This is a genomic window from Pseudoalteromonas sp. ABV4_021, from assembly GCF_056159365.1.
On the sequence record NZ_JBSWVB010000002.1, the window covers coordinates 57672 to 173014 of the forward strand.

A 115343-nucleotide genomic window follows, 5' to 3' on the forward strand; every position below is an offset into this window, starting at 1 on the left:
AATTCCGCCTTGTTAGCATTTTATTTATCCAGCGCTATTCCTGATTACATACGTAACAGAGTTGGTATAAGTTAAAAATGCCAGTCAGGGGGGCTGACTGGCATTTTTATTAAAGGCTAGTTTGAAATTGCGTATGAGATAAGGCTTCTTCTGTTTCCATTTCACCTCGATGATCTTTTGCTATTTTTTCATAAAGTAGCGGCAGCACCACTAAAGTAAAGAAGGTACCAATCAACATTCCGGCAACCAAAATAATACCAATGCTATTACGCGCTTCAGCGCCCGCACCTGTTACGAGTACCAATGGGAAGTGACCGAGTACGGTTGCACCTGTGGTCATTAAAATTGGGCGTAAACGTGTTGCGGCAGCGCCTTTTACGGCGTCTAGTTTAGATTTACCTTCAAGCTGTAAATGATTCGCAAATTCGACAATTAAAATACCGTTCTTTGCAATCAATCCTATCAAGGTAATAAGGCCAATTTGGCTATAAATATTCACCGTAGTTAATGATAAAAATGGCAACATTAGTGCGCCAGCAAGTGCTAAAGGCGCACAGCCAAGCAATACAACTAACGGGTCACGGAAGCTATTAAATTGAATCGTCAGTAGGAAGTAAACCACAATCATTGATACTAATAGTACGCCAACCATGGTATTACCTTCTTTACGAAGTTGGCGTGATTCACCTGCATAATCAATAGAGTAATGCTTTGGTAAAACGTCAGCTGCAATTTGTTCAATAGTGCTTAAACCTTGCTCTTTGGTGATGTGAGGTAAAACACCCGCTAAAATTCTAAATGAACTTTGTTGGTTAAACGAGCCCAATACGCGCGGGCTGGTAAATGTGCGTAATGTCGCAAATGACGACACAGGAATAAGCTCGCCACTACCGGTGCGTATTTTCATATCGAGAATATTTTCAGGGTTATAGCGCTCATTATCGCCAACAATTGGGATCACGCGATAGGCTTTGCCATCTTTATTAAAATAGTTAACAAAGTTGTTCGACATTAAAATGCTCAGCTGATCATTCACCGATTGTAAATTTAACCCTAAATCGGCAATTAATTCGCGGTCGATTTCTAGCTCTGCTTGCGGTAAATCGATTTTTAGGTCGGTATTGATAAACATAAAGCTGCCGCTGGCATTTGCTTTTGCAATAATCTCGTCTGCGTATTGCTTCATAGTTTCTGGGTTATCATTCGCGCGCAATACCACTTCAACGTCAAACTGTCCTGCGGTAGGTAACGACGCTGGCAGAATTGGGAACAAGCTTAAGCCTGTTACACTGCCTAGTCGACCGTAAAGGTCAAATAGTAAGTCATGCACGGAGTTTTCGCGTTCTTCATACGGTGCAAGTTCAACGCCACCAAAACCGGCCGCGGCAGTAATAATTTGCCAAGTAAACTGACCACCTTCCGTTGCATTCATCACCTCAGCGGTATCATTCATTTTGCTTGAAGTATACGCCTGCGATGATTCAGGCGGCGCTTCAACAACTACTTGAATACTGCTTTGATCTTCAATTGGTGCGAGTTCTTTTTGTGATAAAAGATAGAAAGGTGCCGATAACAATGAAAACACAATAGCGACGAAGAATACTTGTGCGCGCCAATTAAATAGGGTGTCTAATGCGTTAAAGTAGAAATTTTGTAACTTATCAAAGTAGCTATTTACTTTTTTCGTTAGTTTACTTTCTTTACCGCCTTCTGCGTTAACCCACGCACTCATAATGGGCGATAAAGTTACTGCAACAACACCGGAAATAAGTACAGCAATGGCAAGGGTAAACGCAAACTCTCTAAATAAGAAACCCGTTAAACCAGTTAAAAAGCCAATGGGTGCGTACACTGCCGCAAGGGTTAAGGTCATGGCGATTACAGGCACAAGCAATTGACGCGAACTAATGAGTGCAGCTTGCCAGCGAGGTCTGCCTTCGCGCATATGGCGTGCTACGTTTTCAACGACCACAATGGCATCGTCTACTACAAGGCCAACGGATAACACAATTGCAAGAATTGTCAGCAGGTTAAGTGAAAACCCAACCACATAAATAACGGCAATCGCACCTAAAATTGAAATAGGAATGGTGACAAGTGGCACCATAGCCGATCTAAATGAGCCCATCATGGCAAGAACCACAATACCAACGAGTAGAACGGTTTCACCAAGGGTAGTAAAAATTTCTTTAATTGAGTCACGCATGTAGAGCGTGCCGTCGTAACCGATTTCAATGTGCATACCGTTTGGCAATACTTCATTGATTTGGTCTAGCTTTTTATAAAGTGCATCACCAATCACAATTTCATTTGCGCCTGGCAGCGCCCAAACTGCTAAAAATACCGTATCATGATCATCTAAACGCGCTGTTACCATGCCTTCGGCTTCACCAATTTCGACATTGGCGATAGTACCAAGGCGAAGTTGTACACCGTCACTTTCTTTTACAATAAGGTTTTCAAAATCAGCAACGCTTTTTAGCGACGTATTAGCCATTAAATCGATGCGTTGACGGTTGTTTTCACTGTAGCCTAATGTTGCAATGGTGTTGTTAGCTTGCAGTGCTTGAAACACATCAACAGCACTGATGTTGTAAACAGCGAGCTTATCGGTATCAAGCCAAATGCGCATAGCTGGATCGCGACCGCCTTCTAGGGTTACTTTTTGTACGCCATCAATATCGCTCATTTGGGGCACAATATTACGGGTTAGGTAGTCACTTACTTCGCTACGCGGTAAACCTTGCGATTGCACATCCAGGTAAAACACCGCGTACGGGCTATCGGCACGTACGATTTGAATTGCCGGATCTTCGGCGCCCGTTGGTAGTTCAAATTTGATTTGATTTAATTTAGTCGTGAGCTCTGCTAAAGCATCTGTAGTATTGTGGTTTAGCTCAAGCCACGCAGTTACTTTACTAAGGCCAGCTGTGGTAATTGAATCAACGTAATCTACGCCTGGAACCGTAGAGGTGACACGCTCAATAGGCTCGGTAACATAGCCCTTTACTACATCGGCTGATGCACCGGTGTAAACGGTATTAATGACTAACGAGGCACTTTCAATTTTAGGATATTGTTGTACCGAGATTTTTTGCGCGGCGTTAATACCCGCAAGCACAATTAATACTGACAGTACGATTGCCAATACGGGTCGATTGACAAATATGTCCATAAATGAGGGCTTGTTTTCGTGTAATGAACTCATTACAAGCCTCCAGTATGCGTTGTGTTTTCAGCCGTTTCTGTGGTGTAAACCAAGAGGTTTTCTTTTAGTTTAAACGTACCTTCACTCGCAATAAACTCGCCGGCATTTAAACCACTTAAGATTAATTGTTGGTCTTGGATTTTATCGCCTAGCTCTACTTTAATTGGTTTGGCGCGCCAATTCTGTTTATCGTCTTTCTCTAATTTATAAACAAAATCACCGAAGTGGTTGCGTGTTACTGCATTGGTCGGTACTGCTACTGCGTCAATCACTTCAATTGGTACAAACACACTCACCATTTGGTTGTGATGTAACTGTTTATTTTGATTGTTTACAATGGCGCGATAGCTTTGCTGGCGTGAATTTACGTCGATATTTGGTGCAATAGCAATAAGTTCAGCAGTTAACGTAGTGTCTGACTTTTGCTGCTTTACCGGTGCAACGCGCAGGGCATCACCAATTGCTAAGCGTGGTAGCGTTTGTGGCACAGCAAAATCAATCCAAATATTATCATTTAAGCCAACCAAAGTAGTGATTTGGCTATTGGCATCAAGTAACTGGCCAACTTGATATTGCGTTAAGCCAACGCGACCAACAAACGGCGCTTTAACGGTTTTTTTATTAATAACTGACGTTAAATTAGCTACTTCAGCGTTAGCGACATTGACATTTGCCAGCGCCTTATCCACTTCATCTTGGCTAATGCGCTTTTGCGATAATAACTTTTCAACACGCGATAGGGTTGATTGTGCAAGTGTAAGGCGTGCTTTAGCTGCACTTAAGTTGGCTTCTTCGACACTGGTATCTAGTTTTATAAGCAACTGATCTTTTTCAACGATATCACCTGGCTTAAAACCTACTTTAGTAATATTGCCAGCATACTCATTGCTTACGGTTAGTGTATTCGGTGCTTGCACTTGGCCAATAACTTTTACGGTTTTAATGTGCTGAGTTGGCTGTGCATAGGTACTTTTCACCGATGCGGAAGGTTCAGGAAATGATTCGGCAAAGGCAATCATTGCTTGAATTTGACTAAACTTGGCGAAGCCTAGTCCCGAGACAACAACAAGTATAAGGATAGTGGCTGCGAGCCAGCGTTTAATTTTCATACTTTCTCCGTTTGTATTGCATTAACGCAATGTTAATTTCTTTAATTCGTTTTCAATGGTGACAAGTGAGTCATCATCGATGGGTTTCTTCCATGGATAACTATTAAGCAAACGCACTGTGCTTCTAATAATAGGATGATTAAGCGGTAATGGCTCAAGTAATGAGTCTGTACCTTCGACAATTTCCTGCGTTTGTTTAACCCGTTGTACTTGTTCAAAGCCAACAGTTATAGCCCAGCCACTAATGAGTATCTCTTCAATCACTTCGCTTAGGTTAGGCACATTTTGCAATTCGCCCGCACCAATGCCATCGGAAAGGGCTAATTTAAAACCTTGTTCACAACAGTTACAGGCGTCGATCATTTTTTCAGTCCAACGGCTTGAAGCGCGTTGAATAACCGCTTTATTGGTTGAATAAGATTGCAGTTCGTAATCAAATTCAAAGCGTTGCATAGCTTTAGGGGATACTAAACATACCGCGAGCATTTTTTCAGGCGTTGATAAAGGCAAGCTAAGCACACGTTCAAATACTTTTGATACGTGATCAAATGACTGATAGGCAAGGGCAAGCACAATATCTTCTTTGCTCTGCACAAATTTATAGACAGAACCCATAGAAAGCCCGGCTAAACGCGCGACCTTAGCCATAGTAAAGTCGGTAACTGACGACTCGTTAATGCATTGTTCTGCGGCATTTAAGATCATTCTTTCCTGTTCTTGCAGGCTATATTTTGGTGCTGGTGCCATTACTAAACCTCTTGCTTATTTTCTTTGGTAACGCCATTCGAATGATGTTCGAATGGCGTTATTCTAATTCAGCAAAGGTTAATGTCAATGAAAAATACGTAATATTTGATTGGTTGAATGTAGTATTATTCGTGTAGGTTTATAACTACTTTAACTTAGTTCAAAAACGCTGCGTGAAACAATTAGGCTGTGTTATTTTTATGGCTTTTTGGTTTGTTAAACTACAATGGTCGCAAGAGTAGGAGATAAGAATGGTTTAACTGGCTTGCGAGTTATTTGAGTGACTACAACGAATTTAATCGTTGATTATGACTAGAAAATGGACTTGCCAAAGCGCGCTAATGTGTAGCGCGTTGGCAAGTCAGATTTTAATGTAAGGGCAGTGTAATTTGAATACACAACCCGCCACTTTTTCCCTGTTTAGCAACAATATTGCCGTTGTGTAACTCGACCAGGCTTTTGCAAATAGATAGTCCTAAACCTAATCCCCCTGTTGCACGGCTACGTGATTTTTCAACACGATATAACCTATCAAAGAGATGTTCTATGTCCACAAGTGATACGCCTGGAGCTGTATCATCTACTTGAATAAATAATGTGTTTTGGTCATTTCTAGCTTTGAGGCGAATAAAACCGGGCACATTTGTATAGCGAATAGCGTTACTAAATAGATTATGGAACACTTGTTGAATGCGGGTAACATCAATATCAATTTCAACTGCGTCATCAAGCTCAATATCAAGTTTTAGATCGAGTCCGATCTTTTCAACGAGCACTCGGTTGTCGTCCACTATGGAATCAAGCATGTTTCTCGCTCTTATTTTCAATTTGTTGAGCGTTAGCACCATAGAATCAGCCTGTGATAATTGGTCAATATCTGAAACGAGATGGCTTAACTGTTCAATTTTGGCTTTTAAGCGATTATGAGCAACTTCGGTGTCGGGTTCTAAGTTATATTGCAACGCCTCAATTTGTAATTTCAATACACTAAAAGGTGTGCGTAATTCGTGACAAATATCCGAAAGCATTTGGTTTTTGTGATCAATGGCAGCTTCTTTTAGCCGAGTTTGCGCCTGCGCCATCTGCTTTTTCTTAATTTGTGAATAAATTAGTAGACTAAGCAATAAGAATACAATTAATGAAACCGTAATACCGAAATATTGACGATATTGCATTACCTCAAGATCACTTTGCTGTTTTTGATTTTCCAGTTCTAAATCTTTTACGTTTAATTGTTCAGAAAATTTAGCAAGCTCAGTATCCATTTGATCGCGATATGCCTGCATTTTTTGTTCGTACTCTGCTTTGTTTGCATCGGCATGCGCAACTTTGTGCTGATAGGCACGATCATAATTACCCAGTTCAAAATGTGCTTTTGACAAAATATCATGACGAATACGATTATATACCACTGAAATATTTTTCTCTGGAATAGCGTCGAGCGTGTCGATTGCCATTTGGTACTGCTCTGCTTTTAAATATATGCGTGAGAGTGATAAGAGTATTGGGTTCACATTCATTGCATTGCCGTTTTCAAGCACGATCTTCGCCGATTGATTGGCAACCGCGATTGCACGCTCTGTTTGATTTGCAGCTTCATATATCTTAGCTTTTTTTAGAAAAGCAGTAGCTAACATTTGTTTATTTTGACTGCGCTCTGCAATAGCAATGGATTTATCAATATAAACAAGTGACAAAGGAGTTTTTCCTACCTGAGAATAAAGGCTTGCAACTTTATCAGCTGAGTAAAATTGATTTTTTAGATCGCCCAGCTTTTCGTCTAATTTCAATACTCTCAGAGCAAATTCTAGTGCTTGGTCTAAATCACCTAAGCGTTCATAGGTTGCGGCAATATTAAAGAGGCAACTGGCAAGTAAATCATCATCTGGTTTTTTTTCAATGATCGCTAAGGCATCTTTATAATTTTTGAGGGCTGAATTGAATTGATTTGTTGATTCTAAAATAACACCTAAATTTACTAATAGGCGAGCTACTTGAAGATCATTACCTGTTTGTTCTGCAAAATTAAGCGCTTTAAGATATGCCCCTTTCGCTTTGTCAAACGAACCTAAATTACGAAAATAAATCCCTTGCTTGGTATACACTTCACTAAGACGAGCAAGTACTTGATTACCTTCGGCAAGGGCAATTACTTTGGCTTGTAAATCACTGGCTTGTTGGGTATTACCTTGGCGAAAGGCTTTATCAGCAAGGGCACTTTGTACAACAATTTTTAACTCAGGACTCGATTGCCAAAAATCATTTTGTTGAATAAGGCCTACTTGTTGGTCAAACTCGCTATATTGAGCCGACTTTAGTTGCTTTGACAATATTGCTTCTGAAGCTGAAATATATGCAGCAATATCGTGTTGTTGCTGAGATTGTGTTTGCAAAGTGACAAGTTGTTCTATGGCATTTTGGTCGGTTTGTTGTACCTGTTCAATTTTTGCCTGCAAGGTGGAGGCTGTGGCTGTTGAGAGCCAAGCCAAGCATAAACAATAAAGGGTAATCACTCTAATTAACTTCATGGTTATTTTGCCGGTTCGATGTAGCGATAACCTACACCATATACTGATTCAATTGCTTCGTAATCCAGTCCTAGTAAGGATAATTTTTTTCTCACATTACGAATATGGCTATCGACCGTGCGGTCGCTGATTTCACGATAAGAATCGTAAACTAACTCAATGATTTGTTCGCGATTATAAATTCGGTTTGGGTGCGATATTAGTAAGTTTAATAGACTGTATTCCACAAATGTGAGCTTTTGCTGCTGTTCACCGTAACTAATTTTTAGCTGTGCCTCATCAAGCTGCAAGCTTTGAATACTGACTGGAGAAACAGTAGTTTCAACTGCCTTGAGTGAGGAGTGTGTATTTACCCTACGTAATATTGCTTTAATTCTAAGGACTAGTTCTGGGCCAGAATAAGGCTTGCAGACATAGTCATCTACGCCTGTTTGTAAGCCAATTAAACGGCTGATTTCGTCCGTTTTAGCGGTCACCATAATTATTGGCACATCACTAAATTGGCGAATTTGATTTGTTAGGGTAACGCCATCGACACCGGGTAACATCACGTCCATTAAAATGAGATCGGGCATGTTACTATTAACATAATCCATTACAGTATCGCCGGTTTTAAGCCACTTAGTTTGATAGCCAGAAGCCTCGATAAAGCGAATTAAAATTTCGCCGAGATCTTCGTCATCCTCAATTAATAGAATTGTTTGTTTGAGCATAGGTGTTATATATATCCGTTAGATTGGCGAATTATACGTGATCTTCGCTTAAAAGCAGAGATTCAATTGCGGCAATTTGGTTCTCAATGGTCGCATCAATTACGCCTACTTGGGTTTCTAGTAAACAGCCCCCAGCGTCAACACGTTGATCCGCAACCACATCGACATAGCTGGTTTCTGGGAATTGTTTTAATAGGATTGAGAGCTTTTCTTTTACTGAGTCGACTAAATTTGGGTTGACTCGGAGCGTGACTTTTCGCTGATTTGTTACTGTGCTTAATGCTTTTTTTGCCATTTCAAGGGTGAGTTCAGTATCATCAAACTCACTGACAAGCTGCGTCACACCAGCCATAATAAGCTCTGCAATTCGTGGCGTTTGGGAAACAAAGTACTGTTGGCATTGCTCTACTGTTTGTAAAAGTAACTGAGCTTGTTGCTGTTTTGCTTGTTCCATACCGTGTGCAAAGCCAAGCGCTTGCTGATTCTCATACTCTCGCTTTGCGCTTGTAATGATATCGTTGGCTTTTTTTTGAGCTGCTTCGACAACATCTTGTGAGCCTAAGTAATGATTATAATCAACGGCTTTTAGCACTTTAGCGCCACTGACTAATTGCAGTTTATCCGCTTTTATTTCAGTAAATTTGAACATGATGGGTCTATCTCAATGGCTAATTTACGAATGAGTAAGGTGGCTTTACGACACGTTTGTTCTGAGAGGCTACTTTTCTGTGTGCTAGCCGTATACTCAGGGGATAAAATAAAACACAGTAATTGAAAATGTGTTTCGTCATCGCATATTTGCTTAAACACTGACAACCCCTTTTCAATGAAATTAGGTAAGTTGGTTGCTGAATTTAACGTGATATCTTCAACCATCAATGCTTTTGGAAAGTCGCTTAACATAAAAGGGATCTTCTGCGTCACGATTTGGCATGCGTTACAGCCAATTTGTTGATCAATGACGTTTTTAATCTGTTTGCTTATCAGCTTTTTTAATGGTTTTTGAAAACATGACAGTCCCAACACACCGATTACTTGTGAAATCAATTCGCGTTCAAGCAATAAAAACTTCGACAACGGCGAACTGAGCTCTGTATCAAATGTTGCGGGAATGTTTAATTGTTCCGCGATGAATTGATTGGTTTTAATACACTGATGATCAATGGGAAAGTCAGCAGGGATCACATTTTCAATCCATTGTGGGTGTAACCAGCGTAATGGTTGATACAGTTTAGCGATAATCGCGTCGGCGTGCTGACTTTCAAGCAGTGCGGCAAAGTGATGTTTTTGATTAACCATTTCGCTGCTGTCGTTCATAGATTTCTTTCGCTGTGCCACTTAGTTTTTCAAAGCGTAAGCCAATAATTAACAGTACGGCAGCGGCAATTAGCCAAGGCCCTAAATCTTTGAACTGTTGAATGATACCAAGACTAACATCGGTACTTGTTTTTGCTATGGGGTTAAACGTCGCAACACTAGGGAACAGAATAACTGCGATATTTTCATATTTTAATCCACCCACTGAATTGGCGACCATTTGCTTAATTTGTGGAATGTAAGCATCAAGGCTGATATTACTTGAATGCTTGATAAACACTGATGCTTTGGCAAGGTTAGGGTCGGATTTGTTTTTCTTACTATCTTGTTCTGGCAATACTAAATGAACGCGCGCTGTTAAAACACCATCGATATTTGAAACCGTTGCCGCTAAATCCTGCGACACTGCGTAATTGTAACGCGCTGATTCCTCAGTAGGCGTTGAAATAAGACCACCTTCAGGAAAAACATCGCTTAATGTAGCAAATTTGTCTCGTGGATAAGAGTTACGAGAGAGGATTTCAATGGCGTTCGATAATTGGTTTTTATCAACACGCAGTTTTACTGTACCCTTTTTATCGGCAATTTTTTCGGCATCAACACCTTCAACTAAGAGTAGCGCAAGCATCTCGTTTCCCTGTTTTTCATCAAGGCCCGAGTAAAGATCGACTTTACACCCTGTAAGAACAAGGCAAACAAACAACAATGTTATTAACCTGCTCATCGTTTATTGCGCCTTGATTAATGATTCAACATTTTGTGTTGTTTTCGTTACGCCTTTGCTTATGAGTTCTTGTTGTAACGTCACTTGCATCAGTTCCATTTGCACTTGAAGTAACTTTTGAGGCGATAAATCAGTCAAGTTACTTAAGCTAAGCTCAACATTGTCGGCACGCGATGACACTTCTGCTTTCATTTCACCTAGGGCTTCCAAAAATTGTGCGCTCAAGCCTTCCATCTCCGCCATAGAAGGTGCAGTTGGTAACGTATAATCTTGCTGTCCCTGCAGTGAATCCATTGAAACAGCTGTGATTTGATTAATAGCGTCCATTAGTAAGTTACTCCCATACCATCAAGTACTTCTTTAGCAAGTGCATGTGCCTCTGGCTCCGATGCTTGCGATAACACATCACGCGCATACGCTTCTGCATTTACGTTAAACCCCCATGTCCAATACACCATTGCTAGTAATGCGTGGGGTATCGATGGTGTTTTATTTTCACACCATTTAGATAGTGTTTGGGCCGCTTCTGGGAATCGTGCTCGATTGAATAAGTTCAACGCGGTGGTAGTTACCGCTATTTGTTCGCCCGATTTCGATAATCGCAATGCAGCAAATATATGTTCAGCTTCACGCGTTAGGCCCGAATTCGAGCCTAACACACCGATATCTGCCAATAGCTTGATATCTTGAATATCCATTAGCCCATCTTCTGTACTATGGTTGACATGGCATCTTTAATTGATTTTTGCACGGTAGCAACAAGACTCATTACTACAGAGTATTCATTTACTGATGCTTGAAAGTTCGCAAGTTTAGCTGGGTTGTTTGGATCAGCCTTTAAGTCAGTGAGTGCTGAATCAAGTGTACCTGCGGTTGAATCCGCGACTGTTTTTAACTCTGTTGATACTGTACTTAAATTACCTTTAGTTACGTCGTAACCTGCATGGGTTAAAGCCATGATAAATCCTCTTTAAAAAATATAGTGCCATAACACTATAAATTACCTATTAACTAGGAGGTTTAGCTTACGGGTTTAAAACTTGTAATTTTGGACTTTTTACTATTTTAAGTGAGGCGTCTAATGCTTTAATCCATGCCTCCGTCTGCTTAAATTCTTGAGGTGGTAATCCTTTAGCAAGCGTTGCAATGTTAGCTGATTTGAGTGCTTCCAAATGGTTAGTTAATGCTTGGCGTTGCTCTGGGTTGTTTATTTTATCTATGAGTGTCATAACAGTTTCCTTAAATAGTACGACTGAAATTAATCATGTAGCTCTTATTACCTGATTCCAAAAATACACCTTCGCTGCTGATGGATTTTAGGCGTGCGCCATTGGGTAGGCGCGCACCTTCAAAATAGCGCTCTCCATTATCGAGTACAATGTAGGGAACTTTGCCAAGATTTACGGTACGAAATCGTAAGCTTAGGTTTGGGCTATCGTCTTGTTTTATCATTGGCGCGGAGAGTATTAATCTTGGGTTATTGCCAAATTTAGTGGCAAATTGTTTTTTTAACTGATCAAATTCACGTAATTGTGAACCTGTTAATTGCCCAACAAGCTCGATAATATCGCCGCGGTCTTCGACAAGAATCTTGTCGTTAAAGCTGGAATTAATCAGCAGTTCGTTCAGCTGCTCTAGCGCGGGTTTATCTTCGAGGATTTCAAGGTCAAACGCGGTTAACCCCGGAATGTCGCGTTGTAATACTTGCTCGGCTCGGCTCCATGCATTTAAATTATTTGAGTCAGTAACAAATACTAGGCTGCCAGCAAGTTCACCAGACCGCATTTCAATTGCATCCAGCTCAAGGTTTTTTAATATAAATCGCGCTGCGAACTTAATCTCTTCCATGGTACGAATATCACTGGTAAAGCGAATATTAAGTTTCTCAGCCTGCTTCAATAGCTTTTTACGCTCAAGCTTACTGTCTACATAACCCGATAGACTGATTTTTTGATCGACTTCATCCCAATCAATAATCAGATGTGGCCGGTTATCAGTTTGAAGCAACTCTTTGGCAATAGATAAATTGAGTTTTTCTGTATCGACTTCTTGTCCACTTTCCGCTTTTATATCAAAAAATAAGAGTACCGCCGCTGTGATGGTACCAAGCACAGCAAGCCAAATCACATTTGACAAGTGTTTGTAGGTTTTATTCATTTTTACGGGTTGCTCAGATTTACTCTGATTTACCGAAGGTTTATCAAATACAGGTAATTTTTTTGGCCAAGGCTCGTTAACTTCGCCAATCATAAACCATAATTCCCCCACATTGATGGGGGTCAGTGTGGGTAATGCGAGCGCATTATCATGGAGCACACCTTGCACCTTAACACCCAAAGTTTGTGCAAAAGGTTCACAATAAACAGCATCATCTTGGCAGTTTAGGCTCAATAAATGCGGGGGAATATCACTGTCGTTGAGCACTAAATCCATGCTGTCTTCATCACTGCCTAAACACTGAGATTGAGTAAAATAGATCTCTGCGCCTTTGTAAGCTGTATTGAGAATTAACAATTTCCATTCTTTCAAAGTGCACACTCCGGTTCTGTTGCATTTGATGGACAGCTGTTAAGCGTAACTTGATAGCCTTCGTGTCCATCAAGGTCGCGACAGCTGCGAATAGCCGTACCGTATTGTTTATTTTGATAGTGATTACGGCGTACACGTGCTTCAATTGCAGATTCACATGGCAATCGATTAACCAGACTAAAAATATGGCCATTACTATTACTCAAACGCATCAGTTGTTTTATGCGTTTGTTTTCGGGCAGTAAATCATAATCGATTTCGTGTGTGCCATCAGGAACGGTATGCGTTTCCATCACTTTCGGGCTTATCATAAATAAACGCACCATTTGTTGTGAATTGCTGGTGTTATTTTGAAAAAGTTTGCCGAGCATTGGGATATCCCCAACACCAGGTACTTTACCGACACCTGAGCTATTTGACTCTCGTGAATAGCCACCAATTAGTAGACTTGCCCCTTCAGGCACTTGGGCGCGTGTTGTGATCTGTGTATTTTTGATTGATGGCAACGAGTCAGGCCCACCATCATCAATACGTGCACCGTCTTGAATATTGACATCAAGGTAAATTTGGCGTGGTACTGCTGTTTGAATGATGCGAGGCGTGACTTGTAATAAAGTGCCATAAGTGATTTCTTCGAGCTCTGCAACCCGCTCACCCTCAACACGTACAAAAAACGATTCGTTGTTATCAAGCAATGCTTGCAGGCCATTTTCAGTCACAATGGCGGGGCGCGAGGTTACGCGTGCTCGGCCTTGTGTCTCGAGTAAACTTACCGTTGCTAAAAAATCGGCGTTGGTTGTAGTTAGTGTCTCTGCGTCGTTAAGCCCCGCACCTGGTAAGATTAAGTCAACCAGACCTTCGCCTATCTTTATTTGTTTAGTTGCCCAATCAATGCCAATCTCTGACAATGAGTTCATGGTTAAATCGATAATCACTAGGCTGATTTCAAGCTGTTCACGTGGGGTATCTAATTGCTCAATTAGTTGTGAATACATATCGATTCGTGAACGGTAGTCTTGGACAATTACAGCATTTAAGCTAGCATCAGCTTGAATGCTAACTTGGGTGTGGGCAATGCTGGTTGCTGATTGTTTGCTCGCGGCACCGTCAACATCTTGCATTTGCACATTACCGCTTTGGCCGCGATTTTCACTACTAATCATATTACTTAATAGCGTTGCTATACCGGGGATAATCACTTCTTCACCGCGTACCTCAAACTCCCTATCAATCGCGCTGGCATGATTAAGCTTAAAGACACGAATTACGAGCGGATCTACAAAACCTGAATCTGAACTGTCTTGTAATAAAGTCACAGTTTGATTGATCAGCTCGATATAACGCGGTGGCCCAGAGACCATAATCATATTGGTATGTTGAATGGTGCGCCATTCGAAACGTGGATCCCATAGCTTTAGGTCTTGCATAGTTTGCTTGAGTTGAGTAGTAGTAAGTAACTCTAAGCGGATCATCTGACTTTGCCTTTCAGCGCTGCGGTTTATATGCAGGGTTGCGCCGTCAAAATACCAAATTAAATCGTAAGCGCTTGCGAGATAATTTAACGCTTTTAGACTTGATGCGTAACGTAAATGGCCGTTAAATCTCTCATCAATAGTAGAAGAGACATTAACACTAACATCAGCGTTTGAAGCAAGCGCGGTAAGAACTTTTCTCAGTGAGTCACCTTCACCATAATATTCAAATGGCTGCTTTGTAAGTGCGGCTTTACTCAGCACAGCAAATGGCAGCAGAACAAAGCTGATAAACAATATTCTAAGGTAAAATATACGCATGCTGTTGGCTGTGTTGAATTGGTTGAAGTTCGAGTTGTTGAATTTGTGCCACTAATTGACAGTGGCTGTTTAATAATTCAAGTAACTGCTCAAATGAAAGAGAGAGCGATTGAGTTGTTTGTATGGCGAAACGTTCTGACAGTTGTGCAATGCTTGATTGGCTTTTTTGCCAGCCATAGCTCCAACTCATTGCCTGTTTTAGCTGTTGTTCTTGTTCGTAAGCTTGTTCACTGAAGTGATCGATATAGCTATAAAATACCAGCGTATTTTTGTAGCTTTGTATATCAACCAAAATGTCGTCCAGACTCACGCTCGCAAACCCGTGCTCATTTTGGCTAATATCAATGTTCAGTTTAGTAGCAAGTTGCTTTATAAAATCGTTAATTAACATATCTCCTCCACAGTGCTTAGAGTCTCACGGTTTAAAAACACAAGTTTGTAGAAGAAGACGTAAAATTTTATATATTGGCTCAGATGAAAGTCGTAGCAAATAATACACTACACAAATATCGATAGAAGTTACTCAGGCCTTGTGTGCGCTATTTTTATAATTCGGGTTAAAATTTTTTACTTGGCGTCAAATCTTATAGCACACGCACATTACTGCATATTTTTTGCAAAATTATTTGTTAGAGTGATTATCTTGGCTGATAAAGGAACAAAGAAATGAGCGGTATTTCAACTGATGATGCCTATTGGCAGTTTGGTTATCATGCAAACGAAAAAGTAACGACAGACATATTTGAAGATGGCGAACGCGTTAGTAAAGAGTTGTCAGTAACAGATTTACAAGACGCAGATGCCAATATCGATCCATGGGAAGTTCTTTCAGCCCTTGATGATGCCGCTGATGCGATTCAATATCAGATAAATGGCACGCTCTACACCAGCTCTGAAATTCAAACCTTAATTGATGACGGTGATTTGGATATTACGTCATCGGGCTACATCACGTTTAATAATACACAGCTTGATACTGACCAAGTAGGCTATGAAGTGCATACATTACTTATTGAAAAGCTACAAGATGAAATTAATGAACTCAATGAGTTCATTATTGATATGCAAAAGCTTGAGAATGTTTTGTTACTGAACTCCGACATTGAAAAAAATGGTGAAGTGAAGGTTGACCTAAATAACCCCAGTGGTGAATTTTGGGATGATTTGCAAAATGAATTACCTGGCGTGGATAGTTATGATCAAGTTAGATTTATAGTAGCTTGCGATTATTACTATCGAGAGTGGGCTGAAATTGAACAAGTTTGGCGAGACGACAAAAGTGAATACTATGACTTTGGTACCGTTGTGATCGGAGTTACTGCAAAGGTTACATTCCAAACAAACGACATCACCAATGCCATTGAAGTTTTAAATAATAAGGTAAAAGAACGTACCACCCAAGTAGAACAGTTGGGTACAGATTTACAAAGTAATACTTCGCAGTACAACAGCATTATGGAAGCAATGTCTAACTACTACAGCACGTACTTTGACGCAGCGAAAAGTCTGCTAACAGGGGGCTAATGATGAGCGATCCATACTGGCAGTTTGGTGCCTTTGCTAATGCATCTGTCACTACAACTGTGTTTGATGATGGCGAGCGTAAAACAGAAACGTTAACCGCAACTGAATTAAAAGCAGTCGATGAGAATATTGATCCGTGGACGGTACTTGCCTCTCTTGGCGAAACCAGTGATGCAGTTCGTTATCAAATAAAAGGGGTCGAATATACCTCGAGTGAAATTCAAACTATGATAGATGATGGTAATTTGACGCTTACCTCTGCCGGTTCATTAGTATTTAATGGTGATACGCTTGATTATTCTGAGGTGGGTTATGAAGTGCACACGTTAATGATTGAAAAGCTGCAAGACGATATCGATCAAATAAATGTGCTACTTGAACAGCTTAATATAATTTCGGCAGCCTTGGGTGAAAGCAGTACGTTTGAAGAGGACGGTGAAATTACCTACAACTCGTTTTCTGCGGTATTTGGTGGCGATGAGTTTTTCGAGTTATTGAAAGAACAAACACCAGAGCTGAGTGATACTGAGCGCGTAACTTTGTTACAAGAGGCCAATAATGACTATATTTATTGGGAGAGCATTAGTGCCAGTTCAAGCAGTAGTATAGGTACTTACAAGTTTGGTACAACAACATTAAATACTACGCAATATCTTATGACATTTCAGGAAAACGACATATCAAATGCACTTGAAGCACTGCGTAATACAGTGAAAGAAAAAACTACGCAAACTGAAACCCTTAGTACTGATTTTCAATCATCAAATGAACAATACACTTCAGTTATTACCGCGATGTCGAAATACGCAGAAGATTTTTACGGTAGCCTTACTCAGCTGACAGATTAACTTAATTTCTTTTGTACATCTGCACATTGTTGCGCTAAAAATAACACAATGTGCAATATTGCGATGCAGTAATTTGCACAATCTCTGCATATTTTGAAAGGTAGGCTTGATTTGATTTAAAATACTTTAAATTCAATCGCTTAAAATAAATCAAAAAAGTCACAATTAGGTGACAATTCTCCATATTTATTGATATTTCCTTTCTTATACTGAACACATAAAGTCAATAAGGCAGTAATAAAGGTGTTCATCATGTTTGATCCTGACAAATTACTACAACAACACAGATTGCAAGCTGTAACCGCGAATGTGAATGCACGCTTATGTGAAACGCGCCGTTTAGAAGAAGAGCTTGCGCAAAAGCTAGGCATGACTTTTGAGCAGTTCAAAGCACGCTGTAAAAAAGAACGTGAGAAAGGCAAAACACAGCACAGCGATGTTAAAAAAATGGTGAGTAAAGTGCTTAATCAAACAAGTAATCAAGTTACTGCGAGCAAACCTAAAAAATTACCGCGACATACGCATTACATTTAATTTCTGAGGAGTGAATCAACTATGGCACAGATCGATCCAAGCTTAGTAAAAAAGGAACAACTAGAAACGTTTATTGGCAAAGGCGGTGTAATGCATGAGCTGGTGGATTTAAGTAAAGAACAAATGGAAAGCTTATATGCTGTTGCATACAACCTGTATCAAACAAATCGTATGAGCGAAGCAGAGCAAGTATTTAAAATGTTGGTGTTGTGCGACCACTTGAATGTGAAATATCAAATAGGTTTAGGTGCGACACGCCAAGCGCAAGGTAAATATGAAGAAGCGGCCGAAACTTACAGCATGGCAACATTGATTGACGCTGAGGAGCCAAAACTTGCATTCCATTCTGGCGAATGTCACTTAGCACTTGGGGATTTAGAGCGCGCAGAAGCAGGCTTTACCGGTACGCTTGTGCGTTGTGAAGGGCGTGATGAATACAGCGAACTTGCAACAAAAGCACAAGGGTTACTATCCATCGTTGAAAAACGCAAAAAGAAACAGGAGCAAACTGATGTCAGTAAATAGCCTAGGAGTTGGCAATACGGCATTTACCCAGATTTTCCAAGAAGGAATGTCTGCGGTAATGAAAAGCTTTAGCGGGATAAACCCATCTGATGCCTCAGGGGTAACCAGTGCATCGAATGAATCGGGCAACCCAAGTATTGCAGAGCCTGATAGTGAAACTACATTAAGTGGCATTGCAACAATGTTCATTGTGCTTGGTAAAATTAAAGAGATTAAAGATTCAACCATTGCAGCAAACAAAGCAGAATTAGAACGTGTTCAAGCAGAGCAAGAAGATTTGATGAATGAACAAATCGACAAGCTTAATGAACAGGAAGATAACCGTTTAGATCAAATCGAAAAAGCTGAAAAAGCCCGTAAAAAAGCAAAACAAGCGGGTATTTTTGGCAAAGTCTTTGGTTTTGTAACAGCGATTGCGACCACTATTGGTGGCATGTGCTCGTTAGCCGCGGGAGTTCTTTCTGGACAGCCTAATTTAATTGCAGCTGGTGTTGCATTGACTGCTGCAGGTATGTGTGAAGTGGCTGCACAAATATGCTTGGCATTAGGAGAAGATAAAGCAGCAGAAATATTAAGTTATACCGCTATTGCACTTACAGTTATTGGTGTTGGTTTACTTACATATGGCGCGGCATCGGGTGCAATGGCAGGTGCCGCAGCAGGTAAAGAAGCCGCAAAAGAAGCGACAGAAGTAGCTGTAAAAGAAGGGGTAAAGGCGGCTGCGAAAGAGGCGGCAAGTGAAGCGGCTGAAGAAGTTGTTGAACAAGCAGCCAAAGCGGTTGTAAAGGAAATCTCACAAAATGTAGCTGAAGAGGTCGCAGAAGAAGCGATTGAACGCGCTGCGAAAAACCTCTGTGAAACCATGATCAAAAAGCAAAGTGACGACATGATTAGAACTGCAATGGGACGCACAACGTGGGCATCAAGCGCAGCTTCTATGGGAGCACAAACGGGTAGCGGCATTGTTAGTGCAGAACAGGCTGATATTCAAGAAGCGCTTAATAAAGTTAATCTGCAAGTGCAGTTACTTGAAAGCGAGTTAGTTGAGAATGAAGCACTAGTATCAAAACTTGAGTCGATTTTACAACGCTTTATTGCATTCATCCAATCGCAATCAGGCACAGTCGTTGACATTGCTAGCATTTTATCTGACGCAGCAAAAAACGAAATGCAAGCATCACTTACAGTGCTTAACAATGCACGGGCACCAATTTAAGGAGAGTTATTATGAACGGTTTAGTAATTGATGGTCCACGCGTTAATGCGATGCAACCACAGTCTATCTCAGGTGAAAATTGTGCGGCTAAAACACAGCAAAATCCTGGTGTAAATGCTAATGATGCTGCTAAAAGTTATGAACCAATTAATTTAGAAAGCGAAGTGGTAAAAAAAGCTGAAACGTTAGCCTTTGATTTAACTGCTACTGCTAATAGTGCGACAAAAATGGCGCAACTATTTTTACAACTAGTTCAGTCATTGCGTGAAGCTGCAGAGAATCGAGCTGAAGTGATTATTCAACAAATGGAGACTCAAGTTGAAGTAAAACGCGACTCAGCAGAGACCATTCGCTCTGAAGCAAAAGATGCGAAAGACAAAGGTGATGAAGCCGTGCACCAACAACGTATCGCAGCGGCTATAAATATTGGTGGTGCCGTTTTGGGCGGTGTTGCGGGTGGTGGTGTTTCTAAATTTGCCGGAGCACAAGCGGGCGCTGCCGTGTCATCACTAGTGACAACAGGGTCTGGCGGTAGTGCTGGTTTTGCAAGCGCGGAGGCGGCGAATCAGAACAACAAAGTCACTGAAATTCAAGAAAAGTCTAAAGCAGAGCAAACTGAAAACGATGCGACTGCGCAACAGGCTGCTGCGTTGCAACAACGTGCACAAAACTGGGAGGGCACTTTGAATGACATTCAGTCTGCTCTGTTAAACCTGGCCAAAGAGCTCTTTTCACAAGAGCCGAGCACAGCGCGCAATATGGGTAACAACATCTAATTTATTGGCAGGTTAACACCTGCCTAATTCCACGTTTTTTTAATAACGGTGTTTCGGCATCGCGGGTTTTTTCGGCCTAAATTTGAGGGAAGCATTATGCAAACACAATTAGCTACGCTTGACAATACGAATTTATCGCAAGCTTTTACTAGTCATTTGGCGTTTGATTATGGAACTGCATTTCGAGTAACAATGCCTGTAGGTACAGACTATGCTATGGCGTTTACAGCACCACTCACATTGCTCATGGTGGTAACTGGTACGGCTGGGGTAAATAACCAAAAAGCCTATGCTCCAGCTAGTTTATTACTTGTAAAGGATGGCTTCTGTCATTTTGAGAACCTCGATGGCGCCCGCGACACAGTAATTTTATGTTTATCACTTGAACAAACATGGCTTTTAAATTTTAAACAACGTTATCAAGCATTAGTGACTGGCATTCAGGTGCGTGACCAAGATGAAAGCTCAGCACCATTAGCATTTTGTGGCTGTGATTTAACACGAATGGCGATGACGGGTTTAGATCAACTGTTAAGTGATGCACAGGTACCTAGCTTAACATCACTGAAAGTTGAAGAGTTGTTATTACTGCAAATTAATAAGTCAGAAGGTGGTCGCTTAATAAACTTATTGGTTGAAAGTTGTGATCCTGCAACAGAGCGCTTTAGATCATTTGTAGAAAAGAATTATTTAAAAGACTGGTCGTTAGAACAGTTTGCTAAAGAAATTGGCATGTCACTTACTGCATTTAAATCGGCATTTAACCAAATTTATCATACATCCCCACGTGCTTGGTTTAATGAGCGTCGTCTTAAATATGCCGCGCATTTATTGCACACCAGTCAGATGCGTGTGATTGATATTGCTATCGAAGCGGGTTTTTCAAGTCAGTCTTATTTTACCCAAGCATATAAATCGCGTTTTGGCATAACGCCGAAACAAGCTCGTAGGTAATTATTATGATTAAAACCGCTTTAAACCTATTCCTGTTTTTTATGTTGAGCGCCTGCAGCGTAACAAAAGAGCAAGTGCAGCCATTACTAAATACAGTGAATATCGGTGTGTTAGAAGGTACTCGGTTAGCAGATTGGCGTTTGTTAAGTAAGTCAGAACAAACACTTGCTGGCAAGGTTATCGAGTTACCGTATGACGCGCTATTAGATGATATGCGTGTTGGCAATTTAGACCTTATCGTTGGCATCCCTGAAATGGAAGATCTGAAACTGCAAGGCCGTAGCATTGTGTTAGAAGAGCGCATTTTCGATTATTTAGTTTACAAAAAGGATCAACGATTACTGAATGAATATGTGTTCGAAAGCAGCTTTTTGAAACAAGTTCAGCGCCTGGGCTACGTTGCAAAAGGTGAACCTGGTGTAGTTAATGAGCTGGTGATGCCAAAGGCACTAGTGCACCAATCTTATATTCAATGCGACTCATTAGATCACTGCTTTCAATTACTTGTCAGTCAAAATATTGATGCAATTTACAGTGATATCGCAGTACTTGATAAGTTTAACAGCGATAACACGCTCCTAACTGCTGGATTTGAAAAAAATGTAGGCTTTACGCTTATGATGAACGACAAAACCCTCACACAAGCAGAACGAAATGAACTAGGTAAACTCTTTTCAACTAATGATGAAAAACAGACATTTTAAGCCGTGTGATGCGGTAACAGAGATTAAAAAATCTCAGCGGCGAGCAGAGTTTAATGTGCTGTCCGGGTTTTCAAGACAAGGCCTGATCGGACGAAATCTGCGCGGTTTTGACATTGTTAAGTTTTATCAACGCCACCCAGAATTGCTTCATGAATTCGCACGAACAGAGGCGGGTAGTGCTTATCGTGAGTTTATTATCGCGATTGTTGAAAGTGATGTGGTAGCCCTGGCAAAACAACCAAATGATAACAGTGACAAGCTAAGCAAGGTATTTATTCAGCTCCATCAACAGCTAGCAAATGTGATTAGCCATAACACCTTTATCGGTTGTACACATTTGTTTGATGAATATACAAATTGTTTAACCGCGCTTTATGAAGATGCAGGTAACGCACTTATTATTAAAGCAATTCTAGACGTTTTGTCGTCCATGCTGACAAAACTGTACGAAGCAAAAAAATAACCGTTCATTTTGGTGAACACACAACAATGTTATTGAGATGCAAAAGGTATTTATCTCAGCATACTCAGCCATAAAAAAGGAAATAACATGACCATAGAGAATCTGAATGCGGGTAATGTGAGTCAAACCACAACTCAGACTGCCGTAAATGCAGAAAACACGCCTGCTACAGTAAGTAATAATGCGACTAATAATCGCCAAGTTTCTGATGTAACAAACCAAACCGAAACGCAAGCACAGCAAGCGACCTCAAATGATAACCGCAATGCGTTTCAAAAAATGGTTGATGGTTTTTGTGAAAAGTTCGGAGAATTTTGGAGCAAAGTAGAAACACGCTTTGAAAATTCGCGATTGTTTGCGGGTATGCAGGGTTTTGGCAAAGGAATGGCAGATACAGGCCATGCAATTGAAACTGCGGCGAAAGCAACAGGCGAAACTATGCAAGAGAAAGTGGCTGGGGCTGTAGGGCATGAATCAGGCGCGATAAATGCCTGTGTTCGTCGCGATATGCGTCATGTTCAAGACACTCAACAACTCAAGGTTGAAAATTTAAGTGCAGAGACAAGCCATCACTTTTTGCAGCAATGTGCAGAGCATGGAAATAGAATGGATGCAAGTTACATGATGAAAGAGTTGGCAAATGAAACAGACTTTGCAAAGTTATTTAGTCTTCACTTAAAAAACGAGTTTTCACAAGAAAATATTAACTTTTTAGATGCTATTCAAAAGCAATTTATTGTTGATGTTGAGCAGCCACTTACTCGCAACAGTCATAATTTGGCATTTGAGGTAGAGGACCTGTGCAATATCCATCAATCCTTTATAAGTAACGGTGCTGATATTCCCATAAACGTGAGCTCACGTACCCGTAAAAAATTAAGCGAAGACATACATGATTATGTGTCTGCGTTAAAGGATTTAGAATTAGCTACTCGCGCCCAAACAGATGAAAACGCACAGCCGCTTGGTGGTGAAGAAGTACCGAGAAAACAACAAGCTGCTAAATCACCAAACATTTTAAATGGCGATATGGCAACGTTAAAAGCCGTTGATGTCAAGCTTACTGATGAGTTAGACCAAAATGATCCATTATTTAATGAGAAACAAGCTGTACTCGATTGCAAGCATCACTTGAATACTTCAATGCGAGCTGCAGTTAATGAAATTGGCAAACTACTAAATGACCCAAATCTTCGGTTCCAAACCCAATTGAAACAAAATATTACCGGTACGCGTTTTGATTCAAATACGGCAACAACGATGCCTCAAAATAATGAAACGACGACAGTTAAAGGAACTACTGAAAACCAAGTCTCAAGTGACGCCACTGTTAAAAGCGATCAAATAACACATACAAACACATTTAGTCATAGCCATCTCACACTCGCGCATATTTCAAAAGCCGCTGATGTAATAGAGCCTACAAATAGCTTGTCGGTTGATGATTTGAGTGTGCCGCAAAATGACGAACAATTAGCTCTTTCAGACGAGAGTAATGGCAATGTGTCTAATAATCCGATTGGTAGAACACATACCTATGGCAATACCTTAACGGTACCGGGAATGGGCGAAAACTAATTCGCAATTGAGAAATAAAGATAGCTATATTTAACCAGTGAAGCAGCTAGTCTGCTTCATTAAGAGAGATGTTATGAGTAATAAATTCAAAGAATTAGTGACTGAATGTGCAAAACTTATTGGCTTCGAAAAACCCGATGTGAAAGAGGACTTTTACGCCCTTTTGATTGATGGCATTCGTGTATTAATTGAACCTGCTGATGCGACTGATATGGAAAAAGAAAGTATCTTTTTCTATGCCCAAATAGAGACGCTTAATGATGATGAGGTTACGCCAGTAACCACATTTATTCTGCAAAAAAATGCCGAATTTAGCGCAACAGGTGGTACGTCGTTAGGTCTTTTACCGAATGAGAATATCGTGACAATTTATCAATTGTTACCAAGCGAGTTAGACCGTGCAGAGCTGGTCATTGCAGCGTTAAATAAGTTTGTTGACGTTGCTGAACAAATGAAAAAAGACATCGGTGAAGTTAAATATTTACCGACATCATCAAACCAGCCATTAGATAACACGTTTTTATCAGTGTAACGTGAAGGAGTAATCGATATGAAACAATTCAAATTAATGGTTGAAGAAGCGTGTGCCTTGTTAGAAGTCACACCACATGCACTGACAGATGAGGATTATCAGGTAAATTTAGAACAATTGGTGTTTCGCATCTCGTTTCATCCGAGTGATGGCACGTTAGGCTTAAAGGCTGCATTAGCAAAGCCGACAGGTGATTTACCCAAAGCGGTTTATAACTTAATGCTAAATGCCAATGCCACTGGCGTTCAATTACAAGGGTGTAAAGTAGGCATTGAAGCAGCATCCAATCAAATTGTGTTAGCAAAACTATTACCTGCGGAGATTCAAGAAGGTGAGCAATTAGCGCAAAAGATCTTATCTTTCACTCAAGTAGCGTTGTTTTGGCAGATGACCTTAGCAACCGTAAAAGATGATATGACCGATGAGGTTGTGCCATCACACCTGAGTTTGTTATCGGTTTAATAAGATAAGTCCAAACGGGGGTATTCTATGGTGCATAATGTTGAAGCAATTGCGCAAACAATATTAATTATTGGTACGGAACAGATTGCTGTAGAACGCCTCCAAGCTGGCTTTGCAGAAGTTGGTTGGTTCGTTTTGGCTGAACAAAATTGCCAACGTGCACTCAGTCTAATGACACATTTAACGGTTTCTGCTGTGTGTATTTTTGAGCAAGACAATGACCTAGAATCAGACGTTGCGTCACTCAAAAATAGAACACAGGGTATGTTGTTTGTGTTATCAGATAATTTATGTGCAGATCAGCGTTTAGCGTTTTATAATTTGGGCGTGAATCACGTGTTTGCTAAACAGGCGCTTGCACTTGAAATTAGAACCGTGATTACCACCCTACAGCAACAACAATTGATGCAATCACCGCCAAGTACTGCTCAAGTAGTTGATGATAAAAACTGGCATTTTTGTTCACAAAGCCGTGTGCTAAGTGTTGATGAGAAAGTCATAGGATCATTGTCATACAGCGAAGCCAAAATATTAAAAATGCTGATTGATAATCGCAATGAAACGTTATCAAGAGAGCGTTTAATGATGGCGTTAGGACGATTTAGACCAAACCCTGAAGATCGCACATTAGATAGACTGATTTGCAATTTACGTAAAAAATTTAAGAAAGTGTGCCCTAACACGCAGTTTATTTTATCACTTTATGGCCATGGCTATGTGTTTACATCACCAAATACAACACAAATCTAGCGCTTGAGCCAAAACTTAATAAAAACTCGTCTTTTTTCACAAAAATAACCCTGTTAATTGATTTACTCTTATCCTGAGGAGTGAAATATGTCTATAAATGCAGCGCCAATAAACCCAAATCAGTTTAATGCAAAACTGTCGGGAGCAAATGTCGAAACTAAAACAACCAGTCAGTTTCAAAACACATCTGTTGGAGTGATAGGGAACAGTGCACAAAACCATCTAAACGCGCTAGAAGAGCTGACCAAAGCCTTGGGTGATAAAGCATCGGCTCAATTTACGCAAAGCAAAGCCAAAGACATGCGTCAGTCAAATGCTGATCGTGTTGAAAAAATTCAACAATTAATGGAAATGGCGTTTAAAGTTGAAAAACGCAATCAATTAGATGAATTAGCGGCAGATTTACTTTCAGGTGGCAAAACCGACCATCAAGCGCTCAGACAAAAGTTACAGGAATTCAGCGACGATGTAACGGAACAATACATCGGCTTATTAAGTGTGCGTGAGCAACTTAGTGCAGGTGAGGGCAATGAAGCCATTCTTCAGCTTGTTAATCAGCAGTTAGCCGAACTAGAGCGCAAATACGGTCAAACATTGACCTTAGGTGTTAACACCTTTATTCCAACTATTGAAGCTGCAAATGCAGGTTTAGATGAAGGTAGCCAGCTGCGTCAATTCTATGCTGATTCGGTAATGGATTACCAAGGCACTGCTGCTGCATTTTCTGATTTAATTGAAAAGTATGGTGAAAGTCGTTTTGAAACTGCTGTGGCCTTTATGTTGCAAGCGCTTGCGGCCGATTATGAGGCGCAAGGCAGCAGTATCGATAAGTCACAGCTTAGTGTGATTATGAAGGATATGAACCGACTGAAAATGCTGGCGGCAATGTTTGATCAGTGTAACGAGGTTGCGCAAAAGTTCGATCATGCACAAGTCACTGCGCGCGGACTAATGCAAAGTGTGATTACCATAAATGATATGCCGTGGGCTGACCAAGCTGAGGTAGAAAAGGCGCTCAATGTCAGTGATTTACCGCTTGGTATACAAATAAACGTGTTTGCTGAGGTGCGTAATATTGTGAATAACATTCCTCATGATGCGTTTAAAGATCCAGAGCAGCACGGGCAATGTGTAATAGCATTAGAAGCGGCGCGTCATGCGGTAATTGCAATTGAGGAAGCACTATGACTGATTGGTTAGAGAGCAGCTTAAATGGTTTTTTAGCCAAGCTCGGTTTACCTATGCAGCCTTGGCAGGGTTCTCCCCATTTGTCTTTGCAATTCGATGGGGACATAACCTGTGAAATATCTGTTCTCGATTCGCAATTAATGGTGAGCTTTTTAACACCTATCGTGTTATCGAGTCAGACTCAGGTTCTCGCATATTTAACTAAGATGAACCCGGTACACTTTCAAAAAGGGCAGTTTTTCCGTTATCACTGGTATCAAAACCAAGCTATTGTGCAGCTAAATTTAGCTCACGAGGACGTTACTGAAATTGCGCTAGAGCAAGCGTTCACCGCATTACTTAATGAAAGCCAAGCGATTAAGGCATTGTAATGAGCACACCGATTGATTTAAAAGTGGGGTTAACTTCCATCAGTCATATACGACATGATGAAGTACCCACAAAACTGCCTGAAAAATCAGAATTGCCCCAGCTAGGTGAAGCGATTGACTCGCATTTTGATGCCCTTTTTCACGTCTATCAAGGTCAAACGTTAGTCGAAAATACCTGCCGGTTATCCGACGCAACATGTAAAGAAATTGCGCATCTCAATTTATTCAATATGCCTACCGATACTTTGCAATGGTTAGGCGAAATGAAAAAAAGTGGCGATGTAGACGTCGAGACTGAGCAAGAAGCCAGAGCGGTGTTAAACGAAATTGCAGAGTTGTCTTTAATTTTGAATATCAGTAGTAAATTGTTGGTGCAATGATGACCGAAACCCCTGTTCAACATAATAAAATAGAGCGGCCACATCGCGAGTATCGTCAATGGCTATTGATGCAAGCGCAACTGCAACAAGACTATGCTAGCAATGAAAAGGCGGTGTCGTTAATTAAGCTGGTTGAGTCGGTTTATGGTGCCGATTTAGAAACAGGTCTGATGCTCTGCCGCGCTTGGGCAGATCTTGGCGAATTAACCTTATTAGAACAACGAGTAGAGCGATTGCTTGCGGACAACCAATTGAACTGTGAACAGCGCGCAGCAATTTATTATTGTTTAAGCTTTTCACGATTCCAAGCGGACGATCTTATCGGTGCACGAAGAGCCCATCAGTTGTATCTTTCTTTAGCCTCAAATATAAATCAGGAAAGTGATGAAAAACCTTCTGCTTAAAATGAGTCAACGCAGTGACTTAGCACTCGCGGTGTTACTTGTCGCCATCATTTTTATGATGATTCTTCCGCTACCAACTGGCTTAGTTGATGGCTTAATTGCAATGAACCTTTCAATTGCCGTAGTGTTACTGATGATGTCGGTTTATATCAAATCACCACTTGAGTTCACGGCATTTCCAGCGGTGTTGTTAATTACCACACTCTTTCGTTTAGCACTTTCTATTACTACTACACGGCTAATCTTAATGGATGGCGATGCCGGCGATATCATTACGACTTTTGGTAACTTTGTCGTGGGTGGTAATTTAGTGGTTGGTGTGGTTATTTTCTTAATTATCACCATTGTCCAATTTATGGTTATCACCAAAGGGGCTGAGCGCGTCGCTGAGGTAAGTGCACGCTTTTCACTTGATGCCATGCCGGGCAAACAAATGAGTATCGACGGTGATATGCGCGCAGGGGTATTAGACGTTGATGAAGCGCGAGTAAAGCGAAATGCTCTAAGCCGTGAGAGCCAGTTATTTGGCTCAATGGACGGTGCGATGAAGTTTGTAAAAGGCGATGCTGTCGCTGGTTTAATTATTATTTTCGTCAATATTTTAGGCGGCATTACCATTGGTATGAGTCAAGCCGCGATGTCGGCAGGCGAAGCTCTTGAGGTGTATTCAATTCTAACCATAGGTGATGGTCTTATTTCGCAAATACCAGCACTGTTTATTTCAATTACTGCCGGTATTATCGTTACCCGTGTTTCAGCAGGTGATGAAGACGAAGAAGATCAACAAAACTTAGGTGGTGATATTGGCTCACAGGTGACAGCTCAGCCAAAAGCGCTACTTATTGGCGCAGCACTATTAACTGGTTTTGCACTCATCCCTGGTTTTCCAACGTTTATCTTCTTAGGCTTTGCTGCTGTGATTGGTGCAGGCGGCGTTTATTTAGTAAAACGTAATCAAGATGCGGTGCAAACCGTTGAGACCTTGCCCGAAGTTTTGTCCAAAGGCAGTGGCGCGGCAGCAACAAGTTCTGCTGAAAGCAAAAAAGCAGCGGCTAAAAGTAAAGCGCAAGGAGATGATTTTTCGATTACGGTTCCGCTGCTGGTTGATGTATCTGCGAATTTAGAAACTGCACTTGATGCTACCAATTTAAATGCTGAGCTTGCAGAAGTAAGGCGAGCGCTTTACTTAGACATGGGGGTGCCGTTTCCCGGCGTGCATTTGCGTTTTAATGCCGCTATGCCAAAGGATGAATACGCGATTTTGATGCAAGAGCTTCCAGTGGCTCGTGGCAAACTTGTACCCAATAAGATATTAGTTTCCGAGCCTGCACAACAGTTAGATATGCTTGGCATTGCCTATCAGCAAGAGCAGGCTTTTTTGCCAAATATGCCGAGTTTATGGGTTGATAAAGAGGATTTAGAAGAGGTAATTGCAGGCTCATTATCGTATTTTTCAATCGATAAAGTAATGACTTTTCATTTAGCTCATGTGTTACGTAAATATGCAGAAGAATTTATCGGTATTCAAGAAACGCGTTTTTTACTTGAGAAACTCGAGCCCCATTACGGCGAATTAGTAAAAGAAGCGCAGCGCGTGGTGCCAATTCATAAAATGAGTGAGGTGATGCAACGTTTAGTGTCAGAAGATATCTCGATTCGAAATTTGCGTGTCATCTTAGAATCTCTGGTTGAATGGGGTCAAAAAGAAAAAGACGTTGTGCAGCTCACCGAGTACATTCGTGCAAGCCAGCGCCGATTCATTTGCTACAAGTATGCTGCTGGGCAAAATGTATTGCCTGCGTTTATGCTCGATCAGCAAATTGAAGAGCAAATTCGTGGTGCAATCAGACAAACGTCAACAGGCTGTTATTTAGCACTTGACCCGAGTACTTCGCAAAAGTTTATAGCGAATGCAGTGAGCACTGTGGGTGATCTTAAAAAATATCAACGTAAACCCGTGTTACTGGTTGCAATGGATATTCGCCGCTATGTGCGAAAGTTACTTGAAAGTGAACTTTATGAGTTACCGGTTGTTTCGTTTCAAGAATTAACCAAAGAAATCAATGTGCAACCGGTTGGTAAAGTTGTCGTGTAATAGTTAGGTGTGGGCAATCGCCCATGCCTTCAGTTTGTATTCTTGCCTAAACTATAAAAAAAGCCGCCCTTGGCTAAAATCGTTATCCCTTACGTTTTTACATAATAACGCTAAGCAAAACTTACTAACGATATTCCGTGTCAGAATTCAGTAATACCCTAACCGAGTTAATTAACGAGCAAAAAGTTGCTAACGCAAAGCGTATGGCACAGATGAATGCAAATTTATCTGTTGCACGTCCTTTGCGGGTGAGGGGCTGGGTTTCTCAGGTTTCCGGTACGATTATTCGGGCTGTGGTGCCTGGGGTAAAAATTGGCGAACTATGTCGTTTAGTTGACCCTGAAAATAATAGCTTTGTCCTTGCAGAAGTGGTTGGTTTTGATGAACACCAAGCACTCTTGACCCCGATGGGGGACATGATGGGGATCTCAAATAGTACTGAGGTGATCCCAACAGGCAAACCTCATCAAATTAGGGTGGGTGAGCATCTACTCGGTGAAGTGGTTGATGGCCTTGGTCAACCGATGAATAAAGAGGAACACGCTGAGTCTGAAAAAGGCACATTAATCAGTGTGTATGCTGATGCCCCAAATGCAATGACGCGAAATACTATCGAAAAACCTCTCTCGTTGGGCGTTAAAGCCATTGATGGTGTGTTGAGTTGTGGTGAAGGCCAGCGTTTGGGGATTTTTGCGGCAGCAGGCGGTGGTAAAAGTACCTTACTTGCCATGCTTATTCGCAATGCCGATGTTGATATCACAGTACTTGCGCTTATTGGTGAACGTGGACGTGAAGTCCGCGAATTTATTGAGCGCGATTTAGGTGAAGAAGGCCGTAAAAAAGCGGTACTTGTTGTAGCCACCTCAGATAGACCTGCGATGGAAAGAGCAAAAGCGGCCCTTGTAGCCACTTCGATTGCAGAGCATTTTCGTGATCAGGGTAAAAAAGTCCTGCTGTTAATGGATTCTGTAACGCGCTATGCGCGGGCGCTTCGCGAAATCGGTCTAGCAGCAGGCGAGCCGCCAACACGTCGTGGTTACCCACCTTCAGTATTTGCAGCATTACCACAATTAATGGAGCGCGCAGGGCAATCAAATACCAGTTCAATTACGGCTTTATACACGGTTTTGGTTGAAGGTGATGATATGACCGAGCCAGTTGCCGATGAAACGCGTTCAATATTAGATGGCCATATTGTACTGTCACGAGAGCTTGCTGCTGCAGCACATTATCCGGCAATTGATGTATTACAAAGTGCCAGTCGAGTGATGAATCATTTTGTCAGTTCTGGCCATAAACAAGCGGCACTAAGTTTACGAAATGCGCTTGCTAAATACAAAGAAGTCGAACTGCTTATTCGTATTGGCGAATACCAAAAAGGACAAGACCAAGAAACGGATAAGGCAGTGGAGGTCATTGAACGGGTGAAATCATTTTTACAACAAGGCACAGAAGAAAACATTCCGTTTGATAAATCTGCCGAGATATTACAGGCGTTATTTAAATGATGCTTGAACGCTTACAACAAATAAAACAGCGCCAACGAGACAAATCAGAGCAAGCATTGTTGCAAGCTGGAGCAAGATTGCGTGCGTTAGAAACGGAACTTAAAGGGCACATTGAAACGTTAGAAGAGTATATCGTATGGCGTAAAGAACAAGAGAAAACCCTCTATCAGCAGGCGCACGATGCGTTTTTAACACGTTCTGGCGTTGATAAGTTTCGCCTCAAGATTGCAAAGTTGCGTAGTCATGATGCGACTTTGAAAAAAAATATCGCGACCTGCGAGCAGCAGATTGAAGCTGCAAAAAACACCGTTCAGGTATGTCAGGCTGGGTTACAAACAGCGAATAAAGCGATGGAAAAATTTGCTTCTTTAATCGCACTTGAAGAGAAAAAACGAGCATTACTTGCCAATCGCAATGAAGAAAATCAACTCGATGAATTTGTGACATCGCGCTTTTCGGGAATGAAATCACTATGAAAATTACTAATGATACGATGCAAAATCGCCCTGCTAATGGGGTTGATGTGCCAACAAGTCACGGCGCTCAACTAATTGAACAGGGAAGTCGATTTACTCACTTAGTGAATGATAAAAAACTTACTAAATTACATCAGACTAATGGTGGTTTGGTGCAAAAGCCGGTTGCAAATACTCCTGATAAAACGCCAATAAATTCCGAGCAGGGTGTGCTTTTACACAAACACGGAGAGGACGTATTTGATTTTAAACGGTGCATAAATAAAGAAGCTTTTAATAACTCAAAGAATAGCGTTAATGAGCAACCAGTTCGCCATGATATAACTTTTCCGCAATTCATAGCAGACTTTGATGTTATTTATAGCTGTGCGGATGCAGGGGTGAACTCTCAGGTTACTAACATCAAACCTGCGTCATCCGTTTTGATTGGAGAAGAAAGTGTGCAATCACATGTGCAAATTCAGAGTTCATTCATACCGCCACATCACTATAACTCGTATTCATTAATTACAAATGAAAAAAAGCAGGTATTACAAAATGAAATTGAGCTTGATATTGGTACAGCGCCTCAGAAATCAATAAGTGATTTAAACGGTTTTCAATTAGATGACAAACATGCCCAACCGGCAAGTACATTTGATGCGATTGTTGATGAAAATACAAAAAACATAGAGAGTGCTTTAGAACGCCAGGACCCAACCCAAAAAAGTGAAAAAGCATCTGAACCAGTTAACGATATTGTTGATGAAACTCCTTATAAATTCAGAGTTTTAGAAAATAGCTCGGAGAGTTCGGAACTAAGGGAATTAAACTCAAGCTCTTTTGAAAGTTCAGGTGTTTTTGTAGCAAACGTAATTGAAAACAGACCTACGAGTGAAGTAGGCGCATCTGACAAAAAAAAATTGTCAGTTGAACCCAGAATTATACCAGCTATAGATAACGAGCCGAGACAAATAGTAACTATTGCGGCTCCTGCTGCGTCATTTGAGAATGCCGCGCTAACAATTGATGCTAAAGACGTTCTTAAAGAAACACTAATTGCTTCAAAAATAAGCGAAGTTACGAACTCACAAGACATGACAAAAATGCTTGTTGCTAAAAGTGGCATGGATTCAAATCGTGTTGCATTTAGCGAATCTACAAACTGTTTTAGTGGGAAAATGTTAAACGATATTGCGTTTTCTAAAGACGTCAATGATTTACTACAAAACAATCAATTAAACGTGAGCATAAAAAATGATTTACCAACAACTATTTACTGGACTCATGCTAGCCAAAAAATAACACCAAGGCTTGAAAAGGCGCTCGATAACTTAGGCGATACAATAACGGAAGTGGCAAGCTCAGTGTCACTGCAAAGTACACCGCACTCTTTGCCATCGGTTGAGCAAGTTTTTCGTGCCCAGTTAAAGTCTATTGACCAAATCCATATTGTAGAAAATTTTAAATCACACTTTGCCCAGATTGACGAAGCAATACTTAAGCAATCGCCGTCATTGTCGATTTCGTTAGAAAGTCAATATTTACAAGGCGGTAAAGTACAAATTGACATTGAACAAGGGCGTTTAACAATTCATTTCGATGTTTCGTCATCACACGTTTTGGCGCAGCTTACGCAGTCTTTACCGGATTTAAAACTAGTACTGAATGAACGCTATCCGCAATTTAATACCCAGTTTTCAATGAATGACTCTGATCAGCAAAGACAGCAACAAGAAGAGCGAGACGAGCAGAGCGATGGTGAGCAATCATGATGGTAGAAAAATTCGATTTAGCTGCAATTGCACCTGAACAAGTTAGGTTCGCTAATTTATTACTAAAACAACCTCTAAGACTAGTTTCAGAGCAGGTAACTTGCCATCAATTGCGTCAAATTCCTGAACCTCAAGAAGACTTAATCAAAATTGAGTGTGCAGTTGGGCAACAGTTATTTAGTTTATTCGCAACCCATGCTGCATTGCAGACATGGCTTGAAAATAAAGGGTATGCATTAAGTATTACCTCTTTACCTTCGCCTCTACTTGAAGCTTTGATTGAAAAACTGCTGTCACCACTACAAGGCAGTTTCAAACAATTATTCGGTGAATTTGTAGCGATTTCATCGATTTCACTCTCTACACCTTTTAAATCTGATGAAGAGTCTTTTTGCTGCGAATTTACATTCAGCACACCCGACGACTTAGCCTTAATTATCGCGTTAAAACAACACCAGCTAGCGCGCTTAATGTCACAAAACCCAACATCAGTAAGACAAGGCCTTTTGGCAATCGACCTTAAGCTTAGTGTAAGCATGGGTAAAACAACTTTGCCTCAAACCGACTACTTAGCGCTTGCTTGCGGCGATGTTGTGTTTTTTGACCAATGTTATTTCGACAAAGAGCAGCGTGTTTGTCTTTTAATAGAAAACACACCTGCTTGGCAAGCAAAGCTGAATAACTACACCATCACAATTGAACATTCTTGGAGTAATACCATGAGCGAAGAACAACTTGCACAACCTAATGCAGTATTTGATTTAAATACTGTTCAAGTTGAATTGGATTTTTCTTTACCGTCACAGACCTTGTCATTACCGGATGTGCAAAACCTTCAACCAGGTTATGTGTTTGAAAGTGATTGCAACCCCGATTCCCCCATCTTGATAAAAGTGAATAATCAAGTGATTGCCAATGGCGAATTAGTCAAAGTAGGCGAAAAACTGGGTGTACGTATCTTGGATGTAGCTGGAAACTAATATGCTCGGCAATGATTTAGATTACGTCTCGTTAATTATTGCTTTAGGCGCATTAGCCCTTGTGCCCTTTTTAGCAGTGATGGCGACTTCATTTATAAAAATAGTGATTGTATTTTCACTATTAAGAAATGCACTGGGCGTACAGCAAACACCACCGAATATGGCGCTTTACGGTGTTGCAATGGTGTTGACCTTGTACGTGATGGCCCCTGTGGGTTTTGAAGTAAAAGAGTATATGGATAACAACCCTGAAGTAGTTGAATCGCCAGAACGTTTTGGTGAATTAATTGATAATGGGCTTAAGCCGTACTTACAATTTCTTCATAAAAATACCACAGAAACAGAGCGGGATTTTTTTATTAATAAAGCACACGAGCTATGGCCTGAGAAACATGCTAAAACGTTGAATGAAAACAGCCTATTAGTACTGATGCCAGCGTTTACAGTCACACAAATCACAGAAGCATTTAAAATAGGCTTTTTAATCTACTTACCGTTTCTAGTAATCGATTTGATTGTGTCAAACATCTTATTGGCAATGGGTATGATGATGGTGTCGCCGATGACAATTTCCTTGCCATTTAAATTATTAGTATTTGTGTTGCTTGATGGTTGGACACGTCTCACACATGGTTTAATCGCGGGGTATTAACTAGTGAATTTGTCGACAGCGGAACTAATCCAACTAGCTAATGAAGCACTTTATTTAACCTTGATTTTATCATTACCGACCATTGTTGCCGCATCATTAGTAGGTACCCTGACAAGTTTGGTGCAAGCATTAACGCAAATTCAAGAGCAAACCCTATCGTTTGTTCTAAAGCTTATTGCTGTCGTTGTCACTTTGATGATTACGGGTAATTGGATGGGACAAGAGATCAGTACTTTGACCGACAATATCTTTAAAGCGATTGGTGGTTAACCATGTTAGATGCGGCAGGGCTTGAACAAATCATCAAAACCTATCTGCTCGGTGTACCGCGTTTAACGGTAGCGTTTATGATACTACCGGTATTAAGTAAGTCTGTGCTGGGGGGAAGCATGGTGCGAAATGGCGCCATGTTGTCGTTTGCACTTTTTATCTACCCAATGACTGCAGACTCATTGCCAGCTGATTTATCGTTGGTGGACTACTTTACGATTTTAATCAAAGAAATGACGTTAGGGTTAGTGATTGGTTATATGGCGGCTGTACCATTTTGGATTGCTGAGGGCGTTGGCTTTTTTATTGATAACCAACGCGGCGCCGCGATGGCGAGTTCTGTCAACCCGATTATGGGCGAGCAGACTTCACCGCTGGGCATATTTATGACACAAATAATGGTCACCATTTTTGTCATTAGTGGCGCGTTTTTATCGCTTATTCTTGTTATGGTGCAAAGTTACGCTGTGTGGCCTGTTGGTGTTTTGTTGCCACAGTTTATGACAGGGTTAGACACGTTTATTTTGAGCCAATTAGATTTAGTCATGGAATTGGTTGTTGTGTTGTCTGCGCCAGTAATTCTAGCCATGTTTTTATCTGAATTTTCGCTGGCATTAATTAGCCGGTTTGCCCCCCAGCTGAATGTGTTCTTTCTTGCTATGCCAGTGAAAAGTGCGATTGCGCTCTTTGTATTAATTTTATACCTAAAATACTTAGTAGAGCATTTATACGATTTAATCGAAAAAACACCCAGTCAAATCATCGAATTTATGATTAGCTCGTTTTAGGTATCTTTGTGTCTGAAAAAACCGAACAACCCACACCAAAAAAACTCAAAGATGCTAAAAAAGATGGCCAAGTTGCGAAAAGCAAAGAAATTGTCTCGCTCGCTATGCTGCTTGCTGTAATGGGCTATTTTTATATTTTTGGCACAGTGTTACTTGAACAAATAATGACGCTCTTCAGTTTACCAACGCATTTCTATGATCGCGTTGAGAATCACACATTTAATAAAACCATTGGCCAAATTTTATTATTGTTTTTATTGCAGACGATAAAAATGCTTGCGCCATTACTGTCAATCGTTTTTCTCACTGGCATCATAAGCAATTTAGTACAAAGTGGCTGGATTATGAGCGCTAAACCAATCAAGCCTGAGCTTAAAAAAATAAGTCCCAAAGAAGGCGCAAAAAAAATATTTAGCTTTAAAAACTTAATGGAGTTTATAAAGTCGCTTATTAAAATTATTGTGCTTAGCTATACCGCCTACTTTATTCTCACCAACGAAATGAAAACGCTGATGGCGATACCTCACTGCGGTGCTGCGTGTGCCTTTACGTTATCAGGCAGCTTAGTATTTAAATTAATTTTGTATTGCTTAGGCGTGTTTATCTTCTTGGCAGCAGCTGACTATTTGCTCGAAATGAAACAGCATAAAAAACAGCTGATGATGAGTCATGATGAAGTTAAACGTGAATATAAAGAGATGGAAGGCAGCCCAGAAATTAAAGGGCGTCGTAAACAATTGCATCAAGAGTTGATGGAAGAGCAAGTCGAAGCGAGAGTTAAATCTTCCGATGTGATTGTGACTAACCCAACGCGAATTGCTGTTGGCTTAAAGTATGATGCAACCGCTGCGCCATTACCCTATGTCACGATTAAAGGTGAACTACTGTCGGCAAAGAAAATTCGCACAATTGCTGAAAAACACGGTGTGCCAGTTATTCGGCAAAAATATTTAGCACGTGGTTTGTTTGCAAAAGTTGAAATGGATAACTTTATTACAGAGGAATACATTGAAGCAGTTGCAGACATTATCCGTTTTGTGCGCAGTTTAGAAAATGATGATTTCGCAGAGGATGAATCTGACGCTAACAATGATTATTACTAAGTATATAAAAATCAATTGTTTATACTGATTTTAAAACATAAAAAAAATTTCGTTAACTGCATACATTTCTGCATAATTCATTGTGTATTACCCATCATAATAAATCTTAATTTAGGAAAACAATACTAAGTAAGTTACTTATTAGGAACGAATATATGTCAGATCTTGGTCTAGGCGGAGCTCAATCCGCTTCACAAACAAGTGTGATTAACCCATCACAAGTTAATAGTAATAATGATGCAAACTCTAAGATAAACAGTGCTGAATTAGGTCACCGTGATGTGCAACAAGTATCAAATGACCCTGTATCTTTGAGCTGGCAAGACAAGTTTAGTAACGCCTGCACCCAGATTAAAAACTCGATTGTTGCGATGCTAAATAATGTGAAAGAAGATATAGCCCAGTTGTGCGATGACGCATCTAACAAACTAGAGGCTTTTGGCGAAGCAATTAGCGATAAAGCAACTTCAATCTTAAATAGTATTAAAAGTATGATTTCAAGTGACAATAATGGTCTGTCCATTGATACCCATATCAATATTGAGGCGGGAGTTTCTATTATTGTTAATCAGAATGACCAACCGGGTGCCGGTATGGGACCTGGAGCTCCGGTTAATAACATGATGGTAATGGATGATGTGCCAAGTCAAATTCAGGCAAATATAGAAGCCATGATGAACCAAAGCGGTGAAGATGCAGATGTTAATGTTGTAGCAAATGGCCCGCAACTTATCCGAGAAGGTAGCATTGAAGGCATACCAGATAACATTAATCTTGGCGCTACGGCTGGCTATATTGATGATGTTGTCAATCAAAGTGACTCACCAGCTAACAGACAAATGGCTGTTGACCAAAATATTGCCGAACAAGCGCAAGCTGCATACGACTTCGAAGGGCAAATTAATACAGGCTTTGAACAACAAGCTGCTGCAATGGCTGAAGATCAAAATATTGCCGCGAAAGCCACTAATATTGAAGATGCTATTGGCGAAGCTGTTGGTGAGGAAAAAATCGTTGATGTCGATGCATTAAGACAAGAAGCACTTGCACAGCAAAGTAAGGAAAATGATGAGAAATTTGCCGATAACCTTAAAGCTGAAATGGAAGCGATGAATGTTGCATTGGATGATATTATTGAAGATATTCAAGAGTCGGGTTCAAATCCAAAAGAGACGGTTGGAAACGACCAATATGGTGAACAGTAATTAGTTATACTGGCGGTTAATGTTGACCGCCTTAATATTCTTTGAAATGGTTAAATATACTCAAGCGAAGTTGAACATGTAAAGCGGCATGCACTTGGCTGAATAACTATTCAAAAACTATAGGCTAAAACCTAATCTTAAAAGACACTGAAAAAAGGCTACCAGTGTCTTTTTTCTTTTCAACTTGCTTCTTTTTTACTTGTTGCGTATTCGTCTTTTTTGTTTGTGTGTACTGGTTTGAATTTGAAGCTTGTAACACTTCATTGTTATTAAGCTCAGGCATTGCTAATTGTGCTGCAAAAATAAGTGCAATAAGTGACATTGGTTGATTCCGCTTTACATAAATTACGTTTGTTGGGCCATGATGCCGATTAAATTAATTTTTGTCTCTTATCAAACTATTATATTGTGAAATATAAGGTTTAACTTAAAATTATACATAAAATTCAATGTTTTATACGAATCCTTATCTGGTTATTTTTTAAATAAATAATATTACCTATAGAAAATAAAGTGAGTTATGCTAATATCGCGTTTATTTTTTGTTAACTGCGACCAACGTGATTTATCAGTTAGGACCTTGGCTTTTTGATAGCGATTTATGTTTGCTTTCAAATGGTGATATTAAAACTGAATTAGACCCACTTCTTGTTAAGTTATTGCGGTATTTTATTGCACATCCAAAGCAAATTATTTCTCGCCAAATGTTGGTTGATAACGTTTGGCAGCAATCATTTGTTGACGACAATGCGATAAATCGTGCAATGTCTGAATTGAGAAAACAACTCCAGCATTCTGAGCTTGAAGCGCCGCTAATCAAAACCCATTATCGTAAAGGGTACAGCTTACAACTCCAGCCAAAAGTAATTGAAAGCCAAAACACTGAGATTGTGGAAAAAGGTCAATCAAAACAAACGAGCGCCCGTCCAAATACGTTGCTTATTATTGGTGTATTATTGTTGGTTGTTGGGCAACTTTGTTGGTATTTTTGGCCAGAGCACAATAGTGATTATGTAGCGAAGGTAGATTTTACTACTGAGCTTGTAACAAACGATAACGGTGCTGAAATGCTTCCGTTATTTAGTTTTGATAAAGCGTTCATGGCTTACACTCGCTCTTATCCAGATACAAAAGAGCGAAAAGTGCATATTAGACGGATGGCGGATAAGCAAGAAATTATGCTGGTTCACCCAACAATGATGATTTCTGCATTAGCGTGGCAAAATCAGCAGCACAGTTTAATTGTGCAGGCAGTAGATATCAGCTTGGGTAAATGCGAGTTTCTGTTGGCAGATGTATCGGGCTTTACAGTACGTTCGGATTTTACGCATCTATCAGATTGTAATTACCAAACAGATGGCTACGCAGCGCTTGATAAACAAGGGCGGTATTTGTATTACACATCGAGTAATAACGACCTAAAAACAAAAGCCTTGTTAAAGTACGATACAGAAACCAAGACATCACACGCATTGGTCCCGGCGCGTCCTGATTTGTTTGGCCCAGCGATGCCAAAGCTGTCACAAGACGGAAAGTGGTTAGCCTATTTAATTTTTGAGAAAAATAAGCTCGTGCAAGTGTTTTTGCACTCATTAGATACACTAGAGTCAAAAAGGCTATATCAAAATAAGTCAGCAACGTATTCATTTGCATTAGATTGGGTCGACATAAAAACGTTACGATTTATTGATTACGATGAAATTGTAACGATCGATATCAACTCATCAAATATTATTGAACGCCTGTCGCTACCTGATTTTGTGCGGCCTTACTATATAAGTCACAAAGATAAGACAGATCTCTATTACACAACGGGAAACACTCAGCATTATGGCTTTAAACAAGTTGATGACTTTAGTCGAGGGCAGGATGCGTACAATATTTATGAATCAAACCATCACTCATACTTTATTCAGTATGATAATGAACGCCAACAGTCTTATTTTATTTCTAAACGAAGTGGCATACCGCAGGTATGGCATGGAAACAAATTAGGCGTTAAGCAATTAACCCATTTTGAAGATAAAGCAACCGAATTATCAAAGTTGAAGTTAAGTCCCAATAGCAAGCATTTGTTGTTTCAGCGCAATAACCGCATTGAAATTTTAAATGTAGATTCGGGTAAATTACGCAGCGTTGATTTTTTAGCACGTAAAGAACTATTGTCGATTATATGGGGCGAAAACAGTAATACTTTGTTATATGTAGAAAAAGGCGATGAAGCACGGGTAAAGCGTTATGATTTTATAACAGAGGAACAGCAAACCATATTATCAGTAAACTCATTGTCACTGTTTAACAGTAATAACGGTGTGCCTTATGCCGCAACTGATAAAGGCTTAGTTAATCTAGACACTAAAGAATTAGTTTCATTGCCTGACAATGTTATTGTCGATTTAAATATGCGATTTAACTCTGTAGATGATTACTTTTACGCAACCGACCGAATTAAAACGGTTTATCGCTTTAAAGCAGGTGATAAAGAAGCCGATGTCAGTAAGCTCGATTTTAATATTCACAGTATGGACATAACAAATAAACACCAAATATTACTCGGTAGTAGAACCATGAAAGATATCAATATCGAACGGATCTGGTGGTAAAACACTATTTAACGCTCTGAAGCGTTTAAATATTAACCTAAATTATGTTTTTTCTTCCTACTATAATTTTCATTTATAATGGGTATTATTTGGCTAAATCCTGCTTGTAATATCCTCGTGTTATAATGCCAGAAAATGAATATCTAAAGTGAAGCCGACAGATAAAACGGACTATTGCGTAATCCCATTAACGTGCTTTAATTGGTTGCAAAGTGGTTAGGTTTTTGTTTGGTAATAATAACTATTATCAATGAGTTATTGACGACTTCACGATTATGACCAGTAAGGTTATCAATTAGTATTAATTTACTGAGTTTTTCATGTTTTTTAGACTCGACAGTTTAGTGAGTGAACAAAAATCATGTAAAATACTTAGTTCATATCTTTTCAAAAACACGTCGAGAGTTTTTTATGAGTTTGTACACAGAATACATGGAAGAAATTGAGGTTCGTAAAAAAGACCTTGGTTTAAGCCCAAAGCCAATTGATAGTGCAGAGCTACTATCTGAAATCATCGCTCAAATTAAAGATACAACAAATGAGCACCGTGAAGATTCATTAAAATTCTTCATCTACAACACGCTTCCTGGTACTACACCAGCGGCAGGCGTTAAAGCGCAATTCTTAAAAGAAATCATTCTTGGTGAAGAAGGTGTTGCTGAAATTTCAGCTGATTTTGCGTTTGAACTACTTTCACACATGAAAGGTGGTCCTTCAATCGCAGTATTACTTGATCTTGCACTAGGTAATGATGAAGCAGTTGCAAAACAAGCTGCTGATGTACTTAAAACACAAGTATTCCTATACGATGCAGATACAACGCGTTTACAAGATGCGTTCAAAGCAGGCAACGCAGTTGCTAAAGAAATCTTAGAAAGTTATGCAAATGCTGAATTCTTCACAAAACTTCCTAACATTCCAGAGAAGATTGAAGTTGTAACTTACATTGCAGGTGAAGGTGATATCTCAACTGACTTACTTTCTCCAGGTAACCAAGCGCACTCGCGTGCTGACCGTGAACTTCACGGCCAATGTATGATTACACCTGAAGCACAACAAGAAATCGTTGCGCTTAAAGAAAAGCACCCTAACGCGAAAGTAATGCTTATCGCAGAAAAAGGTACTATGGGTGTTGGTTCTTCACGCATGTCTGGTGTGAACAACGTAGCACTTTGGGCAGGTGAGCAAGCGAGCCCATACGTTCCATTTATTAATATTGCACCTGTAGTTGCGGGTACAAACGGTATTGCGCCTATCTTCCTTACTACGGTTGATGTAACTGGTGGTATCGGTCTTGACCTTAAAAACTGGGTTAAGAAAGTAGACGCTGACGGTAAAACAGTGACTGATGAAAATGGCGACCCAGTACTAGAAGAAGCTTACTCAGTTGCAACGGGTACTGTGTTAACGATTGATACACAAGCGAAGAAACTATACAACGGTGACAAAGAGCTTGTAGATGTGTCATCTGCATTCACTCCACAGAAAGTAGAATTTATGCGCGCAGGTGGTTCTTACGCGGTTGTATTCGGTAAGAAACTACAAACGTTAGCCGCTGAAACGTTAGGTGTTGATGCGCCAGCAGTTTACGCACCTTCAAAAGAAATCTCACACGAAGGCCAAGGTCTTACTGCTGTTGAGAAAATCTTTAACCGTAATGCGGTAGGTGTTCAATCTGAAACGCCACTTCACGCTGGTTCAAACGTACGTGTTAAAGTTAACATCGTAGGTTCGCAAGATACTACTGGTCCTATGACATGTCAGGAACTTGAAGCTATGGCTGCTTCAACGATTTCACCACTTGTAGATGGTGCTTATCAGTCTGGTTGTCACACAGCATCAGTTTGGGATGCAAAAGCGCAAGCAAACATTCCTAAACTAATGGCGTTCATGAACAAGTTTGGCCTTATCACTGCACGTGATCCTAAAGGCATTTACCACTCAATGACTGACGTAATCCACAAAGTATTAAACGATATTACAGTGGACGACCGTGCAATCATCATCGGTGGTGACTCACACACGCGTATGTCTAAAGGTGTAGCATTCGGTGCCGACTCAGGCACTGTAGCACTTGCTTTAGCAACAGGTGAATCGGCAATGCCAATTCCTGATTCAGTTAAAGTAACGTTTAAAGGCAAAATGGCTAAGCACATGGACTTCCGTGACGTGGTACACGCAACGCAAGCACAAATGCTTAAGCAATTTGGCGGTGAGAACGTGTTCCAAGGTCGTATTATCGAAGTTCACATTGGTACGCTAATGGCTGACCAAGCGTTCACGTTTACTGACTGGACTGCAGAAATGAAAGCGAAAGCGTCAATCTGTATTTCAAACGACGAAACACTTATCAAGTCAATTGAACTTGCTAAGAGCCGTATCCAGATCATGATCAACAAGGGTATGGAAAACGAAGCGAAGACGCTTCAAGGTCTTATCGACTTAGCTGACGAGCGTATAGCAGGTATTAAGTCTGGTGAGCAACCAGCACTTGCACCTGATGATAACGCTAAGTACTACGCAGAAGTTGTGGTTAACCTTGACGAAATCGTTGAGCCAATGATCGCTGACCCAGACGTAAACAACGATGACGTGTCTAAGCGTTACACGCACGATGTTATTCGTCCAGTTTCTTTCTACGATGGCAAACCAGTTGACCTTGGTTTCGTTGGTTCGTGTATGGTTCACAAAGGTGACATGCAGATCATCGCGCAAATGCTACGTAACCTAGAAAAGCAAAACGGTTCAATCGAATTTAAAGCGCCACTAGTTGTTGCGCCACCAACATACAACATTGTTGATGAGCTTAAAGCAGAAGGTGATTGGGAAGTACTTGCTAAGTACGCAGGTTTTGAGTTTGACGATGCAAATCCGAAAACAGCTGCACGTACTAAGTACGAAAACATCCTATACCTAGAACGCCCAGGCTGTAACCTATGTATGGGTAACCAAGAAAAAGCAGAACCAGGTGACACTGTAATCGCAACATCAACACGTCTTTTCCAAGGCCGTGTTGTAGCTGATACATCAGAGAAGAAAGGTGAATCGCTACTTGGTTCAACACCATTAGTAGTACTTTCAACTATTCTTGGTCGTTTCCCAACTATGGCTGAATACTCAGCAGCAGTTGAAGGCATTGACCTAACAGCGTTTACACCGCTTGAAGAAGAACTAACGACTAAGTTTGGTTCTGAGAAAGCAGTACCAGTTAAAGTGGTTTAATAAACCGATTTAACGAAAAAGCGCGGTAAGTTCTACTTACCGCGCTTTTTTATTATCTAACGAATCATTTAAGTATTCATATTACTGCTCTGATGCGAACCGTTATTCGTGGTATTTGCGAATAACCGCAACTTTGCCATCTTCGATTTCGAGTACTTCCATCATCACATTAGAATATGCAAGAGGCTGCTTATTTTGCGGGTGAATGCCTTTGGCACTTGAGGTGTAGCGAATTGCCACAGCCGAGTTATTAAAAGCAAATACATTCAGTAGTTTTGAATTGTATTCTGTATGTGCACCTAGATAAAACGTCATGCCTTTACGCATCGCTTCTTTGCCATCGGGCAGTCTCGCATCATCGGTTACATAAGGTAAATGTGTATGACCTATATCATCTGTTAAAAAGGCTAAGTAATTTTCTAACTCTTTTGACGTTGCGTTTGGTGCTTGAGTTGCAACCATTGCATTGTAGTAGTCTGTGGCGAATGCTGTAAGGTCAATTTGTTTTGTGTCTGCAAGCACCTTAGGTATTGTTAAAAATGATAATAAGCAAATAATAATTAAGCGCATTTTAGTTCCTGTTGATTTGGTTAATACCTAATCTAGCGACTAACTATTTTATTGCCAAGGAAAATAAAGAGTTAGAATTGTTTTGTTACATTAATTGCAAACCAAAATAACTTACCCAATAGCAAATAATAACTGTAGATGAATGTATAAATGCTCGGATAATGAAAGGAAATTTGCTCACATCCATACTCAATTTATGCGATGCTATAACGGCTAAACTCATTACAAAAAACCAAGGTGTGCAAACAAAAAACATTTCTTGTTTGATTACGCTTACCGCTAGATCGTGAACTAGTCCACTGATACTAAATGTTAAAATTAGCGCGAGAGAGTGCGGCAAAAACTGTGTTAATGGTTTTTGAATTTTCGTGGCTAAGTAATAGCCCCAAATTGGGTTCCAATAAAGCCAAAACTGCGAAAAGTTGTTAGTACCAAGGGCATTCTTAAGTATGTTTGTAAGCGAGCCTGATGCACCAAGCGGTACACCATTTCTTCGTTTTACATATTGTCTCAGGGATAATTTTCTAGGCATTACTACCCAACTTAAAGTAATAACCCATTAGTAATGGGTTGAAAACGACTGGCACTGTAAATGAGTGATTGCGCGGTGAGTTTTTCAACGCCATATACCCAAGTTTCAATACCATGTTTAGATGCGACTTTTTGCAGTAATAAATCAAAATCCCCATCACCAGAGAGTAAACACACCACATCAACATTAGCCGCATGCTCCAACACATCAATTGTAATACCCACATCCCAATCGCCTTTTGCAGAGCCATCAGCGCGTTGGATAAAGGGTTTGAGTTTTACGTCAAAGCCAATGTGCTTAAGTGCTTTTTGAAATTTATGCTGTTGGTCGTCTTGGCGCGCGATTGCGTATGCATTGGCGAGTGCAATCTCCCCTTGATTAGATAATTGTTGCCATAACTCGCGGTAATTAAATTGGCGTTGATAGGCTTGACGTGTGGTGTAGTAGATATTTTGAATATCTACAAAGAGCGCGATTTTTTTCAAAGTGATTAGTTCATTTAATTGTTTGTGACACTATAGCAAGCAAAGTTTGCGACTAACAGTGATGGCATGCTGTGATATACTTCTCTTTTTGCAATATTTGAGTGTTAGCTTTGTCTTTAACTTCTTGTTTTTCAACTACGGCGTTATCGTCCGCGCTTTTAGAGAACTTAACCAGTTTAGGTTATACCACAATGACCGATATTCAGGCGCAAACCTTGCCGCTTATTCTTGCGGGCAAAGATGTGATTGGGCAGGGAAAAACAGGTTCGGGTAAAACGGCTGCGTTTTCACTTGGCTTGTTGCATAACTTAAATGTGCAACGTTTTCGCGTGCAAGCAGTGGTTGTGTGCCCAACACGTGAACTTGCCGATCAAGTGGCGGTAGAAATAAGAAAACTCGCGCGTACTATTCACAATATTAAAGTGCTTGCGTTATGTGGTGGCGCACCGATGGGGCCGCAGATCGGCTCACTCGAACATGGCGCCCACATCGTTGTAGGTACGCCAGGTCGTATTGAAGAACATTTACGAAAAGGGCGTTTAAACCTAGACGAAGTAAATACCTTTGTGCTTGATGAAGCTGACCGTATGCTTGAAATGGGCTTTGAAGAGTCGCTTAATTGCATTATTGAACACCTACCAACAGCAAGACAAAATTTACTATTTAGTGCGACTTATCCGGCTAAAATTGAGCAGTTAGCACAGCATGTAATGGTTAATCCTGAAAAAATCGTGGTAGAGGCAACACATGATCACAGTTCAATTAGCCAATATTTTTATGAAGTTGAAAATAATGACGCACGTTTAGATGCGGTTAATCGCCTATTACTTAAGTTTCAGCCAAAATCTGCGGTGGTGTTTTGTAATACAAAAAATGAATGTCAAAGTGTGTGCGATGACCTAAGCCAATTTGGCTTTGATAGTGCTGCATTACATGGTGATTTAGAACAAAAAGATCGCGACCGCACTTTAGTGCGCTTTGCTAACAAGAGTTTAACCATTTTGGTTGCAACCGATGTTGCGGCCCGCGGTATTGATGTTGATCATGTTGATATGGTGGTGAATTACCACATTGCTCACGACCCTGAGGTGCATGTTCACCGCATTGGCCGTACAGGCCGTGCGGGTAATAAAGGTATTGCCTGTTCGCTTATGAGTTATAAAGAATCTCATAAAGTGAATGCGTTAGAAGACTATTTAAAGATTGAAGCCACGCCAACTGATTTGCCAGGCGATGAGGTATTTGCAAACGCGATTGAGCGCGCGCCAAATATTACGCTGCAAATCGATGGTGGTAAAAAAGCAAAACTTCGTCCGGGCGATATTCTGGGGGCGCTTACATCGAACAGTGCAATTACCGGTGAACACATTGGTAAAATCAAAGTAACGGCGATGACATCGTATGTCGCGGTAACACGAAAAATTGCCAATGCGGCTGTAAAAACCATTAGCGAAGGCAAAATGAAAGGCCGTAACTTTAGAGTACGCAAAGTCACTAAGTAGTCCGACTTAATTTGTTATAAAGATGTGTGATGATGTCACACATCTTTAAATAACGAGCAACTTTTAAGGATTGTTTTCGTTAACCTATCTAATGGCTTAGAGTTTGACTTAAAAAAAACCGCTAATGATAGAGCGAACCGTTTTTATAAATATCCGTTGACCACTGCTCGAGCAGTTCACTCGCTTTATCATGTTCTTCAGCAGTGAGCTTATCGTACTGTCTGTTAACGAACCAAGAGAAGCGATTATAAATTTCGTCATTGTTGGTAAACTGGGTGATCAATTGGTTTAGAGCAAATGACTTAACATGACCAAGTTTCCCTGCTTTTTGTGAATGATGCAGATTCGACAATTGAATTAATGCATCAATACTGCCTTTTTTACCCGCTTGCTCTAACAATGCTAGTTTTTGTGTCGTAAATGCATTGCGCGTTGCAATATAGTCATCGCGCGATAATGACGCATAGCCTTGCGTTTGCATGTAAAGTTTTTCGCTTACGCGACCTAATGTTTCCTGCGCAGGCACAAACCCTTGAGTTGCTGCAGTTTCTAAGTAGGTGTAAAAGGCGTTTAAATTTTCTGGCTCAAGCCCCTGGCAATAGGTAAACTGTTCTCGCACTCGCTCAATTGCCACGGTGCTGTCTGTAAATTGGTAGGCTTGCTCAAGCTTCTCTTCAAACATTTGCTCATTTAACGGTGCGAATAAACAGTAACGAAAATTACGGGCAAGAAGATAACTCGCTTCAGCGTCCCCGGATTTTGCACGTAACTTTAATGCGCTTAACTGGCTCTTTATGCCATCTTCAAAACGCCATTGTGGTTTGGTTATTTCAATTAAATGGCCTTGATTTGTGCGCTGTGATTGTGTTGATAAGGTGCTAACAATAGGCTGAGGTTCGGTGATTGTTTCATGTTCATCGCGCTTGCTGCTATGCTGCGTTTTAAGTGAGGTACTTGTTATTTCAGGCGTTGTGTTATCTGCGTATAAAATCAAAGTAAGCGCAGTCACAACGCACAGACAAATTGCGATATAAGTAAATGCTTTCATAGTCACCAATTAGGACGCGCTAGGATTTTTTGCATTTAATGGTTGTTGGCGCAACAGAACGATTGTTTATGTTATTTTGATGTGATTGATATTTAGTCCAACCAAGTGGGCATTGTGTCGCATCAAGTTCAACAATAGTATTTTTTGGCAGCAAACTTGATTGTTTGCTTAATGTTTCAATCACTTTTTCTAATTTAACAATTTTTCGTTCTAAACAACGCGTTTGTTCTTTAGCGCTGAGTTTTACAGAGCAGTCTTCTGCACTTGCATTCATCGAGTATGTAACAAAAAACAGATTGATTACTAAGAGGGGAGTCAGTTTAAGTCTCATTTTAATGTCCTTTTATTGTGATACTGTTAATTTTTTAATTTCGCGCATGTGCTAAGCCCTGCTCAAATCCGATTACAAATGGTTCGATAGCAAAACCAATTAATAAACATAATGAAGCAGTTAACATCATATTGCGGTTATTTTTCTTGTACCCAATGCTAAAGAGCACAGCAAACATAACGAGTGTGAAAATTTCAACGTATTGCAAGGTCAAACCCTTTTGAAGTTAAAATAATATGCTTTATGGGCATTCTATATAATTGATATACTTATCAAATTTAAAGGCGCTTTACTATAAACTCATCACAATAAGTGTTAACAAATGTGTATTGCCGTGAAGGGGGATTGCTGTTGCGGTAAGTTGCAATTATAAGCCGTGTTTTTGATTGTACGCTTTTAATGCATTTCTAACTTTCTCTACTAATGCTTTATCTGTTTTATTACTAAACGCTAAGCATCCTTCGGCGTCACTGGCCTTGGTTACCTCAATCAGCTTTTCGATTTCGGACTCTGTATGATTAAAATGACGCAGATTCTCTGACATTTCCCACTCCGTTTGTAATACCAAGTCGACACGTCCTGCAAAAAACTTTCGTGCGCCTGCGTAAGGATCGCTCGTTACATCGAGGTTAACGCCATTTTGGAATCCGTTTGCCAGTAAATACTCATGATCAGATTCGCCCTTTTCGATGGATGTAACATAGCGCTTGGCGTGTTCAAGTGTGGTTATATTTATTTCTTTGCGCTTCGCTAACTTGTAAAAATTAACTTTAACTGGACCAATAAGCGGACAAACCCATTGAAACAAGTTCTCGCGCTCTTTTGTTTTGAGAATGGTATAAATAAGGGTGTTTTCGTCGTTAGCGGTTAAAATCATAGAACGCGCCCAAGGGTAAGACGTAATTTGGTACTCAATATCAATACTGTCGAGAATAGCTTTGACGCGCTCAGTCGCGCGACCAACCACTTCACCGTGCTCATTTGTATAATTATATGGTCGCCACTCTTCGGTAACCACATTGAGCTTTGCACTTGCCGCTGTAAACAGCGAAAACGTGCAAAGTATTAAACAAACATTACAAATAGCTATTCGATACAAACTGGTACCCACTCCATGCGTTATGTGTTTATTAACCTACTTTTCGGTTAAAAACGGTTTTACATTCAATTATATAACAATTAAATGTTTTTAGTGTTTGGCATAATTTAACTATTATTCTCATTATTAATATATAACGTAGTTAAATCTAAATAAACCGACAAAATACTTATTTAATGTATGATTACTTTGTATCGATATTCGGCGCGCCTAACGTAATAATCCTTAGGTAAATAAATTTATGTGCCTGCTGTTTATAAAGCCAAGCATAAACCGTTTTTTTACTTTTTAGTCTTCTGACTGATCGTTGTCAGGTGCTGATTGCGCCTGCTTTTCACGCTCTGCTTTCGAGATGTATTTTGGCTTATTATTTTTATTCAGCTTTTCATTTGCTTTCTTGTCTTTCTTTTTCAGCTTTTCATAAATTTTTTTGCGGCGGTTCATAGTGTTCTCACTTAATAAATAGCCGCGGAGTTTAGCATAGTCTGCCATATCTCAACGTATTTTTATTGCTTTGGTAATACAATGTTATATTTCAACATGGCATGGTCGCTACCCGGGATATATTGGGTGGTTAATGTATCGAGTAATAGTGAGTCACTTAATAAGCAGTGGTCAATCGTAAGTCCAAAAATCGAATATAACGGTTGCGGTAATTTAACAGGCGACCAAGATGCATAGTGCCCGGATAATTGATAGCAAGAGTTGAAACGTTCAACACGCGTAAAGTGTTGTGACAACGGTCCGGTATTAAAATCTCCTAATACTAATGTGTGCTTGATGTCATGGGGTTGGTTTAATAGGTTTGTTAAGTACAACAACATCATATTGCGTTTATGCCACAATTTTTGATTACGCGGCGAGGGTGGGTGTAGCGCAAATACACGTAACTTTTCATGTTTTATGGCTAAATGCAGTTCGACAATAACACCACGTACGCTGTTTTCAAAAACTGAGTGAGTGATACGTTGCAAAATTGGGAATTTAGTAATGACACCGATACCATCTGGAAACCCTTCAATTTCGGCAGAGCCATAATCAAAGCTATCTCCACGCAGGGCGATAAAGCGCACGCGGTCGGTATCGTTCACTTCAAATAGTGCTGTTATATCGCTACCTTCATTGCCAAGTATGTTGTAAACGCCTTCAATCTCAGCATTGTAATAATTAATGTTTAGTTGGCTAACCGAAATGCTAGGGTCGCTGTAGTAATTAAATGAAAGAGTGATTGGTAGATTAATTAAAAGAGTGGTGAATGTAATAACAGCGATACTAGTTGCTAATTTTGGCTTGATAAAAATAAGTATCAAAGATAATCCAAAGCTCAGCATCAACAGATGTGGAATAAAACTTGTCACTAAATCAAGCCAATAATAAGTGGCTGAAAGCGACGACATTGCAACTAGCGCCAATGTGAAGGCAACGCTGATAATTATAAGCAGTAAATATTTAACCATAATCGCGTAAGGATAAGCAGCTCAACTCTTTTAGTAACTTAACTAATAGTATAGTAAGCATTTTCAACTTGTTATTTACCGTATAATCGCGTTTTAAGTGATACGTTCATTATTTAAATGTATTAATAAATAAGCACATATTAAAAATTAACGTCTTATTTTACTGCTTTAGCGCGATTTTGTTTTGGATGATACACAATCGATTTTTAAAACCATGGTACTTGCTAACGCTCTGTGCTAATCTGCGCGACCTTTTTTTGCTTAGGAGTGTGCGATGATTGTTGGTTTTGATTATGGTAGTTCAAATTGCGCTATGGGTGTTTTAGAGCAGGGTGTTCCTAAGCTTGTACCGCTAGAGAATGGTAAACCGTATTTACCATCAACTTTATATGCACAGCACAACAGTTTAATTGTTGACTATGTTGCTAAAAAATTAGCTAAGGGCGAACTGGCTGACGCGTACGTTAGTCAACGAAAAGGACTGTTGGCTGGTATTCCTGCAATTCGCAGCGATCTTGATTTAGCAAATAATGAAAGTGGAATTTACATTGGGCGAGAAGCCATCGATGAGTATATAGAATTCCCTGAAGAAGGCTTTTACGTTAAATCGCCTAAATCATTCTTTGGTGCAACCGGATTAAAACCAGAGCAAATTGCATTTTTTGAAGACATTGCTACAGCCATGATTATGGCAATCAAAATCCGTGCTGAAAAGCATTTACGACATAGTTTATCGCATACCGTAATTGGCCGCCCAGTTAACTTTCAAGCCGTTGGCGGAGAAGAAAGCAATCAACAAGCGATTAGTATATTAACCAAAGCAGCACAGCGAGCAGGGTTTAAACACGTAGAATTCTTGTATGAGCCTCTGGCTGCTGGCATCGACTTTGAAACGTCTCTCACTGAAAATACTAAAGTGTTGGTGGTTGATATTGGCGGTGGTACGTCGGATTGCTCATTCGTGCAAATGGGTCCATCGTTTCGCGAAAACCATGACCGCAGCAACGACTTTCTTTCGCATACAGGTAAACGTATCGGCGGAAACGATTTAGATATTGCGCTGAGTTTTCATAAATTGATGCCGCAATTTGGTTTAAGAACACAAATGAAATCGGGTTTACCTATGCCACACCCACTTTATTGGCAGGCGTGTAAAATCAACGATATTCATTTGCAAAGTGAGTTTTATAGCGATACAAATCATCGCGAATTAACGCGTTTATTACGTGATGTAGAGCAGCCAAATTTACTTTCGCGTTTAATTAAAGTGCTTGAGAATAAACAATCTCACCAAGTCGTTAGGCAAGGGGAGTTGGCGAAGATTGGTTTATCGGAACAGAGCACGCATCATGCAGATCTTTCGTTTGTTGAATCTGATCTAATGCAGTTAATTGAACATCATGATTTGAGCGATGCGATTAATGACAGTTTAAAGCAAATGGCAAATCTTGCGAACGACGCAATTTGTGCAGCCGGTACCCGACCAGATGTGATTTACCTAACTGGCGGTAGTGCACAATCGCCATTATTAAAACAGGCATTACAGCAGGCTTTGGGTGATATCCCAATGTTAAATGGTGACAACTTTGGTAGTGTAACTGCTGGTTTAACGAAGTGGGCGAATAAAATCTTTAAATAACCCGGTTTTAAAAAGGTTAATCAGCTTAACATTAGCGTTGCATAAGGATTTGTTGCGCTAATGCAAAAGCGACACAACACGGCGTACTTATAAACACAATAACGCATTACGTTTTAAGTAACGTATTTCCTTGAAATTGGGTACACCCTTTGCTTATATTAAACTATTGCAAATGGAGTCGCGCAATATTAAGCCGGTTGCTACCTAACTTATCAAGGATGACTTATGAATACGTCAGCACAAACCAATACTTCACACTCGTTAGTTAACCCCACCTTTCAACGTAAGCTCGATTGGGTAATGGTGTCGTTATTAACGGTTTTGATTATCGCAAATGCGTATCTTGCCCATTACGCCACAATAAACCATGGCGCATTTGATGTTCCCAGCAAGCAAATTGCATTTATTCTTGGTACCACATTTGGTTTACCGTTTGTGGCAGTAGCAGCGACCTTGCTTTTTCCTTCAATGAGAATGGTTTCAACGCAAATTAAAGTGTTAACACTTACATCGGCAATTGTGTTTGTGTCAAATGTGCCGCTACTGGCATTGGCATTTTAATTAACCAACGTGACTAATTACTACAAACTCACTTGGTGTTTGTGCGCTAAAGGTCGCGTGTTTAGTACGTACTAGCGTGCCATCAGTTGCTATTATTTGTCGCTCTGTGGTTTCAACATCAAGGTTACCCTTATACACATATGCTACTGTTTCTGTGTCAACACGGTAGATTTCGCCAGCGGCGAGTTTAACGATGTAAATATGGGTTTTACTATCAAACGTAGTGTTTTGATTTTTATCACCACCGTAAATATGGGTAATCCCATGTTTATTTGTTTGATAGTATTTATACGCAGCGGGTTCGCCGAATGTTTCTGGCAACGCCCATAATTGCAATAAGCGATTGGTTGACGAATTTGGGTTTATTTCATTGTGTGAAAATCCTTCACCACCAGCGCGCTGTACTTGCGCATCACCCGCTTGCAAACTTTTACCGTGCTCTAAAGAACCTTCGTGGGTAACTTGCCCATCAAGCATGATAGTGATGACGTCTATCTCTTTATGGGGGTGCATTGTGGTTTCACCAAATGGGTTAAATTTGGCATCAGCCAAATAAACAAATTGACCCAACCCTTCGAATGTTAACGGCGATTTACGTGATCCGAATAATCGACTATCCGTGACAAAACGGTGCTCAACTAAACCAGCAAAACCACCAAGTGGTAATTCATTACGTGTTAATACTTGCATGGTATTTCCTATTCACTTTCTGCTTTGATAGATACATAGTAGAGTGAAATTATTGTTTTAAAAATACCTATTTGTGATTAAGATAAATTCATTTATAACAACAATAAAAATCAATGCATAACTTAAATGACATGATGGTGTTTCTTGCTGTGGTAGAAAGCGGTAGCTTTACTGCGGCAGCACAAAGGTTAGCAATGCCAAAAGCTAACGTCAGTCGGAAAATAGCAAAACTAGAGTCAACGCTAGGTATTACCTTACTTGAAAGAACGACGCGTTCGCAAAAATTAACAGAAGCCGGCAAGCACTACATAGCGCACTGCAAACGTATTTATGAAGAAGCTGTGCTTGCCAATGCGGTGGTTGATAATGCACTCAATATGGTTTCAGGCGAAATAAAACTTGGCGCATCTGTGTCGATTGGTCAAGAGATTTTAAAGCCCAAGATCACTGAATTTTTATCTCAATATCCCGAGCTTTCATTGCAACTTAATTTAACTAATCAACGCGTCGATTTAGTTGAAGGTGGATTTGATATGTTAGTTCGAATTGGCAAGCTTGATGATTCAAACCTAATAGCTAAAAAGCTGGGCTGCGCTACTCGAGGATTATACGCAAGTGCAAAATACTTAAACGCGTTAGCAACTAAACCCGATATTAAATCTCTAGACTCATTAAGTTGGCTCGTAATGAGCAGCAGTATTAGCGTGTCGGGCATTACACTATTAAACCAACGTCAGTCACAGGAAATTAGTTTTTCGCCCAAACTGGTTGTTGATGACTTTAGTGTAATTAAGCAAGCGTGTATTGATGGGCTAGGTATAACCGCCTTACCCAATTATATGTGTCAAGATGATGTAACCTCTGGGCGTTTGGTTAAGGTATTACCTAATTGGCAATTGACGCCGTCAGATATGTACGCGATTTATCCTAGAAACCGTATAAACTTACCAAAAATAAAAATATTACTGCAGTTTTTAGAAAGTGTGTTTAGTGAGAAGCTAGCGTGTTAATAAAAAGGGAAGCATTTGCTTCCCTTAATGTGTGTTAGGTGTAAATGGTAAATAACTCAGAGTTAACCCATAAATGCACCAAAATACTTGCGGCATAACCAAGTGCAATCACTGGTACCCATTTTAAATGACCAAAGAAGGTATAGTAACCACGAGCTTGACCCATTAATGCCACACCTGCCGCAGAACCAATTGATAACAAACTACCGCCAACGCCTGCTGTAAGCGTAATTAATAACCACTGACCATGTGATAATTCAGGCGACATGGCAAGTACCGCAAACATCACTGGAATGTTATCGATAACCGCAGAAATCATCCCCAGTAATACGTTTGCCGTGGTTGCTGACATGCCACCGTATAGCGCTTCAGACATTAATGTTAAATAGCCCAAGAAGCCAAGGCCGCCTACACACACTACGATCCCATAAAAGAACAATAAGGTATCCCACTCTGCGCGTGATACTTTAGCAAATACATCAAACGGTACTACGCTACCCAGTGATTTTAAGCGTCTTTCATCGCCTTTACTTTCAGCAAGCGCTTTTTTACGGGCAAGAGAGCCTGGTAATGTCATACGTAGGAAATAACCAAAGAATTGTAAATAACCTAGACCCATCATCATGCCAAGTACTGGTGGTAAGTGAAGTAGGCTATGACACAATACAGCGGTGGTTACGGTAAGTAAAAATAGGCATAAGATGCGGATTGCACCGCGCTTTAGTTCAACATCTACCTGTGCAGCAGCTGGCTGTTTACGCTCAACAAAGAAGCTCATAATCGCAGCTGGTACAAGATAATTTACTACCGACGGTAAGAATAACGCAAAGAATTCAAGGAATTCGACTTTGCCTGCTTGCCACACCATAAGTGTTGTAATATCGCCAAATGGACTAAATGCGCCACCCGCATTAGCTGCAATAACAATGTTAATACAGCACAAATTAATAAACTTCTTGTCGCCTTCAGCCACTTTCATTACCACAGCACACATGAGTAGTGCGGTGGTTAAGTTGTCTGCGATTGGTGAGATAAAGAATGATAACCAACCAGTTAACCAAAACAGCACTGGATAACTAAAGCCTTTACGGATCATCCACGCGCGCAATGCATCAAATACTCGACGTTCTTCAAGCGCATTAATGTAGGTCATGGCAACTAATAGGAACAACATTAACTCGGCAAATTCTAGCAAGTTGTGTCTAAACGCTGCTTCAGTGATCCCTGGCAAGTCATTATTCACATAATAACTACCAATTAAAATCCAAATTAAACCTGCGGCAACCAGTACCGGCTTGGACTTGCGCATATGTAACTTTTCTTCAAGCATAACAAATGCGTATGCTAAAACGAAAATCGCGATACAGATGTAGCCCAGTGTGCTCGCAGTTAAATCAAGAGGAGAGCCGACCGTGGAGGCGGCCATTGAAGTCGGAGTAAACAGCATAAAGCTGAATAACAGTAGACACAAAAACAGCTTGTTATTCATGAGTGAAGCCTTGTATTAAAATTGCAGCGTTTGTTAAAAAGCGCGCGAACATTAACACAAATATTTAACAAGTTGCATAGTACAGAGGTCTAAGTGGCTAAAATATTGACAAATTGCGGAAATAGATCAAAAGAATGTGTGATTTATGACTGTCACGCTAAGTTGACGAACGCTTAATGTTAAGTGATTACGCTATATACAAAAATAAAGGTAATAAAGGCGGTTTAGAATAAAGATAAATAACAGTATCCAGCCATTTTTAAATTAATATGTGTTGTTAACAAAAAAAGCCCGGTTTAAACCGGGCTCTTATACGTTCTTTTTTGATTACCAGATGCGAACACGCTCTTCTGGTTTAAGGTAAAGTGCATCACCTTCTTTTACGTCAAACGCTTTGTACCATGCATCATGGTTACGTGGCGCAAGTGCACGGAAACGACCAGGTGCGTGAGTACCCGCGCGTAATTGGTTTAGCATGCTTTGCTCAGTGCGTTTTTCTTTCCACACTTGTGCCCACGCTAAGAAGAAACGCTGATCGCCTGTTAAGCCATCAATTACTTCGGCTTCTTTACCGTTAAGGCTTAATTTATACGCGTGATAAGCCATTGCAAGGCCGCCCACATCACCGATGTTTTCACCTAAGCTGTTACGACCGTTTACAAAGTTATCTGGAATTGGTTCGTACTTGCTGTACTGCTCAGCTAATTTGTCTGCTTTTGCTTCAAAGGCAGAACGGTCTGAATCAGTCCACCAGTTACGTTGAATACCATTTGCGTCAGATTTCGAACCCTGATCATCAAAACCGTGACCCATTTCGTGACCAATTACCGCACCAATCGCACCATAGTTAACGGCTGCGTCCGCGTTTGGATCAAAGAAAGGCGGCTGTAAGATAGCTGCTGGGAATACAATCTCATTAAACGAGCTGTTGTAGTATGCGTTCACGCGCTGTGGTGTCATGCCCCAACGGTTACGATCTGTTTTCTCAAGCTCTTTTGCGGCACTTTCTGCACGGAAGAATTGACGCGTGTTACGCACATTGCCCATTAAATCATCTTTTGCGATTTTCAGGCCGTCGAACTCCTGCCATACATCTGGGTAACCAATTTTAGGGTTAAACGCAGCAAGTTTTGCTTTTGCGTTTACTTTTGTTTCTGCGCCCATCCAATCTAAACCATCGATACGCTCACCAAGTGCGGTGCGAAGGTTTTCTACAAGCTCAGCCATTTGTGCTTTTGATGACTCAGGGAAGTAACGTTTTACGTATACTTTACCAATTGCAAAGCCCATTGATTCAGTGCCAGACATTGCACCAATTGCACGCTTCCAACGTGGACGCGGCTCTTGTTGACCACTTAATTCTTTACCGAAGAATTCGAAGTTATTTGCATAGATTTCTTCAGAAAGTAGGCTTGCGTTACCACGGATTGCATGAAACGTTAGGTAATCTTTCCAAACGTTAATGTCTTCACCGTTAATCAGTGAAATCATGGCTTTGATTGGTTCTGGTTGAGCCATATTTAGCTGCGGTACTTTATAACCTGTTTGCTCAAAATACAGATCCCAGTTAAAACCAGGGTATTCTTTTGCAAGGTCAGTACGCTTAATTTGGTTTAATGTTAAATCGCGATTACGACGCTTTTCACGTGGCCAATGGCCCTCGGCAATTTTAGTTTCAAGCGCTAAAATTGCTTTTGCGCGCTCTTCGGTGTTATCAACGCCGGCAAATTTAAGTGCACTTGCAATGTGCGTAACGTATGCGTCACGTGTTTTAGCAAAACGCTCGCTGTCTTCAAGGTAATATGAACGATCTGGTAAACCTAAACCGCCAGCGCCCATCGACATTTCATATTGATTCGGGTCTAAACGGTTAAACCACATGCCACCGCCAATCGGTGATGACACACTTGTTAGCCATGCATTACCAAAGATACGCGTTAAGTCATCCGTGTTTTTAACTGAACCAATTTCATCAAGTAAACCTTGGATTGGCGTAATGCCTTTTTTGTTGATTGTTTCAACATCCATATATGCATTGTAGAAATCAGCAATCATTTGCTCTTCTGCGTTTAGGTCTTTACGACTTGTAATATCGTCGATGATTTCTTTAACTTGTTTTTCACTGCGTTCAGCAAGTGCAGTAAACGCACCAAAGCGCGTTTTATCCGCTGGCATTACATAGTTGTCGTACCATGTACCACTTGCGTACATAAAGAAGTCGTCACCTGGTTTCACGTCTAAATTGCGTGCAGTCAGGTCGACACCAAAGCTGCCTAGCTCTGCTTTAGTTTGTGCTGTTGTTTCTGTGGCTACAGGTGCTTTCGCTTGTTGTTCTTTTTCTACTTTAGCGGTATCAGCTTGCTGGTCTCCACAACCACCAAGAAACGCAGTTGCAAGTGCAACCGCAAGAATTGATTTTTTCATTAAGATTTCCCTTAGCGTTAAATATTTCTATTTTGCGTTAAAAACTGCAAAACTTAGCTTGTTTTTAACGAAAATACGTCAAGATAGCAAATAGAACACGTTTAACAACGCGCTGTTTTGTAAATAAATATGTTTATACTGCTTAAGTTATTGTGTTTGCAAAGATAATCTAGGTTCGTTTAGCGTGCTAAAAGGCATCACTAGGTTTCGTCCATTTTCTTTTGCTCGGTAAAGAGCTTTGTCAGCATTAATAATGCTTGGTTTAAGTAACGACTCAATTTCACACACACCAAAGCTCGCCGTTATTGATAAGGCATCATGGGCATGCGAGCTAATGGTGGTGTTTTCGATTTGCTTGCGTACTTTATCAATTAAGGCAAATGCTTGGTTTTCGCTGTGATTTGGCAGGGCAATGATAAATTCTTCGCCGCCAAGCCGCGCGACGATGGCATTATCGGGCGTGAATTTTTGCAATATATCGGCAAAGACAACGAGTACTTCATCACCGACTTGGTGTCCGTATTTGTCGTTAAACTTCTTAAAAAAGTCAATATCAGCGATGGCAATACTAACAGGACAGGTTTGCTTATCGTCAGATAATAACGCTTCGGTTGCTTGGTCAAAGTAACGGCGATTGTAAAGCTGTGTTAGCGGGTCGGTGTTAGCCTGCACTTGAAGCGCAGCTTGTTGTTTCTCAATACGCTCTAACACTCTAATCCGGTACGAAATAATAAACGCTAACACAAAGGACTCGAGCATAATGCCAATGCCGACACCGTGGCTTGTTACATAGGTGTTTGGTAATAGACCTTTGTAATAGCCGATGGCTAATAGGTTAAAGGTAAAAAACAAGCCGTGGCCAAATAAGAAGTATTTTGCCAACGGATTTCCTTTTTTTAAAATTGAGAGGCTGACACTTAACGTCACCACAATCATTATTGCGGCTAGTGTGCTTGCTGGTTTTAATGCTGCAATAATATCAAATACGCCAAACACTAAATCAGATACCAGTAGCAGTAAAACAAACATAAGTGCTTTGTGCTCAGTCGGGTAAAGGCGTTTGGTTTCAAAAATACTGATCATAAATAGGATCAGAAAGCTTGGCATGGTATGTAGCGAAAGGTGCAGATGCATCATGGCTTTGCCATAAATGCCAAATAAGCTTGCTAAAAAACCATAGGAAAGGGCAATCCACGTTGTACCCGAGACTAAATACAGCGCATAGAAAATGTTTTCTTTTTTACGTGACGATACAAACAATATGACGTTGTAAAACATCAGCGCCAACAGCATGCCAACCATGATGGCAATATCATGATTTTCGCTCACAAGAGCATGTTTTGATTGGGTTTCATCGTATAGCGCAAGCGTAAACCATTGGTGTGAGAATACATCACTTTTTAAGTAAACCTGATACCGCTCATTAGGTGAAAGTATTAAAGGAAACACTGCGGTTCCACCATATAACATTTCATGGGCTTGATTGTTTTCTAGGTCAATAGAATGGCGTATTTGTGTGTTGCTATCTCTAATTAGATAAAGGGTTAACTGCTGGGTGTGGTAAGCCTCTGGCACATGCAAAAACAGTTGCTTTTCTGAGGCTGATGAATTGTGCAAAGTAAATCGAACCCAAGTTGTTTTTGCATTTGTACCGAGGGTAAGCCGGTTGGTTGCTCTGGAAAACGGCGCATTTTGTATATCAGCGATACTTTGCGTACGAGATCCATCAATATAAAAGTGTGTATCAAATTGCGTTAATGCAATTTGATCTTGGTTTACTGTAATTTGGGCATTTGCTGAAAAACTTAAAAATAGTAGTAAAAATACCAACATGGCAGCTAAAGGCATCTTTTTTTTGGTATTTATAGCCTTAAAGAAACCATAAAACTAACACACTTTATTACATCAGTTAGTGCTACAAAGAGAGTGTTTCGCCTTCATTCATAATGTAAAATTGACTGTCTGTTTCAATGATTTTTAAAGTGTGTAACAGCCTAAAAAGAGCGGAGTGAGAACTGTGGTCGCCCATTTGCCAGCTGGCATTGCCATAACCCCAAGGTATGGTCACTTTGCAGTTAAGGTCGTTTGCCGCCGCTATAGCGTCCTCAGGTCGTGTATGTACATAGCGATACCAAGCCTCGTGCTCTTGGTGGAAATAAGAGGCAATTGGTAGTAAACATACATCAATATCACCATATTGACGCTGAATATCTTTAAAATGATCTGAATAACCTGTGTCGCCGGCAAAAAATAAAGTGTTGCCGTTTTCTTCTAATACCCAACCGCCCCAAAGCGCCTGATTATCGTCATTGTATAAAAAGGGTACCCAAATTCGACTATTAAAATGATGGGCTGGCACAAAGTGGGTTTTGGTTTGCCCAACGAGATGCGTTGTAAACCAATCCATTTCGTGAATGGTGTAGAGGTCGTCGTCAAAGTGATTGGCAAAGTTTAGCGGCACTAAATATTTAGGTTTATTACCAATTAACGCAATATCGTGCTTATTAAAATGATCATAATGTAAGTGGGAATACAACACCGCATCGATATCGCTTAGGTTTTGCACTTTGCTTTTGGGCGATTGACGCTCAAAGCCATTTGCCATCTGAAACGCCCAATTCACTGGCCAATCAAATTCACCAAATACCGGATCAAACAAAAATCGCTTGCCGGATGGCGTTGTAACTTCAAAGCTTGCATGACCAAGCCAATGAATTTTATAGCCTGAGTTTGTCTTTAGTTTTGGGTTTTTACCAATGTATTGGCATTGCTCCATATCACTTTCGCAGTGGATATCGTCAGTAGGGGGGTAGCAATTTTCTTCACAGCTGTAGGGATATGTTTTATTACCGGGGTAACGATTAATATAGCGACCTTGCTTTAGGCTAGCACCTTCTGCGTTTAGGTTATTTGTTGTTGTGATTTTATTTGATGCGCAACCAACAAGCAGCGAAATCGTAGCGCAGAGCGCTAACTTATACCTTGGTTTCATTAATATTTTTATAGTTATGTAAATGAATTATCTCGGGCGAAGTGTAATGGCAATTTACGGCATCTGTAAAGCAGCCAGCACACTGTGGCAGTCGCTAACGTAAATACTATGGCTTGAAGTGCACCAATTACAAAACTAAGGCTTAAAGCAAAACCAAAAACACATTCTGCACGATATGATTTTACGACACAGGCAATTACCGTGATGCCAACAATTAAAGCCGCGGTGTATAACTCCATTGCCCAATAGTAACTGCCAGCAAGCGTAGCACCGTAGTTAAATGAAAATACAAATCCAATTAGTGCGTAGGTGGTTGCTTTACCACGATTAACAGTCGTGCTTTGCAGGCGTTTTCGCATTAAAAGTAAACAACACAATGAAAAGATAGGCATGACAACCAGTGAAAACCAAGATGGCACATCAAGTAGGTAAGGCGCATCCAATACACCAATAAATACAATCTCAGGATTGAAGTAATGCCAGCATAAAACAGCAGCTTGTAACAATGCTACCAACGCAGTAACGCACCATAGAAATTTATTTTTTATCATAGGAATTCTCGTTTGGTGTTTTTATTAACTATGGCAACAATTAAGCCAAAACGAAAGTTATTGAAAATCAGTAGCTTAAATTTTTGGTGATATGTATATGTTTATTGTTTTGTTAGATTTTAGGCAAATAGGCCAGTGAGTTAGCCTTTTTCACAACGATTAATGGTATAATTTTACGCATGTGTTTTTCACTTGTAACCTCATGTCATTTTCAGCATTTAACCTAAACTCTCATTTATCCGAAACCTTAACGCGATTGGATTATCACACGGCAACACCTATTCAATCATTGGCTATTCCAGAAATTATGGCCGGCCACGATATCATTGCGCACGCGCAAACAGGAACAGGTAAAACGGCAGCGTTTATGTTACCCATTATCGATAAGCTGTTATCAAAACAGGCACTTTCAAATACGGTAAGTGCCTTAATCTTAGTGCCAACACGAGAGCTTGCGCAACAAGTTGCAAAAGCGAGTACTCAGTACAGCGAAAACAGTGGGTTAAGTGTGGCGTGCCTGTATGGTGGTGCAAATATTGGCCCACAAGAAAAACAACTTAAACAAGGCGCGCAAATTGTTGTAGCAACGCCAGGCCGTTTGCTCGATCATTTGATTAAAGGCACGCTTTCGCTGTCAGATTTAGCGTATTTAGTATTCGATGAAGCCGATCGCATGCTGGATATGGGTTTTATGGGTGAAATAAAACGTATTATGCGTCATGTGCCACAAATACGACAAACCATGCTGTTTTCAGCCACGGTTGATGAGCAAGTACTCAATAATGTATCGCAATGGCTAAATGAACCAAAACGCATCGGGGTAGATGCGCCCAACACGGCGGCAACCAAAGTTGAGCAATTATTTTATGCTGTTGACGATGAACGAAAACGCGAGTTAATCGCTTACACCATAGGTAAAAACAACTGGCACCAAGTATTGGTTTTTACGCGTACCAAACATTATGCCGATGAACTTGCGAAAGAACTTAATAAAGACGGCTTACCAACAACGGCGATTCATGGTGACAAATCTCAAGGAGCGCGAAATAAAGCGCTTGAGCAGTTTCGCGCCGGCGAGTTACGTGTTTTAGTGGCGACCGATGTCGCGGCGCGTGGCATCGATATTCCGAGTTTGGATTATGTGATTAATGCTGAGTTGCCGTATATCGCGGAGGATTACGTACACCGTATTGGCAGAACCGGACGTGCAGGGAAAGCAGGAACTGCAATTTCACTGGTTAGCCTAGACGAAAATTGGTTATTGGAAGAAATTGAAGTATTACTGGATGAACGTTTAACCCCACAATGGTTAACGGGATTTGAGCCGGATTTAACCCGAGAGCCAAAAGACAATAGAAAAAATACCGCAAAATCTCGCAAACAGCGAGATAAAAAGCGTATTTTAGGTCAACGTAGTAATCGTCGCCGTAAAAAAAATTAACTGTGCACTTGATAGTTTCTAATGTTATTGGTCGTTAATAACAACAGATAATTTATCCAAAAGCGCGTTTTACGCGCTTTTTTGATTTTTCTTTGTTAATCCCTTGGTATCGATAACTAATCTATTTAACGTAATACATTTTGTTTTGCTGAAATTAAACTATTGTGAAAGAGGAGTCGTATCATTTAATCGCCTTGCTTGCTAAATTTAGGGATGCACACAATGCTAAAAAACCTACCGATTGTTCTTAAGCTCTTTCTTATTTTGCTTATACCAAGTGTGCTTAGCGGGTTTTTAATTTACCAGCTAAACAAAAGCAGTGAAGTACAAGTTGCAGCGCAAACTCACATAAATGAGGTCATTGAGTTAACCCAATTACTTAACAATGTGGCGCATAATTTTGCAGTAGAGCGTGGGTTAAGCGCCGGGTACTTGGGCTCTGGTGGCACTCAAGGTAAACAAGCATTGCAGTCGCAACGTAAAAATGCCGATAGTGCAGCAGATGCACTCTTATTGAATATCGATAAAATACAATCCTTATCACTGAACAAGCACTCCTTGGATGTGTTGCAGCAACTACAACAGCTGTTTTCTACACGTACCGAAATAAGAACTAGTGTGGATGCACTTTCACCTGACTCTGACTTTTTTCACTTTTACTCAACGATTAATGCACATGCCATTACCCTTACTGAAAAGCTATCGGTTTATATTACTGAGCCAGAGTTGTCAGCTAAATTTAAATCCTCAATTCAGTTAATTTGGCTAAAAGAGCATTTAGGACAAGTGCGTGGCGCCTTAAATGGGGTATTTGCAAAAGGTGATTACACGCCGCAGCGCGCACAGGCTGTAAATCGCTTTTTAGCCGAAATACAAAAGCGTGAAAAGCAATTTTCCCATTATGCCAATAACGAATATTTGCAGCGTTTTGAGGCGCTAAAGACAGACCCACAAGTGATAAACGTAAAAGCAATGACCGCCATATTTACCAATAATGTGGCAGTTAGGAGCGACAAAAAATCATTACTGCTGTTACTCAGTCAAGACGCTGTGAGCGTGCAGTCAATTGGTGAGTTGAATGCGATTGTATTGAATATGAAGCCGTATTTACCTGCGGATGTATTTTCGGCGCTTCTAAATGATGTGAGCCGATTAAGCGCTGATAGAGACATTACAGGCAAACAAAAAAGCGCCATTAGTAAGCGACTTGCGACTGCCGTTATATTGCCTCATGTTGACGCAAAAACCTGGTTTGCTAATGCTACGGACGAAATAAAATTGGTTAATGGGCTTATTAAATCGTTGGCAACTGAAATAGCAAATAGCGCAAAACAAAATTTAAATAGCACAGAGCAGACATTACAAAATGCATTTTATACAGCGCTTGTATTTTTACTGGTCAGTTTGATTATTGGTTTTGTCATTGCGCATTCATTTAAAAAGGCGCTGAACATAATTCAACAAACCATTCAGAAAATACAACAAGACAACGATTACAGTTTACGAATTGCGATTGATCAGCGAGACGAAATTGGTAATACCGCTAAAAATGTTAATGCGTTACTAGAAAATTTGAGCAATGCGTTTAGTGAAATAGGCGATATGAGTAACGCGTTAGCTAATGGCCGATACAACCAAATTAATTACCGTGGCAAATACAACGGCGACTTGGCAAACGTAGTATCGCAAATTGAAACTGCAGGCAAACAGGTAGGTATAGGTGTTGGGGAAATACGAAAAGTGATGTCGGCGGTAAAACAGGGCGACTTTTCAAATTCCATTAGCGAGAATCTACAAGGAGAGCTAGGGCAACTAAAAGACGATGTAAATAGCACGGTTAATACCTGCAATCGCTCATTTAGTGCAATATCAAACGTTGTTAACGATTTAGCGTATGGCAATCTAAGCAATCAATATACTCATCAACTACAAGGGGAGTTTGCGGTTTTACTGGATTCGGCTATCAATTGTCGCGATACGCTTCAGCAAATTATTGAAAAAGACATTCAACAGCTGGTGGATTGTGCAACTTCAGGTGAGTTAGACGTCTCTATTAATGAGAAAAATAAACAAGGCTGTTTCTTAACCCTCACGCAAAGCATTAATAAATTACAACAGATTAACCGCAATGTGATAGATGAAGTCGATAATGTTTTTGCAAATTTGGCTCAAGGCAATTTGGCAGTAAAAATAGACGGGGAATATGAAGGTGCGTACGCTCGCTTACAACTTAACGCCAATAAAACCATTTCTACGCTTAATCACATCATTGAGAATGAAATTACTGAAATAGTACAAAGTTGTCTATCGGGCAAATTGACGAAACGGATTAATACCGAAGATAAATCAGGATTTTTCTTGTCGTTGAGTGAATCGTTAAACAATTTAGTAGCACTAAATCAAAATGTTATAAGTGAGCTAAACTCGGTTGCTAATGCGCTGGCGAATGGCAATCTACATATACATGTAAATGGTGATTATACCGGTGAATTCAACACCCTAAAAACGAATATAAATAAGTCACTTGAGCAGCTAAGCCAAGTTATTGAAGTAGAAGTTCAAGATGTTATCGGTGCGTTACAAGTAGGTAATCTAGATAAACGTATCGACAGCGCAAATAAACAAGGTTGCTTTTTACAATTGAGTGATGGCGTAAATGAAATTATAGAGGTTGTTAGCCGAGTACTGAACGATTTAGATAACCTATTTGAAAGCTTGGTTGCAGGGGAGCTAAGGGCGAGTGTTACGAATCACTATGATGGTCAATTTAAACGTTTGAAAGATAATGCGAATACCTCAGTTGGTAAGTTGAACTCGCTGTTATCAAATTTACTTAATCTAGCGCAGTCTGTGTCAAATAGTGTTCATGAAATTGCCCATGCAAATGAAGATTTGAGACGCCGCACAGAATCTCAAGCAAGTGCAGTAGAAGAAACAAGTGTGAGCGTACAACGTGTGCATGAGTCAGCAAAAGTAGCGCAATCTAACTTACTGGATACCGAACAACTGATGCTAACCATGCAAACTAGTGCGCAAAACGGGCAGGTTATTGCGCTTGAAGCAAAAGAAACGATGCAACAAGTGAGCGCATCGAGCGATCGTATTAAAAACATTATTGGCGTTATTGATGAAATTGCATTTCAAACTAACTTACTCGCATTGAATGCCGCTGTAGAAGCTGCACGAGCGGGGGAGCACGGTCGCGGTTTTAGTGTAGTAGCAAGCGAAGTAAGAAGCCTCGCGCAGCGCAGCGCACAATCAGCAAACGAAATAAAGTCTTTAATCACATCGAGTGTTGAGCAGGTCTCGCACGGAAACCTGCATGTTGATCAATCAAGTGAAGCGCTTGTAGGTATCGCAAATTCTATTAACAATGCTAACGAAAAAATGGAAGAAATTGCCGAGGTAAATAAACGGCAGACAGCGAGCTTTAACGAAATAAATATTGCGGTCACAAATATTGAAGAAAGTACGCAACAAAACGCCGCAATGGTGGAGCAAATTGCCAGCTCTGCAGCCGCGCTAAATGAAGAAACCAAACGTATGGTGGATGAAGTGAACTTCTTTAAAGTTGGATAGCAACATAGTTTGCTATCCATTGAATGTGTTAGCTAAGCGTGATTAGAAAATGCAGTTTGTAAGTGACTTATTTAATAAAGTAACCGATTGCTTGCCACTTTCCATCAATCAGTGTCATAGACAAAGTTTCAATACTTTCACGCTTATTTTCATATTGTGTACTAAATTGCATTACTTGATACGTGCCATCCGGCATGCCTGGCAGACTCGTATGGCGGGTACTATCAAGCGGGCTTCGTTTTACGACTTTACCTAATGGCGTGCGTACTTGCTCTAGGGCAAGTTGCCACTGTGCTTCACTTACTTGATTTTTAAAGCGATCGCTGGTGTCTTGCCAAGATGCTTGATAATCGCCGCTATCAATTAAATCAAGCCAATTGTTTGCACTTTGTTCATAGGCTTTGTCGTTAGCTACGGCACTGAATGCGATAAAACAAATAAGGATAAATAATCGTTTCATTGTTAAATACCTTTTTCTTAAAACTGTCATAACGTTAGCAAAATATTGACATAATAAGTAGTGTCGCCCCAGTATTTAAACCAAATACGAGTATTAAGTTTGATACGCAATTTGCAAGAATCGCAACGGTTAATTTTTGTGAGTTACTTGCGGAAAAACACCAAATCAGCGACGATTCACCTTTTTATAGTTAGCGTCGGTTTTTGTATTTTAACTTTGCTTTTGCGCCCTTTTTATAAAGATAGGGACGCAGGGCACGTCGCAATTTGGGAAATAGATAGGCAAGGGTGGTTAGCTTGCCGCTAAACCATGGCATAGCGCTTTCTTCATTGTCGTTTATCGATAATGCGATAATCTCATTTGCCACCTCCAATGCGCTACTCATTGGCTGTGAATATACAATGTCTTCAACGTGATCGATTTCATCCATTATAAAGCCAGTATCAATTGGACCTGGTGACACTACCGCCACTTTAACCTGTTGAGGCTTAAGTTCATCGTGTAGTGCATAACTAAATGCCCTTAGTGCAGCTTTTGTTGCTGAATAAACCGCGGCACCTTGCAGTGGTGCGCGTCCCGCTAACGAACCGACCATAATTACAGCACCACTATTTGATTGTTTAAGCTGATTTAAACAAAGGTGGGTAAGTGTCAGCGGCGCATTCAAATTTACATTCACCATATTTGAAACCTGAGCTGGCGTTAGTTTTTCAAAGTCGCCGCGATGGTGTAGCCCTGCGTTATTTACAAGTACATCAATTGCGCCAAAGGTGTCGACTACCTTAGTTACTAACGTTTCAAGGCGTGGTATCTCGCCAATATCACAGGGAAATACTGCGGCATGACCGTATTGATTAATTTCAGCTGCCAGTGCTTCAAGTGGCGCTTTGTTTCTAGCGACCAGCGCAACGTTAGCGCCAAGTTTGGCAAATTGCTTTGCAGTTTCAGCGCCAACACCTTTCGAAGCACCTGTTATTAAAACGGTTTTATTTTTATAGTTATTCATTTCGTCAGCCATTCAAGGTACATTAGTGCAAGATTGTTTTAATTTATCGTAAAAAGTATGGAAACTCTATTAGGACTTTTTGCGCTGGTGTTTGCTGTGTTTATGTTAGGCGGGTTAATCGTTGCCTGGTACAGCTTTGTTAAAATACGCAGCGCCGACGCAAAAATAAAGGAATTAACGCTCGCGGTATTACATTTAAAGTCGCTCGTTAAAAAGTTAAGCGAAACTAATACACTACGCGCAACATCTGAAGAGTCAGCGCAAGAATCTGTTGTCGAACAAAGCGCAGAAAGCGACACACAAGCTGCCGACAATTCACAACCGCAAATACCACAGGTGGATAGCACGGGCAATGTGAGCGTAGCGCTGGCAACCCATCAACAGCAGGCAAAAACCTCATTAAATGAAAAACCAAAACCTAAATCTAAACCAATTGAGACTGTAAGTTTAGCGCAGCGATTGGAGCAATTTTTAGCAAACAATGGTTTGCTTTGGATTGGTGCCGGTATTTTAGCGCTCGGTGGTATTTTTCTCGCCAAGTACTCAATTGAATCGGGACTTATCTCAATTACGCTGCGCTTAATATTGGGTGGCGTGTTTGCTTTGGCATTAGTAATATTGGCGGAATATTTGTATCGCAAACACGGTGCCAGTAATCATGTTACGAATACCAGTGCTGCGCTTGCCAGCGGGGGCATTATTACTGGGTTTGCATTGGTACTTGCCACCTTTAGTTATTATCATTTTATCTCGCCTGTTGTTGCCTTTGCTGCACTTGCAACAATTTCTTTAATCGCCACAGCGCTCGCATTACGGTTTGGTCCATTGCTTGCGGTGATAGGTATTATCGGCGCATATACAGTACCGGCTTTGGTTAACACCGGTAGCAACAATGTGTTTGCCTTATTAATGTACGTTAACTTTGTATCAATAGCAGCAATTTGGGTTGCCAATAAAGTCAAACGAGAGTGGCTGTGGTGGCAAAGTTTTGTCGGTCATTTTGTATGGCTTACCATTAGTGTTGCGATTGCAGACAAAAGCGATATTTGGGTAATTGCAGCGACGATGGCAATTGCATTTTACCTGTATGTATTATCCAGTGTGCTGGGTTGGCGCTTAACTAATAAAAACTTAACGCCATTAGCAACAAAAGTACTATTAATGCCGCGCAAAGAGCAATTAGCCTTAGTGCTTAACATACTACTGCTAGTACTGTTTTATAGTTTGCACGGCTTTAGTAGCAGTTTATTGATTGTAAGTGTGTTATTAAGTGCACTTTGCATGTATTTGCCACTGAGGCACAGTGCATTTGATTCTTGGCCGTTTGTATCGTTAATCTTCAGTTGTTTTGCGATAGTAAGCTATCCTATCGTACATCAGCTTGATGACCCCATGCTTGTTTTTAGCAGTGTATTTTTATATGCACAATTAGTGGGGGTAGCGTATTTTGTGTATAGCGTGGCAATGCAAAAATTATTTATAAAGCGTGCCAGTTTTAGTTTGTTGTTAGGCATTGCGCCTTTGTTTGTGTTTGCCGTGTCGTACATAGTAACGCCGCAAACAGTTGAAACAACCTTATACCCACTTTGGACGGTATACCTGATGGTGATGGCAGGCTATGCGCTATGGCAAATAACTAAAGCGCATCATGCGCTAGCAACAATCACGTTTTGGCTCACTGCGAACAGTTTTTTAGCGTTAGTATTTACCATGTGGTTGAATGCTAGTACGTTATCGTTGGCTATTTGTGCACAACTAGTGTTAATCGCTTATGGGCAACAGCGTTTTAAAGTCGAGTTGCCGTTGTGGCTGAGTAAAATAGCGCTGTCACTAGTGCTTATGCGTATCTCGCTCGCTCCTTGGACTCAGCAATACAGTAACGAACTCGTGTTTGGTGTGCATTGGAGTTTAGTGGTATTGCCCATGATGTTTGCCATGGTTTTTCATGCTTATCGGTTACATTTCAACTCTGAACTTAAAAAGTGGTATGAAGGAGCATTACTGCATTTAATCGCGTTATTTGTAACGACCGAAACCAGTTATTTCTTAGTCGGCCATTACCCTGATTTTAGTAACTTAAATTTCGCAGAACTTTGCGTTTTATCCATGAACTGGTTGATATTAGCAGTGGTCTATTGGTGGCGATTCAAAATTAGTTCGCGCTCTTTATACTTCTATGCTGGTTGTGCACTGGCTGCGGCAAGCGGTTTGTGTCATTTAACTTTGAACACGCAGTATAATCCGTTCTTAGAAGCTATTTTGATTGGTGATATCTTCTTGTTTAATTGGTTGTTAGTGATGTGGGCTGTGCCTGCGGTAATAATTGGTTTTGTGTATTACTTTGATATTGTGCCAAAGCAGTTAAAACTAAATAAAAATAAAGTGCTGTTGCCAATAGCTGCAGGGTTTAGTTTTTTATTTATTAACGGCGTTGTGCGCAATTATTTTCAAACCGAACAAATTCGGCTTTCGTTACCAACGAGTCAAGCTGAGATTTACAGTTATTCGGTTGTGTGGTTAATTATCGCGGCAGGATTTATTTTGTTCGGGCAGCGTATTGCCAAGTCTGTGGTTTATCAAGCGGGGTTTGCAATTTTACTTGTGGTTATTTTAAAAGCCTTTCTATTTGATATGGCGCATTTAGATGGACTGTATCGTGCAATTTCGTTTATTGGTTTAGGTTTGTCGTTAGTTGCGTTAGGCTGGCTATTTACGCGATTTAAATTAGTGTCTGAAGAGGCGCCTCAATGATTGTATTGATCATAATTTGCTTTTTTATGTGGCTTTTTATGCTTTGGCTTACGTATTCAAAACGACTCAATAGCGTTGAGCATTTAATTGAGCATCAAGATAGTAAGCTGATTGTACGCGATACGCCGATTGCACGCTTGATTAAAGGCCTTGCTGTCACGGTATCGGTTGATGAAATTCGCGCAATTGAAGCGACCAATACACATGTATTTTTGCGTACAGCAAAAAGTTCGGTCGATATTTTTATCAATCACCGTTTTATAAATCAAGTGCTTGATCATTTGCGAAACGAGCTTAGCGAAATAGAGATAAAAGACCGTCGACCGATTGGCAAGTGATATTTTGTTAGCGTGTTGATTGTTAAGTAAACTGGCGGCGCTAAAAGTGCTACCAGTTTACGATTCACTTCGGGATTAGGTGTTTTGCCTAATTATTAAAGGCTATTCGTTAATCGCGCTTTTTAGTTTCGAGCCTGCTTTAAACGCTACTTTGTTTTGTCCGGCTATGGTGATCTCTTCTCCTGTTTGTGGGTTACGCCCTTGCTTTTCTGGATGATAGCTCAATGAAAAACTGCCAAACCCCGGTAACTGTACTAAGTCGCCTTCTGATAATGATTGTGTGATTGTCGCAACTAAACTATCCACGACACGTTTAGCGGTGGTTTTTGACATGTCGTTGTTTTTTGCGATGTGTTCAACAAGTTGGGATTTATTCATAATAGCGCCCTTAAAAAGCGGCAAAGGCTAACTATGTCTTATGCTCGAGTCAAGTATTTAGGGCCTTTTACGCCGTATTTGAAAAATTAACGGATAATGATCCAATTTATTTTCTAAAGCGTAATTAATACTAAATTCCTATTCTTTTATGTCGGAGGTGTTTATGGAACTGTTAGTTTCAGTTTTGGCCTATCAAAAAGCACGTGATGAAGGACGAAAAGATCCTGCAACACAGGATTATGAATGGGCTCAGGAAAACTTAAGTTACTTTGAAAGCCACAAATGCGAACTTGGGTTTTGCGATTCAAATGAGCCAAGGCATTCACATTTCGATTAGAGGGTATGTTACGCTCCAATTAATTCGTCGCTATTTTGAGCAGTGGTCGTTTTCACTGAGTCATATCGGTTACACAGCTAAGCTTATTTTACCGCTTAAAATCGTATTTTACCGTTTATCACTTTTAGTTTTTCAAAGTGTTTCAGGTTGTTATGGTTTGTGTATCAAAACAACTAAAAACGAGTAAAACTATGAAATCAGAAAATGCAATTAGCGCGATTGGCGATACATTTTTAGCCCCTACCAAAGCGTTTAACGGATTAAAAGATGCAAAAGGCTGGTCATGGCTGGCGATGATATTATTATTTGTGTTTGGTATTTCGGCACAAGTTATTTACTTTAACTCTGTTGACCAATCATATTTTGTCGAACAACAAGTTGCTACCATGGAACAAAGTGGCGACTACAACCCTGCGGAACTTGAACAAGCTGAAGCGATGACAGCACAGCAATTTCCAATGATGTGGATTTTCTCTGCAGTCGGTGTGTTAATTGGCATTCCAACTATCTTCTGTATTTTTGCGTTGTACTACTATTTAATTGGGAAGCAAGACCCAGAGTGTCATATGACATTTGGTGATTGGTTTGGTTTTACCGCTTTTACGAGTTTACCAACAATTTTCGCAGCAATTGGTACCATGGCATTGGTGTTAACTGCCTCAAGCGGTGAAATCCCTGCAACAGTACTTACATTCTCTTCACTAAACCAACTTATTTTTGGCTTTGACGCTAACCACGCATTTGCGGGTTTGCTAGAGAGTATCAATATTTTCTCAATTTGGTCTCTTGCGCTGACGTATATTGGCTTAAAGTCATGGACTAACTTTAACAACAACAAAGCAATGCTATTTGCATTACTACCAAGCATTTTAATTTATGGTATTTGGGCAATTATTGCAGCACTTTAAGGTGCTGCTTCGCTTTGGGGTTGAATATGAAAAAAATTATTATCGTAGTAATCGCGGTGGCGGCATTTGTCGCCATGATTGTGAGCCAACAAATCAAGGGCGATGGTAAGTTACCAGAGATTAAAACCACGCTCACTGAAAAAGGTAAAATCAAAGACTCAATTTTAGCGTCTGGTACCTTGGTTTTTAACACCCAAGTGCAATTACGCTCAGAAGTTACTGGTCGTGTTGAAAAAGTATTTGTAGAAGAAGGGCAGCGTGTAGAAAAAGGCGACATGTTAATGCAGCTTGATACCGAAGCTTTTGAAGCCGAAGTGGACCGTTATCAAGCGTTAGTAAGACAAAGCGAAATTGATATTGAGCGTGCGCAAACAAGCCTTAAGAATTTAATCTCTCAGCTTAACCGTCAAAAAGAACTCTTCGATGTGGGACTATCGCAGCAAGAAGTTTACGATAACATTAAAAATGCAAAAGAACTGGCTGAAATTGATGTATCGGCGCGTAAAGAATCGCTAAACCAAGCTAAAGCGTCACTATCAATTGCGGAAGACCGTTTAAGTAAAAGTGTATTTAGAGCAACAATGAGTGGGTTATTAGCGTCTGTCGATATTAAAGAAGGTGAAACCGTGATTGCAGGTACCACCAATATTGTTGGTTCAGATCTGATGTTGCTGGCTGACCCAAGCAAAATTCTCGCTGAGCTAAAAGTAGACGAAACAGATATTGCCAGTATTAAATTAAACCAAGAGGCAGAAATTTACGCTGCGGCCTACCCGAATAAACCATTTGTTGGCAAAGTCATTCATATTGGTACGTCAGCTAAGCAATTTGTTGGTTCGCAAGGACGTTCATTTAAAGTCAAAGTACTATTAAACGACGATGAACGTACTTTGTACGCAGGCATGAGTTGCCGCGCAGAAATTGCGACTGCCATTGGCAAAGACGCCATCAAAGTTCCAATTGAAGCAGTACACAGCGAAGATGAAAATCACTATGTCTGGGTATTAAACGACGATAAAACAGTGACTAAGAAAACGGTTGAACTTGGTGTTTCATCAGATATTGAACAGGCAATTGAAAGTGGCCTTGAAGAAAAGCAAACCGTTGTAGTAGGGCCTGCGCGCGCAGTTAGCAAACTAAAAGAGGGCGATAAGGTAAAGCTGAAAACAGCTGATAAGGATGCTAAAGATGTCAGTGATCGCGCTTAGTAATATTTGCAAAGAATACAAAATGGGTGAGCAAAGCTTTCTGGCTTTGGATAATGTAAGCGTAAACATTGAGGAAAATGAGTATCTTGCGATTATCGGTCCATCTGGCTCTGGTAAATCGACCCTAATGAATATTATTGGCTGTTTGGATGTCGCAAGTAGCGGCGAGTACGTGTTGCAAGGCAAACCAGTAAAAAAAATGACTGAAACTGAGCTTGCAGGTCAGAGAAATAAAAGCGTTGGCTTTATTTTTCAAAGTTTTAACCTTATCCCTCGCGCCAGTGCACTAAGCAATGTAATGCAGCCGTTGATATACCGTTTTATCTCAGCAAAAGAGCGCCAAAAGCTGGCAACGCAGGCACTTGAGAAAGTTGGCCTCGGTGATAAATTACACCATTTACCATCACAACTTTCAGGTGGTCAACGTCAACGTATTGCAATAGCAAGAGCGCTGGTAACAAAGCCAGATATCCTGCTGGGAGATGAACCGACTGGTAATTTGGACAGCAAAACGACCAATGAAATTATGAGTTTGTTTGATGAGCTGCATAATGACGGGCATACCATTATTTTAGTGACTCACGAGCAAGAAATTGCAGAACATTGCCAGCGTGTATTACGCTTGGTTGATGGGAAGGTGGTATCGGATACACGAAATTGCGAGGAGAAAGCGTATGTTTAAGTCATTTCTCGCGATAGTAGAGGGAACTAAAGCCGCGCTTCAGGCTATTCGCGCTAATGCGATGCGCAGCGCGCTAACGTGTTTAGGTATAATCATTGGCGTTGCAGCAGTTATTACGGTTGTTGCTGTGATGCAGGGCTTTACCAAGCAAATTAACGACCAATTGGCTGATATGGCGCCGGATGTGACTAGCATTAAGCCGTACACCACACCGCAGCAAGAAATGCTTGGTAAACGTTCGTATTTAACAGTGCGTGATTTTGAAACCCTAAAAGGTAAAGTACAAGGATTCGATACTATCACTGCGCAAATGATGGCGTTTCGTTTTCAAGGCGCGGTAGAGTACAAAGGCGAAAGTCATAATACGCGGGTAGTTGGCACAGAATCAAACTACCAAAAAGCTTATCGCATTTATCCTGAAATGGGCCGCTATATTCGCCCGCAAGATGACGATAAACGCCGTCGTGTTGCTTTTATTGGTGAAACACTGATTGAAAAGCTTAAGCTACCTGAAAACCCTGTGGGTGAATACATTAAACTCGGTGGCGAATGGTTTCGTATTATTGGCGTTGCAGAAAAACAAGGCAGCTTTTTGGGATTCGATCAGGATGATTACATCAATATCCCAATTAGTACTATGCAAATTCTAGAAGGCAATGCGCGTAAACCATATTTTCAAATTATGTTCCGTTTAAAGCCTGACGTTGATGAAGCGCAAACCTTGGCTCAAATGAAACGTATCTTGCGTCAGAATCATAAACTTGGCCCAGATGACCACGACGATTTTGAGTTCGAAACCGCTGAAAAAGCGCGTGAGAATATTGATAAATTTACGGGCAGTGCAACGGCAATTACCGCGGGGATTGTGGGCATTAGTTTGTTAGTTGGCGGTATTGGTGTAATGAATATTATGCTGGTGTCTGTAACTGAGCGCACCCGTATTATTGGAACGCTAAAGGCACTTGGCGCGACGCCGGGCTTTATTATGCTGCAATTTTTAGTAGAAGCCGTGGTACTTAGTTTATTTGGTGGCGTAATTGGCCTTATAACAGGTTATGGCGCCGCTGCTGCCATATCAGCAATTGTACCAGGCATGCCTGCGGCATATATACCTATGTGGGCGATATTACTGTCATTTGGTTTTACCTCAGCAATTGGTGTTATTTTTGGTTTAGTGCCAGCGATAAAAGCGGCAAGACTCAACCCAATTGATGCGTTAAGATATGAATAAACGCGTAACGCAAGGAATAAACAAATGAAAAAGGCAATGGGTTTAGTACTGTTACTTGGGTCACTTGTTGGTTGTGATTCAAGTGAGGTAGGTGATGTGTCGCTTGGTGTTTTTACGCTTAAAGACATTAAACTAAACCATTTTCAAGACCCGATAGTAACAGGGGTAACATGTCATGTTGCCTCTGTTGAAGCTAATTTAAGCTTTTCAGACCCAAGTGATAGCTCAATTGCGTGTCGTCAAACAGGGCCAATCACCCAAGCGATGATAGCGCAAATAGATAGCTCTGATTCAGGTGAAGTGATTTTCAAAAAGTCGAAGAGCGTTTTCTTTAAATCAATGAAGATAAGACGAATTTTAGATAAAGAAAATCAAACCTTAATGTACTTGTCGTATTCAACGAAAGAAACGTCAGGTAGTTTTAAGCACAGTTTGTCGACAGTGCCTTTGTATGGTACAAAAGCATATCAAACACGTGTATCAGTAGATAACTAACGCATTAAGTAGATTAATGTCGTAAATTACACAGTAAATAACGTAAACAGGAGATTTTGATGATTGTAGTTAACCCAACCGGGTGTAACGCATAATTAATACACCCGGTTTGTATAACCGGGGTTAAAAGCCCCTTATTTTCTTTTACTTAAGGGCAAAAATGTTAAATATTAATCAATTAAACTTACTTGGATGGCAAAGCTTTTTTCAACAACAACTTGATATCGACGAATGGTACAACAGCATTCCTGTTAGGGTTATTGAACAACATCGAAATCGACTAGTGGTTGATTCTGGTAGCGACACATTTCAATTACCGGTAACTGAAAAAGTATCGCAGTGTGTTGTTGGTGATTGGTTGTTACTTAATGAAAAACACAACGTGAATCGCGTTTTTGAACGTAAATCCTATTTTGCTAGACGCGCTGCCGGCAGCAAACTAGAAAAACAGGCAATTACGGCAAATGTCGACGTAGCGTTTTTGTTGTGTTCATTGAACGAAGACTTTAACCTCAATCGTATCGAACGTTATTTAGCGTTAGTCAATGAAGCGGGCTGCGAACCTGTGGTAATGCTAACTAAAGCCGATCTTGCAAATGACGGTCTTGAAAAGCGTGAGCAAGTTCAAAACCTTAGCTCAATGTTACGGGTCGAAGTCATTGACTGCCACGATGTTACACTGGTTAATCAATTGTCAGATTGGTTAAAACCACAAACCAGTATCGTGCTGTTGGGGTCTTCTGGTGTAGGCAAGTCAACATTAAGTAATACTTTGGCGCAAACGCAGCAGAAAACAAGCGCCATTCGCGAGCAAGATAGTAAAGGGCGTCATACTACTACTGGACGATACTTACTTAAGTTAGCGTCAGGCGCAGTATTAATCGACACGCCGGGAATGCGAGAGCTTCAGCTTAGCGACGTATCAGCGGGGCTAGAGCAAACCTTTAGCGAAATTGAAGCCTTGGCATCAAGTTGTAAGTTTGTTAACTGCACACATAGCAATGAGCCAAAATGCGCGATACAGCAAGCAATTAGCGATGGTAGTTTAACAGAGCGACGCTTTTTAAATTACCAAAAGTTATGTAAAGAAAACCAATTTAATACGGCATCTTTACGTGAGCGCCGAGCGCACGATAAATCGCTTACTAAAATGTATAAACGAGTACAAAGCCAGGCGGTTAAGTTTAAGAAATTAAACGAATAGCCAGCAGGCTTTAACGATGCGTCTATCACTTTTTGATAGGCGCATTTTTATTTATATGCGCATATAAATTTCAAAACGTTGTCGATACGTCGTTTGTTTGTATCACTCTCTTAATATTACGCAACAAAAATAAAACTAGTTGATACACTGACGTTTTTTGATAAAAATGACAGTACGTTTAATTATTAAGATTAGATTCCAGTTAATTAGTAAACCTTGAAAAGGAATTCTTATGCCGTTTTTTACAAAAATAACATTGGTTTTTGCACTTATGCTGGTGCAAGTTCAAGCGATTGCCAAAACGCTTACGTTTGGCGAAGAGGTTGATAGCGACAAACTAATTAAAATATCAACTGTGATGGCAAACCCAGATAATTATTTAAGTTCGCCAATTACCATTGAAGGTACCATTGTCGGCGTATGCGAAAAGCGAGGCTGCTGGATGACTCTTGCATCAGATAAACGCTTTCAAAATTTACGTATAAAAGTAGAAGATGGACACATGGTGTTCCCGATGACGGCGAAAGGAAACAAAGCGCTTGCAACGGGTACGCTTGAAAAAATAGAACTTAGCCTAGACCAAACAAAACGATTACTCGCTCATCGTGCTCAAAAAGCAGGTAAAGAGTTTAATCCCGATTCAGTAACTGAGCCGCATGTAATTTACCAACTGTCGCCGACAGGTGTTGAGATTATTGATAACGATGTTCAAAAGTAAGCTTAATCAAATTAACTGGTTTAGATTAAATCGCAGTTTACATCGCGACGTTGGTTATTTTTGTATTGGCTTTATTTTGATTTATGCGGTTTCAGGTATCGCGGTTAATCATAAAAATGATTGGAATCCGAACTACGCAGTACATACTACCAAGATAAACGCACGTGATATTGATTGGAATATAAATAACGATCAGGCTTTAATTAAGCAGGTTTTGACACTCGCTAATAGACAATTAGACGTCAAAGCGTCTTATTGGCAATCGCCAAATCAATTTAAGGTTTTTTTACATGATGACGCGAATATTAGCTTAAATTTAAATACTAATACGCTTATTGTTGAACAAATAAGGCCTAGAGCGATTTTTCAAGCACTTAATCGGTTGCACCTGAACGAAACACATCAATCATGGATTGTTGTATCTGATATTTTTGCTGCTTTGTTGTTGTTTTTGGCAATGAGTTCACTTTTTATGATCCGAGGTAAATACGGACCATTGGGTAAACGTGGCCTTTTTATTTTGGCGGGCTTTGCTATTCCTGCAGGCTTTATCTTTTTATAACGGCTCAGAGCGAACTTGTTTTTCAAAAAGAGTTAGTTAGCAGCGACTAAAAAGCGCAAATAATGTCTTTGAAACACAGAAAAATACAACAGCACATGTGATGTGCTGTTGTACTGCCTTAGCGTTTGTTTACACTTTAAAGCGGTTAACTAGCCCCTCTAAATTAGCGGCAATCTCAACTAATCCACGTGCTGTTTCAGCTGCTTTTTCAGCACCTGCAACGGTTTGCACTGCCATTTCATTTACTTGACCTACACTGTCGGTGATTTGCTGAGTTACCACATTCTGCTCTTCTGATGCACCGGCGATTTGCATATTCATATCGCGAATTGTCCCAACGGAATTAGAGATTGAGTCAAGCGCTTCATTGGTTTCGTTAGCTTTTTCTGTGGTAACGCGCGCACTCTCTAAGTTTGCATTCATTTGATCAACTGACGACTTAGCTTCGCTTTGCAATTTGTGGATCATTGCTTGAATTTCTTCGGTGCTCTTTTGTGTACGACTCGCAAGGCTCCTTACTTCGTCGGCAACGACAGCAAAGCCACGACCTTGTTCGCCTGCGCGTGCAGCTTCAATGGCAGCATTAAGTGCCAATAAATTTGTTTGATCTGCAATTGCTCGGATCACATCTAAAATTGAACCAACTGATTCTGTTTCGTTTTCCAGGTTTTTAATTGAATTACTCACCAGCTCAGTGTTATCAACTAAGTCGTTTATCGCATTACGCGTATTATCAACCACCTGCTTACCAGTATGAGTTTGATCGTCGGCATTGGTTGCTGCATCGGCTGCAAGTTGGGCACTTTGTGTGATATCGGCAACTGTGGCCGCCATTTCATTCATCGAAAGCACGGCTTGATTTAACTGCTCCATTTGATGTTCTGCGCCTTGCATTGAACTTGCAGTGTTTTCATCTAATATTTTCGTTGAGCGTATTAGCTCGTTAGTTGCGTGTTTTAGGCTATCAATTATATGTCGTAGCGTACCAACCATCTCGCTCATGGCCTTATAAATGCCCGTTTCGTTGCCTGATTTTGTAAAAGACATAGTTAAATCGCCATCAGCAATACGGTTTGCGATATATTCAATGTCTTTTGGTTCGCCGCCAATAGGTTTACGAATGGTGATGGAGATAAACCAACTGAAAAATACACCCACAGCGACAACAGCTATTGAGACAACGATAATCGTGGTTGTTGTGGTTTCACTGCGACTTTGTACCTTAGGGCCAAGTGAGTCTTGATCATTTTTAACTGATAGCTTCACTTCTTCATAGGCCTCGGCAATTTCAGGGCCGACCTTATTCAATACATTGGTAATGATGTTATTGCGTTTGTTGATTACGTCATTAACATTGTCAATGCCTTGCTGATAAGCCTTTAGACGAGTAGCCGCTTCATTTAGAAGTGAGATTCTTTTAGATGATTGAATATTGTCTTCAAGTACTTTTACCGATTTCATTACTTCTTTAAATTCTGCGGAGGCGCGTAAATAGTCATCTTGAGAGTTTGAGACTAGAAATTTACTCGTGTATAAACGGCCTAATAACAGCTGTTCTTGAACAATGGCGGCAAAATACGTGACATCTGTATCGCCATCTTCGTAAGCGGTTCGAATAATTTCGCTAATATTTTTTCGAATGACTACACCGTTTGCATCAAGTTGATTTTTAACAATATCATCACGTTTGGCATATAAATCTACTACGTCAGAAAATCCTTGCTCGTAGGCCATAACTTTATCAAATGACTGTTTAATAAGGTTTGAACGCCCGGGCTCAATAATTTCGCTTCTTGCAATGTCGAGTTGCTCGTTTAGTTGCTTAGCGCGTTTTTTAAAGTCGTTGATGTTTTCGTTATTTTGTTCTTTTAAAAATTTAAGGGCATGTAAACGGATAGATAATAAATTAGATTGCACTAAGCCTGCTAAATTACTGTCGCGTGCGAGCCCGCGATATTCGACAAAATCATTGTAGCCACTGCGTAATCCAAAAAACGAAATAGTGGCAAGTAAAACCATTAGTCCTATCATGGCGCCAAATGAAATAGATAATTGTTGAACCAGTTTTAACTTAGTGAACATAAACGCTACTCTCATTAGATCTGACGAATTAAATTTAAGATAAATTTAACTAAGTATAGGTAGAAAATTTAATGCACACTGTAAATTCTTTATTATTGCTAAAAATTTACTAGATATTAATCCGTTAGTTGGCGTGTTTAGAATTAATCTAAAGCGTTTTGGGTGGGTTAAAGCGAGTGCTTAAAACAAACTGTAAATTAAATGTGTAAGTTATAAAAAGATATACGTGGGCGATAATAGTTTTGCTGTTAAAACAAAAAACGCAGGCAAGGCCTGCGTTTTTATCATTTATTTAAGCAGATTTTAGTGCTCAAATAATGCAGAGATTGATTCTTCGTTGCTTACGCGACGAATTGTTTCTGCAAGCATATCAGCAAGCGTTAATACTTTAATCTTGTCGATTGCTTTTAATTCATCGGTAAGTGGTACTGAGTCAGTTACGATAACTTCGTCAATTACAGAGTTTTTAATGTTTTCTGCTGCTGCACCTGAAAGTACAGGGTGTGTAGCATAAGCAAACACGCGGCGAGCGCCATGTTCTTTTAATGCTTCTGCAGCCTTACAAAGAGTGCCACCAGTGTCGATCATATCATCAACAATGATACAGTCGCGGCCTTCAACATCACCAATAATGTGCATTACTTGCGATACGTTAGCGCGTGGGCGACGCTTATCGATAATTGCAAGATCAGTGTCATCAAGTAGTTTTGCAATTGCACGAGCGCGCACAACACCACCGATATCTGGCGATACAACCACAACATCATCAAAGTTTTTCTCTTTCATATCTTCAAGTAGAATTGGACTACCGAAAACATTATCAACTGGTACGTCGAAGAAACCTTGAATTTGTTCAGCGTGTAGGTCAACAGTTAACACACGGTCAACACCAACGCTTGAAAGGAAGTCAGCAACTACTTTCGCTGTGATTGGAACACGAGCACTGCGTACGCGACGATCTTGGCGAGAATAACCGAAATATGGGATAACCGCTGTGATACGGCCAGCTGATGCACGGCGAAGTGCGTCAACCATTACGATTAATTCCATTAAGTTGTCATTTGTAGGCGCACAAGTAGATTGTACGATGAAAACGTCAGAACCACGTACGTTTTCGTTGATTTGAACGCTAATTTCGCCGTCACTAAAACGACCAACTTCAGCGTCACCAAGATCAATGTATAAGCGTTTTGCAACTTTTTGAGCTAACTCAGGCGTTGCGTTACCAGCGAAGAGCTTCATGTCTGGCACGGTAGGTTTCCTCAGGCACTTTTTTGGGTAACAGTAGTTACCAATAATTAATTTAGTTTAGTACGTAACTCCGAATGTGCTGGAGATATGTTCGTACTTCTTGCTACAAAGCCTTGCCAAGTTTCAGGGAGCGATTTTAAAGCTTCAAGGGCTGCGTGCTGCGTTTCAAAACTGACAAAACAGCATGCTCCGGTACCTGTCATTCTTGACGGGCCGTATTTTAACAACCAGTTAAGGGTCTTTTCAACCTCGGGATAGTGCTTTTTCACCAACTCTTCGCAGTCATTGCGATGTTGAGAGCTTTGCCAGTCGCCTGATAATTTAGGTGTGTTACGCGGTAAATTGGCATTATTAAAGATTACGCCCGTACTAATGTGTACATTTGGGTGGACTACTAAATACCAAGTTTCAGGTAAATTTACTGGTGCTAATTTTTCTCCGATGCCCTGTGCAATAGCGGCCTGGCCGTTAATAAATACGGGCACGTCGGCACCCAGAGTAACGCCAATGTTCGCTAATTTCTCAAGTGGTAACGCTAATTGCCAAAGCGCATTTAAAGCAAGCAATGTAGTTGCCGCATCGGATGAGCCGCCACCCACACCGCCACCACTTGGCAGATGTTTATCAAATGAAATTTCTACACCAAACGCAATATTTGTTGTACGTTTTAATGCATTTGCGGCTTTATAAATTAAATTTTCTTCGTCTGGCAGCCCTTCAATTTGAGTTTTTAGCGTTATCGCACCGTCGTCTGTGCGTTTAAAATGTATACGATCGCCATAGTCTAAAAACACAAACAGGGTTTCAAGTTCATGGTAACCGTTCGGTAAGCGCCCATTAATATGTAAAAATAAATTGAGTTTTGCGGGCGCAATAAGCGAAAGCGTTGTTAAATCTGCCATGTATATACTTTTAATTTTAGTTTAACGGTGTCGTGAGTGAGTGAAATGGAATAGGGCAACCAATATCCACCGTGTTTTTGGTAGTTGCTATAGGTTATTTGCCATTGTTTACCTTGCGAATCAATAAGCGTTGCGTTGCTAACGCGATTAAGTTCATCGGCAAGAAATGTTTGGGTATTGGGTAGCCCTTTTAACCAATTAGGGTCATCCAAAAACGGGAGATTCATACCTGTTAACCAATACACTAGTTGTTGTGCATTTTTGCCAACATGTGTTTCGCCATCTAATTCTAAAGTGGCATGGGTCTGAGTCTTTTCAAGTGAAAGTATCGAGGTGCCAACAAATGACGTGAGGTTAAGTACATCTTTTTCGGCGGTAGTGGCCCAATATAAATTAGCACTCTGACGTTTTTCTGGTTGAATAATCGCCAATTTCCCTTTTACCTGCCAAGACTGTTTTTGCAGTAATTCCCTTTGCCAATTCTCTTTAACTGTTGCATTGTCGTAATATTGACTTGCACAGCCTGTTAAAAAAACAAAAAATATGACAAATATCATGCGTAATTGCATCAAATCTTAAATCCTTACTTTTTTTATTGACTTGATTTACGTAAAATTAATCGCTTTAAAACGTGCTAAAAACAAATTGTAGACATAATGACCATAGTTGCTTTAGGCATTAATCATAAAACCGCATCTGTTGAATTAAGAGAACGCGTGGCGTTTTCTCCTGAACAAATCGACGTTGCCCTTGCTCAACTTTGCCAACAAAATGGCGTGAACGAAGCTGTGGTTGTGTCTACCTGTAATCGCACCGAACTCTATTGTATCGTTGAAAATCAACAACCCCAAGTGCTTATTGATTGGTTAGCTGATTTTCACCAACTCAATAAAAGCGAATTAGCAGAACACGTGTATCAGCATCAAGACTTGAATGCTATTCAGCACTTAATGCGTGTATCGGTTGGATTAGATTCGTTAGTGTTGGGTGAGCCTCAAATTCTTGGCCAAATTAAACAAGCTTACGCTAAGGCAAAACAAGCAGGTGTGGTGAATGCCTTACTTGAGCGTCTGTTTCAAAAGTGTTTCTCGGTTGCAAAACAAGTGCGCACAGAAACCGATATTGGCGCGAGTGCAGTTTCAGTTGCCTATGCGGCGGTTAATTTAGCTAAACACATTTACGGTAATTTAGAACCAACCAAAGTATTGTTAATTGGCGCGGGCGAAACCATAGAGCTTGTAGCACGGCATTTATATCAAAATGGTTGTCAGCATATGACAGTGGCAAACCGTACTTTATCACGGGCACAAAACTTAGCAGATGAATTTAACGCAAATGTGGTGCCCTTATCGCGCGTGCCGGAGAGTTTAATTGATGCCGATATTGTGATCAGCTCAACCGCAAGCACACTGCCAATTATCGGTAAAGGTATGGTTGAGCAGGCATTAAAGGCGCGTCGTTATAAGCCTATGCTGCTTGTTGATATTGCCGTACCGCGCGATATTGAAGCGCAAGTGGCTGAACTTGACGATGCGTATTTATATTCTGTTGATGATTTACAAGAAATTGTTAATCAGAATATGGAATCACGTGAGCGCGCGGCCGCTGAAGCCGAAGAGATAATTGTTGTTAAAGCCAATGAATTTGTAACTTGGCGAAATGCGCTCGATTCAGTCGACATTATTCGTACTTATCGTAAAAATATTGAACAAATAAAATTAGAGTTAGTACAAAAGGCGCAAGGTCAGTTAAAATCAGGTAAAGACCCAGAAAAAGTGCTGAATGAATTAGCTAATAAACTAGCAAATCGAATTATTCATTCACCAACCAAAGCGATTAAGCAAGCTGCTGAGCAAGATGATATTGCCAAGCTTGCACAAATCAAAAAAGTTTTAGATTTAGATAATTAACAGGCGTCAAGCTTAGATGAAAGAATCCGTTTACAGAAAATTAGAAACGCTGGTTGAGCGTTACGAAGAAGTACAAGCATTATTAAGCGATCCGGATGTGATCTCTGATCAGGACCGTTTCCGTTCACTTTCAAAAGAATATTCTGAACTTGAAGATGTAACCAAGGCTTTTAATGCGTACCGTCAGGCTGAAGATGACGTTGCGACAGCTGAAGAAATGCTTAAAGATAACGATCCCGATATGCGTGAAATGGCGCAAGAAGAATTCAAAGAAGCCAAAGCAAATATCGAAGCGTTAGAAGACGAACTACAAGTGCTTATGTTGCCGAAAGATCCACGCGACAACAACAATGTGTTCCTTGAAGTACGTGCAGGTACCGGTGGTGACGAAGCGGCAATCTTTGCTGGTGACTTATTCCGTATGTACAGCCGCTACGCTGAAACACAAAAGTGGAAAGTTGACGTTGTTAGCACTAACGAAGGCGAACACGGTGGTTTTAAAGAAGTTATTGCGAATATTTCCGGTGAAGGCGTGTATGGCAAACTGAAATTTGAATCAGGCGCACACCGCGTACAGCGTGTTCCAGAAACAGAATCGCAAGGCCGAGTGCATACCTCTGCATGTACGGTTGCGGTTATGGCTGAAGTACCAGAAGCTGAAGCGATTGAAATCAACTCATCTGATCTTAAAATTGATACCTTCCGCGCATCAGGTGCCGGTGGTCAGCACGTTAACAAAACCGACTCAGCGATTCGTATCACCCATATTCCAACGGGTGTTGTTGTAGAATGTCAGGACGAGCGTTCACAGCATAAAAACAAAGCGAAAGCACTGAGTGTGCTTGCGTCGCGTTTACAACAAGCTGAAGATGAGAAGCGCATGGCAGAAGAAGCCTCTGAGCGTCGTAACCTTGTCGGTAGCGGCGACCGTTCTGAGCGTATTCGTACATATAATTATCCGCAAGGTCGCGTTACCGATCACCGTATCAACTTGACACTTTATAAGCTAAACGAAGTGGTTGAAGGCGATTTAGGTGCCATTGTAGACCCACTTGTTCTAGAGCATCAAGCAGACTTGCTTGCAGCGATGGGCGATGAGTAATTATTCAATACAACAAGCACTTGCCGTTGGCGCAAGTGCTTTAACTGACACATCAGAATCCCCCAAACTTGACGCAGAAGTATTACTGTTAGATTGCATTTCACAATCGCGTACATACCTTTTTACGTGGCCTGAAAAATTACTGACCGACGAACAACAAGCTGCTTTTTTGTCAGCAATTGAAAAACGCAGAACGGGTTTACCTGTCGCGCATATTACTGAATATCGCGAGTTCTGGAGCCTAAATTTTAAGGTAAGTCCTGCTACGCTTATTCCTCGCCCTGATACCGAAACATTAGTTGAATGTGCGCTTGATAAAGCAATAAACAAGCAAGGTAGATTACTTGACCTTGGTACCGGCACCGGTGCTATTGCCTTGTCACTGGCAAGTGAGCTTCCTTTATGGCAGGTGATTGGCTGTGATTTTCAACAAGATGCCGTTGCGCTGGCAAAGCATAATCAACAAAATTTAGCGATTACAAATGCAACCATTGTACAAAGCGATTGGTTTAGCGCGCTCGATGCACAACGGTTTGACGTTATCGTATCAAATCCGCCTTATATTGATGAACAAGACCCACATTTATTAGAAGGTGACGTACGTTTTGAACCCTTGTCGGCGTTAGTCGCACCGAAAAAGGGGATGGCCGATATTGAACATATCATTGAAACCGGACGTAACTATTTACAGATAAAAGGCTGGTTATTATTGGAACATGGTTATGATCAGGGCCAGTTAGTACGTGATTTTTTTGCAAAAATGGCATATAAAGATATTTCAACAGTAAAAGATTTAGGCGGCAACGACCGTGTAACTTTAGCGCAGTGGGATCCTGATTAGCTATTTAGTGAGTTGGTATTAACGCGAGTGTGAAGTGGTTATAAGGGGTAAGGATAGAATGGCGAGTGATTTTTTATTTTCTGATGAGTCAGAGCAAGCACCGAAGCAAGCAAATAACCACGGTACTTGGAAAGTTATTATTGTTGATGACGAACCGGAAGTACATGCGGTAACGAAACTCGCGTTGAGCGATTTCTCATTTCAAGATAAACGACTTGAATTTATTAGCGCCTATTCTGGCAAAGAAGCAGAAGAAAAGATTATAGCGCACCCAGATGCAGCCATTGTGTTGCTCGATGTGGTTATGGAAACTGATGACGCGGGTTTAAGAGTTGCTCAGTTTATTCGCGAAACTGCAAAAAATAACCATGTGCGAATTATTTTACGAACCGGCCAACCAGGGCAAGCGCCGGAACGTCAGGTTATTGTTAACTATGATATTAATGACTACAAATCAAAAACCGAATTAACAGCACAAAAACTATTCACTGTTGTTATGTCGAGTTTACGCTCTTATCGCGATATTTTATCAATAGAGCACTCTCGCCAAGGTCTTGAGAAAATCATCACCGCTTCACGGGATATCTTTTCATCTCATTCTATGGATACCTTTATTCATGGCGTAATGCAACAACTTACCTCTATTTTAGGGTCAGTTGATGAGGCGATGTATGCAACCTCACTTGTTGCAAGTAGCCCTGATGAAAAACAGCAAGAGCTGATTGTGTTTGCAGGACAAGGCGAGTTTGAAAAAAGCGAAGGTAAGCCAGTTAACCAGGTGCTATCTGAAAAACAATTGTTAGCGTGCAAGAAAGCACTCAGTAACAAAACCATTGTTTATGAAGAAGATTACCTTTTTGCCTATTGTTCTAGCCGTTTTAACCATAACTCAATGCTTTACGTATCGGGTATACCACGCAGTCTCACTGAAACACATAAAGACTTAATTGAAATTTTCTCGCAAAATGTACAAATTGCCTACGAAAATGTGCAACTGCAATCTGAAATTGAAGATACACAAAGAGAGTTGGTTTATCGTCTAAGTGAAGCGGTTGAACAGCGTTCTTCTGAAACCGGAAATCATGTAAAGCGTGTATCACTCATTAGTTATGAACTTGCAAAAGGTTATGGCTTGAGCGAAGATGAGGCCGATGTACTGCGTTATGCAGCACCACTGCATGATGTTGGTAAAGTAGGTATTCCCGACACCATTTTACATAAACCAAGTAAATTGGATGAGCAAGAATGGAAAGTGATGCAGACTCATGCAATGAAGGGTCACAATATTTTAGCGGGATCTCGTCGTGATATTATTCAAGCAGGAGCGATACTAGCCCGTGACCATCATGAAAAGTGGGATGGAACGGGTTATCCTCGCGGCTTAAAAGGTGAAGAAATTCATGTTTATGGTCGTATTGTCGCGTTAGCTGATGTGTATGATGCACTTCGCCATAAGCGCTGTTATAAAGAAGCGTGGAGCGTTGAGCAAGTTACAACTGAATTGCAAAATCAACGTGGGCTGCATTTTGAGCCTAAGTTAGTTGATGTATTACTTAACAACATCGATAGATTCGAACAAATTCTTAATAATTATCCAGGGTAGTAAAATGGAATATATTGCGTTAAAGCATACACATATGTTGTTAGCTGTACTGAGTGTTGTGCTTTTTTATACGCGTGCATTTGCTCGCATCAAGCAGTTACAACTTGCTAAAAATAAAATACTGTTTATCGGTAGCCATAGTATTGATACCTTGTTGCTTATCTCAGCGGTAGCGCTGGCAGTGACACTTGGTATGAGTCCTCATAATCAACCTTGGTTACTTGAAAAAATCGTACTTGTGGTAGCGTATATTGTTGTAGGGGTGTTTATGGCGAGGCAAAAACATATAAAAGGACAGATATCGCTTTTATTACTTGCTACAACCGTTATTTTCGCTATTTTTTATTTAGCGAGATTCAAAACACCATTTCTTTTTTAAAGGCTGATTATTCAGCCTTTTTCTTTTCGATTTTGCTTTTACGTTCATACAAGTGTGCTATATCTATTCAATGATTATTGATACAGAACAATAAGTTAGTCTCTATTCTTTATCTATTCGCCGATCTTCATTGGTATTCATTTTAAAACACGATAAACTGGCATTAATTTTTAGTTATAGAGAGACCGAAGGATATTGATGTTTGATATCTCTGAGGAAGAATATACAGCGGCAATAGAAGCGCCGGTATTTACATGTCTAAATCATGAGTCATCGTGGCTGACTAAGTTCGATTACGCCCTTTGTCGGGATAAATTGTCTGAACTGGTGCTGATGGCGGTAAAAACGCAAAAGTCTGAAAACACCATAGAGCAAAACCTAAACTCGCTACTCGATAGTTTTTACAGCGACTTTGCCTTTAGCGGGACGAGTCAAAAAGTGCCGATGAGTTTGCTTAATAGTGTGGCCTATGCACTTAATTACCGCACTGGCAGTACCATATCGCTTGGCATGATCTTAACCTATGTGATGGAACAACTGGGTTTTGATGTCGAGATGTTGGTATTTGAAAACGACATTCAAGTATTGCTAGAAGTAAGCCAAGGTGAAGGGTATTTAATCGACCCATGCTCAGGTGGGCAACGCTGGTATATCAAACCAGAAAATGACGATGAAAATAGCCTAGATAACGCATTTCAACAATTGTTTGAAGATGATGTTGTGAAGCTATTTTTGGCCCATCAAAAATGGGCATTTATCAGTGAAAAACGCTACGGCGAAGCGTTTAAATGTGTTGAAAAACTGATGGTTCTTACCGATGGTGATCCGTATGAATTACGCGATCGCGGTTATTTATTACATAATTTGAATTGTGATGAACTCGCCATTAAAGACTTTGAAAAGTTTATCGAAGAGTGCCCAGATGACCCGTCAATTGATGTGCTGCAAAGCCAAATTGAAGAAATGGACACGCACTTTAGAACAATCCACTAAAAATAACTTAATACAGGAAGCAACTTCATGGACTCTCACAGCGTGATGTTCACCAACGATGCCGTCGTTATGGGTATGTTGGCCATAATCTTAGGTTTTGTGTTTTATACCTCAAATCTTAAAACCGGATTTTGGGCAAAATTTTATAAGTACGTTCCCGCATTATTAATGTGTTATTTTTTACCATCGCTATTAAATACATTTGGTATTGTCGATGGTGAAGGCAATAGCGTGTATACGGTTGCAAAATATTACCTGTTACCTGCCTGTTTAGTACTACTAACACTGAGTATTGACTTAAAAGCTATTGCAGCGCTCGGACCAAAAGCCATTATTATGTTTTTAACTGGTACTGTCGGCGTTGTTATTGGCGGGCCAATCGCGTTATTAGTGGCGGCCACCTTTATGCCAGAATTGCTAGGTGTTGATGGTGCAGGGGAACTTTGGCGCGGCATGGCGGCACTGGCTGGTAGTTGGATCGGCGGCGGTGCAAATATGGTAGCGATGAAAGAAATCTATCAAGCTAACGGCGATATTTTTACCATTATGGTAACCGTAGATATCGTAGTGGCGAATATTTGGATGGCTGGACTATTATACTTAGCGGCCCGTCATAAAGAGATTGATAAGCACACTGGTGCAGATACTTCATCTATCGATAAACTAATTGATACGGTATCGCAATTTGAAAAGAAAAATTCACGCAAGCCAGAACTGCGTGATCTAATGATTTTAGTGGCATTTGGTTTTGGTGCGACAGGCTTTGCGCATTTAATTGCAGACACTGCAGTGCCTTTTTTCCAAGCAAACTACCCAGCACTTGAGAAATTCTCGCTGCATTCAAAATTGTTTTGGATTATCTTTGTGGTAACCACAATTGGCCTAAGCTTATCGTTTACAAAGGCACGTCAATTTGAAGCGGTAGGCGCATCAAAAGTAGGCGGCGCATTTTTATATATTTTGGTAGCGACCATTGGCTTACATATGGATATCGGCAAAGTATTTGAAGCACCAAAATACGTTATTATTGGCCTAATTTGGATGACAATTCACGTTATTCTATTATTTGTTGTTGCCAAGATTATTAAAGCGCCGGTGTTTTATGTAGCGGTGGGCAGTAAAGCGAATATTGGTGGTGCTGCCTCAGCGCCTGTGGTTGCATCTGCATTTCATCCGGCATTAGCACCTGTTGGAGTGTTACTGGCTGTACTTGGTTACGCACTTGGAACATATGCTGCGTGGTTCTGTGGTCAAGTTTTGCAGCTGGTCGGTAGTTAATTATTCTGTTAGGAATCTAAATGAATACACAAATTATTAAAGTGGGTAACTGTGAAGTTGCTAACGACAAGCCATTTGTACTATTTGGTGGTATGAATGTGCTTGAATCACGTGACTTAGCAATGCAAATCGCAGAGCATTATGTTGAAGTGACATCAAAATTAAACATCCCTTACGTGTTTAAAGCATCATTTGATAAAGCAAACCGATCATCAATTAACTCTTATCGTGGTCCAGGTTTGGAAGAAGGGTTAAAGATTTTTGAAGAGATCAAAAATACCTTTGATGTACCAGTGATTACAGATGTACACGAACCGTATCAAGCGGCTCCCGTCGCTGACGTTGTAGATGTAATCCAGTTACCTGCATTTTTAGCACGTCAAACCGACTTAGTAGTAGCGATGGCAAAAACTGGCGCGGTTATTAATGTGAAAAAACCGCAGTTTTTAGCACCTCATGAAATGCGTCACATTATTAAAAAGATTAACGAAGCGGGTAACGACCAAGTAATCTTATGTGAGCGTGGTTCAAGCTTTGGCTATAACAACCTAGTCGTTGATATGCTGGGCATGGATGATATGAAGCACCAAGCGCCAGTAATTTTTGACGCAACTCACGCACTACAGCGCCCGGGTGGACGTGCCGATTCAGCTGATGGCCGTCGTGCACAAGCTGCAGAACTTGCACGAAGCGGTATGGCACTTGGTTTAGCAGGCCTATTTATTGAAGCTCACCCAGATCCGAACCTTGCCAAATGTGATGGTCCATGTGCATTACCACTTGCTAAACTTGAAGGTTACTTAAGCCAAATGAAAGCGGTTGATGACCTTGTAAAAAGCTTTGAGCCACTTGATACATCAGCAAGTTAATCAATAAGAAAACATACTTAGTTAACGTAATATCGTTGACTTGCTTAATAAGCCAACCAGTAAGGTTGGCTTATTTGTTTAAATAGAAACAATTTAAACCATTTCAAATCTTAACATTCATTTTCTTGAAACTAGATATTCTTTAACGTAGAGTAATTTTTGTCTTATTTTTATACGGAAATTCTATTATGTTAAGAACACTCACCCTTTCACTTGTTGCACTTTCTTCACTTACACTTGTTGGTTGTGGTTCAACACCGCCAATTCAAGCACAAGAAAAAACCATCGCGTACCAAGGTAAGACTTACGTTTTTGGTGGCCAGTACGATACTAAACGAAATGAAGTACAACTAACGGTAAATGGCGATCCGGTAATGAAAGGTCGTTTTCCTCCATACACGCCAACACTTAACTTAAACACGAGCTATCAAGAAGTTAATGTTTCTAGCTATTGTTACTTTAGCTCTGTGCTGAATGAAAAGGGTGGTGTATTTGGTGCAGTAGCGGGCGCTATTCAGTCATCTAATTCAAAGTCAGGCGATAAATGTGATGTTAAAATTGCCGGCGAAACGGTTGAAAGCCTATATTTCTAAAAGATTTATTATAAGTGTGTAGCTTAGTCGCTACACACTTATTTTAAAAACTGATCTTAGGTTAATAGTAGCGAAGTTCGTCCACCTTTCCCCAAAACACTCTGTAAGAGAATGCGGTATAAGCCAAAATAGTTGGCACCACAATTAACGCCCCCCACAACATAAAGTTAAGTGCTTCAGGTGCTGCAACAGCTTGCCAAATTGTTAGTTTACCCGGCACAATCTCTGGGAAAAAGCTAAATGCTAAGCCAAAAAATGATAGGGTAAAAATCAACAGTGCGAAAAAGAATGGTAGGGCAGCACCAATATTTGGCTGTTTAGTTAAACGCTTTAATACAAACCAACATAGTACAAAGAAGCTTGCACAAATAATTGGAATGGGAATTAAGATCAGTGCATATGGAAAGTCGAACCACTTTTGATAGATCTCTGGTGAAATAAGTAAGTTAACCAGTGATACCAGTAATATACCAACAAACGTAATGACAACCGTTGATTTACAATGCGCTATGGCCTTTTGTTGTAAATCGCCTTCGGTTTTCATCACCAGCCATGCACTGCCAATAAAGGTATAAGCCGCTGAAACACCAATTGCACTTAAAAGGGCAAAACCATGCGCTTCTATGGTGTTTGAAAACCCCATAACGTATAAACCGAGCATATAACCCTGTGCTAACGATGCGAGCAAAGAGCCAGATTTAAACACAGTATCCCATTTACGTTTATGGGCAACAATGGCCTTGGCTCTAAAATCAAATGCCACACCGCGCATGATTAAGCCAATCAACATAAATGTACACGGGATATACAGCGCTTGAAAGACAATACTGTGTGCAGTTGGGAACGCAATGAGTAAAAGGCCAATCGCTAATACTAGCCAGGTTTCATTAGCATCCCAAAATGGTCCTATCGACGCTATCATGGTATCTGCCGAAGTTTCATCGTCTAACGGCAGTAAAATCCCTACACCTAAATCGTAACCGTCCAAAACAGCGTACATTAATGTTGCAAGGCCCATTAGGGATACAAAAATAATTGCCAGAGTTGCTTGATCAAACATATGCGTTATCCCCTTTACTCGGTAATTGTTTAATTGGCTTTTCGCTCATATCAAATTCTTCAATTTCAACAGCGCGGCGCGCCATTAAAAACACTGTATGCAGATAAGCTACTAACAAAATGGCGTAGGTTGTTAAATAGAGTGCTAAGCTAAAACCAACATTTGCTGGCGCAATTTGTGTTGCTGCGTCAGATACTTTTAGTACACCGCTAACAAGGTAAGGCTGTCTGCCTATTTCAGTTACATACCAGCCGGCCAATGTAGCTAACCAACCTGAAAATGTTAAGCCAACAAAAACACGCATTAACCAAGTCGGTAGTTGGCCGCGCTTTTTAAGGGTATAGGCTGCAAACCAAGAGATAGCGATCATCAGTAAACCTAGGCCAACCATAATTCTAAAGCCATAAAATACAGGTTTAACTGGCGGATGCTCACCTTTAAATTCATCAAGCCCTTTAATTTCACCATCAAGCTCATGGGTAAGAATAAAGCTTGCCATGTTAGGTATGCCAATTTCAAAATGATTCGTTCTGTTTTCTTCATCAGGAATTGCAAATAGCAGTAAAGGAGCGCCTTTTTCGGTTTGCCAAACACCTTCCATTGCCGCTATTTTTTGTGGTTGATGTTCAAGTGTATTAAGACCATGTAAATCACCAACAAATGCTTGTAACGGTGATAAAATCGCCGCCACAATAACCGCTACTTTTAATGTTAATTTTGGTGCTTGTTTATCGTCTCCTTTAAGTAAACGATAGCAACTCACGCCAATTATCATAAAGCTCGCCGTTAAGCCCGAAGCCAAAAGCATATGCGCTAAGCGGTAAGGAAAACTTGGATTAAAAATTACTGCAAACCAGTCGGTTGGATAGGCGATTCCATCGCGCATCTCGAAACCAGTTGGTGTTTGCATCCACGAATTTAAACTTAAGATCCAAAACGCTGAAAGCGTGGTGCCGATTGCTACCACTATACAGGCTAAAGTATGTACTTTTGGTGGAACACGTTTAGTACCAAACAGCATGATGCCTAAAAATGTCGCCTCTAGGAAAAATGCAGTTAATACTTCGTAGCCTAATAACGGCCCCGCGATGTTTCCGACTTTTTCCATAAAACCAGGCCAGTTAGTACCAAACTGAAATGACATGGTAATACCGCTTACAACGCCAAGGGCAAATGAAAGGGCAAAGATTTTTACCCAGAATCGATATGCGCGCATCCACACGGGATTACCTGTCATATCAAACCTAACTTTAAAGAAAACTAAAAACCAACACATTGCGATGGTTATAGTGGGAAATAAAATGTGAAAACTAATGTTGGCAGCAAACTGTATGCGTGAAAGCATTAACGTATCCAACATAAACGACCCCCAAAGAATAGACGTGCTATTTATTTAATGTTTTTTGAAACACCGATTTCGTTAGCAAATTTTACTGTGTACTGGTTGGGCTGTATTTGCCATTGTATACAAACAACAAAGGTGAAATTGAGCCTTGTAGCACCTTGTTTATTAATTGCTATACTTCTTCCGGTATTCAATAAAACAAAAATTAAATAGCAACACGACGACATATGCACTTTTTCAGTGCGCACAAAAAAAGCGGTTAATTACTATTACCGCTTTTCAAAACTTTATCTTTAAAATCGAGTACTTTAACAACACCAGAGCCGAGCTTCATCAGCGTTGTCAGCTTCTCAGGACTCATACTTTGTAACTCACTTGCCCAAACGGTGATGGTTTCAAGCAAGTCATGTAGCTCAGACATTTTGTCCTGAGCATACGCTTCTTCTGCATTAGCTGGCTCGTCAATGATTGAAGCGCGCAAAAGAGATAGGGTTGGATCCATCTCTCTTTTTCTGCGCTCTTCAAATACTCGGTTTGCTAATTCCCAGATATCACCTGCGGGTGCGTAGTAATCTTTTCGGTCACCAGGCTTATGAATTACCGATACTAAACGCCATGACTGTAACTCTTTGATTGCCATACTAACGTTACCGCGAGAGATATTTAAGGTCTCTGATAACGACACTGCGCTAAGTGGTTCTTCACTCATTAGCAATAAACCCATGATTTGCCCGATAGTGCGGTTAAACCCCCAACGGCTGCCCATTTCGCCGCAATGCATTACAAAACTTTCAATTTTTGGTGTTAGCAACATTCTAAACTTTCAATAATTTCTGAAACTTTAAAATATACTAATCCCATCATTGATATAGATCAATCTTTTTATGTGTTTAAACTGTGCGTATTTGGATTGAAAAGCGAACAATCGAATTGATTTAAGCGGATTTATTTGAATTGTAATAAATGGGTAATGTCTGCATGCCATTCTTTTGCAACATTATATTGGCACCTATTATCATTGCTGTTTTATTTTTGTGCTTTTTAACCCTGTTTTTGATTGGTTATTAGTCAAAAATAAATGAAAGTTAAAAAAATCGTAAATAACTGTTTAATTTAACACAGTGATGCTTCTATACTGAGATTGTATTTTAAACTTATTGTAGTCACCTCCATGCGGAATAAAGCACAAAATAGCAGTTTTTGGTTGTTGTTTTTATTCAACTTATTTTTGGTTTTATTTAGTTTTACCAGTAATGCCAGCTACACAATTGGTGTTATCGGTAAAACCAAAAATGATAGTTTCTATATTCAGTCGTTTAAAGGGTGTGAGTCTGTCGCTAAAAATCACCCAGATTTACGATGTATTTACGAAGGGGCTGATGACTTTCAAGATATTCGTGGTCAAACGCTTAAAATAAACCGACTTATCGAAAGCGGAGTAAATGCGTTACTCATTTCGGTTACTGATTCTGATTACTTAGTAAATGGTGCCCTTAAGCGAGCATTTGAGCTTGATATTCCAGTAATTACCTTTGACTCTGATCTGTTACCGCAACATCATGATTACCGTTTAGCGTATGTTGGCACTAATAATTTCGATTTTGGTGTTGCACTAGGTGAATACGTTAAAAATAACATTAAACACACAAACACTGTGTGCCTACAGTCTGGGCATCCATCTACGCCAAACTTAAATCAGCGAATTAAAGGTGTGCGCCATGCGTTAAGTGGCCAAAGTTTACAGCGTTTGAATGATGGCTACCAATGGCAAGAGCATGAATTATGCCCAGTTTACAGCTTGGGTAAACGAGGCCTGGCACTCAGCCAATTAGTAGGAAAAATCAAACTCGATGCGCCGCCAGTTTTTATCGCAGTTGCGGGATTTGCTCAGTTTAATCCACGTTACATTGACCAGCTTAATCAGTTTAAATCTAAGATTAAATCAGGTGCTATTGTGATTGTCTCGGCCGATACCGAAGAATTGCAATTAAACGCATTATCTAAGGGGCTTTCCACTGTCAATATTGGCCAAAAGCCGTTTGATATGGGAAAACAGGGCGCGGAATACTTGTATCAGTATTTAAAACACAATGTGAAACCTAAACAAGAGTTTACTTATTTAGGTTTTCACTATTGCGATAAACAGAATGTTGATACATGTACCGTAAATTATTAATTATCTCGTTAAAGCATAGGTATAACCGATACAACCAATAGTGCAGCCATAAGCCAATTAAACAAACGTATTTTAATGGGGGAGGCGATAAGTTGTTTTAAACTTTTACCCAATATTAACCAACAGCCAATGGATGGTAAGTTTATAAGTAAAAACACCACACTTATTAACATCACAGATTGTAGACTTTGATCACTGGCATATACTGCATTTACACTTAACGCCATTGTCCACGCTTTAGGGTTGACCCATTGAAAAAGCGCAGCTTGCATAAAGGTTAATGGTTTCGCATCCGATGCGAGTTCATCAATAGTATGGTTATTCGCGATTTTGTATGCGAGGTAACATAAATAGACGATGCTTACCCATTTTAATACGGTGTAACTTGCAGGTAGCGCTTGAAATAACTGACTTACGCCAATCCCCACCAATAGCACCATCACACTAAAACCAATGGCAACACCTAATAAATGCGAAAGCGAACGGCGCAGACCAAAATTTAACCCTGAGCTTAACAACATTAAGTTATTCGGGCCTGGGGTGATAGATGAAACAAAACAAAATGTTATTAGTGCAATAAGTAATTCAGGATTCATAGTGGACTCCTTTTTTAATAGAGTAATTTACTTATTGCGCAATTTGCTATTTTATATTGTCTAATATAATAAAATGGCACAATAAAATTTAGATATGGATAAATTTAACGAACAAATATTGTTTGAGTTATCGCGCGACAGTAGTTTGACCAATATTCAATTGGCTGAGCGAATTGGATTATCGCCATCGGCATGTTTACGCCGCGTACAAGATCTTGAGCGGGCAAAGATTATCACAGGTTATAAAGCGACCATTGATACTGAACAACTAGGGATCGGCTTTAAAGCATTTATTACGGTAGGCTTGTCGGTGCACACTAAAACAGCGCAAACGCAATTTGAAGAGGCAATAACGCTTTCAAAAGAAGTGCTTGAATGCCACAACGTAACCGGTGCGTTTGAGTATATTTTAAGAGTAGAAACCAAAGATTTGAAAAGTTATAAGCAATTTCACACCAATGTGTTAGGTGATATCGAGCAGGTCGCGACCATAACGACCCATGTTGTAATGGATTCCGTTAAAGATAGTTAGTGGATTTAGCGTCTTTTCTTAGTAAAACAGTGTGTTTTCCACGTCAAATTTAATACAAACGATTCGTTTAGCTATATCAAATGGTTATGAATATATAACCCAGCTTTCATATTTATGTAATAACAATCGGCTTGACCATATCAATTGTTAATAAAGTGTAAAAAAATGTTGTAATTGTACCTAAATTGGCTATTTTGTGATCGGAGGTCACTCCTCCGATCACAAACAATAATTAGGAACACACAGTATGAAAATAACGAAAATAATAGCTTATGCGGTGTTGTTGTACGCAAGCACGCCTCTTTGGGCAAGTCATGGACTGGCCTTTATTCATGGGACTGGAAGTCAAACAGATGCATATAATGACTACTGGACAGGTGAATTTGTAAACTCAGTGAGGCAAGGGTTAAGTAACACAAACAATTACACGGTGATCAATTGCGATTTCGATCGCTATATGTGGGATACGCGAGCATCTGGCTGTTTGGCAGAGCAGCTGACTAACTTTATAAATAGTAAAAACATTACGTCTTTAACACTCATTACGCACTCAAATGGCGGTAATGTGGTGCGTTGGATTTTATCTAATCCAACGTGGGATAGCCGTTTTGTCACTATTATAAATACGGTTAAAAAGACAATCGCGCTTACACCGTCGTCTGGTGGTACACCTTTAGCCGATGCGGTAACCGCAGGTAATTCATTCGAAACAACACTTGGCTGGATCTTAGGTTACGACAGTGACGCAGTAAAACAGCAGCAAGTTGGCTGGATGGCACATTACAATCAAAATTGGTTGTATGGTACGCCTAATCGACCGGCACTTAGTTCTGCATTTGAGGCAGTTGTAGGTAGTGATGTTGATTCGGCAATTTGGGACGGCGATAGCTATTGTGGAGGCTATCAATATCAAGTGGCACTTGAGGTTACACAAAACTGGTTAGATGATTGCTCTGACGGATTCTTAGAATGTAGTTCGCAATCGCTTGCAGGCAATGTGTGGTTTAAAGATAAAAATAAAACACGTGGCAGTGAGCCTTTAAGTCATCATCAAAGTCGTCGTAAATGTTTCAATTTAGATGGCCTACTACGCAATCGAATTAAGGAGATCTAGTTATGAAACATTTTACTGTATTAACGCTTTGTGCAAGTTTACTATCGTCGTTTTCACTCTATGCTGAACCGGTTGTTTATCAGTTTAAAAAAGTAAAACCAGCTGTTGAGCAGCAGTTACAACAAGCATTAAAAAGCGATGAATATTGGATGACAATATCCGGCAAAGCGCTCAAGCAAGGTGTCGAGCTACCATTTTCTGCTCAGAATAGTTTTGTTCGCGTGGCGCCTAAATTTGATGTGACAAACACACAATTTATTGAACCGCTTGATGTTAGTGCATTGTCGTTAACGCCCAATTCTAAAGTGTTAACAAAGGGCAATCGTGCACAGGTAGAACAAGTGTTTGCGCAAAAAGAAATGAATGATGCTGGCTTTACTGATGGCAGTGTAGCGCTAAAGGTAAAGTCGCAAAACGCCTTGCAACAACTAACGCTAAAAACAAATCAGTATCTGATTGATGATGCGAAATACCTAGTGCACGTTAAGGAAAAGCACAGTGATGTTGTTCTTGCCGTTGCAGCGAATAATCGCTCTATTCAAAGTGCAAATAAACTGGCATATCAATCGCTTTCGTTTACCGATAACGCGACTCAAATCAAAACGATGTCAGCTAAACTGATCAGTCCAACTAATGAAAAAATAAGGGTGGATATCACCAATAACCACTTTAACTTTGATAAAGCACTGGCATATTTTGGTGCAATCAACGGCCTGTACGAGCTTGAACTTCAAATTGATGCCGAGCGTGCTAATATGCCAGTAAAGCGCTCGCTTAAAATTCCATTTGTTAATTTTAAACAAACCGCAAAGGCGTTACCTAATGTGACATTTAGTGCGTCGCAATCGCATATAGAAGCTAAGGTACCATTGATGGTAAATGATGCGGGGCGTTTTAGTTTGCAAGCAACGTTACAAGGTAGTAATGATGGAGTACGTTTTTATGATATAGCCACGGTTGAAATGGCAAAAGAGTTAAACGGTGACGATTCACTATTGCTACCATTTACCACTCAGGCGCGTTATTCGTCTTATCGTTTAAACAATATGGTACTGAAAGATCAAAGTCGCTTATTAGTGTTACAAACACCAGAGAAGTTGTTTCGCCCGTCAATTTAATAATGTCAAAATACGCCAACATTAGTTGGCGTATTTTCGTTTTATTTCAAAAAAAAATCACTTTATAAATATTACGTTATACTTAAATCGAGTTATTAACGTAGTAGGGCGTTTTAATGGTTTTTACGGTAAAACAAAAAATCACCTTTGGCTTTGCATCAGTAGGCATTTTGCTTGCGGGTGTTTGCCTGTTTTTTTATATGTCTTTGTCGAATATTGAGCGTGCTTACTTAAATATTAAAGAGCAGGCTTTACCTGTACAACGCAGTGCCGATGACATTCAAACGCTTATTCTCAACTATACAAAAAACGCTAACGCAATTTACGGTGCCAACAAATTAAATGTTATAGAAAAATTCCGAGCACAAAATCAATCACTTAAAAATCAACTACAACAAACACTCTCAAGTAGCATTGCAGATTACAGCATCGACCTTGAAAAACTAAATAACCAATCGCTTGCATTGATTGATGCGTCTGAAAGTTTAACAGATAACAAAATCGCCTATTTAAATGCTAAAAAAACAAACAAAACCTTGATTGAAAAGCAGCTAACGCTTATTTCACAAAGCTCCGATTTATTATATGACCTAGAAACATTAACGGGATTAAGTTCGCGCCTGTTAGATGAAGTGATGGGCACGGCTATTCGTATCGATGACATGTTGTTCAATTTAACTGAAGTAACCAATGCGCTTAGTCAAACTTTAGACAGTGAAACACAAGTTAAACATCAAAATGATACGCGTTTTTTACTGGCAAATATTAAAGACAATTATAATTTTCTCAATCAACAGCTCACAGATATTGAAAGCGGAGATTTTCAAACGCGTTTTGAACAAAACTTAGCCGTATTTAACAGTAACGTTGATAATCCCGGACATTTGTATCAACAACAGGCGCTACAGCTCGCTAAATCAGAACAGTTTGAACAAGACTACAATCGCGTTGAACAGTTGTCAGACGATATAAACAGTTCAATTAACACCATAAAACAAAGCGCTAATGAGCTAGTGAATCGTTATCAACAATTAGCAGATGAGAAAATAGATGAAAACCAGTTGTTACTCATGGTAATTGCCGGCGTGTTTTTACTGGTTGCTGCGATTATTGCGACCTTGACAATACGCGCGATTATAATACCGCTAGCTTATGTAAATAAAACACTTACAAACGTGGCTGATGGTGATTTCTCGCGTCATGCGCGCAAAATTAACGATGATGAGTTTGGTGAAGTAAGCGATAAATTGAATCGAGTTATTGATAATTTAAAAGAGCTGATCACCGATATTTTCGCGCAGGTAGAGTTACTCGAGTCTCGTCTCGAAAATTCGTTTGAAAGAAGTGCTACTGTCTCGCAAAATGCCGAAAAACAAATTGAACGGGCAAAGCACACCACCGCACTTGCACAAGACGTGCATATCAGCGCGAATACAGTAAACACACAGACTAAAGAAAGTACTGAAGACATTGATCAAGCCAGTGAGCAAAGCGATGCGGTGCTTAATTTGGCAACGCAAAATCGAGAACAAATACAACTACTTGCTTCAAATTTAAATACATCAGTTGAGCTTATGGCAGAGCTCTCAAATCAATCGAGTAATATTGGCAGTATTCTGGACACGATTGTAGCGATATCAGAACAAACTAATTTACTAGCGCTTAACGCGGCCATTGAAGCGGCTCGTGCCGGTGAGCAGGGACGAGGTTTTGCTGTGGTGGCCGATGAAGTCAGATTGTTAGCATCGCGTACGCAAGAATCAACAAAAGAAATTGCACAAATGATAACCGCACTGCAAAGCGGTACCAGCGATGCACAGCGTGCGATTAACCAGGGGCAAGAGGCTGCGCTGACGTGTACTGAGCGAAGTGCAGCGCTTACAGGTGCAGTCGATTTAATTGAGCAAGGGTTGTCGCGTTTGGCAGACAAAAGTAACCAAATAGATCAATCAAGTGCGCAGCAAAGTGCCATGGCGCAAGACATCGTTACGCGTATGCAGGAGGTAGAGCATAGTGCGGAGCAAAATAGCGACGAAGTGACCGCACTAAGTGAAAATATCCGTCAGATAAATGATCTCGGCCATAAAGTAAGTGATGCATTAAATCGCTTTAAACTATAGCGTTTATTGATTGTTTAAACTTTTTTTTGCTTCTTGCGTGTACTTAGCAAACAGCTGTTTAACGTTTACTTTGGCGTTTAAACGCTTTGCGATCAAATACAAGCCAGCGATTTTACGATGGATAAATAGGGCATCAACGGGTGGCGTGTGCCATTGATCTTTGCGTTTATTAATCGCAGCGCTTTGCGCGCGCAACTGTGTTGCGATGGTACAGGTTGCAAAGTTGTATTCGCCATCAAATCGTAATGGCATTGACGCGATATCAAAAAGTGCCAGTATTTGCTCAAGGTACGTAGTGTCGATATCTTGCTTAAAAAAGCCAATGGTACGGGCTGCGTCTTCTATTTGAGTGTTGTCTTGATTACTTAGCGCGGTGAAAAGCGACAAATATCCTTTAGATATAGTCGGTGAAATCTCTCGCGTAGCACCAAAATCCAATAAGCCTATGGTTTGTGTTTCACCATTAAACACATAATTGGCAAAGTTTGGATCGGTTTGCATCAGCTTCAACTCAAATAATTCAACAAAAAACAGTGAAAATAAGTTCTTTACGATGTGATTTCGAGTTTCTTGTGGCAGTGCCGCCGCTTGTTCAATAGGCATACCTTCAATAAAACTCATTACCAAAATAGTTTGGTTACTGAGCGGGGAAACGCTAGGAAAAGCAAACAGTGTATTGTCGAGTTTATCGCTAAACGTTTCTATGTAGCGTGCCTCAAGTTGATAGTTTGCTTCGTTGATAAGCTGCTCGGCTGTTTTATCTAGTAACGTGTTGAGATCAACCTGTTTTGGGATAAGGCCGGAGAGCTTTAAAATACGCCCTAGGTTATCAACATCACTCTGTATGGCGTTACTTACACCCGGATATTGTAATTTTATCGCGAGTTTTTTTCCGCTATCGTCATTGGCAATATGCACTTGCCCAATAGATGCACAGGCAAAGGGTCTAAGATTGAAATAAGCAAAATTATCAACCCAATTATCACCCCAGGCGTCACGAAGTACAGTGACCAGCTGCTTGTGTGGCATAGCGTGCGCATTGTCTCGTAGTTTTGCTAAAATATGGCCTAACTCGGGTGGAATAAGTTCACCTGCATCCATCGAAAGAAGCTGACCTAACTTCATTGCTGCACCACGCATTGCGGCGAGCTCATTGGTTAGCTTTTGTAAGTTACTGGGCGTTAAAACGAGATCTGACACCGATGGCTTGTTGCCACTAAATAATTGCTTGGTGCCATTGTAGGCCACATTGGTTGCAACTTTTGCTAGTAAACCGCCAAATTTGCTTGCTCTGCTTAAGCGTGAACTAGGTACCTTAACCTCTTTGCGTGTCATTGTGCTCTCCGATTAATACCTAACATTATACGCAGCTATCGGTTACTAAGTTTAATGCGCTTAACTGTTTTGTTGAGTTTATTCTTACAACACGATTATAAATTAAAACTGATAACGTAAGGTCGCACTGGTATTGCGTGGCTCGCCAATAAAATAACGGTGATTACCAAATGCATAGTCGGCCCGTTCGGCGTAACGTGTATCAAATACATTAAGAACGGCGAGTGCGAGAGAGAAATTGCTGTTGATTTGCCATTTTGCGCGTAAATTCGAAACCGTATGCCCACTGTATGTTTGCGTGTTCTTATCGTCTAAGTAATAACCGTCAAGGTGCCTTAGTTCAAACTGACTGGTTATGTTTTGCGTTATTTGCCAATCAAGAATGAGGTTTGCAATTAAGCGCGGAGAGGTATCTATCTCTTTACCTTTTAGCTGCTGCCCAGTAGTTGGATTATTTTCATAGGTGTGCTTTGCATAACTTGAATTCAATCGCGTTTTTAATGTGTCGCTAAGGCGCCAGATTAGGTCAAATTCGAGTCCTTGATGCTGAGTCGATAAACCATTGAGGTAATGTCTGTCTGAATCTTGATAAATCGCGTTTTTCTTAGTTAGGTGATAAAACGTAAGCTCACCGAATACCGTTTCTGTTTGAAAACGCAGGCCAAGCTCTTGCTGGTTTGCGTCAACACTGGTTATGTCATTTTGTTGCTGGTTGTTCTGCAGGCGATAAAGCTCGGCGGTGTGTGGTGCTCTAAAGCTGTTATCTAGTTTAGCAAATACAATCGTATTGTCGTTTAGCGTTAAAGAATAGCCAAGGCTGTAGCTTGTATCGTTAAAGCGATTGGTTTGATTAGCGGGGCGAGTGTATCGACAACCGCCAAAGCCACAGGCAGTGCCGTCATCTTTTAAATTACCTGGGCTTAAGGCGTTATTGTAATCGTATTCGGTAATATCATGTCTAAGTGCTAAAAAAGCGTTCTGATCATCAGCTATTTGATAATCAAGCTGGCCATAAAGCGCGTAATTTTTTGCATTAACCGTGTAATCATAGTGTTGTCCTTTAGGTAATACCGCCCTTAGAAATGCCGAATCTGATATGGTGTCGTTTGTTTGATATTGTTGTAACGAACCTTGAGTAAAATCGAGGTCGCTACCTAATTTAAGCGCCAAGGCATGCGTAACGTCTGCATAGCGAGATAACTGGAGTCCAATACTGTGATGGTCGTTTTTTTCAATGGGAGTTCCAGGTAAAAAGTGCATTAAAAACGTCATATCTGTGTATCGTAGATAGGGCGTTAGTTGCCATAGGGCATTGTTTATTTCAGCGCTATTTTGCATGCTGTAATGCATAGAGACACTGTCGCGATAGGCATCTGAGAATTCATTAATTTTTAACAGCGATTTATCTCTATATGCATTTTCGCCTTGTTGTAAATAACCTGCGGTATCTTGCTCTAGGTTGGTTACACTAACATGGTGTGTTGTTTGCCAATTGCCGAACGGGTGTTGTGCTGAGACTGATAGTTTTTGCTGTTGATAACCCGAGCTAGACTGATAACCGCCATCGCTACTTACGGTTACACCAACACCTAACTGCACATCGTCAAAATCGTTACTTGCCGTTGCATTTAACCGAAAAAAATCATCATTGCCTACGTCTAGTGCGAGCTGATTTTCGCTGGCGTAGAGCGTATTATTAATGTTGATTACGCCATGGATTGCGTTTGAACCATAACGTGCAGAATTATTGCCTTTTACTACTTCAATGCGGTCGCTTATTTCAAAATGGCTATCGAATAACTGATTAACATTGCAAAATCCGGGCGCCCGTAGGCTAATATTATTTTCTAGCATCAAGAATTCAGCGCAAGAACCTGCTCCTGTTAACACAGGCGAACGCAGCGAAAGCAATGATTCTTGTCCATTACCACGGCTTAACCATACCCCTGACGCTAAACTTAACACTTGATTTAAGTGCTCTGCGTTAATGGTAGCAACTGCATCTTTTGCGATAAGGCTGGTATTGCCTATCAGGTCTAAATGGCGTTTCTTGGTACGCGACGCGGTTGTAACTATAGTTTCAATATCAGCAAAACTTGGGTTGTTTTGCTCGGCAAATGATGTGAAATGAACACTTAATAATGAAACAATTAACGAATTTTTAAACACTTCTCGCACGAAACAAACCTTTAAACGCATCTTGACTGAAAATAGAAACTCGGCACATTATACTGTAATTACCGTGCATTCGATCTACCGTGAAATAATAATATGTATCAAAAAATTAATAAGTTATCGATTTTAGGAGCGATGTTAGCAAGCATTGCAAGTTTGCCATCACACGCAAAAGTTGAAGAACTGTTTAAATCTACCTGTGCATCTTGCCATGGCGAAACACTGATGGGCGCGATGGCTCCTTCGTTAGTTGATAACACATGGCTAACAGATGGCACAGATAAAGCATTAACCAATGCTATCAAAAATGGTATCGCTAACGTTGGCATGCCAGCATTTGGTGAAACGTTAAGCGATGAACAAGTACGAACGCTTGTTGTATATATTCGCGAAGCGGGCGCTAAAGTAGAGAGGGAAAAAGCGCCTGAATCATCTCTTGGTAAAGTATTTACCACAAAGCATCAAACCGTTACGACACAAGAAGTGCTTACCAGTGATGGAATTATCTGGGCGATGGATTTTTTACCGGACGGCAGTTTATTGTATACGCTTCGCCAAGGTGAACTGTGGATGATGTCGAAAAACGGCAAAAAAACGCAAGTAATTGGCATTCCTGAGATCTGGCATAACCGTCAAGGAGGCTTACTTGATGTATATCCCGACCCACAATATAGCGAAAACGGGTGGATTTATTTGTCGTTTAGCCAAGCTGCTGGTAAAAACGATAACGGTGACGAGATTGCCTTTACTAAAATTGTGCGCGGCAAAATAAACGATGGTAAATGGGATTCAGAGCAAACCTTGTTTGAGGCGAAGCCAGACAATCGTAAAAATCGCGGTTGGCACTTTGGCTCACGTTTCGCTATTCAAGGCGACTACTTGTTCTTTAGCAACGGTGATGAAGGCCATCAAAATGATGCGCAAAGTATTGCAACGCAGAACGGCAAAATACACCGCATTTTTAAAGATGGACGCATTCCAAAAGATAACCCGTTTTACAATGAAAAGGGCGCCCAACAAACAATCTGGACGTATGGTAATCGTAACCCACAAGGCTTAACCATAAATCAAACAACAGGGGATTTATGGTCAACAGAGCACGGCCCACGCGGTGGTGATGAACTTAACTTAATCACCAAAGGTGTGAATTATGGTTGGCCAAAAGTGACGTTTGGCATGAATTATAACGGTACGCCGATCACCGAACACACAGAATTACCCGATATGCAGTCGCCAATTCACCATTGGACGCCATCAATTGCGGTTGCTGGTATTAACTTTTATACCGGAAATGTGTTTAAAAATTGGCAGGGCGATTTATTTGTTGGCAGCCTAGCGAAAAAGCAATTGCATCGTTTACGTATTGAAAATAATCAGGTAATTGAAGATGAGATTATTCTGAAAGGTTTAGGGCGTATTCGTGATGTGGTTACCGCGCCAAATGGCACAATTTACTTAACCATAAATGACCGAAATAAGAACGAAAGTAAAATTATTTCAATTCTACCAGCGAGTTAAATTTAGGGTTTAAAATTAAAAAGAGTACGTTCATTGCAAGAACGTACTCTTTTAGTGTGTAATATCTAACAGTGGCTAGTCATCAAAAGCAACTCGCCATGCGATATACTGGCCTTTTTTATCTATTGTGCCAGCCACTTCAACACTTAAGCCATTTTCAAGTTGATTACCTTCTAATTCAAACTGGGTATCGCTTGAGTAGTGGATAACAACGTCGCTTAATGTAAATTGGTTGTCGGTTAGGTTTTGAACTTCACCTTCAATTTCAAACTCTTGATTTGTTTTAAACTCGATTTCAGCAGCATACAAACCAATTGCGGTTTCAATCGCATCAACTTCTACGAGTACATCGGGCGCGAGTTTACTTTGATTTCCATTTACAAATTGCGTATTGGCATCAAAGTAAACAAGGGTGTCGTTAACCTTAAATTGAAAGTCGCTTACTATTTCTGTGATTGAACCGTTTAATTCAATGTCGTCTTGTTGTTCAAATTCTATTTCAGTCGCAACAAGTTGACCTTGACCGTTAATGATAGCGTCGATTTCAACCATCACGCCTTCTCTTAACTGCTCACGTGTACCATTTTCAAACTGGGTATTGGCAGTTAGCAAAATGGCGGTGTCGTTAACAATAACTGTATCATTTTGAATCGCGGTGATTTCACCTTCAATTTCCCGTATATCATTGTCATCTTCAAGTTCAACAGAAAGTGCTAGCAGGGTGCTGCCGTCTTGCTGTACTGCATCGATTTCAACTTCGACACCGTTTTGAAACATATCTAGTGGGTGCGAAAATTGCGTGTTTTCATCGGTAATGATTTGAAAACCGTTTACGTTAAAATCTAGAATACTATTGAACTCTGTAATTGAACCTTCAATGTCAAAGCTATCGTCGTAACTATCTTGGTATTTTGCCTCTAACACCAAGTAGCCATCTTCAGATGTTTTGAATACCTCTAGTTCTAATTTATCGTTATCGCTAAGTGATGCCATAAAGTCTTGAACGGACACATCATTGCCAAAACGGTTTTCAAGCTCTGACGATGCATTTACAAATACTGTAATACCCGAAACGTTAAAGGTATTTGTATCAAGGTTAATATTGGTAACCTTGCCTGAAATCGAAATATCATTGTCGTTTTCAGATTGTTCTTCGCGCTCTAACTTAGTCACAAAGGCATTGCCGTTATCATCGCTATAAAAATCGATTTTAACAAAATCGCCTATCGCTAAGCTTGACGGTGTTAGTTGTTTATCTTGGGCGTTTGATTCATCATCAAACAGGGTAAACGGTGTGATTGTGTATTCGCGCTCATTTACCGTAATGGTATTTAATGCTAAATCAATATCGCTGATTACACCTTCAATGTCACTGTCTGCGCTAATATACAGCGCGATTTCTTCAGCAATATGTTGATTATCAATAATGATTGCTTCAACAACGACACGTGTACCGTTTTCAAGTTGCGCTAATGATAGATTTTCAAAATCGGTGTCGTCATTGATAAACACTTGTGTGTTGGCAATTGTAATACTGGTGTCTGTAACATTGACGATTGGACCATCTAAAATAACAGACACACCATCGTGTTGATCATAGTGCTCAATTTCGATGTCAGTAATAACGTTAATATCATTTAGCTGGTTAAATTCAATTTCGACAATATCACCAACAGCAAGCTCTTGAGGCACATTAACGTTGGATGTATCAAATGTCGTGTCGTTGATTGCTAAGGTGTTATTAGCACTATCCAGCGCTGTGACTTTTGCGGTAAGTGAAAGCGTGTCTTCATCGTCTTCACGTTCTAGCTTTGAGATTAAAAAGCCACGTTGTTCTGAATATACGGCACTGATCTCGACAAAGTTACCTTGTTTTAACGCATCAAAGGTAACCTCTTCTAAGTTAGATTCACCGGTTAAGACAAATGTTTGGCCGTGTACTGTTATTGTCTCATTAGCATAGTCAATGTGCTGAATTTGACCGGTGGCTGTTGCTTCGTAGTTAACACTATTTGCAATAAAACGGCCTTGGTTATTGGTTAAGCCTGAAAGCACAACGCGATCACCTAAACGGATTGCGTCTTCTGAGCCTGGTTGGCCATTAATTGTAAAGTCGGCATTATCGGTGTTGTAACGAACACCATTGACATACAAGCTACCAAAACCACTTACCGTACCTATGGTTTGCGTTGCATAGCCAAATTCATAAATCGCATTTGAAACCAGACCATTTGAAACGTTCAGCGATATCGATTCGTTTATGCCGAGATAACGTTTATTGTTTATGGATTGGGCAACGCTTGAAAGTGTGTAGGTACCAGGGGCGAGTTGCGTAAGTAAGGTACTGGTACTAACGGTATTGGAATAACCGTTGGGGCCTTCAACCAACACATCTGCAGACGCACCGTCAGGAAGTCCTAAAAATCCAATATTAAGTTCGCCAGAATTAGGTACGATTGGCGCTGGTTCGTGTGAAGTTGATGAGCCACCGCAGCCGACAAGGCTGAGGCTTGATGCTGCAAGCAACGAGAGTGTTAACTTACGGGTCATGAAATTTTCCTTAAAATATATAAACATGTGTTCACCTTGAACAGGAATAAGATACGAAAGGAGCATGTTAACTGCAATAAAACTGTCATAAAGCAAACGTAAAGACAGCTTAAATATACGTAACATTTAAATAAAACTGTTTAAAATCAATGAGGTTTATTCTGGGTGTTGATTTTATTCTGTACAAAATTAGTGTATGAATTTTTTATGACAGCGTTGTTTTTTGAAAGTGTTCGCGTTGTTTGGCGTAGCTAATAAAAAAGGCGCTAATAAATAGCGCCTTTTCAAGAATCTAATTGGTTAAGCTCAACTTGGTTATTTTGCTTCGTCAGCTGCTTTTTTTGCAAGGTACTCGTCATAAGTACCTTGGAAATCAATTACGTTACCGTCTTTTATTTCCCAAATACGGGTTGCAAGCGACGATACAAATTGGCGGTCATGGGATACGAAAAACAAAGTACCTTGGTATTGTTCTAACGCAAGGTTGAGTGATTCGATCGATTCCATATCCATGTGGTTTGTTGGTTCATCCATTAATAAGATATTTGGCTTATGCATCATTAATTTACCAAATAGCATGCGACCTTGTTCACCACCAGAAATTACTTTAACTGATTTTTTGATGTCGTTTTGAGAAAACAGTAAACGGCCTAAATAACCACGTACTACTTGTTCGTCATCACCTTCTTGTTGCCATTGTTCCATCCATTGAAACAGATCCATATCGGTCGCAAAGTCATCTGCATGATCTTGTGCGTAGTAGCCAATGTTTACATTTTCAGACCACTTAAGGCTGCCACTTTTCGCAGGCAGGCGATTCGCTAGGGTGTGTAATAGCGTGGTTTTACCGACGCCGTTTTCACCAATAATCGCTACTTTTTCACCTACCTCAACAAGCGCAGATAAATCACTGAACAAAGTATCGTCATAACCTTGTGCTAGGCTTTCAAGCTCAAGTGCATTTCTAAATAATTGTTTTGATTGTTCAAAACGAATAAATGGATTTTGACGGCTCGACGCTTTTACTTCTTCTAATTGGATTTTATCAATTTGCTTAGCACGAGATGTCGCTTGCTTTGCTTTTGATGCGTTAGCAGAGAAGCGAGATACGAACTGTTGTAGTTCGGCAATTTGCGCTTTTTTCTTGGCGTTATCTGATAATAAACGCTCGCGCGCTTGTGTTGCGGCAAACATGTACTCATCGTAATTACCCGGGTAAATACGTAATTCACCATAGTCGATATCAGCCATGTGAGTACATACCGAGTTCAAGAAATGGCGGTCGTGGGAAATAATAATCATAGTGCAATCACGCTGATTCAAAATATCCTCTAACCACTTGATGGTGTAGATATCCAAGTTGTTGGTCGGTTCATCAAGTAACATGATATCTGGCTCGGCAAATAGTACTTGTGCAAGTAGTACACGCAATTTCCAACCAGGTGCAACTTCCGACATCAAACCATAATGTTGCTCAGTTGGAATACCAACACCTAACAGTAACTCACCGGCTTTTGCTTCGGCTGAATACCCGTCCATTTCGGCAAATTGGGTTTCAAGATCAGCTACCAACATACCTTCTTCTTCACTCATTTCAGGTAAAGAATAAATGCGGTCACGCTCTTTTTTAATTTGCCATAACTCTTTATGACCCATAATTACCGTATCAACAACACTGTATTGTTCGTAGGCAAACTGATCCTGATTTAGCTTTGCAATGCGCTCATTTGGGTCGTATGAAATATTACCTGCACTTGGTTCAAGCTCACCGCTTAAAATTTTCATAAAGGTTGATTTACCGCAGCCATTAGCACCGATTAAACCATAACGATTACCGTCGCCAAATTTAACTGAAATATTTTCAAAAAGTGGCTTTGCACCAAATTGCATGGTGATGTTGTTTGAACTAAGCATTATATATTTTTCATCGAATCAAAATTGGCGGCATTTTAACACTATCTTATGGCACAACATAGCGATAGCGCGCTTTATTTTATAACGAAGGTTGGTTATAAAAACGAAAACTAAATAAGCTGATCAGCACAGCTTGGCGATACATAATGCGAGAACAACGCTTCAAGCTCGCCATTGGATAACACTGTATTTAAAGCGGTGTCAAAACGCGCCATAAAATCTGGTGAAACACTTTGTTTGTTAAAGATAAAATGAATACTTGCTTGTGACAGTAGTAAAGGGTGAATAACCACCTGAGAGTGGTTTTGTCTTGATATTTCGCTGCAAAGTACAATGTCGTCATCAATCACAATATCGACACGGTTTTTAACTAACATCTCCAAGCGTTTAATTGTTGTTTCTGAAAAAACAAAGCCATTATACGCTTGTTTTGCGCGCTCTAGTTCATCACCGTACCAACCTGCCAAATTAACACCAATAAGCTTACGCTGTTTAATAATTGATTTAAAACTTTTGCTTTGTTTAACGCTTTGGTCATTTTGTCGATAGGCGAATCGATTTCGCTCTAGGCGGTACATTTTTGAAAAATAGAAGTCTCGTTCGCGTTCGGGCGTTTTACTGGCGCCAAGGCCAATATCAAAATTACCAATAGTGAGTTCAAATAGGGTTCTACGTTCAGGGAAGCGAATTACGGTAAGTTCACAGCCCATTTGCTCGAGCACTTTTTTCAGCAGCTCTACATCGACACCGGTGGTGCTATCAAACTTAGAAAACTTAACATACGGATACCAGTCGTTTGTGATCGATAGTGAAAGTGGGGTTTTGCATTCCGCAGGCGGTGTTTGCGCACTGAAACACTGACAACACACTACCAATAACATCAATGACCACAACGCTCTTTGCATAATAATTTATTATTACTTTGCTAATCGCTTAAGTATAAACCAGTCTCACAAAAACGCCTGAAAATGGACTTGGTCTATTAAAGTGCCCGTTTTACACTTTGCAACGACAGTGACAAATTTGGGTAGTGCACTAATTGGCGATCTCGCACGTGCTTATTTACCGCAAATTCATGAAGCTCATTTGCAATCATTGCTTGCGCATTAGAAGACAGCAAAAAGTTAACAAACCGCTGCGCATTTTCTTTATTTGGCGCGTATTGACTAATTGCCGCGGCAGTCGCTGAAACGGGCGTTTTGCCATTATAGGTTGTTAAAAAATGCATGCTTAAGTTTGCAGCAACTTCACGGTCCGACGGCTTTTTACTGTTACGTAACATGTGGTAGTAATAGTGATTTGCGAGCGCATAATCACACTGTTTTTTAAACACAGCTCGTAACTGGTCGCGGTCGCCGCCAGAAGGACGTTTGTTTAAGAGCGAAACGTAATTTTTTAGCCACTTTACATCTTGGGTATTACCAATGGCTTGCAGAGATTTTTCCATTTGTTGATTGTAGCTATGATTAAAATCACGGTTGCAAAACTTACCGTAAAATTTCTCGCTGTTTAATTCGCTAAATGACGTGATTGGCTGTTCGTTTGTTAGCGAAAACAATGCCCTTATTCTTAACGACAGTGCCACCCATTTCATTTCATCGTCCACTAATTCAGGCGCGACTGGCGATGTTCGAATATTTATTGGCTGTAGTAGGTGCTTTACCGATTGAAGTTGCCCTAATTCAGACGTTAATAATACATCTACTTGACTATTGTCTGCATTGGCAATGAATTTATTGACTAGCGCTTTTGGTTTTCCATAAACCAGATTTACCC

108 protein-coding genes (1 of these 108 only partly in view) are annotated in these 115343 nt (G+C 40.3%); 62 read left to right on the forward strand and 46 right to left on the reverse strand.

Going from position 1 to position 115343, the window contains the following annotated elements; all coding sequences use genetic code 11:
• Nucleotides 1-109 precede the first annotated feature (109 nt).
• The 15 genes from ACXAFE_RS14565 to ACXAFE_RS14635 all read right to left on the reverse strand — a co-directional run bounded on the left by ACXAFE_RS14565 (nucleotide 110) and on the right by ACXAFE_RS14635 (nucleotide 15059).
• Nucleotides 110-3208: an efflux RND transporter permease subunit gene (locus tag ACXAFE_RS14565; protein WP_475153733.1), complete on the reverse strand. Its 3099-nt coding sequence runs from the start codon at nucleotides 3206-3208 to the stop codon at nucleotides 110-112.
• A complete protein-coding gene (locus tag ACXAFE_RS14570; RefSeq protein WP_475153737.1) occupies nucleotides 3208-4317 on the reverse strand; it encodes an efflux RND transporter periplasmic adaptor subunit in 1110 nt (369 codons plus the stop codon). Before ACXAFE_RS14570 ends, ACXAFE_RS14565 begins: the two co-directional genes overlap by 1 nt.
• Before the next feature lie 21 nt (nucleotides 4318-4338).
• Nucleotides 4339-5064 carry a TetR/AcrR family transcriptional regulator gene (locus ACXAFE_RS14575; protein ID WP_475153739.1) on the reverse strand — a complete coding sequence of 242 codons (726 nt, stop codon included), beginning with the start codon at nucleotides 5062-5064 and terminating at the stop codon, nucleotides 4339-4341.
• 368 nt (nucleotides 5065-5432) lie between these two features.
• Complete coding sequence (locus tag ACXAFE_RS14580; RefSeq protein WP_475153744.1) at nucleotides 5433-7592, reverse strand: tetratricopeptide repeat protein; 2160 nt, start codon at nucleotides 7590-7592, stop codon at nucleotides 5433-5435.
• A 2-nt stretch (nucleotides 7593-7594) separates the two neighbouring features.
• A complete protein-coding gene (locus ACXAFE_RS14585) occupies nucleotides 7595-8305 on the reverse strand; it encodes a response regulator (protein WP_475153746.1) in 711 nt (236 codons plus the stop codon).
• 31 nt (nucleotides 8306-8336) lie between these two features.
• Entirely contained in the window at nucleotides 8337-8954 is a 618-nt protein-coding gene (locus ACXAFE_RS14590; RefSeq protein WP_475153750.1) for an HrpE/YscL family type III secretion apparatus protein, read from the reverse strand.
• Entirely contained in the window at nucleotides 8933-9622 is a 690-nt protein-coding gene (locus ACXAFE_RS14595) for a SctK family type III secretion system sorting platform protein (RefSeq protein WP_475153755.1), read from the reverse strand. Before ACXAFE_RS14595 ends, ACXAFE_RS14590 begins: the two co-directional genes overlap by 22 nt.
• Nucleotides 9597-10346: a type III secretion system inner membrane ring lipoprotein SctJ gene (gene sctJ, locus ACXAFE_RS14600; RefSeq protein ID WP_475153758.1), complete on the reverse strand. Its 750-nt coding sequence runs from the start codon at nucleotides 10344-10346 to the stop codon at nucleotides 9597-9599. Before sctJ ends, ACXAFE_RS14595 begins: the two co-directional genes overlap by 26 nt.
• Nucleotides 10347-10349: 3 nt before the next feature.
• Nucleotides 10350-10673 (reverse strand): type III secretion system inner rod subunit SctI, encoded by a 324-nt coding sequence (gene sctI / locus ACXAFE_RS14605; RefSeq protein WP_475153760.1) that lies wholly within the window; start codon nucleotides 10671-10673, stop codon nucleotides 10350-10352.
• Nucleotides 10673-11044, reverse strand: coding sequence for a hypothetical protein (locus tag ACXAFE_RS14610; protein ID WP_237128900.1), 372 nt, complete (start codon nucleotides 11042-11044; stop codon nucleotides 10673-10675). Before ACXAFE_RS14610 ends, sctI begins: the two co-directional genes overlap by 1 nt.
• Nucleotides 11044-11304, reverse strand: a complete 261-nt coding sequence (sctF, locus tag ACXAFE_RS14615; protein ID WP_237128899.1) for a type III secretion system needle filament subunit SctF — start codon at nucleotides 11302-11304, stop codon at nucleotides 11044-11046. The genes ACXAFE_RS14610 and sctF overlap by 1 nt, the downstream gene beginning before the upstream one ends.
• A 67-nt stretch (nucleotides 11305-11371) precedes the next feature.
• Complete coding sequence (locus ACXAFE_RS14620; protein ID WP_475153763.1) at nucleotides 11372-11575, reverse strand: hypothetical protein; 204 nt, start codon at nucleotides 11573-11575, stop codon at nucleotides 11372-11374.
• A gap of 10 nt (nucleotides 11576-11585) precedes the next feature.
• On the reverse strand, nucleotides 11586-12875 hold the full coding sequence (gene sctD / locus ACXAFE_RS14625) for a type III secretion system inner membrane ring subunit SctD (protein ID WP_475153767.1): 1290 nt from the start codon (nucleotides 12873-12875) through the stop codon (nucleotides 11586-11588).
• On the reverse strand, nucleotides 12872-14668 hold the full coding sequence (gene sctC / locus ACXAFE_RS14630) for a type III secretion system outer membrane ring subunit SctC (protein WP_475153770.1): 1797 nt from the start codon (nucleotides 14666-14668) through the stop codon (nucleotides 12872-12874). Before sctC ends, sctD begins: the two co-directional genes overlap by 4 nt.
• Nucleotides 14649-15059 (reverse strand): type III secretion system chaperone family protein, encoded by a 411-nt coding sequence (locus ACXAFE_RS14635; RefSeq protein WP_475153772.1) that lies wholly within the window; start codon nucleotides 15057-15059, stop codon nucleotides 14649-14651. Before ACXAFE_RS14635 ends, sctC begins: the two co-directional genes overlap by 20 nt.
• A gap of 275 nt (nucleotides 15060-15334) precedes the next feature.
• Between ACXAFE_RS14635 and ACXAFE_RS14640 the strand changes: the two genes are divergently transcribed.
• The 27 genes from ACXAFE_RS14640 (at nucleotide 15335) to ACXAFE_RS14770 (ending at nucleotide 38708) form a co-directional block, all read left to right on the forward strand.
• Nucleotides 15335-16192 carry a hypothetical protein gene (locus tag ACXAFE_RS14640; RefSeq protein ID WP_475153775.1) on the forward strand — a complete coding sequence of 286 codons (858 nt, stop codon included), beginning with the start codon at nucleotides 15335-15337 and terminating at the stop codon, nucleotides 16190-16192.
• Between the two features lie 2 nt (nucleotides 16193-16194).
• Nucleotides 16195-17040 (forward strand): hypothetical protein, encoded by an 846-nt coding sequence (locus tag ACXAFE_RS14645; protein ID WP_475153779.1) that lies wholly within the window; start codon nucleotides 16195-16197, stop codon nucleotides 17038-17040.
• A gap of 252 nt (nucleotides 17041-17292) precedes the next feature.
• Entirely contained in the window at nucleotides 17293-17574 is a 282-nt protein-coding gene (locus ACXAFE_RS14650; RefSeq protein ID WP_475153783.1) for a hypothetical protein, read from the forward strand.
• A 21-nt stretch (nucleotides 17575-17595) separates the two neighbouring features.
• Complete coding sequence (locus tag ACXAFE_RS14655) at nucleotides 17596-18099, forward strand: SycD/LcrH family type III secretion system chaperone (RefSeq protein ID WP_475153785.1); 504 nt, start codon at nucleotides 17596-17598, stop codon at nucleotides 18097-18099.
• The gene (sctE, locus tag ACXAFE_RS14660) at nucleotides 18086-19315 is read left to right on the forward strand and encodes a type III secretion system translocon subunit SseC family protein (RefSeq protein WP_475153787.1); all 1230 of its coding nucleotides are present in this window, start codon (nucleotides 18086-18088) and stop codon (nucleotides 19313-19315) included. The genes ACXAFE_RS14655 and sctE overlap by 14 nt, the downstream gene beginning before the upstream one ends.
• Before the next feature lie 11 nt (nucleotides 19316-19326).
• Nucleotides 19327-20091 carry a hypothetical protein gene (locus ACXAFE_RS14665; RefSeq protein ID WP_475153789.1) on the forward strand — a complete coding sequence of 255 codons (765 nt, stop codon included), beginning with the start codon at nucleotides 19327-19329 and terminating at the stop codon, nucleotides 20089-20091.
• 96 nt (nucleotides 20092-20187) lie between these two features.
• Nucleotides 20188-21045 (forward strand): helix-turn-helix transcriptional regulator, encoded by an 858-nt coding sequence (locus ACXAFE_RS14670; protein ID WP_475153792.1) that lies wholly within the window; start codon nucleotides 20188-20190, stop codon nucleotides 21043-21045.
• Between the two features lie 5 nt (nucleotides 21046-21050).
• On the forward strand, nucleotides 21051-21749 hold the full coding sequence (locus ACXAFE_RS14675; protein WP_475153794.1) for a hypothetical protein: 699 nt from the start codon (nucleotides 21051-21053) through the stop codon (nucleotides 21747-21749).
• Complete coding sequence (locus ACXAFE_RS14680; protein ID WP_475153796.1) at nucleotides 21727-22212, forward strand: hypothetical protein; 486 nt, start codon at nucleotides 21727-21729, stop codon at nucleotides 22210-22212. Before ACXAFE_RS14675 ends, ACXAFE_RS14680 begins: the two co-directional genes overlap by 23 nt.
• Before the next feature lie 87 nt (nucleotides 22213-22299).
• Nucleotides 22300-23790, forward strand: a complete 1491-nt coding sequence (locus ACXAFE_RS14685) for a regulator of G-protein signaling domain-containing protein (RefSeq protein WP_475153800.1) — start codon at nucleotides 22300-22302, stop codon at nucleotides 23788-23790.
• A 73-nt stretch (nucleotides 23791-23863) separates the two neighbouring features.
• The gene (locus tag ACXAFE_RS14690) at nucleotides 23864-24322 is read left to right on the forward strand and encodes a type III secretion system chaperone (protein ID WP_475153802.1); all 459 of its coding nucleotides are present in this window, start codon (nucleotides 23864-23866) and stop codon (nucleotides 24320-24322) included.
• 18 nt (nucleotides 24323-24340) lie between these two features.
• Nucleotides 24341-24784: a type III secretion system chaperone gene (locus ACXAFE_RS14695; protein WP_475153805.1), complete on the forward strand. Its 444-nt coding sequence runs from the start codon at nucleotides 24341-24343 to the stop codon at nucleotides 24782-24784.
• A gap of 27 nt (nucleotides 24785-24811) precedes the next feature.
• Entirely contained in the window at nucleotides 24812-25534 is a 723-nt protein-coding gene (locus ACXAFE_RS14700) for a winged helix-turn-helix domain-containing protein (RefSeq protein WP_475153807.1), read from the forward strand.
• 87 nt (nucleotides 25535-25621) lie between these two features.
• On the forward strand, nucleotides 25622-26722 hold the full coding sequence (gene sctW, locus ACXAFE_RS14705) for a type III secretion system gatekeeper subunit SctW (RefSeq protein ID WP_475153809.1): 1101 nt from the start codon (nucleotides 25622-25624) through the stop codon (nucleotides 26720-26722).
• Nucleotides 26719-27093, forward strand: coding sequence for a hypothetical protein (locus ACXAFE_RS14710; RefSeq protein WP_475153811.1), 375 nt, complete (start codon nucleotides 26719-26721; stop codon nucleotides 27091-27093). Before sctW ends, ACXAFE_RS14710 begins: the two co-directional genes overlap by 4 nt.
• Complete coding sequence (gene sctX / locus ACXAFE_RS14715; RefSeq protein WP_475153813.1) at nucleotides 27093-27473, forward strand: type III secretion apparatus assembly protein SctX; 381 nt, start codon at nucleotides 27093-27095, stop codon at nucleotides 27471-27473. The genes ACXAFE_RS14710 and sctX overlap by 1 nt, the downstream gene beginning before the upstream one ends.
• Nucleotides 27473-27877 (forward strand): hypothetical protein, encoded by a 405-nt coding sequence (locus tag ACXAFE_RS14720; protein WP_475153814.1) that lies wholly within the window; start codon nucleotides 27473-27475, stop codon nucleotides 27875-27877. Before sctX ends, ACXAFE_RS14720 begins: the two co-directional genes overlap by 1 nt.
• A complete protein-coding gene (gene sctV / locus ACXAFE_RS14725; RefSeq protein ID WP_475153817.1) occupies nucleotides 27858-29972 on the forward strand; it encodes a type III secretion system export apparatus subunit SctV in 2115 nt (704 codons plus the stop codon). The genes ACXAFE_RS14720 and sctV overlap by 20 nt, the downstream gene beginning before the upstream one ends.
• Nucleotides 29973-30109: 137 nt before the next feature.
• Complete coding sequence (sctN, locus tag ACXAFE_RS14730) at nucleotides 30110-31480, forward strand: type III secretion system ATPase SctN (RefSeq protein WP_475153821.1); 1371 nt, start codon at nucleotides 30110-30112, stop codon at nucleotides 31478-31480.
• Nucleotides 31477-31956: a type III secretion system stalk subunit SctO gene (sctO, locus tag ACXAFE_RS14735; protein WP_475153826.1), complete on the forward strand. Its 480-nt coding sequence runs from the start codon at nucleotides 31477-31479 to the stop codon at nucleotides 31954-31956. The genes sctN and sctO overlap by 4 nt, the downstream gene beginning before the upstream one ends.
• Entirely contained in the window at nucleotides 31953-33710 is a 1758-nt protein-coding gene (locus ACXAFE_RS14740) for a hypothetical protein (RefSeq protein WP_475153828.1), read from the forward strand. The genes sctO and ACXAFE_RS14740 overlap by 4 nt, the downstream gene beginning before the upstream one ends.
• Entirely contained in the window at nucleotides 33707-34690 is a 984-nt protein-coding gene (gene sctQ / locus ACXAFE_RS14745; RefSeq protein ID WP_475153831.1) for a type III secretion system cytoplasmic ring protein SctQ, read from the forward strand. Before ACXAFE_RS14740 ends, sctQ begins: the two co-directional genes overlap by 4 nt.
• A 1-nt stretch (nucleotide 34691) precedes the next feature.
• Nucleotides 34692-35342, forward strand: coding sequence for a type III secretion system export apparatus subunit SctR (sctR, locus tag ACXAFE_RS14750; protein ID WP_010558990.1), 651 nt, complete (start codon nucleotides 34692-34694; stop codon nucleotides 35340-35342).
• A gap of 3 nt (nucleotides 35343-35345) precedes the next feature.
• Entirely contained in the window at nucleotides 35346-35612 is a 267-nt protein-coding gene (gene sctS, locus ACXAFE_RS14755; protein WP_010558991.1) for a type III secretion system export apparatus subunit SctS, read from the forward strand.
• Nucleotides 35613-35614: 2 nt separating this feature from the next.
• The gene (gene sctT / locus ACXAFE_RS14760) at nucleotides 35615-36400 is read left to right on the forward strand and encodes a type III secretion system export apparatus subunit SctT (protein WP_475153835.1); all 786 of its coding nucleotides are present in this window, start codon (nucleotides 35615-35617) and stop codon (nucleotides 36398-36400) included.
• A gap of 8 nt (nucleotides 36401-36408) precedes the next feature.
• Nucleotides 36409-37503 (forward strand): type III secretion system export apparatus subunit SctU, encoded by a 1095-nt coding sequence (gene sctU, locus ACXAFE_RS14765; RefSeq protein WP_475153838.1) that lies wholly within the window; start codon nucleotides 36409-36411, stop codon nucleotides 37501-37503.
• Between the two features lie 155 nt (nucleotides 37504-37658).
• Nucleotides 37659-38708: a hypothetical protein gene (locus ACXAFE_RS14770; protein WP_475153840.1), complete on the forward strand. Its 1050-nt coding sequence runs from the start codon at nucleotides 37659-37661 to the stop codon at nucleotides 38706-38708.
• 124 nt (nucleotides 38709-38832) lie between these two features.
• Here the strand turns inward: ACXAFE_RS14770 and ACXAFE_RS14775 are convergent, their stop codons facing one another.
• Complete coding sequence (locus ACXAFE_RS14775; RefSeq protein WP_475153842.1) at nucleotides 38833-39030, reverse strand: hypothetical protein; 198 nt, start codon at nucleotides 39028-39030, stop codon at nucleotides 38833-38835.
• Between the two features lie 238 nt (nucleotides 39031-39268).
• Between ACXAFE_RS14775 and ACXAFE_RS14780 the strand changes: the two genes are divergently transcribed.
• Nucleotides 39269-41311 (forward strand): winged helix-turn-helix domain-containing protein, encoded by a 2043-nt coding sequence (locus tag ACXAFE_RS14780; protein WP_475153845.1) that lies wholly within the window; start codon nucleotides 39269-39271, stop codon nucleotides 41309-41311.
• Between the two features lie 411 nt (nucleotides 41312-41722).
• Nucleotides 41723-44533 (forward strand): bifunctional aconitate hydratase 2/2-methylisocitrate dehydratase, encoded by a 2811-nt coding sequence (locus ACXAFE_RS14785; protein WP_475153847.1) that lies wholly within the window; start codon nucleotides 41723-41725, stop codon nucleotides 44531-44533.
• A 102-nt stretch (nucleotides 44534-44635) separates the two neighbouring features.
• Here ACXAFE_RS14785 and ACXAFE_RS14790 read toward each other — a convergent pair whose 3' ends face one another.
• Both ACXAFE_RS14790 and ACXAFE_RS14795 read right to left on the reverse strand, forming a co-directional pair.
• Nucleotides 44636-45103, reverse strand: coding sequence for a nuclear transport factor 2-like protein (locus ACXAFE_RS14790; protein ID WP_475153851.1), 468 nt, complete (start codon nucleotides 45101-45103; stop codon nucleotides 44636-44638).
• 543 nt (nucleotides 45104-45646) lie between these two features.
• A complete protein-coding gene (locus ACXAFE_RS14795) occupies nucleotides 45647-46120 on the reverse strand; it encodes an NYN domain-containing protein (protein ID WP_475153854.1) in 474 nt (157 codons plus the stop codon).
• 101 nt (nucleotides 46121-46221) lie between these two features.
• On the opposite strand from ACXAFE_RS14795, the gene dbpA reads away from it, so the two are divergent.
• The gene (dbpA, locus tag ACXAFE_RS14800; protein ID WP_475153856.1) at nucleotides 46222-47622 is read left to right on the forward strand and encodes an ATP-dependent RNA helicase DbpA; all 1401 of its coding nucleotides are present in this window, start codon (nucleotides 46222-46224) and stop codon (nucleotides 47620-47622) included.
• A gap of 121 nt (nucleotides 47623-47743) precedes the next feature.
• On the opposite strand, the gene ACXAFE_RS14805 is transcribed toward dbpA, so the two are convergent.
• The 5 genes from ACXAFE_RS14805 to ACXAFE_RS14825 form a co-directional block, all read right to left on the reverse strand.
• Nucleotides 47744-48670: a hypothetical protein gene (locus ACXAFE_RS14805; RefSeq protein WP_475153861.1), complete on the reverse strand. Its 927-nt coding sequence runs from the start codon at nucleotides 48668-48670 to the stop codon at nucleotides 47744-47746.
• 19 nt (nucleotides 48671-48689) lie between these two features.
• The gene (locus ACXAFE_RS14810) at nucleotides 48690-49001 is read right to left on the reverse strand and encodes a hypothetical protein (RefSeq protein ID WP_475153863.1); all 312 of its coding nucleotides are present in this window, start codon (nucleotides 48999-49001) and stop codon (nucleotides 48690-48692) included.
• A 367-nt stretch (nucleotides 49002-49368) separates the two neighbouring features.
• Nucleotides 49369-50100, reverse strand: coding sequence for a substrate-binding periplasmic protein (locus ACXAFE_RS14815; RefSeq protein ID WP_475153869.1), 732 nt, complete (start codon nucleotides 50098-50100; stop codon nucleotides 49369-49371).
• Between the two features lie 288 nt (nucleotides 50101-50388).
• Nucleotides 50389-50544 carry a DUF2986 domain-containing protein gene (locus ACXAFE_RS14820; protein WP_475153871.1) on the reverse strand — a complete coding sequence of 52 codons (156 nt, stop codon included), beginning with the start codon at nucleotides 50542-50544 and terminating at the stop codon, nucleotides 50389-50391.
• A gap of 62 nt (nucleotides 50545-50606) precedes the next feature.
• Nucleotides 50607-51497, reverse strand: coding sequence for an endonuclease/exonuclease/phosphatase family protein (locus tag ACXAFE_RS14825; RefSeq protein ID WP_475153873.1), 891 nt, complete (start codon nucleotides 51495-51497; stop codon nucleotides 50607-50609).
• A 334-nt stretch (nucleotides 51498-51831) separates the two neighbouring features.
• Between ACXAFE_RS14825 and yegD the strand changes: the two genes are divergently transcribed.
• Together yegD and ACXAFE_RS14835 are read left to right on the forward strand one after the other, a co-directional pair.
• The gene (yegD, locus tag ACXAFE_RS14830; RefSeq protein WP_475153877.1) at nucleotides 51832-53196 is read left to right on the forward strand and encodes a molecular chaperone; all 1365 of its coding nucleotides are present in this window, start codon (nucleotides 51832-51834) and stop codon (nucleotides 53194-53196) included.
• Nucleotides 53197-53421: 225 nt separating this feature from the next.
• A complete protein-coding gene (locus ACXAFE_RS14835) occupies nucleotides 53422-53757 on the forward strand; it encodes a hypothetical protein (RefSeq protein ID WP_475153882.1) in 336 nt (111 codons plus the stop codon).
• Here the strand turns inward: ACXAFE_RS14835 and ACXAFE_RS14840 are convergent, their stop codons facing one another.
• Complete coding sequence (locus ACXAFE_RS14840) at nucleotides 53758-54447, reverse strand: pirin family protein (protein ID WP_475153888.1); 690 nt, start codon at nucleotides 54445-54447, stop codon at nucleotides 53758-53760.
• 113 nt (nucleotides 54448-54560) lie between these two features.
• Between ACXAFE_RS14840 and ACXAFE_RS14845 the strand changes: the two genes are divergently transcribed.
• On the forward strand, nucleotides 54561-55457 hold the full coding sequence (locus ACXAFE_RS14845) for a LysR family transcriptional regulator (protein WP_475153890.1): 897 nt from the start codon (nucleotides 54561-54563) through the stop codon (nucleotides 55455-55457).
• Nucleotides 55458-55491: 34 nt separating this feature from the next.
• Here ACXAFE_RS14845 and nhaD read toward each other — a convergent pair whose 3' ends face one another.
• From nhaD to ACXAFE_RS14870, 5 genes are all read right to left on the reverse strand, one after another.
• Complete coding sequence (gene nhaD, locus ACXAFE_RS14850) at nucleotides 55492-56904, reverse strand: sodium:proton antiporter NhaD (protein ID WP_475157743.1); 1413 nt, start codon at nucleotides 56902-56904, stop codon at nucleotides 55492-55494.
• A gap of 369 nt (nucleotides 56905-57273) precedes the next feature.
• Nucleotides 57274-59370 (reverse strand): M13 family metallopeptidase, encoded by a 2097-nt coding sequence (locus ACXAFE_RS14855; RefSeq protein WP_475153893.1) that lies wholly within the window; start codon nucleotides 59368-59370, stop codon nucleotides 57274-57276.
• Between the two features lie 147 nt (nucleotides 59371-59517).
• Nucleotides 59518-61203 carry a sensor domain-containing diguanylate cyclase gene (locus ACXAFE_RS14860; protein ID WP_475153895.1) on the reverse strand — a complete coding sequence of 562 codons (1686 nt, stop codon included), beginning with the start codon at nucleotides 61201-61203 and terminating at the stop codon, nucleotides 59518-59520.
• A gap of 82 nt (nucleotides 61204-61285) precedes the next feature.
• Nucleotides 61286-62362, reverse strand: coding sequence for an MBL fold metallo-hydrolase (locus tag ACXAFE_RS14865; protein WP_475153898.1), 1077 nt, complete (start codon nucleotides 62360-62362; stop codon nucleotides 61286-61288).
• A 14-nt stretch (nucleotides 62363-62376) separates the two neighbouring features.
• Nucleotides 62377-62913: a hypothetical protein gene (locus ACXAFE_RS14870; protein ID WP_475153900.1), complete on the reverse strand. Its 537-nt coding sequence runs from the start codon at nucleotides 62911-62913 to the stop codon at nucleotides 62377-62379.
• A 202-nt stretch (nucleotides 62914-63115) separates the two neighbouring features.
• Here ACXAFE_RS14870 and ACXAFE_RS14875 point away from each other — a divergent pair, with 202 nt between their 5' ends.
• Together ACXAFE_RS14875 and ACXAFE_RS14880 are read left to right on the forward strand one after the other, a co-directional pair.
• Nucleotides 63116-64354 (forward strand): DEAD/DEAH box helicase, encoded by a 1239-nt coding sequence (locus ACXAFE_RS14875; RefSeq protein WP_475153902.1) that lies wholly within the window; start codon nucleotides 63116-63118, stop codon nucleotides 64352-64354.
• A 222-nt stretch (nucleotides 64355-64576) separates the two neighbouring features.
• On the forward strand, nucleotides 64577-67933 hold the full coding sequence (locus ACXAFE_RS14880; protein WP_475153905.1) for a methyl-accepting chemotaxis protein: 3357 nt from the start codon (nucleotides 64577-64579) through the stop codon (nucleotides 67931-67933).
• Nucleotides 67934-68000: 67 nt separating this feature from the next.
• Here ACXAFE_RS14880 and ACXAFE_RS14885 read toward each other — a convergent pair whose 3' ends face one another.
• On the reverse strand, nucleotides 68001-68393 hold the full coding sequence (locus tag ACXAFE_RS14885) for a DUF4019 domain-containing protein (protein ID WP_475153907.1): 393 nt from the start codon (nucleotides 68391-68393) through the stop codon (nucleotides 68001-68003).
• A gap of 190 nt (nucleotides 68394-68583) precedes the next feature.
• Nucleotides 68584-69399, reverse strand: coding sequence for an SDR family NAD(P)-dependent oxidoreductase (locus ACXAFE_RS14890; RefSeq protein ID WP_475153912.1), 816 nt, complete (start codon nucleotides 69397-69399; stop codon nucleotides 68584-68586).
• Between the two features lie 57 nt (nucleotides 69400-69456).
• On the opposite strand from ACXAFE_RS14890, the gene ACXAFE_RS14895 reads away from it, so the two are divergent.
• Nucleotides 69457-72150 (forward strand): DUF2339 domain-containing protein, encoded by a 2694-nt coding sequence (locus ACXAFE_RS14895; RefSeq protein ID WP_475153915.1) that lies wholly within the window; start codon nucleotides 69457-69459, stop codon nucleotides 72148-72150.
• Nucleotides 72147-72488 carry a hypothetical protein gene (locus ACXAFE_RS14900; protein WP_100915311.1) on the forward strand — a complete coding sequence of 114 codons (342 nt, stop codon included), beginning with the start codon at nucleotides 72147-72149 and terminating at the stop codon, nucleotides 72486-72488. The genes ACXAFE_RS14895 and ACXAFE_RS14900 overlap by 4 nt, the downstream gene beginning before the upstream one ends.
• Before the next feature lie 102 nt (nucleotides 72489-72590).
• On the opposite strand, the gene ACXAFE_RS14905 is transcribed toward ACXAFE_RS14900, so the two are convergent.
• Complete coding sequence (locus ACXAFE_RS14905; RefSeq protein WP_475153919.1) at nucleotides 72591-72866, reverse strand: HU family DNA-binding protein; 276 nt, start codon at nucleotides 72864-72866, stop codon at nucleotides 72591-72593.
• 163 nt (nucleotides 72867-73029) lie between these two features.
• Between ACXAFE_RS14905 and ACXAFE_RS14910 the strand changes: the two genes are divergently transcribed.
• The 10 genes from ACXAFE_RS14910 (at nucleotide 73030) to ACXAFE_RS14955 (ending at nucleotide 80211) form a co-directional block, all read left to right on the forward strand.
• Nucleotides 73030-73203, forward strand: a complete 174-nt coding sequence (locus ACXAFE_RS14910; protein ID WP_475153924.1) for a hypothetical protein — start codon at nucleotides 73030-73032, stop codon at nucleotides 73201-73203.
• The gene (locus ACXAFE_RS14915) at nucleotides 73175-73390 is read left to right on the forward strand and encodes a hypothetical protein (protein WP_475153929.1); all 216 of its coding nucleotides are present in this window, start codon (nucleotides 73175-73177) and stop codon (nucleotides 73388-73390) included. The genes ACXAFE_RS14910 and ACXAFE_RS14915 overlap by 29 nt, the downstream gene beginning before the upstream one ends.
• A gap of 4 nt (nucleotides 73391-73394) precedes the next feature.
• Nucleotides 73395-74111 (forward strand): YIP1 family protein, encoded by a 717-nt coding sequence (locus ACXAFE_RS14920; protein ID WP_475153934.1) that lies wholly within the window; start codon nucleotides 73395-73397, stop codon nucleotides 74109-74111.
• A 26-nt stretch (nucleotides 74112-74137) separates the two neighbouring features.
• Nucleotides 74138-75319: an efflux RND transporter periplasmic adaptor subunit gene (locus ACXAFE_RS14925; RefSeq protein ID WP_475153939.1), complete on the forward strand. Its 1182-nt coding sequence runs from the start codon at nucleotides 74138-74140 to the stop codon at nucleotides 75317-75319.
• Nucleotides 75300-76001: an ABC transporter ATP-binding protein gene (locus ACXAFE_RS14930; RefSeq protein WP_475153944.1), complete on the forward strand. Its 702-nt coding sequence runs from the start codon at nucleotides 75300-75302 to the stop codon at nucleotides 75999-76001. Before ACXAFE_RS14925 ends, ACXAFE_RS14930 begins: the two co-directional genes overlap by 20 nt.
• Entirely contained in the window at nucleotides 75994-77232 is a 1239-nt protein-coding gene (locus ACXAFE_RS14935; RefSeq protein ID WP_475153948.1) for an ABC transporter permease, read from the forward strand. Before ACXAFE_RS14930 ends, ACXAFE_RS14935 begins: the two co-directional genes overlap by 8 nt.
• 24 nt (nucleotides 77233-77256) lie before the next feature.
• The gene (locus tag ACXAFE_RS14940) at nucleotides 77257-77727 is read left to right on the forward strand and encodes a CreA family protein (RefSeq protein WP_010559028.1); all 471 of its coding nucleotides are present in this window, start codon (nucleotides 77257-77259) and stop codon (nucleotides 77725-77727) included.
• A 160-nt stretch (nucleotides 77728-77887) separates the two neighbouring features.
• Nucleotides 77888-78931, forward strand: coding sequence for a ribosome small subunit-dependent GTPase A (rsgA, locus tag ACXAFE_RS14945; protein ID WP_475153955.1), 1044 nt, complete (start codon nucleotides 77888-77890; stop codon nucleotides 78929-78931).
• 232 nt (nucleotides 78932-79163) lie between these two features.
• Entirely contained in the window at nucleotides 79164-79649 is a 486-nt protein-coding gene (locus ACXAFE_RS14950; protein ID WP_475153957.1) for a DUF4920 domain-containing protein, read from the forward strand.
• Nucleotides 79636-80211 (forward strand): PepSY-associated TM helix domain-containing protein, encoded by a 576-nt coding sequence (locus ACXAFE_RS14955; protein ID WP_475153960.1) that lies wholly within the window; start codon nucleotides 79636-79638, stop codon nucleotides 80209-80211. Before ACXAFE_RS14950 ends, ACXAFE_RS14955 begins: the two co-directional genes overlap by 14 nt.
• Nucleotides 80212-80340: 129 nt before the next feature.
• On the opposite strand, the gene ACXAFE_RS14960 is transcribed toward ACXAFE_RS14955, so the two are convergent.
• The 4 genes from ACXAFE_RS14960 to lolB all read right to left on the reverse strand — a co-directional run bounded on the left by ACXAFE_RS14960 (nucleotide 80341) and on the right by lolB (nucleotide 85015).
• Nucleotides 80341-82293 carry a methyl-accepting chemotaxis protein gene (locus tag ACXAFE_RS14960; protein ID WP_475153966.1) on the reverse strand — a complete coding sequence of 651 codons (1953 nt, stop codon included), beginning with the start codon at nucleotides 82291-82293 and terminating at the stop codon, nucleotides 80341-80343.
• A gap of 303 nt (nucleotides 82294-82596) precedes the next feature.
• Complete coding sequence (locus ACXAFE_RS14965; RefSeq protein ID WP_054978732.1) at nucleotides 82597-83544, reverse strand: ribose-phosphate pyrophosphokinase; 948 nt, start codon at nucleotides 83542-83544, stop codon at nucleotides 82597-82599.
• 47 nt (nucleotides 83545-83591) lie between these two features.
• Nucleotides 83592-84446 (reverse strand): 4-(cytidine 5'-diphospho)-2-C-methyl-D-erythritol kinase, encoded by an 855-nt coding sequence (gene ispE, locus ACXAFE_RS14970; protein ID WP_475153971.1) that lies wholly within the window; start codon nucleotides 84444-84446, stop codon nucleotides 83592-83594.
• A complete protein-coding gene (gene lolB / locus ACXAFE_RS14975) occupies nucleotides 84434-85015 on the reverse strand; it encodes a lipoprotein insertase outer membrane protein LolB (protein ID WP_475157745.1) in 582 nt (193 codons plus the stop codon). The genes ispE and lolB overlap by 13 nt, the downstream gene beginning before the upstream one ends.
• A gap of 87 nt (nucleotides 85016-85102) precedes the next feature.
• Here lolB and hemA point away from each other — a divergent pair, with 87 nt between their 5' ends.
• From hemA to ACXAFE_RS15020, 9 genes are all read left to right on the forward strand, one after another.
• Nucleotides 85103-86356 (forward strand): glutamyl-tRNA reductase, encoded by a 1254-nt coding sequence (gene hemA / locus ACXAFE_RS14980; protein ID WP_475153976.1) that lies wholly within the window; start codon nucleotides 85103-85105, stop codon nucleotides 86354-86356.
• 16 nt (nucleotides 86357-86372) lie between these two features.
• Nucleotides 86373-87458 (forward strand): peptide chain release factor 1, encoded by a 1086-nt coding sequence (gene prfA / locus ACXAFE_RS14985; RefSeq protein WP_010559037.1) that lies wholly within the window; start codon nucleotides 86373-86375, stop codon nucleotides 87456-87458.
• Entirely contained in the window at nucleotides 87451-88299 is an 849-nt protein-coding gene (prmC, locus tag ACXAFE_RS14990; RefSeq protein ID WP_475153981.1) for a peptide chain release factor N(5)-glutamine methyltransferase, read from the forward strand. The genes prfA and prmC overlap by 8 nt, the downstream gene beginning before the upstream one ends.
• A gap of 58 nt (nucleotides 88300-88357) precedes the next feature.
• On the forward strand, nucleotides 88358-89902 hold the full coding sequence (locus tag ACXAFE_RS14995) for a DUF3369 domain-containing protein (RefSeq protein WP_475153985.1): 1545 nt from the start codon (nucleotides 88358-88360) through the stop codon (nucleotides 89900-89902).
• Nucleotides 89903-89906: 4 nt separating this feature from the next.
• Entirely contained in the window at nucleotides 89907-90281 is a 375-nt protein-coding gene (locus ACXAFE_RS15000; protein WP_138630898.1) for a SirB2 family protein, read from the forward strand.
• Between the two features lie 198 nt (nucleotides 90282-90479).
• Nucleotides 90480-91274 (forward strand): tetratricopeptide repeat protein, encoded by a 795-nt coding sequence (locus tag ACXAFE_RS15005; RefSeq protein ID WP_336437022.1) that lies wholly within the window; start codon nucleotides 90480-90482, stop codon nucleotides 91272-91274.
• Nucleotides 91275-91301: 27 nt separating this feature from the next.
• Nucleotides 91302-92552, forward strand: coding sequence for a DUF819 family protein (locus tag ACXAFE_RS15010; RefSeq protein WP_475153990.1), 1251 nt, complete (start codon nucleotides 91302-91304; stop codon nucleotides 92550-92552).
• A gap of 20 nt (nucleotides 92553-92572) precedes the next feature.
• The gene (gene kdsA / locus ACXAFE_RS15015; RefSeq protein WP_475153992.1) at nucleotides 92573-93421 is read left to right on the forward strand and encodes a 3-deoxy-8-phosphooctulonate synthase; all 849 of its coding nucleotides are present in this window, start codon (nucleotides 92573-92575) and stop codon (nucleotides 93419-93421) included.
• A gap of 188 nt (nucleotides 93422-93609) precedes the next feature.
• A complete protein-coding gene (locus ACXAFE_RS15020) occupies nucleotides 93610-94014 on the forward strand; it encodes a hypothetical protein (RefSeq protein ID WP_105172811.1) in 405 nt (134 codons plus the stop codon).
• Between the two features lie 61 nt (nucleotides 94015-94075).
• On the opposite strand, the gene ACXAFE_RS15025 is transcribed toward ACXAFE_RS15020, so the two are convergent.
• The 3 genes from ACXAFE_RS15025 to ACXAFE_RS15035 all read right to left on the reverse strand — a co-directional run bounded on the left by ACXAFE_RS15025 (nucleotide 94076) and on the right by ACXAFE_RS15035 (nucleotide 97233).
• Nucleotides 94076-95074 carry a cytochrome d ubiquinol oxidase subunit II gene (locus ACXAFE_RS15025; protein WP_475153996.1) on the reverse strand — a complete coding sequence of 333 codons (999 nt, stop codon included), beginning with the start codon at nucleotides 95072-95074 and terminating at the stop codon, nucleotides 94076-94078.
• Nucleotides 95067-96434 carry a cytochrome ubiquinol oxidase subunit I gene (locus ACXAFE_RS15030; protein ID WP_475154000.1) on the reverse strand — a complete coding sequence of 456 codons (1368 nt, stop codon included), beginning with the start codon at nucleotides 96432-96434 and terminating at the stop codon, nucleotides 95067-95069. The genes ACXAFE_RS15025 and ACXAFE_RS15030 overlap by 8 nt, the downstream gene beginning before the upstream one ends.
• Nucleotides 96435-96678: 244 nt before the next feature.
• A complete protein-coding gene (locus tag ACXAFE_RS15035) occupies nucleotides 96679-97233 on the reverse strand; it encodes a GbsR/MarR family transcriptional regulator (protein ID WP_100915291.1) in 555 nt (184 codons plus the stop codon).
• A 357-nt stretch (nucleotides 97234-97590) separates the two neighbouring features.
• On the opposite strand from ACXAFE_RS15035, the gene ACXAFE_RS15040 reads away from it, so the two are divergent.
• Nucleotides 97591-98595, forward strand: coding sequence for a substrate-binding domain-containing protein (locus ACXAFE_RS15040; protein WP_475154005.1), 1005 nt, complete (start codon nucleotides 97591-97593; stop codon nucleotides 98593-98595).
• Between the two features lie 8 nt (nucleotides 98596-98603).
• On the opposite strand, the gene ACXAFE_RS15045 is transcribed toward ACXAFE_RS15040, so the two are convergent.
• Nucleotides 98604-99191, reverse strand: coding sequence for a LysE family translocator (locus ACXAFE_RS15045; protein WP_475154010.1), 588 nt, complete (start codon nucleotides 99189-99191; stop codon nucleotides 98604-98606).
• Nucleotides 99192-99285: 94 nt separating this feature from the next.
• Here ACXAFE_RS15045 and ACXAFE_RS15050 point away from each other — a divergent pair, with 94 nt between their 5' ends.
• The 4 genes from ACXAFE_RS15050 (at nucleotide 99286) to ACXAFE_RS15065 (ending at nucleotide 104075) form a co-directional block, all read left to right on the forward strand.
• Nucleotides 99286-99723, forward strand: a complete 438-nt coding sequence (locus ACXAFE_RS15050) for an Lrp/AsnC family transcriptional regulator (RefSeq protein WP_475154013.1) — start codon at nucleotides 99286-99288, stop codon at nucleotides 99721-99723.
• A gap of 247 nt (nucleotides 99724-99970) precedes the next feature.
• Complete coding sequence (locus ACXAFE_RS15055) at nucleotides 99971-100837, forward strand: lipase family protein (RefSeq protein ID WP_475154015.1); 867 nt, start codon at nucleotides 99971-99973, stop codon at nucleotides 100835-100837.
• Between the two features lie 2 nt (nucleotides 100838-100839).
• A complete protein-coding gene (locus ACXAFE_RS15060) occupies nucleotides 100840-101955 on the forward strand; it encodes a DUF4785 domain-containing protein (protein WP_475154020.1) in 1116 nt (371 codons plus the stop codon).
• 116 nt (nucleotides 101956-102071) lie between these two features.
• Nucleotides 102072-104075 carry a methyl-accepting chemotaxis protein gene (locus tag ACXAFE_RS15065; RefSeq protein WP_475154027.1) on the forward strand — a complete coding sequence of 668 codons (2004 nt, stop codon included), beginning with the start codon at nucleotides 102072-102074 and terminating at the stop codon, nucleotides 104073-104075.
• Between the two features lie 3 nt (nucleotides 104076-104078).
• Here the strand turns inward: ACXAFE_RS15065 and ACXAFE_RS15070 are convergent, their stop codons facing one another.
• Entirely contained in the window at nucleotides 104079-105410 is a 1332-nt protein-coding gene (locus ACXAFE_RS15070; RefSeq protein WP_475154031.1) for an ABC1 kinase family protein, read from the reverse strand.
• A 102-nt stretch (nucleotides 105411-105512) separates the two neighbouring features.
• A complete protein-coding gene (locus ACXAFE_RS15075) occupies nucleotides 105513-107588 on the reverse strand; it encodes a TonB-dependent receptor (RefSeq protein ID WP_475154033.1) in 2076 nt (691 codons plus the stop codon).
• A gap of 93 nt (nucleotides 107589-107681) precedes the next feature.
• On the opposite strand from ACXAFE_RS15075, the gene ACXAFE_RS15080 reads away from it, so the two are divergent.
• Nucleotides 107682-109103, forward strand: coding sequence for a PQQ-dependent sugar dehydrogenase (locus tag ACXAFE_RS15080; protein WP_475154035.1), 1422 nt, complete (start codon nucleotides 107682-107684; stop codon nucleotides 109101-109103).
• A 75-nt stretch (nucleotides 109104-109178) separates the two neighbouring features.
• Here ACXAFE_RS15080 and ACXAFE_RS15085 read toward each other — a convergent pair whose 3' ends face one another.
• From ACXAFE_RS15085 to ACXAFE_RS15100, 4 genes are all read right to left on the reverse strand, one after another.
• Entirely contained in the window at nucleotides 109179-111653 is a 2475-nt protein-coding gene (locus ACXAFE_RS15085) for a DUF5666 domain-containing protein (protein ID WP_475154038.1), read from the reverse strand.
• A gap of 315 nt (nucleotides 111654-111968) precedes the next feature.
• Nucleotides 111969-113567: an ABC-F family ATPase gene (locus ACXAFE_RS15090; RefSeq protein WP_475154042.1), complete on the reverse strand. Its 1599-nt coding sequence runs from the start codon at nucleotides 113565-113567 to the stop codon at nucleotides 111969-111971.
• Nucleotides 113568-113677: 110 nt separating this feature from the next.
• A complete protein-coding gene (locus ACXAFE_RS15095) occupies nucleotides 113678-114472 on the reverse strand; it encodes a substrate-binding periplasmic protein (RefSeq protein WP_475154047.1) in 795 nt (264 codons plus the stop codon).
• Nucleotides 114473-114549: 77 nt separating this feature from the next.
• Nucleotides 114550-115343, reverse strand: the 3' portion of a protein-coding gene (locus ACXAFE_RS15100) for a substrate-binding domain-containing protein (RefSeq protein ID WP_475154052.1). 145 nt of this gene lie beyond the right edge of the window; the window shows 794 of its 939 coding nt (coding positions 146-939); the start codon falls outside the window, past its right edge; it ends in the stop codon at nucleotides 114550-114552.

Bases quoted from the DNA above. Each gene is read 5' to 3' on its own strand.
- yegD (WP_475153877.1), top strand. From the start codon at position 51,832: ATGATTGTTGGTTTTGATTATGGTAGTTCAAATTGCGCTATGGGTGTT.
- ACXAFE_RS14640 (WP_475153775.1), top strand. From the start codon at position 15,335: ATGAGCGGTATTTCAACTGATGATGCCTATTGGCAGTTTGGTTATCAT.
- nhaD (WP_475157743.1), bottom strand. From the start codon at position 56,904: ATGCTGTTTACTCCGACTTCAATGGCCGCCTCCACGGTCGGCTCTCCT.
- ACXAFE_RS14665 (WP_475153789.1), top strand. From the start codon at position 19,327: ATGAACGGTTTAGTAATTGATGGTCCACGCGTTAATGCGATGCAACCA.
- ACXAFE_RS14885 (WP_475153907.1), bottom strand. From the start codon at position 68,393: ATGAAACGATTATTTATCCTTATTTGTTTTATCGCATTCAGTGCCGTA.
- ACXAFE_RS15030 (WP_475154000.1), bottom strand. From the start codon at position 96,434: ATGTTGGATACGTTAATGCTTTCACGCATACAGTTTGCTGCCAACATT.
- ACXAFE_RS14790 (WP_475153851.1), bottom strand. From the start codon at position 45,103: ATGCGCTTAATTATTATTTGCTTATTATCATTTTTAACAATACCTAAG.
- ACXAFE_RS14890 (WP_475153912.1), bottom strand. From the start codon at position 69,399: ATGAATAACTATAAAAATAAAACCGTTTTAATAACAGGTGCTTCGAAA.
- ACXAFE_RS15025 (WP_475153996.1), bottom strand. From the start codon at position 95,074: ATGTTTGATCAAGCAACTCTGGCAATTATTTTTGTATCCCTAATGGGC.
- ACXAFE_RS15000 (WP_138630898.1), top strand. From the start codon at position 89,907: ATGGAATATATTGCGTTAAAGCATACACATATGTTGTTAGCTGTACTG.
- ACXAFE_RS14670 (WP_475153792.1), top strand. From the start codon at position 20,188: ATGCAAACACAATTAGCTACGCTTGACAATACGAATTTATCGCAAGCT.
- ACXAFE_RS14655 (WP_475153785.1), top strand. From the start codon at position 17,596: ATGGCACAGATCGATCCAAGCTTAGTAAAAAAGGAACAACTAGAAACG.
- ACXAFE_RS14570 (WP_475153737.1), bottom strand. From the start codon at position 4,317: ATGAAAATTAAACGCTGGCTCGCAGCCACTATCCTTATACTTGTTGTT.
- ACXAFE_RS14695 (WP_475153805.1), top strand. From the start codon at position 24,341: ATGAAACAATTCAAATTAATGGTTGAAGAAGCGTGTGCCTTGTTAGAA.
- ACXAFE_RS14925 (WP_475153939.1), top strand. From the start codon at position 74,138: ATGAAAAAAATTATTATCGTAGTAATCGCGGTGGCGGCATTTGTCGCC.
- ACXAFE_RS15080 (WP_475154035.1), top strand. From the start codon at position 107,682: ATGTATCAAAAAATTAATAAGTTATCGATTTTAGGAGCGATGTTAGCA.
- sctX (WP_475153813.1), top strand. From the start codon at position 27,093: ATGAGCACACCGATTGATTTAAAAGTGGGGTTAACTTCCATCAGTCAT.
- ACXAFE_RS14775 (WP_475153842.1), bottom strand. From the start codon at position 39,030: ATGTCACTTATTGCACTTATTTTTGCAGCACAATTAGCAATGCCTGAG.
- sctW (WP_475153809.1), top strand. From the start codon at position 25,622: ATGTCTATAAATGCAGCGCCAATAAACCCAAATCAGTTTAATGCAAAA.
- ACXAFE_RS14995 (WP_475153985.1), top strand. From the start codon at position 88,358: ATGGCGAGTGATTTTTTATTTTCTGATGAGTCAGAGCAAGCACCGAAG.
- ACXAFE_RS15010 (WP_475153990.1), top strand. From the start codon at position 91,302: ATGGACTCTCACAGCGTGATGTTCACCAACGATGCCGTCGTTATGGGT.
- ACXAFE_RS14580 (WP_475153744.1), bottom strand. From the start codon at position 7,592: ATGAAGTTAATTAGAGTGATTACCCTTTATTGTTTATGCTTGGCTTGG.
- ACXAFE_RS14650 (WP_475153783.1), top strand. From the start codon at position 17,293: ATGTTTGATCCTGACAAATTACTACAACAACACAGATTGCAAGCTGTA.
- ACXAFE_RS14675 (WP_475153794.1), top strand. From the start codon at position 21,051: ATGATTAAAACCGCTTTAAACCTATTCCTGTTTTTTATGTTGAGCGCC.
- ACXAFE_RS15095 (WP_475154047.1), bottom strand. From the start codon at position 114,472: ATGCAAAGAGCGTTGTGGTCATTGATGTTATTGGTAGTGTGTTGTCAG.
- ACXAFE_RS14935 (WP_475153948.1), top strand. From the start codon at position 75,994: ATGTTTAAGTCATTTCTCGCGATAGTAGAGGGAACTAAAGCCGCGCTT.
- ACXAFE_RS14835 (WP_475153882.1), top strand. From the start codon at position 53,422: ATGAATACGTCAGCACAAACCAATACTTCACACTCGTTAGTTAACCCC.
- ACXAFE_RS15050 (WP_475154013.1), top strand. From the start codon at position 99,286: ATGGATAAATTTAACGAACAAATATTGTTTGAGTTATCGCGCGACAGT.
- ACXAFE_RS15005 (WP_336437022.1), top strand. From the start codon at position 90,480: ATGTTTGATATCTCTGAGGAAGAATATACAGCGGCAATAGAAGCGCCG.
- ACXAFE_RS14950 (WP_475153957.1), top strand. From the start codon at position 79,164: ATGCCGTTTTTTACAAAAATAACATTGGTTTTTGCACTTATGCTGGTG.
- ACXAFE_RS15035 (WP_100915291.1), bottom strand. From the start codon at position 97,233: ATGTTGCTAACACCAAAAATTGAAAGTTTTGTAATGCATTGCGGCGAA.
- ACXAFE_RS14680 (WP_475153796.1), top strand. From the start codon at position 21,727: ATGATGAAAAACAGACATTTTAAGCCGTGTGATGCGGTAACAGAGATT.
- ACXAFE_RS15055 (WP_475154015.1), top strand. From the start codon at position 99,971: ATGAAAATAACGAAAATAATAGCTTATGCGGTGTTGTTGTACGCAAGC.
- hemA (WP_475153976.1), top strand. From the start codon at position 85,103: ATGACCATAGTTGCTTTAGGCATTAATCATAAAACCGCATCTGTTGAA.
- ACXAFE_RS14865 (WP_475153898.1), bottom strand. From the start codon at position 62,362: ATGAAACCAAGGTATAAGTTAGCGCTCTGCGCTACGATTTCGCTGCTT.
- sctJ (WP_475153758.1), bottom strand. From the start codon at position 10,346: ATGAGCAGGTTAATAACATTGTTGTTTGTTTGCCTTGTTCTTACAGGG.
- sctV (WP_475153817.1), top strand. From the start codon at position 27,858: ATGAAAAACCTTCTGCTTAAAATGAGTCAACGCAGTGACTTAGCACTC.
- ACXAFE_RS15060 (WP_475154020.1), top strand. From the start codon at position 100,840: ATGAAACATTTTACTGTATTAACGCTTTGTGCAAGTTTACTATCGTCG.
- ACXAFE_RS14955 (WP_475153960.1), top strand. From the start codon at position 79,636: ATGTTCAAAAGTAAGCTTAATCAAATTAACTGGTTTAGATTAAATCGC.
- ACXAFE_RS14840 (WP_475153888.1), bottom strand. From the start codon at position 54,447: ATGCAAGTATTAACACGTAATGAATTACCACTTGGTGGTTTTGCTGGT.
- sctF (WP_237128899.1), bottom strand. From the start codon at position 11,304: ATGGCTTTAACCCATGCAGGTTACGACGTAACTAAAGGTAATTTAAGT.
- ACXAFE_RS15065 (WP_475154027.1), top strand. From the start codon at position 102,072: ATGGTTTTTACGGTAAAACAAAAAATCACCTTTGGCTTTGCATCAGTA.
- ACXAFE_RS14910 (WP_475153924.1), top strand. From the start codon at position 73,030: ATGGAACTGTTAGTTTCAGTTTTGGCCTATCAAAAAGCACGTGATGAA.
- sctI (WP_475153760.1), bottom strand. From the start codon at position 10,673: ATGGACGCTATTAATCAAATCACAGCTGTTTCAATGGATTCACTGCAG.
- ACXAFE_RS14960 (WP_475153966.1), bottom strand. From the start codon at position 82,293: ATGTTCACTAAGTTAAAACTGGTTCAACAATTATCTATTTCATTTGGC.
- ACXAFE_RS14720 (WP_475153814.1), top strand. From the start codon at position 27,473: ATGACCGAAACCCCTGTTCAACATAATAAAATAGAGCGGCCACATCGC.
- ACXAFE_RS14905 (WP_475153919.1), bottom strand. From the start codon at position 72,866: ATGAATAAATCCCAACTTGTTGAACACATCGCAAAAAACAACGACATG.
- sctO (WP_475153826.1), top strand. From the start codon at position 31,477: ATGATGCTTGAACGCTTACAACAAATAAAACAGCGCCAACGAGACAAA.
- ACXAFE_RS15045 (WP_475154010.1), bottom strand. From the start codon at position 99,191: ATGAATCCTGAATTACTTATTGCACTAATAACATTTTGTTTTGTTTCA.
- ACXAFE_RS14620 (WP_475153763.1), bottom strand. From the start codon at position 11,575: ATGACACTCATAGATAAAATAAACAACCCAGAGCAACGCCAAGCATTA.
- ACXAFE_RS14710 (WP_475153811.1), top strand. From the start codon at position 26,719: ATGACTGATTGGTTAGAGAGCAGCTTAAATGGTTTTTTAGCCAAGCTC.
- ACXAFE_RS14895 (WP_475153915.1), top strand. From the start codon at position 69,457: ATGGAAACTCTATTAGGACTTTTTGCGCTGGTGTTTGCTGTGTTTATG.
- kdsA (WP_475153992.1), top strand. From the start codon at position 92,573: ATGAATACACAAATTATTAAAGTGGGTAACTGTGAAGTTGCTAACGAC.
- ACXAFE_RS14880 (WP_475153905.1), top strand. From the start codon at position 64,577: ATGCTAAAAAACCTACCGATTGTTCTTAAGCTCTTTCTTATTTTGCTT.
- ACXAFE_RS14920 (WP_475153934.1), top strand. From the start codon at position 73,395: ATGAAATCAGAAAATGCAATTAGCGCGATTGGCGATACATTTTTAGCC.
- sctC (WP_475153770.1), bottom strand. From the start codon at position 14,668: ATGCGTATATTTTACCTTAGAATATTGTTTATCAGCTTTGTTCTGCTG.
- ACXAFE_RS14770 (WP_475153840.1), top strand. From the start codon at position 37,659: ATGTCAGATCTTGGTCTAGGCGGAGCTCAATCCGCTTCACAAACAAGT.
- ACXAFE_RS14685 (WP_475153800.1), top strand. From the start codon at position 22,300: ATGACCATAGAGAATCTGAATGCGGGTAATGTGAGTCAAACCACAACT.
- sctE (WP_475153787.1), top strand. From the start codon at position 18,086: ATGTCAGTAAATAGCCTAGGAGTTGGCAATACGGCATTTACCCAGATT.
- ACXAFE_RS14740 (WP_475153828.1), top strand. From the start codon at position 31,953: ATGAAAATTACTAATGATACGATGCAAAATCGCCCTGCTAATGGGGTT.
- ACXAFE_RS14575 (WP_475153739.1), bottom strand. From the start codon at position 5,064: ATGGCACCAGCACCAAAATATAGCCTGCAAGAACAGGAAAGAATGATC.
- ACXAFE_RS14645 (WP_475153779.1), top strand. From the start codon at position 16,195: ATGAGCGATCCATACTGGCAGTTTGGTGCCTTTGCTAATGCATCTGTC.
- ispE (WP_475153971.1), bottom strand. From the start codon at position 84,446: ATGGCAGATTTAACAACGCTTTCGCTTATTGCGCCCGCAAAACTCAAT.
- ACXAFE_RS14595 (WP_475153755.1), bottom strand. From the start codon at position 9,622: ATGAACGACAGCAGCGAAATGGTTAATCAAAAACATCACTTTGCCGCA.
- ACXAFE_RS15085 (WP_475154038.1), bottom strand. From the start codon at position 111,653: ATGACCCGTAAGTTAACACTCTCGTTGCTTGCAGCATCAAGCCTCAGC.
- ACXAFE_RS14805 (WP_475153861.1), bottom strand. From the start codon at position 48,670: ATGAAAGCATTTACTTATATCGCAATTTGTCTGTGCGTTGTGACTGCG.
- rsgA (WP_475153955.1), top strand. From the start codon at position 77,888: ATGTTAAATATTAATCAATTAAACTTACTTGGATGGCAAAGCTTTTTT.
- sctR (WP_010558990.1), top strand. From the start codon at position 34,692: ATGCTCGGCAATGATTTAGATTACGTCTCGTTAATTATTGCTTTAGGC.
- ACXAFE_RS14845 (WP_475153890.1), top strand. From the start codon at position 54,561: ATGCATAACTTAAATGACATGATGGTGTTTCTTGCTGTGGTAGAAAGC.
- prmC (WP_475153981.1), top strand. From the start codon at position 87,451: ATGAGTAATTATTCAATACAACAAGCACTTGCCGTTGGCGCAAGTGCT.
- ACXAFE_RS14810 (WP_475153863.1), bottom strand. From the start codon at position 49,001: ATGAGACTTAAACTGACTCCCCTCTTAGTAATCAATCTGTTTTTTGTT.
- ACXAFE_RS15090 (WP_475154042.1), bottom strand. From the start codon at position 113,567: ATGCTTAGTTCAAACAACATCACCATGCAATTTGGTGCAAAGCCACTT.
- ACXAFE_RS15040 (WP_475154005.1), top strand. From the start codon at position 97,591: ATGCGGAATAAAGCACAAAATAGCAGTTTTTGGTTGTTGTTTTTATTC.
- ACXAFE_RS14635 (WP_475153772.1), bottom strand. From the start codon at position 15,059: ATGTTAATTAACGATTTTATAAAGCAACTTGCTACTAAACTGAACATT.
- ACXAFE_RS14940 (WP_010559028.1), top strand. From the start codon at position 77,257: ATGAAAAAGGCAATGGGTTTAGTACTGTTACTTGGGTCACTTGTTGGT.
- ACXAFE_RS14820 (WP_475153871.1), bottom strand. From the start codon at position 50,544: ATGAACCGCCGCAAAAAAATTTATGAAAAGCTGAAAAAGAAAGACAAG.
- ACXAFE_RS14825 (WP_475153873.1), bottom strand. From the start codon at position 51,497: ATGTCGTCGCTTTCAGCCACTTATTATTGGCTTGATTTAGTGACAAGT.
- ACXAFE_RS14690 (WP_475153802.1), top strand. From the start codon at position 23,864: ATGAGTAATAAATTCAAAGAATTAGTGACTGAATGTGCAAAACTTATT.
- ACXAFE_RS15070 (WP_475154031.1), bottom strand. From the start codon at position 105,410: ATGACACGCAAAGAGGTTAAGGTACCTAGTTCACGCTTAAGCAGAGCA.
- ACXAFE_RS14855 (WP_475153893.1), bottom strand. From the start codon at position 59,370: ATGAAAAAATCAATTCTTGCGGTTGCACTTGCAACTGCGTTTCTTGGT.
- ACXAFE_RS14590 (WP_475153750.1), bottom strand. From the start codon at position 8,954: ATGTTCAAATTTACTGAAATAAAAGCGGATAAACTGCAATTAGTCAGT.
- ACXAFE_RS14900 (WP_100915311.1), top strand. From the start codon at position 72,147: ATGATTGTATTGATCATAATTTGCTTTTTTATGTGGCTTTTTATGCTT.
- sctT (WP_475153835.1), top strand. From the start codon at position 35,615: ATGTTAGATGCGGCAGGGCTTGAACAAATCATCAAAACCTATCTGCTC.
- ACXAFE_RS14565 (WP_475153733.1), bottom strand. From the start codon at position 3,208: ATGAGTTCATTACACGAAAACAAGCCCTCATTTATGGACATATTTGTC.
- ACXAFE_RS14610 (WP_237128900.1), bottom strand. From the start codon at position 11,044: ATGGATATTCAAGATATCAAGCTATTGGCAGATATCGGTGTGTTAGGC.
- prfA (WP_010559037.1), top strand. From the start codon at position 86,373: ATGAAAGAATCCGTTTACAGAAAATTAGAAACGCTGGTTGAGCGTTAC.
- ACXAFE_RS14585 (WP_475153746.1), bottom strand. From the start codon at position 8,305: ATGCTCAAACAAACAATTCTATTAATTGAGGATGACGAAGATCTCGGC.
- sctQ (WP_475153831.1), top strand. From the start codon at position 33,707: ATGATGGTAGAAAAATTCGATTTAGCTGCAATTGCACCTGAACAAGTT.
- ACXAFE_RS14915 (WP_475153929.1), top strand. From the start codon at position 73,175: ATGAGCCAAGGCATTCACATTTCGATTAGAGGGTATGTTACGCTCCAA.
- ACXAFE_RS14860 (WP_475153895.1), bottom strand. From the start codon at position 61,203: ATGTTGGTATTTTTACTACTATTTTTAAGTTTTTCAGCAAATGCCCAA.
- ACXAFE_RS15020 (WP_105172811.1), top strand. From the start codon at position 93,610: ATGTTAAGAACACTCACCCTTTCACTTGTTGCACTTTCTTCACTTACA.
- lolB (WP_475157745.1), bottom strand. From the start codon at position 85,015: ATGCAATTACGCATGATATTTGTCATATTTTTTGTTTTTTTAACAGGC.
- ACXAFE_RS14930 (WP_475153944.1), top strand. From the start codon at position 75,300: ATGTCAGTGATCGCGCTTAGTAATATTTGCAAAGAATACAAAATGGGT.
- ACXAFE_RS14700 (WP_475153807.1), top strand. From the start codon at position 24,812: ATGGTGCATAATGTTGAAGCAATTGCGCAAACAATATTAATTATTGGT.
- ACXAFE_RS14785 (WP_475153847.1), top strand. From the start codon at position 41,723: ATGAGTTTGTACACAGAATACATGGAAGAAATTGAGGTTCGTAAAAAA.
- ACXAFE_RS14875 (WP_475153902.1), top strand. From the start codon at position 63,116: ATGTCATTTTCAGCATTTAACCTAAACTCTCATTTATCCGAAACCTTA.
- ACXAFE_RS14870 (WP_475153900.1), bottom strand. From the start codon at position 62,913: ATGATAAAAAATAAATTTCTATGGTGCGTTACTGCGTTGGTAGCATTG.